At 73.2% G+C, this 110,726-nt stretch carries 122 protein-coding genes, 1 tRNA gene and 1 riboswitch (1 of these 124 cut by a window edge); of the genes, 40 read left to right on the top strand and 83 right to left on the bottom strand.

Annotated elements, in window-relative coordinates; genetic code table 11:
* Together EYB28_RS06405 and EYB28_RS06400 are read right to left on the bottom strand one after the other, a co-directional pair.
* A protein-coding gene (locus tag EYB28_RS06405) for a hypothetical protein (RefSeq protein WP_166845816.1) crosses the window boundary here: on the bottom strand, positions 1-401 show its 5' portion. It extends 295 nt beyond the left edge of the window; 401 of the gene's 696 nt are visible here — the first part of the coding sequence; it begins with the start codon at positions 399-401; its stop codon lies beyond the left edge, outside the window.
* A 34-nt stretch (positions 402-435) separates the two neighbouring features.
* The gene (locus EYB28_RS06400) at positions 436-858 is read right to left on the bottom strand and encodes a DUF3817 domain-containing protein (RefSeq protein ID WP_166845814.1); all 423 of its coding nucleotides are present in this window, start codon (positions 856-858) and stop codon (positions 436-438) included.
* 65 nt (positions 859-923) lie between these two features.
* Between EYB28_RS06400 and EYB28_RS06395 the strand changes: the two genes are divergently transcribed.
* Both EYB28_RS06395 and EYB28_RS06390 read left to right on the top strand, forming a co-directional pair.
* Positions 924-2,711: an ABC transporter ATP-binding protein gene (locus tag EYB28_RS06395; protein ID WP_370459443.1), complete on the top strand. Its 1,788-nt coding sequence runs from the start codon at positions 924-926 to the stop codon at positions 2,709-2,711.
* A complete protein-coding gene (locus EYB28_RS06390; protein ID WP_166845810.1) occupies positions 2,708-4,456 on the top strand; it encodes an ABC transporter ATP-binding protein in 1,749 nt (582 codons plus the stop codon). The genes EYB28_RS06395 and EYB28_RS06390 overlap by 4 nt, the downstream gene beginning before the upstream one ends.
* A gap of 42 nt (positions 4,457-4,498) precedes the next feature.
* On the opposite strand, the gene EYB28_RS06385 is transcribed toward EYB28_RS06390, so the two are convergent.
* Positions 4,499-5,110, bottom strand: coding sequence for a GyrI-like domain-containing protein (locus EYB28_RS06385; protein ID WP_166845808.1), 612 nt, complete (start codon positions 5,108-5,110; stop codon positions 4,499-4,501).
* 70 nt (positions 5,111-5,180) lie between these two features.
* On the opposite strand from EYB28_RS06385, the gene EYB28_RS06380 reads away from it, so the two are divergent.
* Positions 5,181-6,401 (top strand): ThiF family adenylyltransferase, encoded by a 1,221-nt coding sequence (locus tag EYB28_RS06380; protein WP_240930414.1) that lies wholly within the window; start codon positions 5,181-5,183, stop codon positions 6,399-6,401.
* 77 nt (positions 6,402-6,478) lie between these two features.
* On the opposite strand, the gene EYB28_RS06375 is transcribed toward EYB28_RS06380, so the two are convergent.
* From EYB28_RS06375 to thiO, 4 genes are all read right to left on the bottom strand, one after another.
* The gene (locus EYB28_RS06375; RefSeq protein ID WP_166845804.1) at positions 6,479-7,306 is read right to left on the bottom strand and encodes a type IV toxin-antitoxin system AbiEi family antitoxin domain-containing protein; all 828 of its coding nucleotides are present in this window, start codon (positions 7,304-7,306) and stop codon (positions 6,479-6,481) included.
* A gap of 169 nt (positions 7,307-7,475) precedes the next feature.
* The gene (locus tag EYB28_RS06370; protein ID WP_166845802.1) at positions 7,476-8,309 is read right to left on the bottom strand and encodes a thiazole synthase; all 834 of its coding nucleotides are present in this window, start codon (positions 8,307-8,309) and stop codon (positions 7,476-7,478) included.
* Position 8,310: 1 nt separating this feature from the next.
* Positions 8,311-8,550, bottom strand: a complete 240-nt coding sequence (thiS, locus tag EYB28_RS06365; RefSeq protein ID WP_166845800.1) for a sulfur carrier protein ThiS — start codon at positions 8,548-8,550, stop codon at positions 8,311-8,313.
* Positions 8,547-9,761, bottom strand: a complete 1,215-nt coding sequence (gene thiO, locus EYB28_RS06360; RefSeq protein WP_166845798.1) for a glycine oxidase ThiO — start codon at positions 9,759-9,761, stop codon at positions 8,547-8,549. Before thiO ends, thiS begins: the two co-directional genes overlap by 4 nt.
* Positions 9,753-9,854: riboswitch (TPP riboswitch) on the bottom strand. Its footprint overlaps the gene before it by 9 nt.
* Positions 9,855-9,876: 22 nt before the next feature.
* Between thiO and thiE the strand changes: the two genes are divergently transcribed.
* Positions 9,877-10,563, top strand: a complete 687-nt coding sequence (thiE, locus tag EYB28_RS06355; protein ID WP_370459503.1) for a thiamine phosphate synthase — start codon at positions 9,877-9,879, stop codon at positions 10,561-10,563.
* 35 nt (positions 10,564-10,598) lie between these two features.
* On the opposite strand, the gene EYB28_RS06350 is transcribed toward thiE, so the two are convergent.
* The gene (locus tag EYB28_RS06350; protein ID WP_240930413.1) at positions 10,599-11,510 is read right to left on the bottom strand and encodes an SURF1 family protein; all 912 of its coding nucleotides are present in this window, start codon (positions 11,508-11,510) and stop codon (positions 10,599-10,601) included.
* 211 nt (positions 11,511-11,721) lie between these two features.
* Between EYB28_RS06350 and EYB28_RS06345 the strand changes: the two genes are divergently transcribed.
* The 3 genes from EYB28_RS06345 to EYB28_RS06335 all read left to right on the top strand — a co-directional run bounded on the left by EYB28_RS06345 (position 11,722) and on the right by EYB28_RS06335 (position 17,732).
* Positions 11,722-14,220, top strand: coding sequence for a phosphoketolase (locus EYB28_RS06345; RefSeq protein WP_166845795.1), 2,499 nt, complete (start codon positions 11,722-11,724; stop codon positions 14,218-14,220).
* 114 nt (positions 14,221-14,334) lie between these two features.
* Entirely contained in the window at positions 14,335-16,455 is a 2,121-nt protein-coding gene (gene pta / locus EYB28_RS06340) for a phosphate acetyltransferase (protein ID WP_370459442.1), read from the top strand.
* Positions 16,452-17,732, top strand: coding sequence for an acetate/propionate family kinase (locus EYB28_RS06335; protein ID WP_166845791.1), 1,281 nt, complete (start codon positions 16,452-16,454; stop codon positions 17,730-17,732). The genes pta and EYB28_RS06335 overlap by 4 nt, the downstream gene beginning before the upstream one ends.
* 101 nt (positions 17,733-17,833) lie before the next feature.
* Here the strand turns inward: EYB28_RS06335 and EYB28_RS06330 are convergent, their stop codons facing one another.
* Entirely contained in the window at positions 17,834-19,216 is a 1,383-nt protein-coding gene (locus EYB28_RS06330; RefSeq protein ID WP_166845789.1) for a GntP family permease, read from the bottom strand.
* A 49-nt stretch (positions 19,217-19,265) separates the two neighbouring features.
* Positions 19,266-19,844, bottom strand: a complete 579-nt coding sequence (locus tag EYB28_RS06325) for a gluconokinase (RefSeq protein WP_205710854.1) — start codon at positions 19,842-19,844, stop codon at positions 19,266-19,268.
* Between the two features lie 131 nt (positions 19,845-19,975).
* Here EYB28_RS06325 and EYB28_RS06320 point away from each other — a divergent pair, with 131 nt between their 5' ends.
* Positions 19,976-20,668 (top strand): FadR/GntR family transcriptional regulator, encoded by a 693-nt coding sequence (locus EYB28_RS06320; protein WP_166845787.1) that lies wholly within the window; start codon positions 19,976-19,978, stop codon positions 20,666-20,668.
* Positions 20,665-21,609 carry a DUF4031 domain-containing protein gene (locus tag EYB28_RS06315; protein WP_166845785.1) on the top strand — a complete coding sequence of 315 codons (945 nt, stop codon included), beginning with the start codon at positions 20,665-20,667 and terminating at the stop codon, positions 21,607-21,609. Before EYB28_RS06320 ends, EYB28_RS06315 begins: the two co-directional genes overlap by 4 nt.
* A gap of 21 nt (positions 21,610-21,630) precedes the next feature.
* Here the strand turns inward: EYB28_RS06315 and EYB28_RS06310 are convergent, their stop codons facing one another.
* Genes EYB28_RS06310 through EYB28_RS06295 form a run of 4 tightly spaced genes read right to left on the bottom strand, consistent with a single transcriptional unit; the run spans position 21,631 to position 25,157 of the window.
* Positions 21,631-21,867, bottom strand: a complete 237-nt coding sequence (locus EYB28_RS06310; RefSeq protein WP_166845783.1) for a hypothetical protein — start codon at positions 21,865-21,867, stop codon at positions 21,631-21,633.
* Positions 21,868-21,905: 38 nt separating this feature from the next.
* Positions 21,906-23,528, bottom strand: coding sequence for a succinic semialdehyde dehydrogenase (locus tag EYB28_RS06305; RefSeq protein ID WP_166845781.1), 1,623 nt, complete (start codon positions 23,526-23,528; stop codon positions 21,906-21,908).
* Between the two features lie 58 nt (positions 23,529-23,586).
* The gene (locus EYB28_RS06300; RefSeq protein WP_166845779.1) at positions 23,587-24,036 is read right to left on the bottom strand and encodes a GNAT family acetyltransferase; all 450 of its coding nucleotides are present in this window, start codon (positions 24,034-24,036) and stop codon (positions 23,587-23,589) included.
* The gene (locus EYB28_RS06295; protein ID WP_166845777.1) at positions 24,033-25,157 is read right to left on the bottom strand and encodes a GuaB3 family IMP dehydrogenase-related protein; all 1,125 of its coding nucleotides are present in this window, start codon (positions 25,155-25,157) and stop codon (positions 24,033-24,035) included. Before EYB28_RS06295 ends, EYB28_RS06300 begins: the two co-directional genes overlap by 4 nt.
* Before the next feature lie 115 nt (positions 25,158-25,272).
* Here EYB28_RS06295 and EYB28_RS06290 point away from each other — a divergent pair, with 115 nt between their 5' ends.
* Positions 25,273-26,028 carry an exonuclease domain-containing protein gene (locus tag EYB28_RS06290; protein ID WP_166845775.1) on the top strand — a complete coding sequence of 252 codons (756 nt, stop codon included), beginning with the start codon at positions 25,273-25,275 and terminating at the stop codon, positions 26,026-26,028.
* Positions 26,029-26,052: 24 nt separating this feature from the next.
* Here the strand turns inward: EYB28_RS06290 and guaB are convergent, their stop codons facing one another.
* On the bottom strand, positions 26,053-27,570 hold the full coding sequence (guaB, locus tag EYB28_RS06285; protein WP_166845774.1) for an IMP dehydrogenase: 1,518 nt from the start codon (positions 27,568-27,570) through the stop codon (positions 26,053-26,055).
* A gap of 105 nt (positions 27,571-27,675) precedes the next feature.
* The gene (locus tag EYB28_RS06280) at positions 27,676-28,842 is read right to left on the bottom strand and encodes a MerR family transcriptional regulator (protein WP_166845772.1); all 1,167 of its coding nucleotides are present in this window, start codon (positions 28,840-28,842) and stop codon (positions 27,676-27,678) included.
* Positions 28,843-29,043: 201 nt separating this feature from the next.
* Here EYB28_RS06280 and EYB28_RS06275 point away from each other — a divergent pair, with 201 nt between their 5' ends.
* Positions 29,044-29,334, top strand: a complete 291-nt coding sequence (locus tag EYB28_RS06275; RefSeq protein WP_166845770.1) for a WhiB family transcriptional regulator — start codon at positions 29,044-29,046, stop codon at positions 29,332-29,334.
* A 106-nt stretch (positions 29,335-29,440) separates the two neighbouring features.
* Here the strand turns inward: EYB28_RS06275 and groES are convergent, their stop codons facing one another.
* Positions 29,441-29,737 carry a co-chaperone GroES gene (gene groES / locus EYB28_RS06270; RefSeq protein WP_166845768.1) on the bottom strand — a complete coding sequence of 99 codons (297 nt, stop codon included), beginning with the start codon at positions 29,735-29,737 and terminating at the stop codon, positions 29,441-29,443.
* A 251-nt stretch (positions 29,738-29,988) separates the two neighbouring features.
* Between groES and EYB28_RS06265 the strand changes: the two genes are divergently transcribed.
* Positions 29,989-31,224 carry a class I SAM-dependent methyltransferase gene (locus EYB28_RS06265; protein ID WP_166845766.1) on the top strand — a complete coding sequence of 412 codons (1,236 nt, stop codon included), beginning with the start codon at positions 29,989-29,991 and terminating at the stop codon, positions 31,222-31,224.
* Between the two features lie 70 nt (positions 31,225-31,294).
* Complete coding sequence (locus EYB28_RS06260; RefSeq protein ID WP_166845764.1) at positions 31,295-32,443, top strand: glutamate--cysteine ligase; 1,149 nt, start codon at positions 31,295-31,297, stop codon at positions 32,441-32,443.
* Here EYB28_RS06260 and EYB28_RS06255 read toward each other — a convergent pair whose 3' ends face one another.
* Positions 32,444-33,106 carry a class I SAM-dependent methyltransferase gene (locus EYB28_RS06255; protein WP_205710853.1) on the bottom strand — a complete coding sequence of 221 codons (663 nt, stop codon included), beginning with the start codon at positions 33,104-33,106 and terminating at the stop codon, positions 32,444-32,446.
* 51 nt (positions 33,107-33,157) lie between these two features.
* The gene (gene tsaD, locus EYB28_RS06250; RefSeq protein WP_166845762.1) at positions 33,158-34,216 is read right to left on the bottom strand and encodes a tRNA (adenosine(37)-N6)-threonylcarbamoyltransferase complex transferase subunit TsaD; all 1,059 of its coding nucleotides are present in this window, start codon (positions 34,214-34,216) and stop codon (positions 33,158-33,160) included.
* Positions 34,217-34,396: 180 nt separating this feature from the next.
* Here tsaD and urtA point away from each other — a divergent pair, with 180 nt between their 5' ends.
* Genes urtA through EYB28_RS06190 form a run of 12 tightly spaced genes read left to right on the top strand, consistent with a single transcriptional unit; the run spans position 34,397 to position 45,020 of the window.
* Entirely contained in the window at positions 34,397-35,692 is a 1,296-nt protein-coding gene (urtA, locus tag EYB28_RS06245) for an urea ABC transporter substrate-binding protein (protein WP_166845760.1), read from the top strand.
* Positions 35,693-35,707: 15 nt separating this feature from the next.
* Positions 35,708-36,592 (top strand): urea ABC transporter permease subunit UrtB, encoded by an 885-nt coding sequence (gene urtB, locus EYB28_RS06240; RefSeq protein ID WP_166845758.1) that lies wholly within the window; start codon positions 35,708-35,710, stop codon positions 36,590-36,592.
* Positions 36,589-37,746 carry an urea ABC transporter permease subunit UrtC gene (urtC, locus tag EYB28_RS06235; protein ID WP_166845756.1) on the top strand — a complete coding sequence of 386 codons (1,158 nt, stop codon included), beginning with the start codon at positions 36,589-36,591 and terminating at the stop codon, positions 37,744-37,746. The genes urtB and urtC overlap by 4 nt, the downstream gene beginning before the upstream one ends.
* Positions 37,743-38,588: an urea ABC transporter ATP-binding protein UrtD gene (gene urtD, locus EYB28_RS06230; protein ID WP_166845753.1), complete on the top strand. Its 846-nt coding sequence runs from the start codon at positions 37,743-37,745 to the stop codon at positions 38,586-38,588. The genes urtC and urtD overlap by 4 nt, the downstream gene beginning before the upstream one ends.
* Positions 38,588-39,283 carry an ATP-binding cassette domain-containing protein gene (locus EYB28_RS06225; RefSeq protein WP_166845751.1) on the top strand — a complete coding sequence of 232 codons (696 nt, stop codon included), beginning with the start codon at positions 38,588-38,590 and terminating at the stop codon, positions 39,281-39,283. The genes urtD and EYB28_RS06225 overlap by 1 nt, the downstream gene beginning before the upstream one ends.
* A 31-nt stretch (positions 39,284-39,314) precedes the next feature.
* Positions 39,315-39,617, top strand: a complete 303-nt coding sequence (locus EYB28_RS06220; RefSeq protein WP_166845748.1) for an urease subunit gamma — start codon at positions 39,315-39,317, stop codon at positions 39,615-39,617.
* Between the two features lie 8 nt (positions 39,618-39,625).
* Entirely contained in the window at positions 39,626-39,988 is a 363-nt protein-coding gene (gene ureB / locus EYB28_RS06215) for an urease subunit beta (RefSeq protein ID WP_166845746.1), read from the top strand.
* Positions 39,988-41,691: an urease subunit alpha gene (locus EYB28_RS06210; protein ID WP_166845744.1), complete on the top strand. Its 1,704-nt coding sequence runs from the start codon at positions 39,988-39,990 to the stop codon at positions 41,689-41,691. Before ureB ends, EYB28_RS06210 begins: the two co-directional genes overlap by 1 nt.
* Positions 41,692-41,698: 7 nt before the next feature.
* On the top strand, positions 41,699-42,427 hold the full coding sequence (locus EYB28_RS06205) for an urease accessory protein UreF (protein WP_240930412.1): 729 nt from the start codon (positions 41,699-41,701) through the stop codon (positions 42,425-42,427).
* A complete protein-coding gene (gene ureG, locus EYB28_RS06200; RefSeq protein WP_166845742.1) occupies positions 42,420-43,220 on the top strand; it encodes an urease accessory protein UreG in 801 nt (266 codons plus the stop codon). Before EYB28_RS06205 ends, ureG begins: the two co-directional genes overlap by 8 nt.
* Positions 43,213-44,025: an urease accessory protein UreD gene (locus tag EYB28_RS06195; protein WP_166845740.1), complete on the top strand. Its 813-nt coding sequence runs from the start codon at positions 43,213-43,215 to the stop codon at positions 44,023-44,025. The genes ureG and EYB28_RS06195 overlap by 8 nt, the downstream gene beginning before the upstream one ends.
* Positions 44,022-45,020: a HoxN/HupN/NixA family nickel/cobalt transporter gene (locus tag EYB28_RS06190; protein WP_166845738.1), complete on the top strand. Its 999-nt coding sequence runs from the start codon at positions 44,022-44,024 to the stop codon at positions 45,018-45,020. The genes EYB28_RS06195 and EYB28_RS06190 overlap by 4 nt, the downstream gene beginning before the upstream one ends.
* Here the strand turns inward: EYB28_RS06190 and EYB28_RS06185 are convergent.
* Positions 44,964-45,368: a MarR family transcriptional regulator gene (locus EYB28_RS06185; RefSeq protein WP_166845736.1), complete on the bottom strand. Its 405-nt coding sequence runs from the start codon at positions 45,366-45,368 to the stop codon at positions 44,964-44,966. The two genes, EYB28_RS06190 and EYB28_RS06185, sit on opposite strands and share 57 nt — an antisense overlap.
* Positions 45,369-45,457: 89 nt before the next feature.
* On the opposite strand from EYB28_RS06185, the gene EYB28_RS06180 reads away from it, so the two are divergent.
* On the top strand, positions 45,458-46,531 hold the full coding sequence (locus EYB28_RS06180; protein WP_166845734.1) for a substrate-binding domain-containing protein: 1,074 nt from the start codon (positions 45,458-45,460) through the stop codon (positions 46,529-46,531).
* Between the two features lie 18 nt (positions 46,532-46,549).
* On the opposite strand, the gene EYB28_RS06175 is transcribed toward EYB28_RS06180, so the two are convergent.
* Complete coding sequence (locus EYB28_RS06175; RefSeq protein WP_166845732.1) at positions 46,550-47,746, bottom strand: NAD(P)/FAD-dependent oxidoreductase; 1,197 nt, start codon at positions 47,744-47,746, stop codon at positions 46,550-46,552.
* Positions 47,747-48,032: 286 nt separating this feature from the next.
* Between EYB28_RS06175 and EYB28_RS06170 the strand changes: the two genes are divergently transcribed.
* Entirely contained in the window at positions 48,033-48,311 is a 279-nt protein-coding gene (locus tag EYB28_RS06170; RefSeq protein WP_166845730.1) for a 2TM domain-containing protein, read from the top strand.
* 89 nt (positions 48,312-48,400) lie between these two features.
* On the top strand, positions 48,401-49,021 hold the full coding sequence (locus EYB28_RS06165) for a malonic semialdehyde reductase (RefSeq protein WP_166845728.1): 621 nt from the start codon (positions 48,401-48,403) through the stop codon (positions 49,019-49,021).
* 41 nt (positions 49,022-49,062) lie between these two features.
* Here EYB28_RS06165 and EYB28_RS06160 read toward each other — a convergent pair whose 3' ends face one another.
* From EYB28_RS06160 to EYB28_RS06135, 6 genes are all read right to left on the bottom strand, one after another.
* Positions 49,063-49,944 (bottom strand): sulfurtransferase, encoded by an 882-nt coding sequence (locus EYB28_RS06160; RefSeq protein ID WP_166845726.1) that lies wholly within the window; start codon positions 49,942-49,944, stop codon positions 49,063-49,065.
* Positions 49,945-50,029: 85 nt separating this feature from the next.
* On the bottom strand, positions 50,030-50,617 hold the full coding sequence (gene rimI, locus EYB28_RS06155) for a ribosomal protein S18-alanine N-acetyltransferase (protein WP_166845724.1): 588 nt from the start codon (positions 50,615-50,617) through the stop codon (positions 50,030-50,032).
* Positions 50,614-51,345: a tRNA (adenosine(37)-N6)-threonylcarbamoyltransferase complex dimerization subunit type 1 TsaB gene (gene tsaB, locus EYB28_RS06150; protein WP_166845722.1), complete on the bottom strand. Its 732-nt coding sequence runs from the start codon at positions 51,343-51,345 to the stop codon at positions 50,614-50,616. The genes rimI and tsaB overlap by 4 nt, the downstream gene beginning before the upstream one ends.
* A 27-nt stretch (positions 51,346-51,372) precedes the next feature.
* A complete protein-coding gene (gene tsaE / locus EYB28_RS06145) occupies positions 51,373-51,933 on the bottom strand; it encodes a tRNA (adenosine(37)-N6)-threonylcarbamoyltransferase complex ATPase subunit type 1 TsaE (RefSeq protein WP_166845720.1) in 561 nt (186 codons plus the stop codon).
* Positions 51,930-53,240, bottom strand: coding sequence for an alanine racemase (gene alr / locus EYB28_RS06140; RefSeq protein WP_166845718.1), 1,311 nt, complete (start codon positions 53,238-53,240; stop codon positions 51,930-51,932). Before alr ends, tsaE begins: the two co-directional genes overlap by 4 nt.
* A 32-nt stretch (positions 53,241-53,272) precedes the next feature.
* Positions 53,273-54,289: a pseudouridine synthase gene (locus tag EYB28_RS06135; protein WP_166845716.1), complete on the bottom strand. Its 1,017-nt coding sequence runs from the start codon at positions 54,287-54,289 to the stop codon at positions 53,273-53,275.
* An 81-nt stretch (positions 54,290-54,370) separates the two neighbouring features.
* Between EYB28_RS06135 and EYB28_RS06130 the strand changes: the two genes are divergently transcribed.
* Positions 54,371-54,853, top strand: coding sequence for a glutathione peroxidase (locus EYB28_RS06130; protein ID WP_166845714.1), 483 nt, complete (start codon positions 54,371-54,373; stop codon positions 54,851-54,853).
* Between the two features lie 6 nt (positions 54,854-54,859).
* Here the strand turns inward: EYB28_RS06130 and EYB28_RS06125 are convergent, their stop codons facing one another.
* The 3 genes from EYB28_RS06125 to EYB28_RS06115 are packed head-to-tail and all read right to left on the bottom strand — an operon-like array spanning position 54,860 to position 57,658.
* On the bottom strand, positions 54,860-55,459 hold the full coding sequence (locus tag EYB28_RS06125; protein ID WP_166845712.1) for a GNAT family N-acetyltransferase: 600 nt from the start codon (positions 55,457-55,459) through the stop codon (positions 54,860-54,862).
* A gap of 37 nt (positions 55,460-55,496) precedes the next feature.
* Positions 55,497-56,063, bottom strand: a complete 567-nt coding sequence (locus EYB28_RS06120) for a GNAT family N-acetyltransferase (RefSeq protein ID WP_240930411.1) — start codon at positions 56,061-56,063, stop codon at positions 55,497-55,499.
* Between the two features lie 53 nt (positions 56,064-56,116).
* Positions 56,117-57,658 carry a bifunctional ADP-dependent NAD(P)H-hydrate dehydratase/NAD(P)H-hydrate epimerase gene (locus EYB28_RS06115; RefSeq protein WP_166845709.1) on the bottom strand — a complete coding sequence of 514 codons (1,542 nt, stop codon included), beginning with the start codon at positions 57,656-57,658 and terminating at the stop codon, positions 56,117-56,119.
* A gap of 71 nt (positions 57,659-57,729) precedes the next feature.
* Between EYB28_RS06115 and EYB28_RS06110 the strand changes: the two genes are divergently transcribed.
* On the top strand, positions 57,730-58,782 hold the full coding sequence (locus EYB28_RS06110; RefSeq protein WP_166845707.1) for a TIGR03560 family F420-dependent LLM class oxidoreductase: 1,053 nt from the start codon (positions 57,730-57,732) through the stop codon (positions 58,780-58,782).
* A 74-nt stretch (positions 58,783-58,856) separates the two neighbouring features.
* On the opposite strand, the gene EYB28_RS06105 is transcribed toward EYB28_RS06110, so the two are convergent.
* The 3 genes from EYB28_RS06105 to glmS all read right to left on the bottom strand — a co-directional run bounded on the left by EYB28_RS06105 (position 58,857) and on the right by glmS (position 61,508).
* A complete protein-coding gene (locus EYB28_RS06105) occupies positions 58,857-59,207 on the bottom strand; it encodes a holo-ACP synthase (protein WP_166845705.1) in 351 nt (116 codons plus the stop codon).
* Positions 59,204-59,542 (bottom strand): MazG nucleotide pyrophosphohydrolase domain-containing protein, encoded by a 339-nt coding sequence (locus EYB28_RS06100; RefSeq protein ID WP_166845703.1) that lies wholly within the window; start codon positions 59,540-59,542, stop codon positions 59,204-59,206. Before EYB28_RS06100 ends, EYB28_RS06105 begins: the two co-directional genes overlap by 4 nt.
* A 100-nt stretch (positions 59,543-59,642) precedes the next feature.
* On the bottom strand, positions 59,643-61,508 hold the full coding sequence (glmS, locus tag EYB28_RS06095; RefSeq protein WP_166845701.1) for a glutamine--fructose-6-phosphate transaminase (isomerizing): 1,866 nt from the start codon (positions 61,506-61,508) through the stop codon (positions 59,643-59,645).
* 200 nt (positions 61,509-61,708) lie between these two features.
* On the opposite strand from glmS, the gene coaA reads away from it, so the two are divergent.
* Complete coding sequence (gene coaA, locus EYB28_RS06090; protein WP_240930410.1) at positions 61,709-62,737, top strand: type I pantothenate kinase; 1,029 nt, start codon at positions 61,709-61,711, stop codon at positions 62,735-62,737.
* A 3-nt stretch (positions 62,738-62,740) separates the two neighbouring features.
* Here the strand turns inward: coaA and EYB28_RS06085 are convergent, their stop codons facing one another.
* From EYB28_RS06085 to rplM, 5 genes are all read right to left on the bottom strand, one after another.
* Positions 62,741-63,436 (bottom strand): DedA family protein, encoded by a 696-nt coding sequence (locus EYB28_RS06085; protein ID WP_166845697.1) that lies wholly within the window; start codon positions 63,434-63,436, stop codon positions 62,741-62,743.
* Between the two features lie 163 nt (positions 63,437-63,599).
* The gene (locus tag EYB28_RS06080; protein WP_166845695.1) at positions 63,600-64,262 is read right to left on the bottom strand and encodes a peptide deformylase; all 663 of its coding nucleotides are present in this window, start codon (positions 64,260-64,262) and stop codon (positions 63,600-63,602) included.
* On the bottom strand, positions 64,259-65,623 hold the full coding sequence (gene glmM, locus EYB28_RS06075; protein WP_166845693.1) for a phosphoglucosamine mutase: 1,365 nt from the start codon (positions 65,621-65,623) through the stop codon (positions 64,259-64,261). Before glmM ends, EYB28_RS06080 begins: the two co-directional genes overlap by 4 nt.
* A gap of 157 nt (positions 65,624-65,780) precedes the next feature.
* Positions 65,781-66,269: a 30S ribosomal protein S9 gene (gene rpsI / locus EYB28_RS06070; RefSeq protein ID WP_166845691.1), complete on the bottom strand. Its 489-nt coding sequence runs from the start codon at positions 66,267-66,269 to the stop codon at positions 65,781-65,783.
* 32 nt (positions 66,270-66,301) lie between these two features.
* Positions 66,302-66,751 carry a 50S ribosomal protein L13 gene (rplM, locus tag EYB28_RS06065; RefSeq protein ID WP_166845689.1) on the bottom strand — a complete coding sequence of 150 codons (450 nt, stop codon included), beginning with the start codon at positions 66,749-66,751 and terminating at the stop codon, positions 66,302-66,304.
* 268 nt (positions 66,752-67,019) lie between these two features.
* Between rplM and EYB28_RS06060 the strand changes: the two genes are divergently transcribed.
* The gene (locus EYB28_RS06060) at positions 67,020-67,433 is read left to right on the top strand and encodes a DUF5709 domain-containing protein (protein WP_166845687.1); all 414 of its coding nucleotides are present in this window, start codon (positions 67,020-67,022) and stop codon (positions 67,431-67,433) included.
* 168 nt (positions 67,434-67,601) lie between these two features.
* Here EYB28_RS06060 and truA read toward each other — a convergent pair whose 3' ends face one another.
* Positions 67,602-68,477 carry a tRNA pseudouridine(38-40) synthase TruA gene (gene truA / locus EYB28_RS06055; RefSeq protein ID WP_240930687.1) on the bottom strand — a complete coding sequence of 292 codons (876 nt, stop codon included), beginning with the start codon at positions 68,475-68,477 and terminating at the stop codon, positions 67,602-67,604.
* Positions 68,478-68,595: 118 nt separating this feature from the next.
* Here truA and EYB28_RS06050 point away from each other — a divergent pair, with 118 nt between their 5' ends.
* A complete protein-coding gene (locus EYB28_RS06050) occupies positions 68,596-69,396 on the top strand; it encodes an ROK family protein (RefSeq protein ID WP_370459441.1) in 801 nt (266 codons plus the stop codon).
* A gap of 62 nt (positions 69,397-69,458) precedes the next feature.
* Here EYB28_RS06050 and EYB28_RS06045 read toward each other — a convergent pair whose 3' ends face one another.
* From EYB28_RS06045 to rplJ, 39 genes are all read right to left on the bottom strand, one after another.
* Positions 69,459-70,289, bottom strand: coding sequence for an alpha/beta fold hydrolase (locus EYB28_RS06045; protein WP_166845681.1), 831 nt, complete (start codon positions 70,287-70,289; stop codon positions 69,459-69,461).
* 120 nt (positions 70,290-70,409) lie between these two features.
* The gene (gene rplQ, locus EYB28_RS06040; RefSeq protein WP_166845679.1) at positions 70,410-70,931 is read right to left on the bottom strand and encodes a 50S ribosomal protein L17; all 522 of its coding nucleotides are present in this window, start codon (positions 70,929-70,931) and stop codon (positions 70,410-70,412) included.
* Between the two features lie 76 nt (positions 70,932-71,007).
* Positions 71,008-72,024 carry a DNA-directed RNA polymerase subunit alpha gene (locus tag EYB28_RS06035; RefSeq protein ID WP_166845677.1) on the bottom strand — a complete coding sequence of 339 codons (1,017 nt, stop codon included), beginning with the start codon at positions 72,022-72,024 and terminating at the stop codon, positions 71,008-71,010.
* A 198-nt stretch (positions 72,025-72,222) separates the two neighbouring features.
* Positions 72,223-72,627, bottom strand: coding sequence for a 30S ribosomal protein S11 (gene rpsK, locus EYB28_RS06030; protein ID WP_166845676.1), 405 nt, complete (start codon positions 72,625-72,627; stop codon positions 72,223-72,225).
* 116 nt (positions 72,628-72,743) lie between these two features.
* Positions 72,744-73,118: a 30S ribosomal protein S13 gene (gene rpsM / locus EYB28_RS06025; RefSeq protein WP_166845674.1), complete on the bottom strand. Its 375-nt coding sequence runs from the start codon at positions 73,116-73,118 to the stop codon at positions 72,744-72,746.
* Between the two features lie 171 nt (positions 73,119-73,289).
* Positions 73,290-73,403, bottom strand: a complete 114-nt coding sequence (rpmJ, locus tag EYB28_RS06020; protein WP_166845672.1) for a 50S ribosomal protein L36 — start codon at positions 73,401-73,403, stop codon at positions 73,290-73,292.
* A 75-nt stretch (positions 73,404-73,478) separates the two neighbouring features.
* Positions 73,479-73,700, bottom strand: a complete 222-nt coding sequence (gene infA / locus EYB28_RS06015) for a translation initiation factor IF-1 (RefSeq protein WP_012877432.1) — start codon at positions 73,698-73,700, stop codon at positions 73,479-73,481.
* A gap of 280 nt (positions 73,701-73,980) precedes the next feature.
* Positions 73,981-74,847, bottom strand: a complete 867-nt coding sequence (map, locus tag EYB28_RS06010) for a type I methionyl aminopeptidase (protein ID WP_166845671.1) — start codon at positions 74,845-74,847, stop codon at positions 73,981-73,983.
* Between the two features lie 15 nt (positions 74,848-74,862).
* Positions 74,863-75,420, bottom strand: a complete 558-nt coding sequence (locus EYB28_RS06005; protein ID WP_166851815.1) for an adenylate kinase — start codon at positions 75,418-75,420, stop codon at positions 74,863-74,865.
* A 116-nt stretch (positions 75,421-75,536) separates the two neighbouring features.
* The gene (secY, locus tag EYB28_RS06000; protein ID WP_166845669.1) at positions 75,537-76,835 is read right to left on the bottom strand and encodes a preprotein translocase subunit SecY; all 1,299 of its coding nucleotides are present in this window, start codon (positions 76,833-76,835) and stop codon (positions 75,537-75,539) included.
* A 298-nt stretch (positions 76,836-77,133) separates the two neighbouring features.
* Positions 77,134-77,598: a 50S ribosomal protein L15 gene (gene rplO, locus EYB28_RS05995; RefSeq protein WP_166845668.1), complete on the bottom strand. Its 465-nt coding sequence runs from the start codon at positions 77,596-77,598 to the stop codon at positions 77,134-77,136.
* 2 nt (positions 77,599-77,600) lie between these two features.
* Entirely contained in the window at positions 77,601-77,783 is a 183-nt protein-coding gene (gene rpmD / locus EYB28_RS05990; protein ID WP_166851812.1) for a 50S ribosomal protein L30, read from the bottom strand.
* Positions 77,783-78,457 (bottom strand): 30S ribosomal protein S5, encoded by a 675-nt coding sequence (gene rpsE, locus EYB28_RS05985; protein WP_166845667.1) that lies wholly within the window; start codon positions 78,455-78,457, stop codon positions 77,783-77,785. Before rpsE ends, rpmD begins: the two co-directional genes overlap by 1 nt.
* Before the next feature lie 43 nt (positions 78,458-78,500).
* Positions 78,501-78,872 (bottom strand): 50S ribosomal protein L18, encoded by a 372-nt coding sequence (rplR, locus tag EYB28_RS05980; RefSeq protein ID WP_166845665.1) that lies wholly within the window; start codon positions 78,870-78,872, stop codon positions 78,501-78,503.
* Positions 78,872-79,408, bottom strand: coding sequence for a 50S ribosomal protein L6 (gene rplF, locus EYB28_RS05975; protein WP_166845664.1), 537 nt, complete (start codon positions 79,406-79,408; stop codon positions 78,872-78,874). Before rplF ends, rplR begins: the two co-directional genes overlap by 1 nt.
* Positions 79,409-79,428: 20 nt before the next feature.
* Entirely contained in the window at positions 79,429-79,827 is a 399-nt protein-coding gene (gene rpsH, locus EYB28_RS05970) for a 30S ribosomal protein S8 (RefSeq protein ID WP_166845662.1), read from the bottom strand.
* A 76-nt stretch (positions 79,828-79,903) separates the two neighbouring features.
* Positions 79,904-80,089: a type Z 30S ribosomal protein S14 gene (locus EYB28_RS05965; protein WP_013837851.1), complete on the bottom strand. Its 186-nt coding sequence runs from the start codon at positions 80,087-80,089 to the stop codon at positions 79,904-79,906.
* Position 80,090: 1 nt separating this feature from the next.
* Positions 80,091-80,663: a 50S ribosomal protein L5 gene (gene rplE / locus EYB28_RS05960; RefSeq protein WP_166845661.1), complete on the bottom strand. Its 573-nt coding sequence runs from the start codon at positions 80,661-80,663 to the stop codon at positions 80,091-80,093.
* A complete protein-coding gene (rplX, locus tag EYB28_RS05955; protein ID WP_166845660.1) occupies positions 80,663-81,004 on the bottom strand; it encodes a 50S ribosomal protein L24 in 342 nt (113 codons plus the stop codon). The genes rplE and rplX overlap by 1 nt, the downstream gene beginning before the upstream one ends.
* Positions 81,005-81,006: 2 nt before the next feature.
* Positions 81,007-81,375: a 50S ribosomal protein L14 gene (gene rplN, locus EYB28_RS05950; RefSeq protein ID WP_166845658.1), complete on the bottom strand. Its 369-nt coding sequence runs from the start codon at positions 81,373-81,375 to the stop codon at positions 81,007-81,009.
* Between the two features lie 145 nt (positions 81,376-81,520).
* Entirely contained in the window at positions 81,521-81,811 is a 291-nt protein-coding gene (rpsQ, locus tag EYB28_RS05945; RefSeq protein WP_166845657.1) for a 30S ribosomal protein S17, read from the bottom strand.
* Between the two features lie 7 nt (positions 81,812-81,818).
* On the bottom strand, positions 81,819-82,058 hold the full coding sequence (rpmC, locus tag EYB28_RS05940; RefSeq protein WP_166845655.1) for a 50S ribosomal protein L29: 240 nt from the start codon (positions 82,056-82,058) through the stop codon (positions 81,819-81,821).
* Positions 82,058-82,477 (bottom strand): 50S ribosomal protein L16, encoded by a 420-nt coding sequence (gene rplP / locus EYB28_RS05935; protein WP_166845654.1) that lies wholly within the window; start codon positions 82,475-82,477, stop codon positions 82,058-82,060. The genes rpmC and rplP overlap by 1 nt, the downstream gene beginning before the upstream one ends.
* A 3-nt stretch (positions 82,478-82,480) precedes the next feature.
* Complete coding sequence (gene rpsC, locus EYB28_RS05930; protein ID WP_166845652.1) at positions 82,481-83,314, bottom strand: 30S ribosomal protein S3; 834 nt, start codon at positions 83,312-83,314, stop codon at positions 82,481-82,483.
* Complete coding sequence (rplV, locus tag EYB28_RS05925) at positions 83,314-83,682, bottom strand: 50S ribosomal protein L22 (protein WP_166845651.1); 369 nt, start codon at positions 83,680-83,682, stop codon at positions 83,314-83,316. The genes rpsC and rplV overlap by 1 nt, the downstream gene beginning before the upstream one ends.
* Positions 83,683-83,738: 56 nt before the next feature.
* Positions 83,739-84,020, bottom strand: coding sequence for a 30S ribosomal protein S19 (gene rpsS / locus EYB28_RS05920; RefSeq protein WP_012867940.1), 282 nt, complete (start codon positions 84,018-84,020; stop codon positions 83,739-83,741).
* 12 nt (positions 84,021-84,032) lie between these two features.
* Positions 84,033-84,869 (bottom strand): 50S ribosomal protein L2, encoded by an 837-nt coding sequence (gene rplB / locus EYB28_RS05915; protein ID WP_166845649.1) that lies wholly within the window; start codon positions 84,867-84,869, stop codon positions 84,033-84,035.
* Positions 84,870-84,898: 29 nt separating this feature from the next.
* Positions 84,899-85,198, bottom strand: a complete 300-nt coding sequence (rplW, locus tag EYB28_RS05910; RefSeq protein ID WP_166845648.1) for a 50S ribosomal protein L23 — start codon at positions 85,196-85,198, stop codon at positions 84,899-84,901.
* A complete protein-coding gene (gene rplD, locus EYB28_RS05905) occupies positions 85,195-85,896 on the bottom strand; it encodes a 50S ribosomal protein L4 (protein WP_166845647.1) in 702 nt (233 codons plus the stop codon). The genes rplW and rplD overlap by 4 nt, the downstream gene beginning before the upstream one ends.
* 4 nt (positions 85,897-85,900) lie before the next feature.
* On the bottom strand, positions 85,901-86,554 hold the full coding sequence (rplC, locus tag EYB28_RS05900; protein ID WP_166845645.1) for a 50S ribosomal protein L3: 654 nt from the start codon (positions 86,552-86,554) through the stop codon (positions 85,901-85,903).
* A gap of 14 nt (positions 86,555-86,568) precedes the next feature.
* Positions 86,569-86,877, bottom strand: a complete 309-nt coding sequence (rpsJ, locus tag EYB28_RS05895) for a 30S ribosomal protein S10 (protein WP_013837837.1) — start codon at positions 86,875-86,877, stop codon at positions 86,569-86,571.
* Positions 86,878-87,399: 522 nt separating this feature from the next.
* A complete protein-coding gene (gene tuf / locus EYB28_RS05890; protein ID WP_166845643.1) occupies positions 87,400-88,596 on the bottom strand; it encodes an elongation factor Tu in 1,197 nt (398 codons plus the stop codon).
* A 125-nt stretch (positions 88,597-88,721) separates the two neighbouring features.
* On the bottom strand, positions 88,722-90,827 hold the full coding sequence (gene fusA, locus EYB28_RS05885; protein ID WP_166845641.1) for an elongation factor G: 2,106 nt from the start codon (positions 90,825-90,827) through the stop codon (positions 88,722-88,724).
* A gap of 112 nt (positions 90,828-90,939) precedes the next feature.
* Positions 90,940-91,410 (bottom strand): 30S ribosomal protein S7, encoded by a 471-nt coding sequence (rpsG, locus tag EYB28_RS05880; protein WP_166845639.1) that lies wholly within the window; start codon positions 91,408-91,410, stop codon positions 90,940-90,942.
* On the bottom strand, positions 91,410-91,784 hold the full coding sequence (rpsL, locus tag EYB28_RS05875; protein ID WP_166845637.1) for a 30S ribosomal protein S12: 375 nt from the start codon (positions 91,782-91,784) through the stop codon (positions 91,410-91,412). The genes rpsG and rpsL overlap by 1 nt, the downstream gene beginning before the upstream one ends.
* A gap of 360 nt (positions 91,785-92,144) precedes the next feature.
* Complete coding sequence (locus EYB28_RS05870; RefSeq protein ID WP_166845635.1) at positions 92,145-96,026, bottom strand: DNA-directed RNA polymerase subunit beta'; 3,882 nt, start codon at positions 96,024-96,026, stop codon at positions 92,145-92,147.
* Between the two features lie 55 nt (positions 96,027-96,081).
* A complete protein-coding gene (gene rpoB / locus EYB28_RS05865; protein WP_166845633.1) occupies positions 96,082-99,594 on the bottom strand; it encodes a DNA-directed RNA polymerase subunit beta in 3,513 nt (1,170 codons plus the stop codon).
* A gap of 500 nt (positions 99,595-100,094) precedes the next feature.
* Entirely contained in the window at positions 100,095-100,493 is a 399-nt protein-coding gene (gene rplL / locus EYB28_RS05860) for a 50S ribosomal protein L7/L12 (RefSeq protein ID WP_166845631.1), read from the bottom strand.
* 87 nt (positions 100,494-100,580) lie between these two features.
* Entirely contained in the window at positions 100,581-101,114 is a 534-nt protein-coding gene (rplJ, locus tag EYB28_RS05855) for a 50S ribosomal protein L10 (protein ID WP_166845629.1), read from the bottom strand.
* 374 nt (positions 101,115-101,488) lie between these two features.
* On the opposite strand from rplJ, the gene EYB28_RS05850 reads away from it, so the two are divergent.
* Both EYB28_RS05850 and EYB28_RS05845 read left to right on the top strand, forming a co-directional pair.
* Complete coding sequence (locus EYB28_RS05850; RefSeq protein ID WP_166845627.1) at positions 101,489-101,896, top strand: DUF4383 domain-containing protein; 408 nt, start codon at positions 101,489-101,491, stop codon at positions 101,894-101,896.
* Positions 101,893-102,489 carry a hypothetical protein gene (locus EYB28_RS05845; protein ID WP_166845625.1) on the top strand — a complete coding sequence of 199 codons (597 nt, stop codon included), beginning with the start codon at positions 101,893-101,895 and terminating at the stop codon, positions 102,487-102,489. The genes EYB28_RS05850 and EYB28_RS05845 overlap by 4 nt, the downstream gene beginning before the upstream one ends.
* 87 nt (positions 102,490-102,576) lie before the next feature.
* On the opposite strand, the gene rplA is transcribed toward EYB28_RS05845, so the two are convergent.
* The 5 genes from rplA to EYB28_RS05820 form a co-directional block, all read right to left on the bottom strand.
* Positions 102,577-103,287 (bottom strand): 50S ribosomal protein L1, encoded by a 711-nt coding sequence (rplA, locus tag EYB28_RS05840; protein WP_166845623.1) that lies wholly within the window; start codon positions 103,285-103,287, stop codon positions 102,577-102,579.
* Between the two features lie 118 nt (positions 103,288-103,405).
* A complete protein-coding gene (gene rplK, locus EYB28_RS05835) occupies positions 103,406-103,840 on the bottom strand; it encodes a 50S ribosomal protein L11 (protein ID WP_166845621.1) in 435 nt (144 codons plus the stop codon).
* 95 nt (positions 103,841-103,935) lie between these two features.
* On the bottom strand, positions 103,936-104,784 hold the full coding sequence (gene nusG / locus EYB28_RS05830) for a transcription termination/antitermination protein NusG (protein ID WP_166845619.1): 849 nt from the start codon (positions 104,782-104,784) through the stop codon (positions 103,936-103,938).
* Positions 104,785-104,858: 74 nt separating this feature from the next.
* A complete protein-coding gene (gene secE / locus EYB28_RS05825; protein WP_166845617.1) occupies positions 104,859-105,110 on the bottom strand; it encodes a preprotein translocase subunit SecE in 252 nt (83 codons plus the stop codon).
* A 132-nt stretch (positions 105,111-105,242) separates the two neighbouring features.
* Positions 105,243-105,318, bottom strand: a tRNA-Trp gene (locus EYB28_RS05820).
* A gap of 232 nt (positions 105,319-105,550) precedes the next feature.
* Between EYB28_RS05820 and EYB28_RS05815 the strand changes: the two genes are divergently transcribed.
* The 5 genes from EYB28_RS05815 to EYB28_RS20295 all read left to right on the top strand — a co-directional run bounded on the left by EYB28_RS05815 (position 105,551) and on the right by EYB28_RS20295 (position 110,654).
* Complete coding sequence (locus tag EYB28_RS05815; RefSeq protein ID WP_166851809.1) at positions 105,551-106,675, top strand: adenosine deaminase; 1,125 nt, start codon at positions 105,551-105,553, stop codon at positions 106,673-106,675.
* A 202-nt stretch (positions 106,676-106,877) separates the two neighbouring features.
* Complete coding sequence (locus EYB28_RS05810; protein ID WP_166845615.1) at positions 106,878-108,140, top strand: sensor histidine kinase; 1,263 nt, start codon at positions 106,878-106,880, stop codon at positions 108,138-108,140.
* On the top strand, positions 108,137-108,805 hold the full coding sequence (locus EYB28_RS05805) for a response regulator transcription factor (RefSeq protein WP_166845613.1): 669 nt from the start codon (positions 108,137-108,139) through the stop codon (positions 108,803-108,805). The genes EYB28_RS05810 and EYB28_RS05805 overlap by 4 nt, the downstream gene beginning before the upstream one ends.
* A gap of 132 nt (positions 108,806-108,937) precedes the next feature.
* On the top strand, positions 108,938-109,222 hold the full coding sequence (locus EYB28_RS05800; RefSeq protein ID WP_166845611.1) for an SHOCT domain-containing protein: 285 nt from the start codon (positions 108,938-108,940) through the stop codon (positions 109,220-109,222).
* 310 nt (positions 109,223-109,532) lie between these two features.
* Positions 109,533-110,654: a L,D-transpeptidase family protein gene (locus tag EYB28_RS20295; protein ID WP_166845609.1), complete on the top strand. Its 1,122-nt coding sequence runs from the start codon at positions 109,533-109,535 to the stop codon at positions 110,652-110,654.
* The last annotated feature ends 72 nt before the right edge of the window (positions 110,655-110,726 follow it).

The raw sequence follows: 110,726 nt of genomic DNA, 5'->3' as shown, positions 1-110,726 counted from the left end.
ACGGTCGTGACGGGCTCAAGGCCCATGTCGTAGTAGCTCGCGCCGGCGTCCGCGGGCGCCTCGTCGTCGTCCCAGCGCAGCGCCCACCGGACCGTCATCGTGCCGTCGGCGACCTCGACGGAGCGCAGCGTCGTGGTGACCTCGCCGCCCCACGCGTCCCCGGAGCCGTGCGGTGTCGCGGTGGACCTGGTGGCCATCTCGCCGTCACCCGCGTCGGCCGTGCCGACCGCCGGGTCCGCGTCCGCGGCCGGCGCGCTCCCGGTGCTCTGGGTGCTCTGGGTGGCGTCACCGCCCTGCCCGTCGTCCTGCTCCCCGCCGGTGCAGCCGGCGGCGAGCACGCCGGTCACCGCGATCGCGGCAGGCAGTCGGACAGCGGTGGCAAGACGGGCGCGTGCGAACACGGTGCTCCTCGGTGGTGGGGGCGGACGACAGGGTTCAGCGCACGTCGTAGCGCTCGGCGAGCGCGGTCAGCTTGGCGTCGGCGTCGGCGTGGACGCGCTTCTCGAGGATGAAGGACATCACCGGCACGACACCGGCGAACACCATCGTGGCGAGGCGGCCGAAGCCCCAGCGCATCTTGGCCCACAGGTCCAGCACGGTGACGAGGTAGACCACGTAGATCCACCCGTGCGCGAAGGGCACCCAGCCCATGTAGTCCACCACCACGTCGACGGGGACCACGTACTTGAAGAACATCTCCACGCACAGGATCAGCAGCATCACACCGGTGAGGATCGCCATGAACCGGTAGCGCGACAGCGCGCCGCGCGCCTTGCGGATCGCGGTCGCGGCCTGCTCGGGGCTGGCCTGGGCGCCCGCGGCGTCGGTGGTGGCGGGGTGCTGGTCCGGGGTGCTCACCCGGCCATCGTAGGCGAGGAAAATGCGGTGCCGACCGTCGGTGGCCGTGCCTAGTGTGGTTGATCGTGCGCCCCCTCCCCGTGCCCGACGTGGGCACTCCTCCGCTCTCCTCGTCCGCGCGTCTGCTGTGGTGGCAGGCGGGGCGGCAGCGGGGCGTGCTCGGCGCCTCGGTCGCCGTCGGCATGATCGCGATGCTCGCCGAGGCCGCCGCGCCGCTGCTGCTCGGCCGGGCCATCGACGAGGGGCTGGCGCAGGGCTTCGGCACCGACCTGCTCGTGTGGTGCGGCCTCATGGCGCTCGCCGCGGCGGTGATCGTCGGCAGCGGCGTGTTCGCGCACACGTGGGACGTCGAGAACTGGATGCGCGCGTCCTTCGCGTTCTCCCAGCTCGTCGGGTACAAGGCGACCCGCGCGGGCCAGGCGGTCACGCGGAAGCTGCCCACCGGCGAGGTCGTGACCGCCGTCGCGAACGACGCGCTGCGGGTGGGCGACATGTACTCGGTCGCGGGCCGGTTCGCCGGCGCGGTGCTCGCCTACGTGGCCGGCGCCGCCGTGGTGCTCACGGAGCACCTGCCCCTCGGGCTCGTCATCGTCGTGGGCATCCCGGTGGTCGCGGGCGTGCTCGGGCTGCTCGTCAAGCCGCTCACCTCCCGGCAGAACGCGCACCGCGAGGCCACGGGCCGCCTCACCGCCCTCGGCGCCGACACGGTCTCGGGGCTGCGGATCCTGCGCGGCATCGGCGGCGAGGACGTCTTCTCGGGCCGGTACGCCCGCCAGTCGCAGGAGGTGCGCCGCCAGGGCGTGCGGGTCGCCGGGCTGCAGTCCGTGCTCGACGGGCTGCAGGTGCTCCTGCCCGGCCTGCTCGCCGCCGCCGTGCTGTGGCTCGGGGCGCGGGCGGTCGTGCACGGCGAGATCACCGGCGGCCAGCTCGTCACGTTCTACGGCTACGCCGCCTTCCTGTCCTGGCCCGTGATGATCGCCACCCAGATGACGCACACGACCATCCGTGCCGTCGTCTCGGCGCGCAAGATCCTCGACGTCCTGCGCGTGGACGAGGCGACGCCGCAGCCCGCGCGCCCGGTCGACGCACCGCCGGCCGGCGCCGAGCTGGTCGACGAGGCCAGCGGCCTCGTGCTGCGCCCCGGGCGCGTCGTCGGGCTGGTGAGCGCCGACCCGGACGCCGCGGCGCGGGTCGCGGTGCGCCTCGGGCGGCTCGACGACGCGGTGGAGGCGGACACGCCCGTGCGGCTCGGGGGCGTGCTGCTCGCCGACCTGGACAAGGAGGCGCTGCGCCACCGGGTCGTCGTCGCGGAGGCGACACCGCACCTGTTCTCCGGGGTGCTCGGCGAGGAGCTGGACTCCCGCGGGCGCGCCACCGAGGCCGAGCTGATGGCGGCGGTGCTCACCGCGGACGCGCGCGACGTGCTGGACAGCGTGCCCGGCGGCCTCGCCGGCGAGCTGCCCGAGAAGGGCCGGTCGCTCTCGGGCGGGCAGCGCCAGCGGGTCGCGCTGGCCCGCGCGCTGCTCACCGAGCCGGAGATCCTCGTCCTCGTGGAGCCCACCAGCGCGGTGGACGCCCACACGGAGGCGCGCATCGCGGAGCGCGTGGCCGAGGCCCGGCGCGGGCGCACCACGCTCGTGGTGACCGCCAGCCCGCTGGTCCTCGACCACCTCGACGAGGTGCTGCTGCTCGACGACGGCCGGGTCACGACCGCGGGCACGCACGCCGAGCTGCTCGCGCGCACCGGCGACGACGGGGCCCGCTACCGCGCCGTCGTCGGGCGCAGCATGGCCGAGGACGGCCCGCCCGCGACGGACGTCAGCACCGACGACATGGAAGGAGCGGTCCGATGAGCACCACGGCGAACCAGCTGCCGATCGCGGACCGCGCCGAGGTGAACCGCACCGTCGGCCGGCTGTTCCGCCACCACCGCGGGCAGCTCGCGGCGGTCGCCGTCCTGCACACGGTGGCGGCCGTCGCCGGGCTCGTCGGTCCGTTCCTCCTGGGCCGGGTCATCGACGAGGTCACGGGCGGCACCACGCTGGACCGCGTCGACCGGCTCGCCCTCGTCGTCCTCGGCGCCGTCGTCGCGCAGGCGGTCGTGACGCGCTACGCGCAACGCCTGTCGATGGTCTTCGGCGAGCGCGTGTTCGCCGAGCTGCGCGAGGAGTTCATGCGCACGGCGACGCGCCTCCCGCTGTCCACGGTGGAGAAGGCCGGCACCGGCGACCTCGTCGCCCGCACCACCAACGACGTCAACAAGCTGCAGCACGCGGTGCGCTTCGGCGTGCCGCGCGTGCTGGTGTGCGTCGTGACGATCGGACTGACGACGGTCGCGTCGTTCCTCGCCGACCCGCTCGTCGCCCTCGGGCTGCTGCTCGGGGTGCCGCTCATCGTCGTCGCCACGCGGTGGTACCTCAAGCGCGCGACGCCGGGCTACCTGCGTGAGTCCGCGGCGTACGCGACCCTCAACGGGACGATCACGGAGGCCGTCGAGGGGGCCCGCACCACCGACGCGCTGCACCTGGGCGCGCGGGTCCGCCGGCGGATCGACGCGGACCTGCGCGAGGCGTTCGCCGCCGAGCGCTACACCCTCGGCCTGCGGCTGCGACTCATCCCGTCGCTGGACAGCGCCGTGTCGATCGCGCCCATCGCCGTCGTGCTGTGGGGCGCGTGGCTGGTGTCGCAGGACGTCACGACCGTCGGCACCGTGGCGACGATCGCGATGTACGCGCACCAGATGGGCGGCCCCGTGTTCGACCTCGTCTTCTGGCTGGACGAGCTGCAGGTCGCGGCGGTGGCGCTGGCGCGGGTGGTCGGCGTCGGCCTGGTGGGCCCGGACCGGGTGGCGGGCACCGCCGTCCCGGCCTCGGAGGAGGTGCGCGCCCACCAGGTGCGGTACGCCTACCGCGAGGGCCACGACGTGCTGCACGGCATCGACCTGGACCTGGCCCCCGGCGAGCGGCTGGCCGTCGTCGGCCCGTCGGGAGCGGGCAAGTCGACGCTGGGCCGGATGCTCGCGGGCATCCACCCGCCCACGGGCGGGTCGGTGATGGTCGGCGGGGTGCCGCTGGTGGAGCTGCCGCTGGAGGACCTGCGCCGGCACGTCGCGCTGGTGACGCAGGAGCACCACGTGTTCGTCGGCTCGCTCGCCGAGAACCTGCGGCTGGCGGACACCGTGGCCGACGACGACCGGTTGTGGGAGGCCCTCGGCGCGGTCGACGCCCGGGACTGGGCGGCGGCGCTGCCGGACGGACTCGCGACGGAGGTCGGGTCCGGCGGCCACGCGCTCAGCCCGGCGCAGGCCCAGCAGGTGGCCCTCGCCCGGCTGGTGCTGCTCGACCCGCACACCCTGGTGCTGGACGAGGCCACGTCGCTGCTCGACCCCCGGGCCGCCCGCCACCTGGAGCGCTCGCTCAACGCGGTGCTCACCGGGCGGACGGTCGTCGCGATCGCGCACCGCCTGCACACGGCGCACGACGCCGACCGCGTCGCCGTCGTCGACGGCGGGCGGATCAGCGAGATCGGTCCGCACGACGAGCTGGTCGCCGCCGGCGGTGAGTACGCCCGGCTGTGGCGGAGCTGGCAGCACGAGTAGCCCCGGCCGACCGTGGTGGGCGCCCCAGGCGCCCACCACGTCTCAGGGTGCGGCGACGGGCTGGCGGACGATCGTGCGCCAACGCTCGGGGGCCGACCGCCGGGGGTCGGTGAGGTAGATCTCATGATGCGTGCCCGCGAGCGCGAGGCCCTGCTCGGCGATGAACGCGTGCAGGCCCGCGACGGTCGCGGGCTCCGTGGAGAACGGGCCGACATGCAGCACCTGCGCGGCCCGGCCGTCGCCGAACCGCTCCAGGCGCACGCGGTCGCCGGCCGGCAGGTCGTTGGCCCGCGTGACCCGGTCGAGCAGCGCGGGGGCGTCGAGGTCGTCGACGGCGTCGGGCAGGCTGATCATCATGGTCCAGCGCCACTCGTCCTTGGCGTGGACGCTGAAGGTGCTCAGGTCGTCGGACCACCACAGGCCCTCGAGCGGCATGACGGTGTACGCGTCGCCGGTGGCCTCCTTGACCGCGGCGCGCAGCGCGTAGGCCAGCGGGTAGAGCGTCGTCACGGCGTCGGTGTAGGCGGGCGCGGTGTTCGGGTCCCCGGCGCCGTCGATCATGAGGTGCGGCCGCGGTGGCACGGTGACGAGCGACGGCGCGGTGTGCGCGGTGTAGTGGTCGCGGTACGTGCGCTTGAGGTCCACGGTGGCCATGCCCCAGCGTCACACCCGGCACCGACAGCCGGTCGTCCGCCCGACCCCGGCGCCGACCTATCCTCGGGGGGTGAGCACCGACGACACCCCCGCCCTGCCGCCGCTCGTCGCCCCGGGGCCGGAGCTGAGCCCCGAGGACCTCGCCCGCTACGCCCGCCACCTGTCCCTGCCGGGCGTGGGCGTCGAGGGCCAGCGCCGCCTCGCGGCCGCACGGGTGCTGGTGATCGGGGCCGGCGGGCTCGGCAGCCCCGCCCTGCTGTACCTGGCGGCGGCCGGCGTCGGGACGCTCGGCGTCGTCGACGACGACGTCGTGGACGCCTCGAACCTGCAGCGACAGGTGGTGCACGGCGTCGACGACGTGGGCGCGCCGAAGACCGCGTCGGCCGCGCGGTCCCTGGCGCGGGTGAACCCGGGCACGCGCGTGGTCGAGCACCGCGAGCGTCTCACGTCCGCGAACGCGGTGGGCCTGCTGCGCGGCTACGACCTGGTGCTGGACGGGTCGGACAACTTCGCGACGCGCTACCTCGTCTCCGACGCGGCGGAGCTCGCCGGGGTCCCGGTCGTGTGGGGCGGCATCTACCGGTTCACGGGGCAGGTCGCGACGTTCTGGGCCGCGCCGACCGCCGGCGTCGAGGGCGTGACGTACCGCGACGTCTTCCCGTCGCCGCCCCCGCCCGCGCTGGCCCCGGACTGCGCGACCGGCGGGGTGCTGGGCGCGCTGTGCGGCACCGTCGGGTCGGTGATGGCGACGGAGGCGATCAAGCTGGTCACCGGCGTCGGCCGCACCCTGCTGGGCCGGGTCGCGGTGTACGACGCCGCGGAGCTCACGTGGCGACGGCTCACGGTGTCCGCGGACCCCTCGCGCGAGCCGGTGACCTCCCTGCCGGACGACGCGGCGTACGCGACGTTCTGCGGGCTCCCCGCGGCGTCCGGCACGGCGGCGGAGGACGACGGGCTCGTCGCCCCGGCGGAGCTCGCGGCCCTGCGCTCCGGCGACGGCTCCGAGCCGTACGTGCTGGACGTGCGTGAGCCGTGGGAGGTCGAGATCGCGTCCCTGCCCGGCGCGGACGTCGTCCCTCTGGGCGACCTGCTCGGTCCCGACGGCGACGCCGTCGTCGCCCGGGTGAGCGAGCGGACCGCGGGCCGGCCGGTGCACGTGCTGTGCAAGATGGGCGGCCGGGCCGCCCGCGCGGCGGACTTCCTGCGCGCGTCGGGGGTGCCCGCCCGGGTGGTCGACGGCGGCATCCTCGCCTGGTCCCGCGACGTCGACCCCTCGGTCCCGATGTACTGAGCCCGGACTACTGAGTTCGAGCGTCCCGATCGGGACCTCATCCGGCTGGAATGGGGACCCAAGCGGGACGCTCGATGTCAAGGCCGGTGCCGGTCGTCGTAGAGCGCGTCCGGGGTCGCGTGGACGTCCCGCCCGTCGACCTCGACGAGCAGCACGGATCCGTCGGGCAGCACCCAGGCGAGGTCCACCCGGGACCGCCAGCCACGCCCCACCACCCACAGCTGGACGGCGTCCGGCGGGAATCCTCGGTCCTGGCACGTCGCGCGCGCCCACGACTCGGCGGGCGACTCCGCCCGGGCGTCGGCGTCGTCCCACCATCCCCAGCAACGCCGGGCTCCCCGGCGTCGCGCGGTCAAGGACCTGGCGCATTCGGGGTCGGTGAGCAGTCCCTGGTGGCGAGCGGAGTCGAGCACGGCGACGGCGTCGAGCCGGCCGAGCGTGGGGACGGCCTGGGCGAGGGCTTCGGCCAGGGGTGCGCACCGGACGCCGTCGATCACGACGGGCGTCGCGACCAGGAGCCGGCGCACCCGCACCGGCCCGGTCCTCTCCCGCGAGGTCGCGTCCGGGAGGGTCACCTCGGGCCGGTAGCTGGGCGGCACCCCCTTGACCCCATGCAGCACCAGCGCACCGAGCCCGACCAGGATGGAGCCCGGCAGGGAGAGCGGCCCGAGGAACGCGGTGGGTCGACGGCGCAGGTCGTACCTCGCCGAGTCGGACTCCGGCTTCACCGTCGTCGTGTCGAAGACACCCCTGGCGAGCCGACGCCACTCCCCGCGGTCGACCCGTCGCGCCACCTGCCGACTCGTCAGCCCGGACGCGTGGCACTGCCGGAGGTTCACCAGGCCCGCCTGGCGCCGGGCCACCTGCAGCAACGACGACGGCACGGGCTGGGATGGTCGGGCCATCCCCGTACCTCACCAGAGGCGCGCGACCTCCGGCCGACGCCATCCACAGCCCCCGAAGAGCGTGTCGGTTCGGGTTGGTCCGCGCGGTCGTATCCCTCCCGAAGTGGAGCGCCGCCAGGGCGCGTGAACGCGACCGCGCGGACCAACCCGAACCGACACGCCCCAGCGTTCAGAGGGCGAGGTCGAGGTTCCCGGACCGCTCCCCCACCGCCATGCGGCCGTCCGGCGACGACGACGCGAGCGCCTGCTCGCGCCGAGGGATGCGGCCGGCGCGGGCGGCGTCGTGGCCCGCGTCGACGGCCAGCCGCATGGCCCGAGCCATCCGGACCGGGTCCTCGGCGCGGGTGACGGCGGTGGCGAGCAGCACGCCGTCGCAGCCGAGCTCCATCGCCCGGGCGGCGTCGGAGGCCGTGCCGATGCCGGCGTCGAGGATCACGGGCACCTCCGCGGCGGCCGCGATGGCCTCGATGTTGCGGGGGTTGCAGATGCCGAGCCCGGAGCCGATGGGGGCGCCGAGCGGCATGACGGCGGCGCACCCGACGTCCTCCAGGCGCCGGGCGACGATCGGGTCGTCCCCGCAGTACGGCAGCACGACGAATCCGTCGCGCACCAGCTCATCGGCGGCCTCGACGAGTCCGAGGGGCTCGGGCAGCAGGGTGACGTCGTCGGCGATCACCTCGAGCTTGACCCAGTCGGTGCCGCACGCCTCGCGCGCGAGCCGTGCGGTGAGCACGGCCTCGGAGGCGGAGAAGCAGCCGGCCGTGTTCGGCAGGGCGCGGATGCCGAGACGCTCCAGCAGCCCCCACACGGACGACTCACCGGCCGGGTCGCCGGGGCGCGGGCGGGCGACCCGCCGCATCGCGACGGTGGTCAGCTCGGTCCCGCACGCCACGAGGGCGTCCTCCAGGGCCATGAGGCTCGGCGCGCCGCCGGTCCCCATGACCAGGCGCGAGCCCAGCGCGGTCCCGGCGATCGTCAGCGCGTCGCTCGTGGTGCCGGTCATGTCAGCCTCCCTGCACGGCGGTGAGGACCTCGGCGCGGTCGCCGGGCCGCAGGTGGGTGGTGGTCCAGGCGCCGCGGGGCACGACGGCGTCGTCGAGGGCGACGGCGACGCCCTGCGGGGTGCCGTCGACGACGCAGCCGGGCACGAGGGTGCGCACCAGCTCGTCGATGGTGACGGGCTCGGGCAGCGGGTAGGGGTCGCCGTTGACCAGGGCGGACCCCGGGGGCGTGTCGGTCGTCATCGGTGGGCTCCTCGGTTGGGGGCGGTGGTGAGGTTGCCGGTGGTAAAGCGCCCGGCGTCGGCGGCGGCGAGCGCGGGCACGTCGGGGTCGCGCCCCAGGAGGCCGGCGACCACGGCATCGGCGGTGAGCGGCGCGAGCAGCACGCCGTTGCGGTAGTGGCCGGTCGCGAGGTGCAGGCCGGGGACACCGGTCGGCCCGATGAGGGGGAGGTTGTCCGGGGTGCCGGGGCGGGCGCGCGGGGTCGCCTCGACCAGCGCGGCCTCGTCCAGGCCGGGCAGCAGGGCGCGCGCGTCGCGCAGCAGGGCGAAGACGCCGCCCGCGGTGGCGCGCCGGTCGTCGGGGCCCTCCTCGCTGGTCGCGCCGACGACCACCTCGCGGTGCTCCGGCGTCGTGCCCGGGCCCGTCCCCGTACCGGCGTCGCGCGGCACCACGTACACGGGCCGGCCCTGCACGAGCCCGCGCACCACCTGCCGCGGCGCGGCGCCGGGCCCGGCGTCCAGGCGCAGCGTCTGCCCGCGCACCGGCCGCACGGGCACGCTCACGGGCAGGCCGTCGAGCAGGTCGCCGGCCTGCCAGCCCGTCGCGACGACGACGGCGGGCGCGCGGTGGGTGGTGCCCGCCGCGTCCTCCACGCCGACGACGGCACCGGTGGCGTCGGTGCGCAGCCGCCGGGCACGCTGCCGCACGACCGTGGCACGGGGCGCGGCGCCGAGGGCGGCCAGGAGCGCGTCGTGGGCGGCGCGCGGGTCGGCGACGTGGTCCGACGGCGCGTGGACGGCGCCGCGCACCCGGGGGCCGAGCAGCGGCTCGAGGCGGCGCGCATCGGCGTGGGTCAGCTCGGTCGAGTCGAGCCCCCAGGTGCGGTGCAGGGCGACGGTGCGGCGCAGCTCGCCGAGGTCGTCGCCGTCGTACGCGGTCACGAGGGTGCCGACCGCGCGCAGGCCGACGTCGAGACCGGTCGCGTCGGCGAGGTCGCGCGCGAAGGCGGGCCACCGGGCCGCGCCGGCCACGCCCAGGCGGGCGGCGGGCTCCTCGCCGAACCACGACTCGGCGACGGGCGCGAGCATGCCCGCCGCCGCGCGGGTCGCGCCGTCGCCGGGCGCGGGGTCGAGCAGGACGACGCGCAGCTGCTCGCGGGCGGCGCGCCACGCGACGGCGGCGCCGACGATGCCGGCGCCGACCACGACGAGGTCGGGCTGGGGGTCGCTCATGACGATGCTCCCTTCGCTGGCATGATCCAGATCAGGTTCGACGGTCGGCTCCGACGCCCTCTCAGCCCCGGCGGGGCTCCCGTGCGCGGCCACTGTAACCCGAGCCGTGGTTACCCTGGCCCGCGTGACCACACGCTCCCCCGACGACGGCGCCGTCGTCCGTGCCCGCCTCGCCGACGCCCGCCTGTACCTGTGCACCGACGCCCGCGAGGAGGCCGGCGACCTCACCGACTTCCTGCACGCGGCGCTCGCCGGCGGTGTCGACGTCGTGCAGCTGCGCGACAAGACCCTCGACGTCGCGCGCGAGCTGGAGCTGCAGGCCACGGTCGCGCGGGTGGCGGCCGAGCACGGCGCCCTGTGGGCGGTGAACGACCGGGCCGACGTCGCCTCGCTGGCGGGCGCCCCGGTGGTGCACATGGGGCAGGACGACCTGCCGACGACGGCGGTGCGCACGCTGCTCGGTGACGGCCCCGCGCTGGGCCGGTCCACCCACTCGCGCGAGCAGGCGGCCGCGGCCGAGGCCGACCCGGGCGTCGACTACTTCTGCGTGGGCCCGCTGTGGGCCACGCCGACCAAGCCGGGGCGCGCCGCGGTGGGCCTCGACCTGCTGCGGGAGGTCGCCGGCACCCGGCCCACGACGCCCTGGTTCGCGATCGGCGGCATCGACGCGGAACGGCTGGACGCCGTGCTCGACGCCGGGGCGGAGCGGGTCGTCGTCGTGCGTGCGATCACGCGGGCGCCGGACCCCGAGCGGGCGGCCCGGGAGCTGCGCGAGCGCGTCGCCGAGCGCGCGGGGGCGTGACCCCGCGGGCGTGACCGGCAGGGACGCGCGATCTCCTAGCCGGGCAGGCCGGCGATGCCCCGGCCCACGGGGTCGTCGTCGGGCTCGTCGCCGCGGCGGTGCGGCCGCTCGCGGCGCCCGCCGACCATCTCGTCGCGCACCAGCCGCAGCCACAGCGCGACGGCGAAGACCCCGAACACCCACCACTGCAGCGCGTAGAAGACGTTCTGCAGGTTGACGCCGGTCCCGCCCTCGATGACGGGGCGGGGCAGCGCGGCGGGGCCGCCGTCCGCGGCCGCCGGCTGGGCCGGGTCGGCGGACGTGAGCACGAGGTACCCGGAGTAGATCGGCCCGCCCCAGTCGTTGACGAGCGCGCCGGTGGCGATCGAGCGGGTCAGCGGCGGGCCGCCGGGGTTGTCGGGCAGCGGCTCGGCGCCCTCCTGCGTCGACTCGGAGGCCTGCAACCAGCCGGTGACCCGCACCTCGCCGTCGGGCACGTCCAGGGCGTCGGGGCCGGGCGTCGGCGAGTCGACCCAGCCGCGCACGACGGGCACGACGGGCGGCCCGGACAGGTCCGCCCACGACGCCCCGCCCGTGCCGTCGTCGGTCACTCGCAGCGGGGTCAGCACCAGGTACCCGGTGCGACCGTCCAGGGACCGGCCCACCACCAGCTCCTGTCCGTCGGGCTCGTAGGTGCCGCTCACCCAGGCCTCGCGGCCCACGAGCTGGCCGGGGAACGTCGTCTGCGGCGGCAGCAGCTCGCCGAGCCCCTCCGGCGCGGCCGCCGCGGCCTCCGCCGCCTCCTGCTCGGCGGCGAGCTCGGCCCGCTGGTACGCCCGGTCGAGCTGCCACACCCCGAGCCGTGCGCACACGGCCGCGGCGAGCAGGAGCGCCAGGAGGATGCCGATCATGCGCGGCTGGCGGGCGACCGCCCAGAACGACCGTCGACGCGGGGGCGGAGTGGGCACAGGACCACCGTAGACGGCCCCGGCGCGCCGGCCGGAATCACGCGGCGTCCGGCCGGCCGCGGGACCTGACACGGCGTCGGGTCCACGTCACCGCCACGACCTCCCCCGTCGGGCCTGGTCGGGCTGCGATGCGCGGAGGTCTGGGGTGGAATGAGACCGGGCGGACCACCCTCACCCACCGGGCATCGACCCCGAGACCAGGGAGCGTGTGATGAGCACCACCACGACCACACCGACCAGCAGCCCCGCCGCGTGGCGCACCGCCGAGACCGGCGGCGTCTCCGACGAGACGCTCGAGCGGATCGACCGGTGGTGGCGGGCCGCGAACTACCTGTCCGTCGGGCAGATCTACCTGCTGGACAACCCCCTGCTGCGCCAGCCGCTGACCCGCGACGACGTCAAGCCGCGGCTGCTCGGGCACTGGGGCACCACACCCGGCCTGAACTTCCTGTACGCGCACCTCAACCGCGCGATCCGCGAGCGCCACCAGTCGACGGTCTACGTGGCCGGGCCGGGGCACGGCGGGCCCGGCCTGGTCGCGAACGCCTACCTGGAGGGCACGTACTCGCAGACCTACTCGGACGTCACCCAGGACACGGAGGGCATGCGCCGGCTGTTCCGGCAGTTCTCCTTCCCCGGCGGCATCCCGAGCCACGTGGCCCCGGAGACGCCCGGGTCGATCCACGAGGGCGGCGAGCTCGGCTACGCGCTCTCCCACGCCTACGGGGCGGCGTTCGACAACCCGGACCTGCTGGTCGCGGCGGTGGTCGGCGACGGCGAGGCCGAGACGGGACCGCTGGCCACGAGCTGGCACTCGAACAAGTTCGTGAACGCGCGCACGGACGGCGTCGTGCTGCCGATCCTGCACCTCAACGGCTACAAGATCGCCAACCCGACGGTCCTGGCGCGGATCAGCGACGACGAGCTGCGCGACCTCATGGTCGGCTACGGCCACACGCCGTACTTCTTCACCGGCGGGTTCGACGGCGAGGACCACGCCGCGGCGCACCGGCGCTTCGCCGCGCTGCTGGACGAGGTGCTGGACCACATCGCGCGGATCAAGGCGGACGCGGCGGCGGGCGAGGACGAGCGGCCGGCGTGGCCGATGATCGTCTTCCGCACCCCCAAGGGGTGGACCTGCCCGCCGGTGATCGACGGGCACACGACGGAGGACTCGTGGCGCGCGCACCAGGTGCCGCTGTCGAGCGCCCGTGACACCCCGGAGCACCTGCAGGTGCTGAAGGACTGGATGGAGTCGTACCGGGCGGAGGAGCTGTTCGACTCAGGCGGCCGGCTGGTGGACGACGTCGCGGCGCTGGCCCCGGAGGGCGAGCTGCGGATGAGCGCGAACCCGCACGCGAACGGCGGGCAGCTGCTGCGCGACCTGCGCCTGCCCGACTTCCGGGACTTCGCCGTGGACGTCTCCGCGCCCGGGGGCACCGTCGCGGAGGCCACGCGCGTGCTGGGGCGCTGGCTCACCGAGGTGGTGCGGCTCAACCCGGACAACTTCCGCATCTTCGGGCCGGACGAGACGGCGTCGAACCGGCTGCAGGCGGTCTACGACGTCACCGACAAGCAGTGGAACGCGGACTTCTTCGGCCCGGACGTCGACGAGCACCTGGCGCGGGCGGGGCGCGTCATGGAGATGCTGAGCGAGCACCAGTGCCAGGGCTGGCTGGAGGGCTACCTGCTCACGGGGCGGCACGGCCTGTTCACCAGCTACGAGGCCTTCATCCACATCGTCGACTCGATGTTCAACCAGCACGCCAAGTGGCTGAAGGTCACCAACCACATCCCGTGGCGCCGTCCGATCGCGTCGCTGAACTACCTGCTGTCGAGCCACGTGTGGCGCCAGGACCACAACGGGTTCTCCCACCAGGACCCGGGCTTCATCGACCACGTGGTCAACAAGAAGGCGGAGATCGTGCGGGTGTACCTGCCGCCGGACGCGAACACCCTGCTCAGCACGTACGACCACTGTCTGCGGGGCCGCCAGTACGTGAACGTCGTGGTGGCGGGCAAGCAGCCCGCGCCGCAGTTCCTGTCGATGGACGCCGCGATCGCGCACTGCACGCGCGGCCTAGGCATCTGGGACTGGGCGGGCACCGAGGTGGAGGGCACCGACCCGGACGTCGTGCTCGGCTGCGCCGGCGACGTGCCGACGCTGGAGGTGCTGGCCGCGGCCGACATCCTGCGCCACGAGCTGCCCGACCTCACGGTGCGGGTGGTCAACGTCGTGGACCTCATGCGCCTGCAGGACGAGAAGGAGCACCCGCACGGCCTGTCCGACTCGGACTTCGACACCCTGTTCACCGCCGACCGCCCGGTGATCTTCAACTACCACGGCTACCCGTGGCTCATCCACCGGCTCACGTACCGCCGCACGAACCACGCCAACATCCACGTGCGCGGCTACAAGGAGGAGGGCACCACCACGACGCCGTTCGACATGGCGATGCTCAACGACATCGACCGCTACCACCTGGTGATCGACGTCATCGACCGGGTGCCGTCGCTGCGGTCGCGGTACGCGGGGCTGCGGCAGCGGATGGTGGACGCCCGCCTCGCGGCGCGCCAGTACACGCGCGAGCACGGCGAGGACATCCCCGAGGTGCGCGACTGGGTGTGGCCGGACGCCGGCGACACCGCGCTGCGCACCGGCGGCCCGCAGTACGACGCGGCGGCCGCGACGGGCGGCGACAACGAGTAGTGCGGCCGGGCGGCGTCGCGTGACGAACGCGACGCCGCCTCCCCGGTGCACCGCCGGGTGCGATGCGATGGAATGGGGAGCACCACCTCACCGACGCGACCGAACAGGCAGGCCGTGAGCACACGCAGCATCTACATCGCCTCGCCCGAGGGCGAGACCGGCAAGTCGACCGTGACCCTGGGGGTGCTCGACCTCCTGGTGCGACAGGTGCGGCGGGTCGGCGTGTTCCGCGCGGTGTCCCGGGTGCCCGACCCCCCGTCGTCGGACGCCGGCGTCGACGCCCCGCGCGACCACGTGCTGGAGATGCTGCTGGCGCACGACGGCGTCGACCTGGCGTACGAGGACGCGGTCGGCGTCACCTACGACGACGTGCACGCCGACCCGGAGTCGGCGCTGTCGCGGATCGTGGACCGGTACCACGCGGTCGCCGAGCGCTGCGACGCGGTCGTCGTGGTGGGCACCGACTACACCGACGTCACCGGGGCGACGGAGCTCGCGTTCAACGCGCGCGTGGCGGCGAACCTCGGCGCCCCCGTGCTCCTCGTGACGTCGGGCCGCGACCGCAGCCTCGACGAGGTCCGCGCCCTCAACCGCCTCGCCGTCGGCGAGCTGCGCGCCAACCACGCCCAGCCGGTCGGGGTGGTGGTGAACCGCAGCGGCCCGGGTGTGCTCGCCGGGGCGGCGCGGATGTCGGAGGACGGGCTGCCGGTCTGGACGATCCCGGAGGAGCCGTTCCTGCACGCACCCACGGTGGCCCGGCTCACCGAGGCCGTCGAGGGTTCCCTCATGCTGGGCGACCCCGACCTCATGGCTCGCGAGGTGCTGGACGTCATCGTGGGCGCGATGTCGTTCGAGCACGTGCTCGACCACCTGGCCGACGGCGCCGTCGTGATCACGCCCGGCGACCGCGCCGACGTCCTCCTCGGGCTGCTGTCCGCGCACGCGGCGGCGACGTTCCCGTCGCTGGCCGGCATCGTGCTGACCGGCGGGTACGTGCCGCGCGGCGTCATCGCGCAGCTCCTGTCGGCGCTCGGCCCGCGGGTGCCGGTGGTGGCCACACGTCTCGACACGTTCACCGCCGCGCGGCGCGCCGCCGAGACGCACGGCTACGTCACGGTGGGCGCGACCCGCAAGATCGACGTCGCCCGCGCCCTGTTCGAGCAGCACGTCGACGGCGAGGCGCTGCTCGCGCGCCTCGACGTTCCCCGCACGCCCGTGGTGACGCCGCTGATGTTCGAGTACGGGCTCATCGAGCGGGCCCGCGCCGACCGCAAGCGCGTGGTGCTGCCCGAGGGCGACGACGACCGGATCCTGCGGGCGGCGTCCACCGTCCTGGCCCGCGGCATCGCCGACCTGGTGATCCTCGGCGACGAGGCCACGATCCGCGCCCGGGCGGCCGAGCTCGGTCTCGACATCGACGCCGCGACCGTCCTGTCTCCCACCGACCCGGAGCACGTCGAGAACTTCGCCGCCGAGTACGCCCGGCTGCGGGCGCACAAGGGGATGACGCTCGAGCGGGCGCGGGAGATCGTCACGGACGTGTCGTACTTCGGCACGATGATGGTGCACCTGGGCCTGGCGGACGGCATGGTCTCCGGCGCCGCGCACACCACGGCGCACACCATCCGGCCGTCGTTCGAGATCGTCCGGACGGCACCCGGCGTCTCCGTCGTGTCGTCGGTGTTCCTCATGTGCCTGCCCGACCGGGTGCTGGTGTACGGCGACTGCGCCGTCGTCCCGGACCCGACGGCGGAGCAGCTCGCCGACATCGCGATCTCGTCGGCGGCCACCGCCGCGCAGTTCGGGGTGGACCCGCGGGTGGCGATGCTGTCGTACTCCACGGGCGCGTCCGGCTCCGGCGCGGACGTCGACAAGGTGCGCACCGCCACCGAGCTGGTGCGCGAGCGCCGCGCCGACCTGTCCGTCGAGGGCCCGATCCAGTACGACGCCGCCGTCGACGCGTCCGTCGCGGCGTCCAAGCTGCCCGAGTCGTCCGTCGCGGGCCGGGCCACCGTGTTCATCTTCCCCGACCTCAACACCGGCAACAACACCTACAAGGCGGTGCAGAGGTCGGCCGGGGCCGTCGCGATCGGGCCGGTGCTGCAGGGGCTGAACAAGCCGGTGAACGACCTGTCCCGCGGCGCGCTCGTCGCCGACATCGTCAGCACCGTCACCATCACCGCCATCCAGGCCCAGGCGCCGAGCCCCGGCGCGGCACAGGAGGAGACCGCATGAGCATCGTCCCCGAGTCCGAGCGCCCGAACCCGTACAGCGCGTACGGGGCGCACGGGTCGGTGCTGGTGCTGAACTCGGGGTCGTCGTCGTTGAAGTACCAGCTGGTCAACCCGGTGGGCGGCGAGGCGATCGCGGCCGGCACCATCGAGCGCATCGGCGAGGCCGGCGACGCGAAGGGCATCGTCACGCACACCTACGGCGGCAACCGGACCCGCCGCGAGGCCGACGTGCCCGACCACGGCGAGGCGCTGCGGATCGCACTCGGCCTGTTCGACGAGATCGGCCCGCGGCTCTCAGACGCCGGCATCTACGCCGTCGGCCACCGCGTCGTGCACGGCGGCGCCGAGTTCTCCGGGCCCGTGGTGGTGGACGACGACGTCGTCGACCGCATCGAGTCCCTCGTGCCGCTCGCCCCGCTGCACAACCCCGCCAACGTGCAGGGCATCCGGGTGGCGCGCGAGCTCCTGGGCGACGTCCCGCACGTCGCCGTCTTCGACACCGCGTTCTTCCAGGCGCTGCCCGCCGAGGCCTACACCTACGCCATCGACCGCGAGGTCGCCGCCGCCCACGACGTGCGGCGGTACGGGTTCCACGGCACCAGCCACCAGTACGTCGCGGGGAAGGTGGCCCGCGTGCTGGGCCGGCGCGTGCAGGACCTCCACACGATCGTGCTGCACCTGGGCAACGGCGCGTCCGCGTCCGCCGTCAAGGGCGGCGTCCCGATCGACACCTCGATGGGCCTCACCCCGCTCGAGGGGCTCGTCATGGGCACCCGGTCCGGGGACGTCGACCCGGCCGTCGTCTTCCACCTCGCCCGCAACGCCGGCATGGACATCGACGAGCTCGACACGCTGCTCAACAAGCGGTCCGGCGTGCTCGGGCTCTCCGGCGTCAACGACTTCCGCGAGCTGCGTCGGCTCATCGACGACGGCGACGAGGACGCCGCGCTCGCGTTCGACGTCTACGTGCACCGGCTCAAGAAGTACGTCGGCGCGTACGCGGCCCTGCTCGGCCGGGTCGACGTCGTCGCGTTCACCGCGGGCGTCGGCGAGAACGACGCCGCCGTGCGGGCCGCCGTCTGCGAGGGCCTCGAGGGCCTGGGCATCGCCGTCGACCCCGAGCGCAACGCCGCCCGGGGCGGCGAGCGGATCGTCTCCCCCGACTGGACGTCGACGCTCGTCATGGTCGTCCCGACGATGGAGGAGCTCGCCATCGCCCGCCAGTGCGTCGAGGCCGTCGAGCACCTGAGCCCCGCCTCGGCGGTCACGTCCGGCTGAACGCACCACCCCTGGGGTGTTGTGGGTACGCAGTTGGCGTGGTTCCGGGTCCGGAACCACGCCAACTGCGTACCCACAACACCCGGGACGGGCTCAGGTCATCAGGCGATGGCGAACACGGCACCCGCGATCGCGAAGCCCATCACGCCGATGAGGGTCTCCATGACGGTCCAGGTGCGCAGCGTCGTCTTGACGTCCATGTCGAAGAACCGGCCGACCAGCCAGAAGCCGGAGTCGTTGACGTGGCTGAGCACCACGGAGCCGGCGGCGACGGCGACGACCACGGACGCCGTCTCGACGCCGTTGAACCCACCCGCGGCCACGGCGGGGGCGATGAGCCCGGCCGCGGTCGTCAGCGCGACCGTCGCGGAGCCCTGCGCCACGCGCAGCACGGCGGCGATGACGAACCCGGCCACGACGACCGGCAGCCCCAGGTCGCCGAGGACGTCGGCCAGCGCGTCGCCGATGCCGGACGCCCGCAGCACGCCGCCGAACATGCCGCCGGCACCGGTGATGAGGATGACCGAGGCGACAGGCCCGAGCGCGGAGTCGAGCATCTTCTCCAGCGCGGTGCCCTCGACGCCGCGGCGGCGGCCGAGCACCCACGCGGCGACGAGCACGGTGATCAGCAGGGCGACCGGCGTCGAGCCGACCATCCCGGCCCACGAGACCAGCGCGCTGTCGGCGTCGACCCAGCCGGCCGACGCGGCCGTCTGCAGCCCGGTGTTGGCGAAGATGAGGACGAGCGGGAGCAGCAGGACGCCCACGACCGTGCCGAACCGCGGCGGGTTCGCGGTCTGCGCGGCATCGGCGTGGCCCAGGATCTCCGGCACGGGAAGCACGAACCGGCGGCCCGCGAGCCGGCCGAACAGGTAGGCGGTCACGTACCAGGTGGGGATCGCCGCGACGAGCCCGATCAGCAGCACGGTGCCGACGTCCGCCCCGAGGAACTCCGACGCGGCGACGGGGCCGGGGTGCGGCGGCACGTAGATGTGCATCACGGAGAACGCTCCGGCCACCGGGAGCCCGTAGAGCAGCAGGGAGCCACCGAGGCGCCGCGCGACGGCGAACACGATCGGCAGCATCACCACGAGGCCCGCGTCGAAGAAGATCGGGAAGCCGAACAGCAGCGACGCGACGCCGAGCGCGAGCGGCGCGCGCCGCTCGCCGAACCGCGCGATCAGGACGTCCGTGAGGACCTGGGCGCCGCCGCTCGTCTCGACGAGGCGCCCCAGCATCACGCCGATGCCGACGAGCAGCGCCACGGAGGCGAGCGTGGAGCCGAAGCCGTCCAGGAGAACGTCGACGATGCCGCCGCTCGGCAGGCCGGTGGCGACCGCGGTCAGCAGGCTGACCAGGATCAGGGACAGGAACGCGTGCAGGCGGACCTTGATGATGAGGAAGAGCAGGAGGGCGACCGCGGCGGCGGCGATCGCCAGCAGCGGGCCCGCGGTCAGGGTCTGGGTCCAGTCCTCGGGGGGCATAGGGGTGTCCTCGTCGACGGTGGTACGGGTGGGTGGGGTCGGTGCGGCGTCAGGAGGCCGAGGGGGCGTGGAGCCAGGCGGCGACGGCGGCGACGACGTCGCGCACCGGCGTCGTCACGTCGACGACGAGGCCGTCCTCGTCCGCCTCGAGCGGTTCGAGGGTCGCGAGCTGGGAGTCGAGCAGCGACAGCGGCATGAAGTGCCCGCTGCGGCCGGCCATGCGCTCGGCGAGCAGGTCGCGGCTACCGGCCAGGTGCACGAACCGCACCCGCCCGCGCGCCCGGCGCAGCTCGTCGCGGTAGGAGCGCTTGAGCGCCGAGCAGGTCACGACCGCGGAGCGGCCCGCGTCGGACTCGCTCTCCAGCCACTCACGGATCGCGCGCAGCCACGGCCAGCGGTCCTCGTCGGTGAGCGGGGTCCCGGCGCTCATCTTCTCGATGTTGGCCCGCGGGTGGAACTCGTCCGCCTCCGCGACGTCGAGGCCCAGGCGCTCGGCGAGGAGCGCGGCGACGGTGGTCTTGCCCGAGCCGGCGACCCCCATCACGACGACGTGGTCGGTGACGGGCAGGCGCGACGTGGTCTCCCCTCGCACGTGGACGGGTGGTGCGTTGCTGACGACGGTGTCCATCTCGACTTCCTGTCTATCGAACTCCGGCGACTGCCGCGTCGCCGGTCGTCCGAGGATGCACCATTGATAGCACCATTGCAAGATGGGGTGTGACCATTACGGGTCGGCGGGCCGACCGTTAGGCTCGGCCCATGCCCGCGACCTCCCTGCACACCGCCGTGCTCGACGCGCTCGGGCGCGCCATCGCCGGCGGCGAGATCGAGCCGGGGACCCCGCTGACCCTGGAGGGCATCGGCGCGGACCACGGGGTCTCGCGCACCGTCGCGCGCGAGGTCATGCGCCTGCTCGAGGGCCTCGGCATGGTCCGCTCCCGGCGGCGGGTCGGCCTGGTCGTCCTGGGGATCGAGCACTGGAACGTGCTCGACCGGCGCGTCATCCGCTGGCGGCTGGCCGGACCGGGCCGCGACGCCCAGCTGCGCAGCCTCACCGAGCTACGGCATGCCGTCGAGCCGCTCGCGGCCGCCGGTGCCGCCCGCCACGCGAGCCCGCAGGTGTGCGGCGAGCTGCTGGACCTCGCGCGGCGCATGCGCACCACCGGAGAGGCCGGCGACCTCGAGACCTTCCTCGAGCTCGACGTCCGGATGCACGAGCTCCTCCTGCGGTCGAGCGGCAACGAGATGTTCGGCCCGCTCGCGGACGTCGTCGCCGAGGTGCTCACGGGCCGCACCCACCTGGGGCTCATGCCCGCCTCCCCGGTACCGGAGGCGCTCGACCAGCACGAGGCGGTGGCCCGCGCCGTCGCCGCGCACGACCCGGAGGCGGCGGAGGCGGCGATGGCGCAGATCGTCGGCGAGGTGCGCCGCACCATCGCGGGGCTCTCGTGACGATCCTCGTCGACCCGCCCCGGTGGCCCGCGCACGGCCGCCTGTGGTCGCACCTCGTCTCGGACACCTCGCTGCACGAGCTGCGCGTCTTCGCCCGGGCCCACGACATCCGCGACCGGGCCTTCGACCACGACCACTACGACGTCCCCGACGCCCGGTACGACGACCTCGTCGCAGCAGGTGCCGTCCCCGTGGACGGCGGCGAGCTGGCACGGCGCCTCGGCGGGAGCGTGCTGCGAGTCCCGGGGTGGGAGCGCCGCCGCGCGTCGCAGGCTGCGCTGCACCAGCGCTGGGCGTCGCTCTGGCGCCCCGCCACCGCCACGCGGGGCGCGCTCGACGCCGCCGGGCAGGACCTCGTCGACCGGTGGCGCGAACCGCACCGGACGTACCACTCGCGGCTGCACCTGGCCCACGCCCTCGATGCGCTCGACGACCTCACCGGCAGCGGCGCGCCCGGGTCCCCGTGGCACGCCGCCGTCGCCCTGTGGTTCCACGACGCGGTGCACGACGGCGAGGCCGGCCGCGACGAGGAGCGTTCCGCCGCCCTCGTGGACGACCTGCTCGGACCGCTCGCCGGCCGCGCGCGCACGGCCGGCGGTGGGCCGCTCGCGGACGGTGACGTCGCCGAGGTCGCGCGGCTCGTGCGGCTCACCGCCGGGCACGACCCCGCCCCCCACGACGCCACCGGGGCGCTGGTCAGCGACGCCGACCTGGCCGTCCTGGGCGCCGGCCCGCGCACCTACGCCCGGTACGTCGCCCAGGTCCGCGCCGAGTACGGCCACGTGCCGGACCCGGACTTCCGCGCCGGGCGCGCCGCCGTCCTCACCGGTCTGCTGGACGCGCCCGCGCTCTTCCGCACCGCGCCCGGTCGCGACCGCTGGGCGGACGCGGCCGCGCACAACCTGCGGGCCGAGCTGGCGGGCCTGGCGGCCACCGACTGAACGCCCCGCGCGGCTCGCCCTCTACCCGCCCGCGACCGGCGGCCGGTCGAGGAAGAAGAGCGCCCAGAGCCCGAACACCACGACGGCGCCCATGAGCAGGACCACGCCCCGCCGGCGACGCCCGAGGATCGCCACCACCACGGCGATCGTGATCGCCACGGCCGGGAACGGGATCACGGCGAGGACCGCGAACACCGCCAGGACGACCTTCGGGAGGCTCCACCGACCTGCCGGCCCGCCGGGCCTCCCCTCAGGCATGGCGTCTCCCTCGCGTCGTCGGGCTCACGTCGTCGGGCTCACGGCAGGCGGAGGCGGCGCATGACCTGCAGCGCGGCGGTGAGCACCCGGCTCGGGGTGTCCCCGCCGAGGGCGTAGAGGGAGTCGAGCGAGGCGCCGAAGCGGGCGGCGCGCTGCACGGCGACCGTCTGCGCCTCGGTCATCGCCTCGACCGACTCGCGGCCGTGCCGACGCCCCAGCCCGGAGGCCTTGAAGCCGCCCATGGGTGCGCCGGGCGAGCCCCAGGCGGAGGTGTAGCCGTCGTTGACGTTGACGGTCCCCGCCTCGATCCGCGCGGCGAGGCGCCGGGCGTGCGCGACGTCCGCGGACCACACGCTCGCGTTCAGGCCGAGGTCGGAGGCGTTCATGACGCGCACCGCCTCGTCGTCGGAGGCGACCCGTGTCACCGACACGACCGGGCCGAACGTCTCCTCGGTGGCGCAGCGCGCGTCGTCCGGCACGCCGTCGAGCACCGTCGGCGCGTAGAAGTACGGCCCGACGTCGGAGCGGTGGACGCCGCCGACCAGGGCGCGGGCGCCCTTCGCGAGGGCGTCGTCGACGTGCTCGGAGACCCGTTCCAGCTGGGCCGCGGAGACCAGCGAGCCGACGTCCGCGGTGTAGTCCAGGCCCGTGCCGAGACGCAGGTCACGGACCGCCTCGACGAACCGCGCGAGGAACTCGTCGGCGACGTCCTCGTGCACCACCAGGCGCTCGATCGACATGCACAGCTGCCCGGAGTTGGCGAAGCACGCGCGCACGGCCCCCGGCACCGCCGAGGCGAGGTCCGCGTCGGCCGCGACGTACAGGGGGTTCTTGCCGCCGAGCTCCAGCGTGGCCCCGACGAGCCGCTCGCCCGCCCGGGCCGCGACCTTGCGCCCGACCTCCGTCGACCCGGTGAACGCCACGTGGTCCACGTGGTCGACCAGCGCGGCGCCGACGTCGGCACCGCCCGTGACCACGGTGAACAGGTCGGCGGGCAGGCCGGCCTCCTCGACCGCCTCCGCGACCCACAGCGCCGACAGGGTGGTCTGCGGGTCGGGCTTCACGACGACGGCGTTGCCGGCGAGCAGGGCGGGCACGGCCTCCGAGAGCACCAGCGTCAGCGGGTAGTTCCACGGCACGATCACGCCGACGACGCCGACGGGGCGGCGGTGCACCCGCACGCCGGTGAGCACCGGCAGCAGGCCCGGCTCGCGCCGGTCGGCCAGGTAGTCGGGGCCGCGCACCGCGAAGTGCCGGCACACCTGCGCGACGTCGGCGACCTCCTCGAACGCGCTGCGCCGGGCCTTGCCCGACTCCAGCTGGACCATGTCGAGGATCTCCGACTGGCGCCGCAGGACGATCTCCCCGAGCCGGTCGAGCACGTCGGTGCGCTCGCGCAGCGGTCGGTCGGCCCAGGCTGGCTGGGCGGACCGCGCCCGCTCGGTCGCGGCCCGGACGTCGTCGGCGGACGACAGGGGGAACGACGCGAGCGGGGCCCCGGTGAACGGGAGCGTGGACCGGTGCGTGCCCGCGGACTGCGAGGTGGCGATCCGCTCGACCAACGGGGCGACGACGCCGGGCTCCAGGACGTAGGTGGCGGACGGCAGCTCGGGGTCGATCAGATCACCCAGAGCTCCGTCGCTCTCGTGCGCGGTGGACATGGCCGCCACCCTACGCGCCCCCACGGACGCGTCCGGACGGTCACCTGCGGGTTCGCTCTCAGCGCGACCCGTCGACCCAGCGGCTCAGCACGGCGACGTCCTCCACGGCGTACCCCAGGCGCCCGTAGAAGGCCGTGACCTGCTCGTTCGTCGAGCGCACCATGAGCATGACCTTGGCGGCGCCGGCCTCGCGCAGCCACTCCTCCGCCGCCGTCACCAGCGCCCTGCCCAGGCCGGTGCCCTGCCGCGACGGGTCCACGGCCACGTAGTACAGCCACCCCCGGTGACCCTCGTACCCGGCCAGCACGGAGCCGACGACGTCATCCCCGTCGTGCGCGACCAGCACGGTCGACACCGGGGTCGCCCGCGCGGCGGCGATGTCGGCGTGCGGGTCGTTCCACGGCCGGGTCAGCCCGCACGCGTGCCACAGCGCGACGACCCGCTCGACGTCGTCGTCCGCGATCTCCCGGACCCGGGCGGCGGCCTCGACCGACGGCCCGCCGGTCATCGCGGCTGGTAGGGAGAGACGACGACCTCCACCCGCTGGAACTCCTTGAGGTCGGAGTAGCCGGTGGTCGCCATCGCCCGGCGCAGCGCGCCGACCAGGTTGAGCGTGCCGTCCGCGACGTCGCTGGGCCCGAAGAGGATCCGCTCCAGCGGGCCGGCGCTGCCGACCGCCATCCGCTCGCCGCGCGGGAGCTCGGCGTGGTGGGCCTCGGCCCCCCAGTGCCATCCCCGCCCGGGCGCCTCGGACGCGCGGGCCAGGGCGGCCCCGAGCATCACGGCGTCGGCGCCGCAGGCCACGGCCTTGACGATGTCGCCCGAGTGGCCGACGCCGCCGTCGGCGATGACGTGCACGTACCGGCCGCCGGACTCGTCGAGGTAGTCGCGCCGCGCGGCGGCGACGTCCGAGACCGCCGTCGCCATCGGCGCGTGGATGCCGAGCCCGACCCGGGTGGTGTGCGCGGCACCGCCGCCGAAGCCCACCAGCACGCCGGCCGCGCCCGTGCGCATGAGGTGCAGCGCGGCCGTGTAGGTGGCCGCCCCGCCGACGACGACCGGGACGTCGAGCTCGTAGATGAACCGCTTGAGGTTGAGCGGCTCGGCGTTGCCGGAGACGTGCTCCGCGGAGACCGTGGTGCCGCGGATGACGAAGAGGTCCACCCCGGCGTCCACGACGGTCTGGTAGTGCTCCTGCGTGCGCTGCGGCGAGAGGGCCCCGGCGACGGTGACCCCGGCGGCGCGGACCTCCTTGAGCCGCTGGGTGATGAGCTCGGGCTTGATCGGCTCGGCGTAGATCTCCTGCATGCGGGCGGTGGCCTGCTCGGCGGGCAGCTCGCGGATCTCGGCGAGCAGCGCCTCGGGCGACTCGTAGCGCGTCCACAGCCCCTCGAGGTCGAGCACGCCGAGACCGCCCAGGCGGCCCAGCGCGACCGCGACGTCGGGGCTCATCACCGAGTCCATCGGCGCCGCCATGATCGGCAGGTCGAAGTGGTAGGCGTCGATCTGCCACTCGGTCGAGACGTCCTTCGGGTCGCGGGTGCGTCGCGAGGGCACCACCGCGATGTCGTCGAAGGAGTACGCGCGACGTCCGCGCTTGCCACGGCCGATCTCGATCTCGTTGCTCACGCCGACCAGCGTACCGGCGTGCGCCCGAGGGGCGCGCACCCGTGTCGGTGGCGGGTGGCACAGTCCCTGCCAGCGACGACACGGCACGAGCGAGGACGGCGAGGGGAGGCCGGCGATGGGCGGCGAGCGCACCGACGGCGCCGGCTGGGCCCACGGCCCGCTCGTGGGCCTCGACACCGAGACGACGGGCCTGGACGTGGCTCACGACCGCATCGTCACGGCGGCCGTGGTGCTGCGGGCGCCGGGCCGGGCCGCCGAGGTCCGGACGTGGCTGATCGACCCCGGCGTCGAGATCCCCGCGGAGGCCACGGCGATCCACGGCGTGTCGACGGCGCGGGCCCGCTCGGGCGGCTGCGCGCCGGCCACGGCGCTGGACGAGATCGCCGGGCTGCTCGCCGCGCACCAGCGCGCGGGCGTCCCCCTGGTGGCCTACAACGCGACGTTCGACCTGTCCCTGCTGGACGCGGAGCTCGCCCGCCACGGGCTGCCCACCCTGCCCGAACGGCTGGGGCGCCCGGTCTTCCCCGTGCTCGACCCGCTCGTCCTGGACCGCTGGCTCGACGGCGACCGCGAGGGCAAGCGTCGCCTCTGCGACCTCTGCGCGCTGTACGGCGTCGCGGGCACGGGGCCGCTGCACACCGCCGACGTCGACGTGCTGGCCACCCTGGACGTGCTCGACGCCCAGCTCGTGCGCCACCCCCGCCTGCGCGGCGCCGCGCTCGACGCGCTGCACGCCGCGCAGGCGGGGGCGCACCGCGCCTGGGCGGAGCGCGTCAACGCGGAGCGGGCCGCGGACCCCGACGGGCCGGGACCGGCGGGCACCGCGTGGCCCGCCGAGCCGCCGGCGGCCGCCCGGGCCCGGACGGCGTAGGGACGCGGCCCGCGCGCCCGCCCGTCAGAACCCGGAGTAGTTCGGGGCCTCGGCGGTGACCTGCACGTCGTGCGGGTGCGACTCCTTGAGGGAGGCCGAGGTGATGCGGACGAACCGGCCCTTGGACTGCAGCTCGGGGATGGTCGCCGCCCCGACGTAGAACATCGTCTGGTGCAGGCCACCGACGAGCTGGTGGGCCACGGCGCTCAGGGTGCCCTTGTACGCGACCTGGCCCTCGACGCCCTCGGGGACGATCTTGTCGTCGCTGGTGACCTCGGCCTGGAAGTACCGGTCCTTGGAGAAGGACTTCTTGCCGCGCGAGGACATGGCGCCCATCGAGCCCATCCCCCGGTACGCCTTGTACTGCTTGCCGCCCACGAGGATCGTCTCGCCGGGGGCCTCCTCGGTGCCCGCGAGCATCGAGCCCAGCATGACCGTCTCGGCCCCGGCGACGATCGCCTTGCCGATCTCCCCGGAGTGCCGCATCCCCCCGTCGGCGATGACCGGGACGCCCGCGGCGCGTGCCGCGAGCGAGGCCTCGTAGACGGCGGTGATCTGCGGGACGCCCACGCCCGTGACGATGCGCGTCGTGCAGATCGAGCCCGGCCCGACGCCGACCTTGATGCCGTCGGCACCCGCCTCGACGAACGTCTGGGCGCCCTCCCGCGTGGCGACGTTGCCCCCGATCACCTGCACGTGGCGGGTGGCCGGGTCGGTCTTGAGGCGCTTGACCATCTCGACGAGCATGCGCACGTTGCCGTGCGCGGTGTCGGCCACCAGCACGTCGACGCCGGCGTCCACGAGCGTCGTCGCGCGCTCCCACGCGTCGCCGAAGTAGCCGATCGCGGCGCCGACCAGCAGGCGGCCCTGGTCGTCCTTGGACGCGTTCGGGAACTGCTCCGACTTGACGAAGTCCTTGACGGTGATGAGCCCGGACAGGCGCCCGTCGCCGTCGACGAGCGGCAGCCGCTCGAGCTTGTGCTTGCGCAGCAGCAGCGTGGCGTCCTCGCGCGAGATGCCCGCCGGCCCGGTGATGAGGGGGGCGGGGGTCATGACCTCGGAGACCTTGGTCGTCGCCCACTCGGCCACGGGCGTGAAGCGCAGGTCGCGGTTCGTCACGATCCCGACGAGCCGGCCGCCCGGGTCCACGACCGGGAAGCCGGAGATGCGGTACTCCCCCGCGCGCTGGTCGAGCTCCTCGAGCGTCGCGTCCGGCCCGATGGTGACGGGGTTGGAGATGATGCCCGTCTGGGTGCGCTTGACGAGGTCGACCTGGTACGCCTGGTCGGTGATCGACAGGTTGCGGTGCAGCACGCCGATGCCGCCCTGGCGCGCCATGGCGATCGCCATCCGCGACTCGGTGACGGTGTCCATCGCCGCGGACACCAGCGGGGTGCGCAGCGAGATCTCGCGGGTCAGTCGCGACGTGGTGTCGATGTCCGACGGCGCCAGGTCCGAGTACCCCGGCAGCAGCAGGACGTCGTCGTAGGTGAGGCCGAGGAATCCGAACGGGTCGTGCGCGGGCGAGGTCGAGTCCGTCATGACTGGATTCTACGTTCCCGGCGGCGCGGGTATTCCCGCGTCCGGGCCCCGGACCGGGGCCGGGTGGCGGACCTCACGGGGTCGCGGCCGGCTCGTCCGGCATGCCTACCCGACGACGGCGAGCACCTCGTGCAGCATCGCGGTGAACGAGCGCACCCGCTGCACCGTGGCGGACAGCGGCAGCTCCCCCGCCGCCTCGTCCCGGCGCAGGCCGACGATGATCGGCAGCTCGGGGAACCCCTCGTGCACGGCGTGCACGACGTCGAGGTCCGGGCGGCGCTGCGTCGTCGCGAGGACCAGGGCCGACGGCCGGACCATCGTCACCAGCTCGATCGACCGGTGCGCGCTCGCCGGGCCCGTCACGATGCGCACGGTCGCGCCCTTGGCGGTCAGCGCGGCCGCGAGCGCGTGCGCCGACAGCGGCACGACCTCGTCGGGCGCCGCGAAGATCAGCACGATGTTGCGCATCCGGCTCGGGTGGTTCGCGGGGGGCGCGCCCGCGGCGACCCGCGCCTGCTCGAAGGACCCGGTGAAGTCGCGCAGCGCGTGCAGGACCGCCGTCGCGAGGACGACCTCGGGCACGGCGCCCGGCCCCGCCAGGACGGTGCGCTGGGCGACGCGCTCCCACGCCGGCTCCACGACCTGGGTCCACCAGGCGGCCGGGTCGCCGTGCGCCGGGATGCGCAGCAGCTCGTCGCAGCGCGCCTGGTCGTAGGCGAGGGTCGCGTCGACGACGGAGGAGACCCGTGCGGAAGCGTTTCCGCCCCCGGCCGGGACGCCGGGCGCGGCCCCTGGCGCCCCGGACGGCGCACGGACGGCGTTGGAGCCGCCGCCGGGCAGCGCCCGCAGGTGGGCACGTGCGGGCCGGTCGTCGGGGTCGCCCTGCCCTTCCGCGGGCGCGGCACCGGGCTCGGCGCGACTCTCCGGGTCGGTGTCGTCGGCGGACCGGTCGCCCCCCTCACCGGGGGCCGCGTCCCGCTCGGCCGCCTCCAGCTCGTCGACCCCGGCCTTGAGCGCCGCCTGCGCCGCGTCGACGGGCGCGACGCCCTCGAGGGTGAGCCGGCGCATGACGAGCAGGCGCGCCACGTCCTCGGGTGTGTAGCGACGATGGGATCCCGCGGTCCGAGCCGACGGCGCCAGGCCGTAGCGACGGTCCCAGGTGCGCAGCGTCGCCGGTGCGACACCCAGGCGTCGGGCGACGGCGGCGACGGCGAGGCCCGGGCTCGACGTGCGAGACCCGTCCCCGTGGGGGACGGGTCGGGATGAGGTCATGCGCTCGATTGTGCCGAGAGGTCACCCGGGTCGCCACTGCGCCACGGCGCGTGCCGCGATCCGGGGCCGAATGCCGGCCAGAAGTGGTTCACATCGTGGCCGAAGTGGTTCGTTCGATCCGAAAAAGTTGAACAACGAACAAGTCGTTTCCCCTGGCCAGGGGGGTTGAACAACTTCTGCACAACTTGTAGGTTGTTCGCCATGACGGAGATCTCGAGGTTGCCCGGGCCGGTGATGGAGCTGTGGGAGTGGCAGTACCAGGGGTCCTGCCGCGACGCCGACGACACGTTGTTCTTCCACCCCGAGGGTGAGCGGGGCTCCACCCGCCGACGACGGGCGGAGGCCGCCAAGGCCATCTGCCGCAGCTGCCCGGTCATGATGCAGTGCCGGGAGCAGTCCCTCCGGGTGCGCGAGCCCTACGGAGTGTGGGGCGGCCTGAGCGAGGACGAGCGGTCCGCCATCCTCGCGGGCTCCGCCCGCAAGACCGGCTGAGACCCAGCCGACGCACGACCGGCACACCCCCAGGCACAGTCCGGTCGCACGCACGAGGGCCCCGCACCGAGACCGGTGCGGGGCCCTCGTGCGGGGTCGGTCGGGCTCAGCCGACGACCACCGCGAGGATGTCGCGCGCGGAGAGCACCAGGTACTCCTCGCCCGCGTACTTGACCTCGGTGCCGCCGTACTTGCTGTAGATGACCTTGTCACCGACCTTGACGTCGACGGGGACACGGTTGCCCTTGTCGTCGAAACGCCCGTCGCCCACGGCCAGGACCTCGCCCTCCTGGGGCTTCTCCTTGGCGGTGTCCGGGATGACCAGGCCGGAAGCGGTCGTGGTCTCGGCCTCGATGGCCTTGACGACGATCCGGTCCTCGAGCGGCTTGATGGGGACCGACACGTCGGACCTCCTTGATTCGCTGTGCATGGATGGACTGCGGTCGCGCCCGGCGGCTGGCCGTCGTCGCGGGTGCCGGAACAGCCTGCGGTCGCTGACCACAAATCTAGGCAGGCGTTAGCACTCTGACAAGTCGAGTGCCAAAGGTTCGCCGAGGGCGTCACCCGGACGTCGCCCCGCGGGCCACCGCCCGGGAGCTCCGGGAGGCCGTCCCGCGGACGTCGGGACCCACCGTCGTCTGGGACCATGAGGCCATGGACGCCCCCGCCCTGACCAAGCTGCTCAGCCCCGAGGGGTGGGCCCTGCTCAACTCCCTGCCGCCGTACGACGAGAAGCAGGCGATGGCGCTGGCGACACGGCTGCGCGCCGACGGCGTCGACCCGGAGCTCGCGGCGGCGGCGCTCACGCAGTCGCGGCTGCGGGCGAAGGCCCGCGCCAAGCTCGGCGACTTCGCGGACGGGATGCTGTTCACCCCCGCGGGTCTGGAGCAGGCCACGCGGCTCACCGTCGCCGCGCTGCACGCCCGCCGCTACCTCGCCGCCGGCGCCACGAAGGTCGCGGACCTCACCTGCGGGGTCGGGGCGGACTCCCTGGCGTTCGCGGGCGTCGGGCTGCACGTGCTCGCCACGGACGTCGACGAGGCGACCGCCGCGATCGCCACGGTGAACCTGCGGCACTTCCCCGAGGCGGAGGTGCGGCACGCCGACGGGCTCGGGCTCGACCTCGCGGCCGAGGGCGTCGACGGCGTCTACGCCGACCCGGCCCGGCGCACCCGCGGCGGCAAGCGGATCTTCGACCCCGCCGCGTACGCTCCCCCGCTCGACGCCGTGTGGGCGCTGCGCGAGCAGGTGCCGGCGCTCGGCATCAAGATCGGCCCCGGCGTCCCGCACCACGGGCTGCCGCGCGACGCCGAGACGCAGTGGGTCTCCGTGGACGGCGACGTCGTCGAGGCCGGGCTCTGGTTCGGGCCGCTCGCCCCCGACGGCCCGGGCCGGTCCGCCCTCGTCCTGGCGACCGGGCGGGGCGACGACGGGAGCGGGACCCTGTCGCGGACCCTGCGCACCGCCGAGGGCGACGAGCCCGTGCCCGACGTCGGCGCCGTCGGCGGCTACCTGTACGAGCCGGACGGCGCGGTCGTCCGCGCGGGCCTCGTCGCCCACGCCGCGCAGGAGCTCGGCGGGCGCCTCGTGGACCGGACGATCGCGTACGTCACCACGGACCGCCCGGCGGAACCGCCCGCACCGGGCACGGCGCCCCTCGCCACGGGGTACCGCGTGCTCGACGTCATGGGCTTCAACCTCAAGCGTCTCAAGGCCTACCTGCGCGAGCGGGGCGTCGGGCGCCTCACCGTCAAGAAGCGCGGCACGGCCGTCACGCCCGAGCAGCTGCGCGCCCAGCTGTCGCTCAAGGGCGACGCCGAGGCCACCCTGGTCCTCACGCGCGTGGCGGGCGCGCAGCACGTCCTCGTGGTCGAGCCGCTGTCCGGCTGAGGCACCGCCGCCGTGGCCATCCGTCTCGCTCGTCGAGACCGGTGGTCGGGCGCGTGGAACGATGGTCCGCATGGCGCTGGAGTTCGCCCCCTCGGCCCGGTCGAGCGTGGGGCTGGAGTGGGAGCTCGCGCTCGTCGACGCCGACTCCGGCACGCTGCGCCAGGTCGCCCCCGCCGTCATCGAGCGGCTCTCGGACGACGTCCGCCACCGGTACGTGAAGCCGGAGTTCCTGCGCAACACCATCGAGGTGATCAGCGACGTGCGGCGGACCGTCCCGGAGGCGGTCGGCGACCTGCAGCGCGGCATCGCCGCCATCCGCGAGGTCACCGACCCCATGCGGGTGGAGCTCATGGGGGCGGGCACGCACCCGTTCGGCCACTGGTCGCGCCAGAAGGTGACCGACAAGGAGCGCTACACGACCGTCGTCGACCGCACCCAGCTCTGGGGCCGGCAGATGATCATCTACGGGATCCACATGCACGTCGGGGTCGAGGACCGCGACAAGGTCCTCCCGATCGTCAACGCGCTGCTCGTGTACGTGCCGTACCTGCAGGCCCTGTCGGCGTCCTCGCCGTTCTTCGGCTCGGACGACACCGGGTACGCCTCGATGCGCGCGCTGCTGTTCCAGCAGCTGCCCACCGCGGGGCTGCCGTACCAGTTCCGGGCCTGGTCCGAGCTGGAGCGCTACGTCGACGACATGCTGCGCACCGGCGTCATCGACGACTTCACCGAGGTGCGCTGGGACGTGCGCCCGGCACCCCACTTCGGCACGGTGGAGGTGCGCATCTGCGACGGCGCCTCCAACGTCACCGAGCTCGCGGCGCTGTCCGCGCTCGTGCACTGCCTGGTCGAGCACCTGTCCACGATGCTCGACGACGGCCGCCCGCTGCCGACGATGCCGCCCTGGTACGTGCAGGAGAACAAGTGGCGGGCCGCCCGCTACGGCCTGGACGCGATCATCATCCTCGACGCGGACGGCAACGAGGAGCTGGTCACCGACGCGCTCCCCCGGCTGCTGCGCGAGCTCGCCCCCGTGGCCGAGCGCCTCGGGTGCGCCGCCGAGCTGGGGGACGTGGCGGACATCGTGGCCACCGGCGCCTCCTACCAGCGCCAGCGCGCCGTGGCCGCCGCGCACGGCAGCGGCCCGGACGGGCTCGAGGCCGTCGTCTCCTCCCTGGTCGCCGAGCTGCGGGCAGGCCACCCGCTGCCCCCGACCTAGCTACTCGCGCTCGAAGTCCCACACGATGAGGACGGGCGCGCCGGCGTACGCCGCACGGCCCGCGTCCTCGACCCAGGGCATCATCTCCCAGATGTTCGGCGGCATCGACGGGTCCTGGAACTCCGTCGGTGCGGTGGGGTCGAACCCGCCGGCACCGGAGGACGCGGCCGCGGCGAACTCGCGGCCGCCGTCGACGTCGTCGGCGCCGCCCCCGGCGTACTCGCGGCAGAACCGCGGAGCCAGGCCCACGGGCAGCGCCGCCCGCAGGTACTCGCTCGTCGCGTGCCTCCAGTTGGGGATGTACCCGAACTCGCCGTCGGCCCCCTCCACGAGCGGGTACAGCGGTGAACCGACGTAGTAGCCGCGCGTGTCCGAGACGACGAGCCTGCCCCCCGGCCTGAGCACCCGCGCGAGCTCGGCGAACACCGGCCCGAGGTCCCGCACGTGGCACAGGGCGAGGGTGACGAGCACCAGGTCGGCAGAGGCGTCGGGGACCGGCAGGTCGTGCAGGTCCGCCGTCGCGAACCGGGCACCCGGGACCTTGGCGCGCGCGATGTCGAGCATGTCGGGCGAGGCGTCGAACGCGCGCATCAGGGCCACGCCCTCGAGCCCGACGAGGTAGGCGAGCGGGTGCTGGTAGATGGCGGGGCGGTCGGGGTCCACGCACGGGACGCTACCGACGTCCCGCCGCCGCGCCGAGGCCTTTTCCGGCCGTCAGACGGTGATGGTCGCCATCGGCATCGACGAGTCGACGGGGATGTCGAGGTCCGAGGGCGCGACCCCGGCGCGGACGACGGCGGAGCCGAGCGCGGCGATCATCGCCCCGTTGTCGGTGCAGTAGCGGATGGGCGGGATGCGCAGGTCGATGCCGGCCTCGGCGCACCGCTTCGCGGCCATCTCGCGCAGCTGGCTGTTGGCGGAGAACCCGCCGCCGATGACGAGGGTGTCGACGTCGTGCCGCCGGCACGCCGCGATCGTCTTGGCGGTGAGCACGTCGGCCACGGCCTCCGCGAACGACGCCGCGACGTCGGCGGCCGGGACCTCGCGCCCGGCGTCGACGCATGCCTCGATCCAGCGCGCCACCGCCGTCTTCAGCCCGGAGAACGAGAAGTCGGCGGCGTGCTTCTCCTGGAACTTGGCCGCGGTGAGCCCGCGGGGGAAGCGGATCGCCTCGGGGTCGCCCTCGCGGGCCAGCCTGTCCACGTGCGGGCCGCCCGGGTACGGCAGCCCGAGCAGCCGCCCGACCTTGTCGAAGGCCTCGCCGGCCGCGTCGTCGAGGGTGGACCCGAGCTCGGTGACCGACGTCGCGACGTCGTCGACGAGCATCAGCGAGCTGTGGCCACCGGAGACGACGAGCGCCATGGTGCGCCCGGAGAACGGGCCGTCCACGAGCTGGTTCACCGCGGCGTGCCCGATGACGTGGTTGACGCCGTACAGCGGCTTGCCGAGGCCGATCGACAGCGCCTTCGCGGCCGAGGCGCCGATCGTCAGCGGGCCGACCAGCCCGGGGCCCGCGGTGACGGCGATCGCGTCCACCTGCGACAGGTCGACGTCGGCCTCGCCGAGCGCCTTGGTGATCGTGGGCACCATCGCCTCGAGGTGGGCGCGGCTCGCCACCTCCGGGATGATGCCGCCGTAGCGCGCGTGCGCGTCCATGGAGCTCGCCACCGCGTCGACGAGCAGCGTGTCCCCGCGGACCAGGGCCACCCCGGTCTCGTCGCAGGACGTCTCGATCCCCAGCACCAGCGGGTCGCCTCCGGTCACCTCAGCCATGGCCCCATGATCGCACCGTCGTCCCGGCGGTCGGCGCACCGTCCGCCACCGACCCGCGGGGCGACGCCCCGACCAGCGGAAACACGATGGTTACGCCGACCTGACCGTCCCGACACGTGCATGCATTTGGGTTCATATGAACCTATCGAACCGGCCTGCGGGCCCGACGAACGGAGCACCATGCGTCGATCGACCCCCTCCCTGCTCCCCACCCGTACCCGGGGCCCGCGCCTGGCCGCCGCCGCGCTCGCGGCGCTCGCCGTCGTCGCCGCGGGCGGCTGCGGCGCCCGTGTGGACTCCGCCGGCTCGGCCGGCGCGGCGTCGTCGTCCGCCGAGAACGCCGACTGCGTCGACACCTCCGGCGACACCGTGAAGATCGGCTTCCTCAACTCGCTGTCCGGCACGATGGCGATCTCCGAGCAGACCGTGCACGACTCGCTGCAGCTCGCCGCGAAGGAGATCAACGCGGACGGCGGCGTCCTTGGCAAGCAGCTCGAGATCGTCACCGAGGACGGGCAGTCCGAGCCCACGGTGTTCGCCGAGAAGGCGACCAAGCTCATCACCGACGACTGCGTGGCCGCGGTGTTCGGGGGCTGGACGTCCGCCTCGCGCAAGGCCATGCTGCCGGTCTTCGAGTCCCAGGACGCCCTGCTCTTCTACCCCGTGCAGTACGAAGGCCTGGAGTCGTCGCCGAACATCTTCTACACCGGCGCGACCACCAACCAGCAGATCGTCCCCGCGCTGGACTACCTCGCCGAGCAGGGCACGACGTCCCTGTTCCTCGTCGGGTCCGACTACGTCTTCCCCCGCACCGCCAACAAGATCATCAACGCCTACGCCCGCGCGCACGGCATCGAGATCGTCGGCGAGGAGTACGCCCCGCTGGGCCACACCGACTTCTCGACCATCGTCAACAAGGTCAAGGCGTCGGGCGCCGACGCCGTCTTCAACACCCTCAACGGCGACTCGAACGTGGCGTTCTTCAAGGAGTACTCCAACGCCGGCCTCGGCGCCGACGAGATGCCCGTGCTGTCGGTCTCGATCGCCGAGGAGGAGGTGGGCGGCATCGGCGTGCAGAACGTCGAGGGTCAGCTCACCGCCTGGAACTACTACCAGACCGTCGACACCCCCGAGAACGCCGCGTTCGTCGAGGCGTTCCAGGCCGAGTACGGCGACGACCGCGTCACCTCCGACCCGATGGAGGCCGCCTACGTCTCCCTGCACCTGTGGCAGCAGATGGTGGAGAAGGCCGACTCGTTCGCCGTGGACGACGTGGTCGCGGCCGCCGACGGCGTGAGCTACGACGCCCCGGAGGGCACCGTCGTCGTGGACGGCGACAACCACCACATCTCCAAGACGTCGCTCGTCGGCGAGATCGGCGACGACGGCCTGATCCACCCCGTCTGGACCTCCGAGGAGCCCATCGAGCCCGACCCGTACCTCGAGGGCTACGACTGGGCCGAGGATCTGGGCTGACGGGCGGGACGACACGTGGACACCCTCCTCCCCCAGCTCTTCGCGGGCCTGAGTCTCGGCTCCGTGCTGCTGCTGGCCGCGCTCGGGCTCGCGCTGACCTTCGGCCAGATGGGCGTCATCAACATGGCGCACGGCGAGTTCATGATGGCGGGCGCCTACACGGCGTTCGTCGTGCAGGGGCTGCTCGGCGACCCCGGCGCGAGCCTGCTCGTGGCGCTCCCGCTCGGCTTCGTGGTCGGCGGAGTCCTCGGCCTGGTGCTCGAGGCGACGCTCGTCCACCGCATGTACCACCGCCCGCTGGACACCCTGCTGGTCACGTGGGGCGTCGCCCTGCTGCTCCAGCAGGTGGCCCGCGACGTCTTCGGCGCCCCCAACATCGACGTGGCCGCCCCCGGGTGGCTCTCCGGCGCGGTCACCGTCGCCGGCGTCGCCCTGCCGAAGACCCGCCTGTTCATCCTCGCGCTCGCGGTCGTCTGCGTCGCCGCGCTGGCGTTCGCCCTGCGCGCCACGCCGCTCGGGCGCCGGATCCGCGCCGTCGTGCAGAACCGCGACCTCGCGGAGGCGTCCGGCATCAGCTCACGCGGCACCGACCGCATGACGTTCTTCATCGGGTCCGGCCTGGCCGGCGTCGCGGGCGTCGCCCTCACCCTGCTCGGGTCGATCGGCCCGACGCTCGGCACCCACTACATCGTCGACGCCTTCCTGGTCGTGGTCGCCGGCGGCATCGGGCAGATCAAGGGCACGGTCGTCGCGGCCACCGCCCTGGGACTCATGCAGGCGTTCTTCGAGTACTCCACGACCGCCTCGGTCGCGAAGGTGCTCGTGTTCGTCGTCGTCATCGCCTTCCTCCAGGTCCGCCCGCAGGGCCTGGTCACCGTCCGGACGAGGAGCCTGGCATGACGCAGAGACTCACCGCACTGCTCGCCCCGGGCCGGACACGGGCCCTGGCGGGGTTCGCGCTCGCGGCCGTCGTGCTGTTCGCCGTCGCCCCCGTGCTCCTGAGCCCCTTCCGGCTGGGCCTGCTGGCCAAGTTCCTGTGCCTGGCCATGGTCGCCGTCGGCATCGGGCTCGCCTGGGGCCGCGGCGGCCTCCTGACGCTGGGGCAGGGCGTCTACTTCGGCCTCGGCGCGTACGTCATGGCCATGCACCTCAAGCTCGCCGACGCCGGCCCGGGCGGGGTGCCGGACTTCATGAGCCTCTACGGCACCGGCGAGGTGCCCTGGTGGTGGGAGCCGATGCGCTCGCCCGTCGCCACGGTCGCGCTCGTCATCCTGGTCCCCGCGCTGCTCGCCGGGGTCCTCGGCTGGGCCGTGTTCACCCGCCGGGTGCGCGGCGCCTACTTCGCGATCCTCTCCCAGGCGCTGGCGGCGGCGTTCGCGATCCTGCTCGTCGGCCAGCAGCAGACGACCGGCGGGACCAACGGCCTCAACGGCTTCCGCTCCTTCTTCGGCTACGACCTCGCCGACCCCGTCAACCAGCGCATGCTCTACCTGGTGGCGGCCGGGGTGCTCCTCGCCATGGTGCTCGTCGCCCGGCAGCTCATGGTCTCCCGGTTCGGGGAACTGCTCGTCGCCGTGCGCGACGCCGAGGACCGGGTGCGCTTCCTCGGCTACGACCCGGCGGTCGCCAAGACGACGGTCTACGTGGTCGCCGCCGTGATGGCGGCCGTCGGCGGCGCGCTGTTCGTGCCGGTCGTCGGGATCGTCTCACCCGCCGACGTCGGCGTGGTGCCCTCGATCGGGTTCCTGGTGGGCGTTGCCATCGGCGGGCGGGCCACGCTGCTCGGCCCGGTGCTCGGCGCGATCGCCGTGAGCTGGGCCCAGACCAGCATCTCGGAGCAGTTCCCCTCCGGGTGGATCTACTTCCAGGGGGCCCTGTTCGTCGGGGTCGTCGCGTTCCTGCCGGGCGGTCTCGCGTCGCTCCTCGGCCGGCGGCGACGGCGGGGACGCGGCGACGCCGCGCCGGCTCCCGAAGAGCCCGAGACCACCGCACCGCCGTCGCCCGTCCCGGCGGGCGCGCACACCGGCCGCACCGCCCAGGGGAGACAGCCATGACCGACCAGACCACCGCCGTCGAGCACGACCCGGGCGCGACGGACGCCCTGCTCGGCCCCGACAGCGCCCGGTTCCGGCACGACTACCTCGAGGCGCGCGGCCTGCGGGTCGCGTTCGGGGGCTTCGTCGCCGTGCGCGACGTCGACCTCACCGTCGCCCAGGGCGACCTGCGATTCCTCATCGGCCCCAACGGCGCCGGCAAGACCACGCTCATCGACGCCGTCACCGGGCTGGTCCCCGCGACGGGGTCGGCGCGCCTCGGCCGCACCGAGCTGCTGGGGCGCGGCACCCACCGCATCGCCCGGCACGGCGTCGGGCGGACGTTCCAGACGGCGAGCGTCTTCGAGGAGCTGACCGTCCTGCAGAACCTCGACATCGCGGCCGGCGCCCGCCGCGGGCCGCTGACGATGCTCCGGCGGCGTGGGGCGGTGCCGGAGGCCGTCGAGCAGGCGCTCGAGGTGGTCGGCCTCGCCGGCCTGCGCGACACCCCGGCGGGGGTGCTCGCGCACGGGCAGAAGCAGTGGCTCGAGATCGGGATGCTGCTCGTCCAGGACGCGCACCTGCTGTTCCTCGACGAGCCCGTCGCCGGGATGACCCAGGCGGAGCGCGAGGCGACCGGCGACCTGCTGCGCCGCATCGGCTCGCAGCGGGTCGTCGTCGTGGTCGAGCACGACATGGAGTTCCTGCGCGCCTTCGCCGACTCGGTGACGGTGATGCACCAGGGGCGGGTGCTCGCCGAGGGCACCGTCGCCGAGGTGCAGCGGGACCCCGCCGTCGTCGAGGTCTACCTCGGCGCCCCCGCGCAGCCCGGCACCGCCGCGACCACGAAGGAGGACGCCTGATGCTCGAGCTCGACGCGGTGAGCACCGGCTACGGCCGCACCACGGTGGTGCACGACGTCGACCTCGCCGTCCCCGACGGCGGGCTGACCGCCGTGCTGGGGCACAACGGCGCCGGCAAGACCACGCTGCTGCGGGCCGTCCTGGGGCTGCTGCCGGTGCGCTCGGGCGCCGTCCGGCTGGCCGGCGAGGACGTCACGCGGCGCCCGCCACACCAGCGGGTCCGGCGCGGCGTCGCCTACGTCCCGCAGGGCCAGCAGTCCTTCGGACAGCTCACGACCCGCGAGAACCTCCAGGTCGTGGCGGACTCCTTCGGGGCCGCCGGCCGCCGCCGCACGAGGGAGGCGCTGGACCTGTTCCCGGCCCTCGAGCCCCTGCTCGGGCGTCCGGCCGGGCTGCTGTCCGGCGGGCAGCGTCAGCAGCTCGCCATCGCGCGCGCCCTGGTGACCGGCCCCCGCCTGCTCGTGCTGGACGAGCCGACGGAGGGCATCCAGCCGAACGTCGTCCACGAGATCTACGCCGCGATCACGACGCTCACCGGCGGGGGCGACCTGTCGGTCCTGCTCGTCGAGCAGCACATCGGGTACGCCGTCGAGCACGCGGGCGAGTACGCCGTCATGACGTCGGGCCGCATCACGCACCGCGGCGCCGGCGGCGGGCGCGCCGTGGCGGAGGCCCGGGAGGCGATGGCCCTGTGAACCCCGCCGACCGCGAGCGCCGGGAGGCCCCGTGCACCTGACCCCCGCGGACACCGAGAAGCTGCTGCTGTCCGTCGCCGGCATGGTCGCCCGCGACCGCCTGGCCCGCGGTGTGCGGCTCAACCACCCCGAGACCGTGGCACTGCTGTCGTGCTGGGTGATCGAACGCGCCCGCGAGGGTGCCGACGTCCCCACCCTGATGCGTGACGGCTGCGCCGTGCTGACCCGCGACCAGGTCATGGACGGCGTGCCCGAGATGCTCACCGACGTCCAGGTCGAGGCCACCTTCCCCGACGGCCGCAAGCTCGTCACCCTCCACCGCCCCGTCCCGTAGGAGCCCCCGTGTCCACCTCCAGCGCCACCGGTCCCGGCGCGATCCGCGTCGCGCCCGGCCGGATCGAGCTCAACGCCGACCGCACCGACGCCGAGCGCCGCCGGCTCGTCGTCACCAACGCCGGCGACCGCCCCGTCCAGATCGGGTCGCACCTGCACCTCCCCGACGCCAACGCGGCGCTCGAGCTCGACCGCGACGCCGCCCACGGCTTCCGGCTCGACATCCCCGCGGGCACGTCGCAGCGGTTCGAGCCCGGCGTCAGCCGCGAGGTCGACGCCGTGGCGCTGCGCGGGGCGCGGCGGGTGCCCGGGGTGCAGCGGGGCAAGGCCGGCGGCGGGCGGCTCGACGACGCCGACGGGCAGGTGCGCTGATGGTGTGGGTGGACCGCGAGCGGTACGCGGCCCTGTACGGGCCGACCGTCGGCGACCAGGTCCGCCTCGGCGACACCGACCTGTGGGTCGAGGTCACCGAGGACCGCACGGCGGGCGGCGAGGAGGCGGTCTTCGGCGGCGGCAAGACGGTCCGGGAGTCCATGGCCCAGTCGACGCGCACGCGCGCCGACGGCGCCCCGGACACCGTGATCACCAACGCCGTGGTCCTGGACTGGTGGGGCGTCGTGCGCGCCGACGTCGGGATCCGCGACGGCCGGATCGTCGCGCTCGGGCGGGCCGGCAACCCCGACATCAGCGACGGGGTGCACCCCGACCTCGTCATCGGCCCCTCCACGGACGTGATCAGCGGGGAGGGCCGCATCCTCACGGCGGGGGGCTTCGACCCGCACGTCCACCTGCTGTCGCCGTCCGCCCTGCACGAGGCGCTGGCCACCGGCATCACGACGGTCGCGGGCGGCGGCACCGGTCCCTCGGAGGGGTCCAAGGCCACCACGGTGACGCCCGGCGCCTGGCACCTGCACCGGACGCTGCGCGCGCTGGACCCGATCCCGCTGAACGTGCTGCTGCTCGGCAAGGGCAACACCGTGAGCGCCGGGGCGCTGGCCGAGCAGGCGCTCGCCGGCGCAGCGGGCTACAAGGTGCACGAGGACTGGGGGTCGACGCCGGCCGCGATCGACGCCGCGCTGACGGCCGCCGACGAGTGGGGCCTGCAGGTGGCGCTGCACTCGGACTCCCTCAACGAGGCCGGCTTCGTGCAGTCCACGATCGACGCCATCGACGGGCGCGGCATCCACGCGTACCACGTCGAGGGCGCGGGCGGCGGGCACGCCCCGGACATCCTGGAGATCGCGAGCCTGCCGCACGTCGTGCCCGGGTCGACGAACCCGACGCTGCCGCACACCGTCAACACCGTGGCCGAGCACCTCGACATGCTCATGGTCTGCCACCACCTCAACCCGGCCGTGCCGGAGGACCTGGCGTTCGCGGAGTCGCGGATCCGCGCCACGACCATCGCCGCGGAGGATCTGCTGCACGACATGGGCGCCATCTCGGTCACGTCGTCGGACGCCCAGGCCATGGGGCGCATCGGCGAGGTCATCACGCGCACCTGGCAGGTCGCCCACGTCATGAAGCACCGCCGGGGACCGCTGGGCGGGGGCGAGCCGGCCGACAACGAGCGCGCCCGCCGCTACGTGGCCAAGTACACGATCAACCCGGCGATCGCCCACGGCGTCGACGGCGAGATCGGGTCCGTCGAGCCGGGCAAGCTGGCCGACCTGGTGCTGTGGGATCCCCGGTTCTTCGGCGTCCGGCCCGCGGTCGTGATCAAGGGGGGCGTCATCGCCTGGGCCGCCCTCGGCGACCCGAACGCCTCCATCCCCACCCCGCAGCCCGTGCTGCAGCGCCCGGCGTTCGGCGACGCGATCGCCGGCGACACGTCGCTGGCGTTCGTCGCCCCCGCCGCGGTCGAGGACGGCCTCGCCGCGCGCCTCGGGCTGCGCCGCCGGCTGTCCGCCGTCACCTCGACGCGCGGGGTGGGCAAGGCCGAGATGCGCAACAACGACGCGCTGCCGCGCATCGAGATCAGCGCGGAGACGTTCGAGATCCGGGTCGACGGCGAGCCGGTCGAGCCCGCGCCGGCCGTGCGCCTGCCCCTCGCCCAGCTCTACTCGATGTTCTAGGGCTCCCGTGACCACCCCCCAGCGCGCCCCGGCGGCGCCCGCCCCGGCCACCGTCGCGATGCTGCTCGCGGACGCACGGCTGCCCGGCGGCGGCCACGCCCACTCCGCCGGTCTCGAGCCGGCCCTGCTCGGCGGGCTCCCGGCCGCGCAGGTGCCCGCCTGGATGGTGGGCCGCGCGACGACCGTCAGCCTCGTGGAGGCGGGGACGGCGGTCGTCGCCGCCCGGCTGCTCGGCGCCCCCGCCGGCCCGCCGCCCGGGGCGGTCGACGCCGTCGTGCGGGCGTGGTCGGCGCGGACACCGTCCGGTGCGCTGCGCGACGCCGCCCGGCTCCTCGGGCGCGGCTACCTGCGGGTCGCGCGCACCCTGTGGCCGCACCACCCCGCCGTGGCCGCGCTGTCCGGCGCCGGCGGCCGAGGCGTGCGCGACGCCCCGCCCCGCGCCGTCGTGCTCGGTGCGGTGGCCGCCGCGACCGGCCTGCCGCCCGCCGACGTCGTCCGCCTCACCGTGTACGACGACGCCCAGACGGCGGCGTCGGCCCTGCTCAAGCTCGAACCGTCGGACCCGTTGACCGCCGCGCGGTGGGTCCTCGACGCGTGCGCCGCCGCGGAACCCCACGTGGACCGCGTCGCCGCGTGCCGCACCCCGGAGGACGTCCCGGCCTCCGGGGCACCGCAGACCGAGGGCTGGGCGGAGGCCCACGCCCTGGAGAACGAGAAGAGGTTGTTCCGTGCCTGAGACCCAGACCCCCGCCACCACCCGCCCCCTGCGGCTCGGCGTCGCCGGGCCCGTCGGCGTCGGCAAGTCGTCGCTCATCGCCACCGTGTGCCGCGCTCTGGCCGACGAGCTCGAGATCGGCGTCATCACCAACGACATCTACACCGACGAGGACGCGCGGTTCCTGCGGTCGGCCGGCGTGCTCGACCCCGAGCGCATCCGTGCGGTCGAGACGGGGGCCTGCCCGCACACCGCCATCCGCGACGACGTCACCGCGAACCTCCTCGCGGCGGAGGATCTCGCCGCGGACTTCGCCCCGCTGGACCTGGTCGTCATCGAGTCGGGGGGCGACAACCTCACCGCGACGTTCTCCCCCGCGCTCGTCGACGCGCAGATCTTCGTGCTCGACGTCGCGGGAGGCGGGGACGTGGCCCGCAAGGGCGGCCCCGGGATCGGCCGCGCCGACCTGCTCGTCGTCAACAAGACCGACCTCGCGCCGCACGTCGGGGTGGACGTGGAGCGCATGGTGGCTGACGCGTCGACCGCCCGCGACGGCCGCGCCGTCGTCGCCCTGTCCCGCACCGACCCCGCGTCGGTGGCGGCCCTGCGCGGCTGGCTGCTCGGCGTCCTGGCGGAGTACCGCGCCGGGACCCACGTCGCCCACGACCCCGGCCCGATGGCGCCGCACTTCCACGCCGACGAGGACGGCGGGATCCTGCACAGCCACGCCGACGGGGACACGGCGCACGAGCACCACGGGCAGCACGCGCACGACGAGCAGCACGAGCCCGCGCGTGCGCCCGGGCGTGGCTGAACCGGGGGCGGCGACCGTCGCCGCCCCCGGCCGCACGGCAGCGCCCACGACCACCACGGTCGAGGTGACGCGGCCGGGAACGCCGGGCGGCCCCGTCCGGGTTACGTCGGCCGACGGCCTGCTCGCCGTGCGCACCGTGTCCCGCGGGCCGGACCGCGCCGAGGTGGCGCTGGTCGCGACCGGCGCCGTCCTCCTCGGCGGCGACCACGTCGTGGTCCGCGTCCGCGTCGGCGCCGGCTGCGCCCTGCGGATCACCGATGTCGGCGGCACGGTCGCCTACGACGCCGACGGTGTGCCGAGCCGCTGGGACGTCGAGATCGAGCTCGACGACGACGCCCGGCTCGAGTGGTACGGGATGCCGTTCGTCGTGTGCGACGGCGCCGACGTGGCGCGGTCCACGACCGCGCGCCTCGGGCCGCGGGCGGGACTCGTCCTGCGCGAGACGGTGGTCCTGGGGCGCCACGGCGAGCGCGGCGGCCGCGTCGTGGTGCGCAGCGCGGTGTCCGACGACACGGGGCCGCTCCTCGTCGAGGACGTCGACGTCTGCGGTGCCGCCCCGGTGCCCGGCGTGCTCGGCGGCCACCGCGTGCTCGACACCCTGAGCGTCCTCGACGGCACCGATGAGCGCGCCGGCTCCGACCGGTCCTGGTCGTCGGGGGCGCTCGCCGGCGCGCTCCCGGCGGGGGCCACGACGATGCACCTCGAGTGCGGGGGCACCGTCACCCGCTGGCTCGGGGACGCCGCCCACCTCAGCCCGATCGAGCGCCGGCTCGGCGCCGGACCACCCTTCCTGGAGGAGAGATGACCGCGATCACGACCGCGCCCCTGTCACGCCGCCGCCCCACCGTGCCGATCGTGGCCGGCCTGCACGTCGCCGGGGCGGGCGGTCTCGCGCTCGTCGCGGCCTCGGCAGGGCAGGGGGCGGCCGTGCTGCTCACCGTCGGGCTGACGGCCTACGGGCTCGGGCTGCGGCACGCGTTCGACCCGGACCACATCGCGACGATCGACAACACGACGCGCAGGCTCGTGCGCACCGGCCGGGACGCGCACGGCGTCGGGCTCTGGTTCTCCCTGGGGCACTCGACCGTCGTCCTCGCCGCCGCGCTGCTCCTGGCCCTGGGGGTCCGAGCCCTCGCGCCCCTGCTCGACGACGACGCGTCATGGCTGCACCGGGTCACCGGTGTCTGGGGGCCGCTGGTCGCGTCCACGTTCCTGCTGCTCGTCGGGACGGTCAACCTGATGCTGCTGCGCCGCACGCTGCGGGCCGGCCGGGCGGCGGACGGCGTGGCGGGTGGCCCGGCCGGCGGTCCGGTCTCGTGGGTGCTGCGGCGGTTCGAGTGGGCCACCGACCGACCACGGCGGATGTACGGCGTCGGGCTGCTGTTCGGCCTCGGGTTCGACACGGCCACCTCGATCGGCCTGCTGGCCACCACGGCCGTCGTCTCCCTGAACGAGGGCACGTGGTACGCGGCGGTCCCGCTCGCCCTGCTGTTCGCGGCCGGCATGTCCCTGCTGGACTCGTCGCAGGGAGCCGTGGCGCGGCGCGTCTACTCCTGGGCCGGTGACGCGCGCCCCCGACGCCGCTACGACGTGCTCGTCACCGGCGTCTCGGCGTTCGCCGCCCTGACGATCGCCACCGTCACGCTGGTGCAGGTGGGCGCGGAGCACGTCCCGGCCCTGGCGTCGGTGCCGGGCGCGACGGCGGACATCGGCTCCTTCGGCGTCGTCCTCACGGTGGTGCTGCTAGCGGTCTGGGGTGTCGGCCTGCTCACCGTGCGCCAGCCGCGCCGTCAGGCCTGACAGCACGTCGTTCCCGCGCGAGGACAGGTGGACCCGGATCACCCGCCGGTCCAGGGCGTCGACCTCGCGGTAGACCAGCGCGCGCGTCACCAGGGCGTCGACGCGGCGCCCGAGGGTGGCCTTGTCGATGACGGTGGCGTCGCGCAGCTCGGACATCGTCAGGCCGTCCGCCCCCGCGAGCGCGTCGAGCACGAGCCACTCGTCGAGCACGAACCCGTCCTGCCGCAGCGCCCGGGTGGCGCGGCGTGCGGCACGGCGCGCCCCCACCACGGACTCGCGCAGGACGGCGGCGGCCAGCGTCGACTCGACGGCGTCCGTGCCACGTGTCGCGTCCTGTGGTGTCCGCATGCTGATCCCGCCCTCCCGTCGCTCGTAGACTACCCGCCAGCACAGGCCGGGGCCCGCGATCGGTTGGCCCCCTGCGTGGACGGGACGAGATGTCGGACTTCGTCGTCGGCGTCCTGCTGCACTTCCGGGGGCCGGGCGGGATCTACGGCCCCTCGTGCCAGGCCGTCACCGAGCTCGCCGTCGCCGAGATCAACGCGACCGGCGGCATCCTGGGGCGCCCCGTGCGCGCCGAGCTGTTCGACGCCGGCGAGCCCCTGGCCGACCTCGGCCAGCGGCTCCGGCGGGCGCTGGACGACCGCCGGATCGACGCGCTCACCGGCTGGCACACCTCCGCGGTGCGCAACGCCGTCGTGCCGCTGGTCCAGCGCCGCGTCCCGTACGTCTACCCCGCCGCGTACGAGGGGACCGAGCACCGCTCGGGGCTGTACGTGACCGGCGAGGTCCCCTCGGCACAGCTCTTCCCCGCGATCGACCGCCTCCGCGCCGACACGGGCGCCCGCCGGTGGTTCGTCGTCGGCGACGACTACGCGTGGCCGCGGGGCACCGTCGAGGCGCTGGCGCCGCAGCTCGCCGCGCTCGGGGCCTCGTTCGTCGGCGCCCGGTTCCTGCCCGAGCGCGGCGCGAGCCCCGCCGACCTCTCCGAGACGCTCGACGCCGTCGAGACGTCGGGCGCGGACGGCGTCCTGCTGCTGATGGTCGGCCAGAACGGCGTGCGCTTCAACCGGCACTTCGCCCGCCGCGGGCTGCACGAGCGGGTCGCGCGCCTGAGCACCCTCATGGAGGAGAACATGCTCATGGGCTCCGGCGCCGGCGCGACGGCGAACCTGTACTCGGCGGGCGGGTGGTTCCGCAGCCTAGCCACCGGCGACGCCCTCGATTTGGTGGGGCGGTACGCCGCGCACCACGGCGCGCACGCGCCGGCCGTCGGCGCCGCCGCGGAGGCCTGCTACGAGGGCGTCGTCGCGCTGCGCCGGATCGTCGAGCAGGCGGGCAGCGCCGACGTGGCCGCGACCGACCGCGTGGTGGACGGGCTGGTCTACGAGGGTCCGCGGGGCGTCATGCAGTTCCGCGGCAACCATGCCGAGCACCGGCTGTACCTGGCGCGCGCGGACGGGTACGACTTCGACCTGCTCGCGCAGCTCGACCGGCGCCCCCACCGTTGACCCGGCACGCCAGGACGGTCAGGGCAGGCGGACCAGGCCGCGCCGCATCTTGGCCAGGGAGTACTTCTCGAAGGCGACCTTGGCCAGGTGGTTCTGGGGCCCGGGGACCATCATCGCGACGCGGCGTGGTGGGAGCATCCGGTCCGCGAGCATGGCGACGCCGTTGTTCCCCGCGTCCATCACGCAGAGAGCCGGGATCCGCGCGAACTCCTTGCGCGTGCCCGGCTCCGCCCCGCGCACCTGGTCGACGATGTTCTTCGCGGCCACGTGCGCCTGCTGCTCCGTCGGGAAGCCGGTCTTCGGCACGCCGGTCGGGACGGGGGTCACCCAGGGGACCGGGACGGCGGACGCGATCCCCACCGCGTACACGTCGTCCCAGTGCAGGGACTGGTACGTCGGGCGGACGGGGACGTAGCCTCCGGCGTCCACCAGTCCCGGCGTCTTGGCGAGGAAGTCCTGGCCGTGGAACGGCGGGACGACCATCGCGAACCGGTACGGCACCTCGCGTCCGTCGGCGAGGACGACGGCGTCCGGGCGGATCTCGCGCATCGCCTGGTTGGTCTCGATCGTGATGCCCTCCTTGCGAGCGAACATCCCCATCAGCGCCTTCGCCCCGGGCATGCCGTCGATGCCGAAGTGTCCCGCGTACGGCTCCGAGGTGACGTAGGTGAGCCGGACCTTGCCGTGCAGGCCCGCCCGGCGCAGCTGGTAGGAGGTGTTGAACAGGAACTCGTAGGCGGCGCCGAAGCAGCTCGCCCGCTGGGTCGCGCCGACGACGACGTCGCCCGGCTCGTCGAGGAAGCGTCGCCACGCGTCCCCGGTCCGTTCGGCGTCGGCGAGGGTCGTGATCGTCGCGGTGTCGTGCATGCCGGGGACGACGTCGAGGTCGTTGCGGTAGCCGGTGGCGATGACGAGGTAGTCGTACTCGAGCTCGCCCGCGGTCGTCTCGACCCGGTGCGCCTCGGGGTCGACGTAGGTCGCCGCCGCGTGCACGAAGCGCACGCCGTGCCGGGCGAAGGTCGGGGCGAGACGGAACGAGACATCGGTGCGGCCGCGCCGTCCGAACGGCAGCCAGATGAGGGACGGGTTGAACACGAACCGGTCTGAGGCGGCCACCACGGTGACCTCGGCCTCGGCCCGCAGGCGCGAACGCACGGACAGGGCGGCGGTGAGTCCAGCGAAGCTGCCGCCGAGGACGAGGATGCGTGCGGGCATGGGGACGACTCCTTCGACGGGGCCGTCGGGGCCACCCGGGACGGGGCGGCCCCCGCACGGCCATGCGTCCACGGTCCGCCGGGCACGGCCGCCCGCGCGACAGGCGTTGGTCATCCGGCGGTAGGACGTTCGGCACCTCCCGCGCGTGCGGCGCCGGGCCGGGGCCAGGGCCGTCGGCCCCCGTACCCGGGTCCGACGGCCCTGGTGGGTCCGCGGCCAGTGGGGCGACGGTAGGGCACAGGAGGGCTGCCGCCCCCGGTGGGGGGCACGGACGAAGGAGCGGATCATGGAAGAGCCGTCGGAGCCGGGGTCGGCCGACCTGCGAGCCCTGGCGATCAAGCGGCTGGAGGCCCGCCGCGGACTGTGGACGCACGTGGTGGCCTACGTGCTGGTCAACGGTGCCCTCGTGGTCATCTGGTGGATGACCGGTGCCCCTTTCTTCTGGCCGGTCTTCCCGATGCTCGGCTGGGGCATCGGCCTGGCCTTCCACGCGTGGGACGTCTTCGCCCCGACGCCCTCGGAAGCGCGGATCCGCGCCGAGATCGAGGCGCTGCGCCGACGGTGACGCGGTCCTCCCGCCGCTCTCGTCGCGGTGTGCGCGAGATCACGCCACCGCACGGAATCATCCGAATGCATCAATATGTTCGGGCAAGCATGACCGAGACCACGCTCGCCCCCGCACCCCTGGCCGTCGACGACACGGTCGCCGACCGACTCTTCCGCACCGCCCGCACGTCGTTCCAGTGGACCGACGAGGAGGTCACGGACGCCCAGCTCGCCGCCGCCTGGGACCTCGCCAAGTTCGGGCCGACCGCGATGAACACGCTGCCGCTGCGCGTGCTGGTCGTGCGGTCCGACGAGGGCAGGTCCCGCTTGGTTCCGCACATGGCCGACGGGAACAAGCCGAAGGTCGAGGCCGCGCCGGTCTCCCTCGTGCTCGCCGCCGACCCCGCCTTCCACCAGCACATGGACGACCTGTTCCCCGTCGCCCCCGGGATCAAGGACCAGCTCGAGCCGGACGCCGCCGCGCGCGAGCACATGGCCCGCTCCAACGCCCTCATCCAGGCCGGCTACCTGATCGTCGGCCTCCGCGCCGCGGGGCTGTCCGCCGGCCCGATGAACGGCATGGACTTCGCCGCCGTCGACGCCGAGTTCTTCGAAGACTCCGGCTGGAAGTCCTTCATGGTCGTGAACGTCGGCATCGCCGAGGGCGCCGGGACGCCGCACCCGCGCCTGCCCCGCCTCGACTTCGACCAGATCGCCGCGCTGGCCTGATCCCCTCCCCGGGGAGTCCGCCCCTGCCCGGGGCGGACGCCTCAGGGGCGCGCCCCCGTCGCCACCGGCAGCGCCGGGTCCGACGACCACTGCGACCACGAGCCGGGGTACAGGGCGGCGGTGACCCCGATCGTCGCGAGCGCGGCGACCTCGTGGGACGCCGTCACCCCCGACCCGCAGTACACCCCCGGCATCTCCCCGTCCGAGGACAGGCCCAGGTCGGCGAACCGCTCGCGCAGCGCGTCGTCCGGCAGGAAGCACCCGTCCGGCCCCAGGTTGTCCGTCGTCGGCGCGGACACCGCGCCCGGCAGGTGGCCCGCCCGCGGGTCGACAGGCTCCACCTCGCCGCGGTAGCGCTCCGCGGCACGCGCGTCCAGCAGCATGCCCTCGTCCGCGACCTCCGCGGCGCCGTCGGCGTCCAGGACCGGCAGGTGGCCCGGGTGCAGCACGACGTCGCCCCGCTCCCGGCGCACCTCCCCCGGCTCCACGGGCAGTCCCGCCCGCACCCAGGCGGGCAGCCCGCCGTCGAGGATGCGCACGTCCGCGACGCCGAAGTAGCGCAGCAGCCACCACGCGCGGGCGGCCGACGTCCCGCCGACGGTGTCGTACACGACGACGCGCGACGATGCGCGCACGCCCCACCGCCGTGCCGAGTCCTGCAGCTCCGCCGTCGACGGGAGCGGGTGCCGGCCCTCGGACGGCGACGGCGACGCCGCCAGCTCCGACTCCAGGTCGACGTACACCGCGCCGGGCAGGTGCCCCGCCAGGTAGCGCTCGTGACCGTCGGTCATCCCCAGCGCCCAACGCACGTCGAGCAGCAGCGGGGCGCCCTCGGCCGGGTCCGTGCCCTCACCGACCCGCAGGTCGGCCGCCAGCTCGCGCACGCCGACCAGGACCCGTGCACGCGCCGGTGTCGCGCTCACGCCGTGCCCCTCTTGCACGACCGCTGCGGTGCCTCGCTCCGGCAGCCCTCGTCCCTCGCGCTACCTCCGCGGGGGCTCCTCGCGCTCATGCCGCGTCCCCGACGCCCGGCCCGTCGTCGCCCGTGCCCGAGGACCGCGCGGCGCTCAGGTCGAGCCGCATCGTGAAGGCGTCCTTGTCCTCCGGCTGGTAGTAGCGCCGGCGCAGCCCGATGCGCTCGAAGCCGGCGCGCTCGTACAGCGAGAGCGCCGCCTCGTTGTCGACCCGCACCTCGAGCAGGACGGCGCTCGCCCGGAGCTCCCGCGCCCGTGAGACGAGCGCGGTCAGCAGCGCGCGGCCCACCCCGTGGCGCTGGTAGGACGGGTCGACGCCGACCGTCATCACCTGGGCGACGTCGCCGTCGAACCACAGACCCGCGTACCCCACCACCGGCTTGGGCCCCGGCCCGTAGACGACCGAGGCGTCCGGGCCCGTCGGCTCGGCCACCACGTACCACCGCCCGAGGGCCGCGAGCTCGTCCGCGAGCATCCCGTACGTCCAGGCGCCGGCGCCGAACAGCACCCGCTCGAGCTCGAGCACCCGGTCGAAGTCGGAGCTCGCCAGCGGACGGAGGCGGCACACGGGCGTGTACCCGTCCTCATCCCTCACCTTGCCCTCGCGCTGGTCCTTGGTCATGCCGGGCTCCCGGTGGCGGGCACGACCCGCTGCGCCGCGGCCGGCAGCTGCACGTCGGGCCGGCGCAGGTACAGCGGCTCGGTGGGCAGGTCCGCGCCGGCGGCGCGGCGGGCGAGGGCGAGCCGGGCGAGGACGGTCGCGGCGGGCACGAGCGGGCCGTCGTCGTCCGGCGGCAGCACGTCCGCGTACTGCGCAGCGCCCTCCCCGACGATCACGAGCCGCCCGTCGGCGGGCGCGGCGAGCCCGGCGGCCACGTCGGTCGCCCTGGCGACGGCGGGCCCGTCGAGCGTGTCGACGACGGGCACACCGTGCGGTCCCTCGTGCGCGACGACGGCGTACCGGGCCCAGTAGACCTCCTTGCGCCGCGCGTCGGTCGCCACCAGCACCTCGTCGCCCGGGGCCAGGCCGAGGTCGGCGACGGCCTGCGCGGCGAGCGCGTCCACGCTCGGTACGCCGAGGGCGTCGATCCCGAGGCTCAGCGCGAGCGTGCGTGCCGTGACCAGCCCGACGCGCAGGCCGGTGAACGGCGCCGGGCCGGTGCCCGCGGCGACGGCCGTCAGCGACGTGCGGTCGAGGCCGGCGTCGTCGAGCACCTGGCTGATGAGGGGGGCGAGGGACTCCGCGTGCCGGCGTCGCTCGTCGCTGGCGCGGGCGGCGAGCCGGCCGCCGTCGTCGTCGAGCAGCGCGACGGAGACCGCGGCGGAGGTGTCGAGTGCGAGAACTGCCACGCCCCCAGCCTACTGAGAGGCCGGGCGCTACCGCGACGCGCGGGCCGCGGAGGCCAGGGCCTCCAGGTCGACGCCCGCCCAGCGCGGGCCGACGCCGCGCAGCGTGGCGTGGCGCGTCCCGGCCTCCGGGTCGTCGTCCGACCCGGGGGCGTCCGCGGCACCGCGGGGCCGCTCCAGGTCGATCTCCAACCGGTCCTCCGTGAGCGCCTCCGCGAGGCCGCGGCCCCACTCGACGACGGTCACGGACTCGTCCAGGGAGGAGTCCAGGTCGAGGGCGTCGAGCTCGTCCAGCCCGCCCAGCCGGTACGCGTCCACGTGGACGAGGCCCGGCCGGCGCGTGCCGGGCGCGTCGTCGGGGCGCGGCAGCGGCGGGTGCTCGCGCGCCACGATGAACGTCGGCGAGGCCACCTGGCCGCGCACACCGAGCGCGGCTCCCAGCCCCTGCGTGAGGGTGGTCTTGCCCGCGCCGAGGTCGCCCGTGAGGATCACGAGGTCGCCCGCGCGCAGCACGTCCGCGAGCGCCGCGCCGAGGGCGCGTGCCGCCGCCGCGTCGGGCAGGTCCACGCGGGCCTGCGGTCCGTCCGTCACTGTGCCGTCCTTCCCGCCCCGTGGCTCGCGGCCCGCGCGACCCCGGGCGTCGCGGGCTCGGCGCCGTCCGCGCCGCCCACGTGCACCCGGGGGACGCGTGCCCCGATCCCGGTGACGATCTCGTAGCTGATGGTTCCCGCGGCCTGCGCCCAGTCCTCGGCGTTCGGGACCGTGGCGCCCCGGGCGACGCCGTCGGACCCGCCGAACAGCGTCACGACGTCGCCCGGCCGCTCGTCCGCCCCCGGGCCCAGGTCGAGGACGAGCTGGTCCATGCACACGCGCCCGGCGACGCGCAGCACGCGCGCGGACTCCCCCTGTCCGACGCCGACCGGGCCGCCGACGCCCTCGCTGCCGCCGGAGGCGTGCCGCTGGACGCCGTCGGCGTACCCGAGGGGGACGACGCCGAGGCGCGTGGCCCGCGGCGTCACGTAGGTGTGCCCGTAGGAGACGCCCTGTCCGGCCGGGACGTCCTTGACGGTGGAGAGCCTGGCCTGCAGGGTCATCGCGCCCCGCAGGCCGAGGTCGCTCGGCGTGCCGAGGCGCGGGTCGGGGCTGTGCCCGTACACGGAGATGCCGGGCCGTACCAGGTCGTAGTGCAGCCGCGGGTCGGTCACGACGCCGGCCGAGTTGGCGAGGTGCCGGACCTCCGGCCGCAGCCCGGCCGCGGCGAGCGTGCGCGCGGCGTCGTCGAACGCCTCGGCCTGCCGCAGGATCGAGGGGTGGCCCGGGTCGTCGGCGCACGCCAGATGGGAGAAGAGCCCGACGACGCGGATCTCCCCGGACGCCTCCAGCGCCGCCGCACGCCGGACGACGTCGGGCAGGTCCGCGGGCATGATGCCGTTGCGGCCCATCCCGGTGTCGACCTTGAGGTGCACCCGCGCGGGCACGCCCGCGGCGCGGGCGCCGGCCGCGACCTCGTCCAGCGCCCAGGGAGCCGCGACCCCGACGTCGACGTGCTCGGCCACGAGCCGGTCGAACGGGGCGCCGGGGGCGGTCAGCCAGGTGAGCACGGGCACGCCCGTCACGCCGCCGGCGCGCAGGGCGAGCGCCTCCGCCGGCACGGCGGTCCCGAGCCAGGCGGCGCCGCCCGCGAGCGCCGCCCGCGCCACCGGGAGCAGCCCGTGGCCGTAGGCGTCGGCCTTGACGACGGCCATCACCTGGGCGTCGGCGGCGTGCCGGCCGAGAGCACGGACGTTGTCGCGGATCGCCGTGAGGTCGACGACGGCGCGCGACGACGCGCCGTCGGGGAACGGGACGTCGGCGAACGGGACCTGCCGCGGCTGCACGGACCGAGTGCTCACGGTCATGGATTCTCTCACCACGGCGGCGGGGGCCCGGGTCATCGCGGCCGGAACGTTCCCGGCTGCTCCGGCCACGCGGCCAGGCTCCGTCGGGAGACGAAACGGCGGGGCTCGCCGGTGACGGGGTCGGCCAGCTCGACGGAGCGGGCCAAGAGCTGCAGCGGGCGGTCGGGGTCGTCGGGCGCGTCGGCGCGCAGCACCGGCCAGAACGGGTCGTGCAGGATCGGCACGCCCAGGGACGCGAGGTGCAGGCGCAGCTGGTGCGTCTTGCCGGTGCGCGGCTCCAGCCGGTACAGGCCGAGGCCGCGATCGTCGTCGCGGGCGACCAGGGTGACGCACGACTCGGCGTTCGGCTCCCCCGCCTCCTCGACGGCCCGCACCACGCCGCGGTGCTTGACGATGCGCGAGCGCACCGTCGTCGTCCCCGCCACGTCCAGGGCCGTGCCGGGCGTGGGCAGCGGTGCCACGGCCTCGTACACCTTGCGGACGCGCCGTTCCTGGAACGCCCGCTGGTAGGGCCCGCGCGCCGCGGGGCGGACGGTGAGCACGAGCACGCCCGCCGTGGCGCGGTCCAGCCGGTGCGCGGGCACGAGGTCGGGCAGGTCGAGGGTGGCGCGCAGGTGCACCAGGACGGTGCGGGTCACCCACCGGCCGCGCGGCGTCGTCGCGACGTGGTGCGGCTTGTCGACCACGAGCAGGTCGTCGTCGCGGTGCAGCACCTCCAGCTCGGCGAGCGCGGGGACCTCCGGCTCGTCGGCGGGCGGGTCGCGGTACAGGTAGAGGAACCCGCGCGGGGCGTACGGGGTGCGGTCGTCGACGACGGTGCCGTCGCCGGTGACGACCTCCCCCGCGGCGAGCTTGGCGCGCAGCCGGGCCGCGTCGTCGGGGAAGCGGGCGAGGAGGTACGCGACCGCGGTGGGGTACGCCGCCACGCTGGCCGCGTCGTGCGGCAGGACCAGGCGGGTGGGGTTGAGGCCGTCGCGCACCGGCAGCGGCGGCCGGTGCGGCCGGGGGCCGGTCGTCCGCGGGCGCGGGGACGAGGGCGGGCGGGGCACACCTCATTGTGCACGGGCCCCGGGCGCGGGCAGGTGCCGCCGCAGGTCGGCACGGGTCGACGCGGACGGCATGATGGGGGCATGAGCCTCTACGACATCGGCTTCGACCGCATGGACGGCACGACGACCACCCTCGCCCCGCACCGTGACGAGGTGGTGCTCGTGGTCAACGTCGCCTCCCGCTGCGGGCTGACGCCGCAGTACGAGACGCTGGAGCTGCTGCAGAGGAAGTACGCGGACCGCGGCTTCACGGTGCTGGGGTTCCCCAGCAACCAGTTCTTCCAGGAGCTCTCGTCGGACGAGAAGGTCGCCGAGTTCTGCTCGACGACGTACGGGGTCACGTTCCCGGTGCTGTCGAAGGTCAAGGTGAACGGCCGGCACGCGCACCCGCTGTTCACCGAGCTGAAGAAGACGCCCGACGCGGGCGGGCACGACGGGCGGGTCCGGTGGAACTTCGAGAAGTTCCTCGTGCTGCCGGGCGGCGAGGTGCGCCGCTTCTCCCCGCAGACGGTGCCGGACGACGACGCGATCGTGTCGGTCATCGAGGGCCACCTGCCCCGCTGAGGGCGGTCACGGCACCAGGTGCAGCCAGCGCTCGACGACGACGTAGCCGAGGGCCTCGTTCGCGCGGCGCGAGCCCGCGTTCACGGCCGCCCCGCCGGTGCCGAACCGGGCGTGCCCGTCCGCCGCGAGCGACAGCACCGCCGCGCCCTTGACGGCGGTCGCCAGGCCCCGGCGCCGAGCCGACGCGCGGGTCACAGTGAAGTCCGTCTCGACCCGGTCGCCCGCGTCCGTGAGCACCGTGACGGCGTCCAGGCGACCCGCCGCCCACGCGCCGAACGCCCAGCGGGTCCCGCCCGCCAGCGCGGCGGCGAGGGCACCGGGCTCCGGCGGGTCGTGGGCCGTCGCGGCCGTGCGCGGGTAGTCGGCGGCCGCGGAGAGGTCGAGGTCGACGACGTCGGTCGCGCCGTCCGAGCCGACCGGACCGACCGACCAGCCCGCCGCGGTGGCGGCGCCGACCGCGGCCCGGCACCGCGCAAGCACGTCTTTGTCGACCGTGAGCCGGGCGCCCCACGACTCGGACACGAGCGTCGCCCCCGCCTCGAGCAGGTGGGCGGCCTCGGGATCGTCGGAGCGCAGGACACGCGGCACGGCGCGAGAAGTCGTCACGCCGGCACCCTACGGCGGTCGGTGCGGCAGTTCCGGATCAGGACGGCAGCTCGGACTGCCGACCTGATCCGGAGCTGCCGCGTCGATCCGCACGCTGGGCGAGGTCGGCGGCGAGCACCAGGCCGAGGCCGCCGACGAACGGGACCTGGTGGAACGTCGGGCCGCGGGCGATCTCACGGAACCCCCAGCGCTCGTGCAGCGCGAGCGAGACGGTGTTCCGGGCATTGACGAGGTAGTGGACGCGGGCCGCCCGCCCGGCGACCCAGCCGATGCGCGCCCCGGTGAGGGCGTGGCCGACGCCACGGCGCCGGGCGCGCGGGTCCACGGTGACCCCGGCGAGGTAGTGCCCGGCCGGCGCCTCGCCGTCGGGCAGGTCGAAGTGGTGGGTCTTCGCCCAGCCGACGACGGTGCCCGCCACCTCGGCGACGACCACGAGCCGCCGCGGGTCGGCGATCGCGGTCCGCACGCCGTCCGGGCACGCGGCCCGGTCGGCGGCGTCCTCCACCCGCTCGATCGCCGCGAGGTCACTCGCCCGCGCCTCGCGGACCTCGACCTCGACCGGAGCTGCCGGCGTCGGTCGGTGGGGCTGATACTCGGCGAACACGCGCGCATTCTTCGCCCCGGTGACGCCGGGAGCAAGCATCTCCTACGGCGAGTTCAGGCCGGTCGCAGGAGCTCGGCGACGGTCCCGGGAAGGGCCTCGGCCACGTCCAGCGCCGCCACCGGGCCGCCGGGGTCGGCCCGGTGCGCGGCCCGGCCGTGCACGAGCGCCGCCGCGGCGGCGACCTCGACGGCGACCTCGGGCCGCCGCACGATCTCCGCCGAGCGGGCGGCGAGCATCGCCCCGAGCACGCCCGCCAGGACGTCGCCCGCGCCCGCCGTGGCGAGCCAGCCCGGCGCGTCCGCCTGCGCGTACGCGACGCCCGGGCCGGCGACCACCGTGACGCCGCCCTTGAGCAGCACCGTCGCGCCGGTGAGCTCGTGGGCGCGACGGGCCCAGCGCAGCGGCGCCGACTCGACGTCCTCGCGCCGCACGTCCTCGCCCCGTGCGCGCAGCAGCCCGGTGAGCTCCCCCGCGTGCGGGGTGAGCACGAACCACGGCGGGCTGGTCTCCTCCAGCAACGGCAGGCCGCCCGCGTCGACGACGGCGGGCACGGGGCCGCCGGAGAGCCCCGCGAGCCGTCCCGCGGCGGCGGCGAGCCCGGCGCGGCCCCGCTCGTGCTGCCCGTCGTCGTCCGCCCCCTGGTCCCCCGGGACCCCCGGGCCCACCACCCACGACTGCACGCGTCCCGGCGCGGTCACGACCTCCGGCCGCGCCGCCACCACGGCCTGCCCGACCGGCGTCGACCCCCGGTAGCGCACCATCCCGGCGCCGGCCCGGACAGCGCCCGACGCCGTGAGCACGGCCGCGCCCGGGTACGTGGCGGTCCCCGCCACCACCCCCACGACGCCACGGGTGTACTTGTGGTCGGCAGGGCCGGGCACGGGCCACGAGCGGGCGACGTCGTCGGGCGCGAGGCGGCGCACGGCGGGGGGCGCGCCCAGCGCGAGACCGATGGGGACGACGTCGACCTCGCCGGCCAGGTGGGCCGCCGGCGGCAGCAGCAACCCGGGCTTGGCCGCCCCGAACGTCACGGTCCGACCGACCGGCAGCACCGGCCCGGGCACCGCGCCGTCGTCGACGCCGATCCCCGACGGCACGTCGACGGCCACGACCCACGGCCGCCCGCCCCCGGCGGCGGCCCGGCCGAGGGCCGCGACCACCTCGGCGGCCAGCCCGCGCAACGGCCCGCGGGCGCCGATGCCCACCAGACCGTCGAGGACGACGTCGGCCCCGGCGGCGTCGGCGACCACCGCGTGCAGGCGCTCCGGCGCGGCGAACAGCTCGACGGCGCGGGCCCCGGCCCGGCGCAGCGCGGCCAGGCCCCCCGGGTGCGCGCGCTCCGAGACCAGCACCGCCGTGACCGCCACGCCGCGACGGGCGAGCACCGCCCCCGCGTGCAGGGCGTCGCCGCCGTTGTTGCCGGAGCCGACGAGCAGCGCCACCCGGGCACCGCGGACGCGCCCCCGCCGGGCCCGCACGTCGGCGAGCACCCGGGTCGCGAGCGCGAACGACGCGCGCTCCATGAGCGGCACGCCCTCCGCCAGCAGCGGCTCCTCGGCGGCACGGACGTCGGCGGCGGTCCAGGCGGAGATCATGGGACGCATGATGCCGCGCCGGGGCGCGCGTCGCAGGGGCGCGGGCGGACCGGGAGGAATAGGGTCACCTCATGCGATTCGGACTCTTCATCCCGCAGGGCTGGCGCCACTCGCTCACCGACGTCCCACCGGAGCAGCACTGGGAGACGATGCTGTCCCTGCTGCACTACGCCGACAACGCCGCGGCAGGCGAACCCGTGCCCGGCGGCGCGTTCGCGTGGGAGAGCGTCTGGGTGTACGACCACTTCCACACCGTTCCCGTGCCGAGCACGGAGGCGACGCACGAGGCGTGGACGCTGATGGCGGCGTTCGCGGCCGCGTCCCAGCGCGTGCGCCTCGGCCAGATGTGCACGTGCATGGCGTACCGCGAGCCCACCTACCTGGCGAAGGTCGCCTCCACCGTGGACGCGATCTCGGGCGGCCGCCTCGAGATGGGCATCGGCGCGGGCTGGTACGAGCACGAGTGGCGCGCCTACGGCTACGGGTTCCCGACGGCGGGCGAACGGCTGCGCGCGCTCGACGAGGGCGTGCAGATCATGGCGAACATGTGGCGCACCGGCTCGTCGGGCACCTTCGAGGGCAAGCGCTACCAGGTCGACGGCGCGCTGTGCTACCCGCAGCCGCTGCAGCAGCTGCCGGTGGGCGACGGCGGCGCGACGGCGCCGAGCATCCCGCTGTGGATCGCGGGCGGCGGCGAGAAGAAGACACTGCGGATCGTCGCGCAGCACGCCCAGTACGCGAACATCGCCGGCGACGCCGAGACGTTCGACCACAAGTCGCGGATCCTCGAGCAGCACTGCCGCGACGTCGGCCGCGACTTCGGCGAGATCACCCGCTCGGCGAACTACAACGTCGTCATCGGCGAGAACCAGGCCGAGATCGACGACCGGCTGGCGTGGATCGAGTCGCACTTCCGCCGATACGCCCCCGGTGAGCCCGCGGAGCGGGAGATCGCGAACTGGCGCGGCGGCCCGCTCGTCGGGACTCCCGAGCAGGTCGTCGAGACCCTGCAGGACCTGCGGGGTCGCGGCATGACGTACGCGATCACGTACTTCCCGAACGCCGTGGGTGACCGCGACCAGATCGAGCTGTTCCAGCGGCGGGTCATTCCCGCGCTCCAGTAGCACCCCGCCGAGGGGAGGTCGCGGTCGGGGGCACCTGCTCAGCCTCGGCTCCACACCGTCCGCCGCAGGCCGGCTCAGCCCTCCGCGACCACCATCGCGGAGGAGATGCCGGCGTCGTGCGAGATGGACAGGTGCCAGGCTCTGACGCCGAGCTCCTCGGCCCGGGCCTGCACCGTGCCCCGCAGCTCGACCTTCGGCGGCCCGCCGACGGTACGGTGCACGGTCGCGTCGTGCCAGTGCAGGTTCCCGGGCGCGCCGAGCGCCTTGGCGATCGCCTCCTTCGCGGCGAACCGTGCCGCGAGGGACGACGCCGGAAGGTCGCGCTCCGCCGGCGTGAACAGCTTCTCGCGCAGCCGGGGCGTGCGCTCGAGCGTCGCCATGAACCGGTCGACGTCGACCACGTCGATCCCGACACCGACGATCACGCGCGCACCCCCTCGGTGTCCTGCGGCTCCACCAGGTGCCGGAACCGGAACCACTTGCGCTCCACCTCGGCCTCCAGGTCGACGTCGAAGCGTCGCGCCACGAGCAGGAGCTGGGCCAGCACGTCCGCCAGCTCGGCGCGGAACGCCTGCTGCTCGTCCGTCGCCGCGGGCCGCTCGCGCGAGCGGCCGGACGCGGCGAGGTACGCCTGGGTCAGCTCGCCGACCTCCTCGTGCAGCTTGAGCACGAGCCAGTCGTCGGTGCGCTCGACGCCGAACCGCCGCTCGTACACGCGCGAGATGATCTCGACCTCGTCGGCCAGGTCCCTCAGTTCCATGTCCGCAACCTACGCCGTTGCCCGCCGCCGAACATGTGGTTGCTCCCGGATTCGGCCGCGGAATACCTGAGCAACCACATGTTCGGCAGCGAGGGCGGTGTCACTCGACGGTGACGGACTTCGCGAGGTTGCGCGGTTGGTCGACGTCGAGGCCCTTGGCGCCCGCGAGCGCCATCGCGAAGATCTGCAACGGGACGACGGCGAGCAGCGGCTGCATGAGCGACGGGGCCCGCGGCACCCAGAAGATCTCGTCGGCGTACGCGCGGACCTCGTCGTCGCCGTCCTCCGCGATGACGAGGGTGCGGGCCCCGCGGGCGCGGATCTCCTGGATGTTGGACACGACCTTGGAGTGCAGCTGGTCGCGGCCGTGCGGTGACGGCACCACGACGAACACCGGCTGGCCGGAGTCGATGAGAGCGATCGGCCCGTGCTTGAGCTCCCCGGCGGCGAAGCCCTCGGCGTGGATGTACGCGAGCTCCTTGAGCTTGAGCGCACCCTCCATCGCCACCGGGTAGCCGACGTGCCGGCCCAGGAAGAGGACCTTGTCCGACTCGGCCATCGAGCGGGCGGTGGCGCGCACGTACTCGCCCCGCTCGATGACGGTACGCACCTTGCGGGGCATGTCCCGCAGCTCGTCGAGCAGGACCCCGACCTCGTCGGGGAACTTGTTGCCGCGCAGCTGCGCCAGGTAGAGACCCAGCAGGTAGGCGGCGGTGATCTGCGACAGGAACGCCTTGGTGGAGGCGACGGCGATCTCCGGGCCGGCGTGCGTGTAGAGCACGGCGTCGGACTCGCGCGGGATCGACGACCCGTGCGTGTTGACGATCGAGAGCACCTTGGCACCCTGCTCGCGCGCGTGCCGCACGGCCATCAGCGTGTCCATGGTCTCGCCGGACTGCGAGATCGCGACGACGAGGGTGCGCTCGTCCACGATCGGGTCCCGGTAGCGGAACTCGTGCGCGAGCTCCACCTCCACCGGGACGCGGCACCAGTGCTCGATCGCGTACTTGGCCACGTGCCCGGCGTACGCGGCGGTGCCGCACGCGACGACGATGATCTTGTCGACGGCGCGCAGCACCGACTCCTCGATGCGCACCTCGTCGAGGACCAGGCGGCCCTGGGCGTCCGAGCGCCCGAGCAGGGTGTCCGCGACCGCCTGCGGCTGGTCGTGGATCTCCTTGTCCATGAAGGAGCCGAAGCCGCCCTTCTCGGCGGCTGCGGCGTCCCAGGTGACGGTGAACCGCTTGCCCTCCGCGGGGGTCCCGTCGAAGTCCGTGACGTCCACCGACGTCGCGGTGATGGTCACGACCTGGTCCTGAGCCAGCTCGAGCGCCTCGGACGTGTGCGCCACGAACGCGGCGACGTCGGAGCCGAGGAAGTTCTCTCCCTCGCCGATCCCGACCACGAGCGGGGAGTCGTGCCGGGCGCCGACGACGGTGCCCGGGGCGTCGGCGTGCACGGCCAGCAGGGTGAACGTGCCGGTGAGCCGGCGGGCGGTGGCCGCCATCGCGGCGGTGAGGTCGCCCGCGGCCCGGTACTCGCGGGCCAGCAGCTGCGCGGTGACCTCGGTGTCCGTCTCCGAGAGGAACGTGGCGCCGTCGGCGGCGAGCTCCGCGCGCAGCGTGGCGAAGTTCTCGACGATGCCGTTGTGGATGACGGCGAGCCGCCCGTCGTCCGCCAGGTGCGGGTGGGCGTTGGCGTCGCTCGGTCCGCCGTGGGTGGCCCAGCGGGTGTGGCCGATCGAGGCGGTGGCGTCCGGCAGCGGGTGGGCGGCGATCTCCTCGACGAGGTTGGCCAGCTTGCCCGACTTCTTCGCCGAGGCGACGCCGCCCTGCCCGGGCGTGACGAGCGCGACGCCCGCCGAGTCGTAGCCGCGGTACTCGAGCCGCCGGAGCCCGTCGAGCGCGACGTCGAGCGGCCTGCCCGAGGCCTCCGAGGGCCCCGCGTATCCCACGATTCCACACATGGTGAGCGAGTCTAACCGGGCCGGGCGAGCCGCCGGATCGGCATGATCCCGCGGTATTTTGCTACCTCTCCTGCAGTTCTCGCGGTGCGCCTCCGGCGCCACGCCGATGCCGTATCGATGCGCATTCGATGCGGATTCGATGCCTGACGCCGCCCGGGAGGTGCGCGGCGCCGCCCACGTCATCGGGCAGAATCGGGCGGGTGGTATCCCAGCACACCGACCCGGCGTCCGGCCCGCGCACGACCGCCGCGCACCCGCTCCCGCAGCCGCTCGGCGACCACCTGACGCGCCTGGCGCCCGCGTCCCCCTACGTCGACCTCGACCGGGCGGCGTGGAGCCGGCTGTCCGAGTCGACGCCGCTGCCGCTCACCGACGCGGACGTCGAGCGGCTGCGCGGCCTGGGCGACCCCATCGACCTGGCAGAGGTCGACGCGGTCTACCGGCCGCTGTCCCGGCTGCTCAACCTGTACGTGTCGGCGACCTCCGGCCTGCACCGCGCGACGTCGACGTTCCTGCACGAGGACCCGCCACGGACCCCCTACGTCATCGGCGTCGCCGGGTCGGTCGCCGTCGGCAAGTCCACGACCGCGCGCGTCCTGCGCGAGATGCTGGCGCGCTGGCCCGACACCCCGCACGTCGAGCTCGTCACCACCGACGGGTTCCTGCACCCCAACGCCGAGCTGCAGCGCCGCGGGATCATGGACCGCAAGGGATTCCCGGAGTCGTACGACCGGCGCGCCCTCATCCGGTTCCTGTCCCGCGTGAAGGCCGGCCAGGCCGAGGTGCGCGCGCCCGTGTACTCGCACGTGACCTACGACATCGTGCCCGGCCAGGAGGTCGTGGTGCGCAAGCCCGACGTGCTCATCGTCGAGGGCCTCAACGTGCTGCAGCCCGCCCGGCCGTCCGCCGTCGACGAGGGCGCCGTCGCCGTGAGCGACTTCTTCGACTTCTCCATCTACGTCGACGCCCGCACCCGCAACATCCGCCAGTGGTACGTCGACCGGTTCCTGCAGCTGCGCCGCACCGCGTTCAGCCGCCCCGAGTCGCACTTCCGGCGCTACGCCGACCTGTCGGACGCCGAGGCGAGCGCCAAGGCGCTGTCGATCTGGGAGTCGATCAACGGTCCGAACCTCGAGCAGAACGTGCTGCCGACCCGGGGCCGCGCCACGCTGGTGCTCACCAAGGGCGCGGACCACTCGGTCCAGCGCGTCCGGCTGCGCAAGCTCTGACCCTCAGGCCGCGCGGCGCTGCGCCTCGGCGTCGCCGTCGTACGGCTCCTGGACGGGAGGTTCCTCGCCGGGAGCGATCTTGGGCGGCCCCGCGATCCGCTGCACGACCTGGTCCACGACGACACCGAGCAGCACCCCGGCGACGACGCCCACGCCCATCGCCAACAGGGTGTTGTGCCCGAGCCACGAGGCGGCGGCCAGGCCGATGAGCATCGAGTAGATCCCCCACGTCACGGCCGCGATCCCGGAGTAGACCATGAAACGGCGACGCGGGTAGCGGACGGCGCCGGCCGTCATGTTGACCGCGACCCGCCCGATGGGCACGTACCGCGCGGCGAGGATGAACGACGCACCCCGGTGGTCGAGCGCCTGCCGCGCCGAGGCGACCGCCTTGCGACCGCGCGGGGAGCGCAGGATCCGCACCCGCTCCGTCCCGATGGTCCGGCCGATCTGGTAGGCGATCTGGTCGCCGGTCCAGGCCCCGGCGACCGCGAGGGCGAGGATCCCAGGAAGCCACGGCCCGCCCCCCGAGTGCGCGAGCACCGTGAGCGTGATGACGACGGACTCGCTCGGGATCGGCGGGAAGAAGCCGTCGATGGTGGCGAACAGGTACATCGCGGGGTAGATCAGCGCGGACCCGCCCAGGTCGAGGATCCAGCCCTCCAGCTGGCCCAGCATCGTCGACAGCGTCTCGAGCACGGTTCCCCAGTTCCGTCGGCCGGTGAGTGTCCGTCCGGCAGTCCTGTGGCACCGGACGGTGCCACACGGCCAGCCTAGGCGGAGTCACCGGCCCGAAAGCATGGGGTTCTCCCCCGATCTCACCCTGATCCCGGAAGTTTCACCCGAGGTTCACGACCGGCGTTCAGGTGAGCGGGAACCCGAGGGCCGCGGCGGCGGGGGCCGGGTCGGGGCTCGCGGCCCAGTACCGCACGAGGTTCTCGTTCGAGGTGAGCGAGCGGGTCGGGGCGTGGTCGAGGTAGAGCTCGCCCGCGAGGTGGTCGGTCTCGTGCTGCACGATCCGCGCGGGCCACCCGGTGAGCTCCTCGTCGAGCGGCGCACCGGACTCGTCGGTGCCCGTCAGCCGGATCCTGCGGTGCCGGGCCACCACCGCCGACCATCCCGCCACGGACAGGCAGCCCTCGAAGAAGGCGACGGTCCCGGGACCGTCGTCCGCCGGCAGGGGCTCGTACCGGGGGTTGACGAGCACGCGGAACGGCAGCGTGGTGCGCTCGCGGGGGTCGCCGTCGTCGCCACCGGCGTCCTCCACGACGGCCACCGCCAGCGGCACGCCCACCTGCGGCGCCGCGAGTCCCACGCCGGGCGCGGCGTGCATGGTGCGCCGCATCGCGGCGAGAAACCGGGGCAGCAGGTCGCCGAGCTGACCCTCGTAGCGGGCGGCGGGGGTGCGCAGCACGGGCGCGCCCGCCTGGACGATCGGCAGCACGCCGTCGGTCTCCGCGTCCGCCCGGTCGAGCTGGTCCGCGACGGCCGCCCGGAGGACGTCGTCCGTGGGACGGCCGGTCACAGGGCCAGGCGGTCGCGGACGACGGCGGCGAGCTGGTCCGCGACACCGTCCGCCTGGGTCTGGGTCGGTGCCTCCACCATGACCCGCACGACCGGCTCGGTGCCCGACGGGCGCAGGAGCACCCGCCCGGTGTCGCCCAGCCGGCCCTCGGCGGCGGCGACCGCCGCCAGGACCCCGTCGTCGGTACCCGCGCGCGCCTTGTCGACGCCCTTGACGTTGAGGAGCGTCTGCGGCAGCCGCGGGACGTCCCCGGCGAGGTCGGCGAGCCGCCGCCCCGTCGCCTTGACCCGCGCCGCCAGGTGGAGCGCCGTGAGGACGCCGTCGCCGGTGGTGGCATGGTCGGCCAGGATGATGTGCCCGGACTGCTCGCCGCCGAGACCGTACCCGTGGGCCCGCATCGCCTCCAGCACGTACCGGTCCCCCACCGCCGTCTGGACGGTGGCGATGCCGGCCTCGCGCATCGCGAGCAGCAGGCCGAGGTTGCTCATCACGGTGACGACGAGGGTGTCCGCCGGCAAGCGCCCCTCGTCCTTGAGCCCGCGGGCCAGGATCCCGAGGATCTGGTCGCCGTCCACGAGGACGCCACCGTGGTCGACGGCCAGGCAGCGGTCGGCGTCGCCGTCGAACGCGACGCCGAAGTCGGCCTCCGCCGCCACGACGACCGCCTGCAGCTGCTCCGGGTGGGTGGAGCCCGCCTTCTCGTTGATGTTGCGGCCGTCCGGGCTGGCGTTGATCACGACGACGTCCGCGCCGGCCTCGCGCAGCGCGTCCGGGCCCACCTGGCTGGCGGCACCGTTGGCCGCGTCGACCGCGATCCGCAGGCCCTCGAGCGGGCGGGTGTCCACCGTGCCGCCGACGCTCGCCACCAGGTGCTCGACGTACTGCTGCGCGGCGACCCCGGTGTCGGAGCGCATCCGGCCGACGTCGGCGCCGACGGGCCGCTCCCAGTCCTGCCCGAGCTGCCCCTCGATCTCGTCCTCGAGGCCGTCGGGCAGCTTGTAGCCGCCGCGCGCGAAGAACTTGATCCCGTTGTCCGGCATCGGGTTGTGCGACGCGGAGACCATTACCCCGAGGTCCATGTCCATCGCCCCGACGAGGTGCGCGAGCGCGGGGGTGGGGAGCACCCCGAGGTTGACGACGTCGACGCCGGAGCTGGCGAGGCCCGCGCCGACCGCCGCGGACAGGAACTCGCCGGAGGCCCGCGGGTCACGGCCCACGACCGCCCGCGGGCGGTGCCCGACGAACGCTCCCTGGCTGCCGAGCACGCGGGCCGCCGCGCTGCCCAGGCCGAGGGCGAGGTCCGCGGTCACGTCCCGGTTGGCCAGGCCGCGGACCCCGTCCGTGCCGAACATTCGCACCATGTGTCTTCTGTCCCTCTTCTCCGCGCCTACTGGATGCCTGCCGACGTCGCGGGGTCGATCGTATCCACCGACGGCGACGGCCCCGCCGGAGTGCTCCGACGGGGCCGTCCCACGCTGCGCGGACCTGGGCGGCACGCGTGCCGCCCAGGTCGTCCGATCAGCGCTTCGAGTACTGCGGCGCCTTGCGGGCCTTCTTGAGACCGGCCTTCTTCGACTCGACCGCACGCGGGTCACGCGTGAGGAAGCCGGCCTTCTTCAGGGCGGGGCGGTTCGCCTCGGCGTCGATCGCGTTGAGCGCGCGGGCGATGCCCAGGCGCACCGCGCCGGCCTGGCCCGAGGGGCCGCCGCCGGTGATGCGGACGATGACGTCGAAGCGGCCCTCGACCTCGACCAGCTTCAGCGGGTCGTTGACCAGCTGCTGGTGCACCTTGTTCGGGAAGTAGTCCTCGAGGGTGCGGCCGTTGATCTTCCACGTGCCGGTGCCGGGGACGAGGCGCACGCGCGCCACGGCCTCCTTGCGGCGGCCGACGGCGTGGCCCGGGGCGGTGATGGACTGGCCGCCGTTCGCGACGGGGGCGGCGCTCTCGGAGGTGTAGGAGCTGGGCGTGTTCTCGTCCAGCGTGGTGTCTGCGGTGGTCTCGGCCACTGTGAATCCTTCGCTTTGCATCCGGCAGCGGCTCAGGCCTGCTGCGAAACCTGGGTGAGCTCGTACGGCTGGGGCTGCTGCGCCGCGTGCGGGTGCTCCGCGCCGCGGTACACCTTCAGCTTCTTCAGCATCTCGGCCGCGAGCTTGTTCTTGGGGAGCATGCCGCGCACGGCCTTCTCCACGGCGCGCTCGGGGTTCTTCTCGAGGAGCTCGCCATAGGCCACGGAGCGCAGACCGCCCGGGTAGCCGGAGTGGCGGTAGGCCAGCTTGGTCTCCCGCTTGTTGCCGCTCAGGGCGACCTTGTCCGCGTTGATCACGATGACGAAGTCACCACCGTCGACGTGCGGGGCGAAGGTCGGCTTGTGCTTCCCGCGCAGGAGCGTGGCGACCTGGCTCGCCAGGCGGCCCAGGACGACGTCGGTCGCGTCGACGACGTACCAGTCGCGCTGGACGTCGCCGGGCTTGGGGGTGTACGTACGCACTGTTGCGTCACCTTTTCGTGTTCGGTGTCGTCGGGCGAGAAGCGGCGCCCGATGAGTCAGGTGTTGTGCGCGGGTGCTCCATGGATGACGTCCTGGCCAGGGCGTCGTCGAGGCGGTGGGAACGCTGACGACGCGGACGCCGGAGGCATAGCACAACGGCACAACAGTCTAGCGACCGCATCCGCCGGGGGCAAAGCGGTGTCCGTCACCCCACCGCTCCCTCCGCCCCCCGGGTGCAGGTGCGCCCCGGCCGGTGCACGGTGGACCCATGACGGACGAGACACCGGGCACCCGACCGGACCCCCTGACAGGTGTCGAGGGCGACGAGAACCAGCTGCCCAAGGAGGACACCCTCCTCGACCCGGAGCTCGACGACGTCCTCGACGAGGGCTACTCGCCGCTGGAGCGCGAGCGGTCGAACCACTGGGGCGAGACCGCCTGGGAGGAGTCCACCGGCGAGCCCCTCGACCGCCGGCTCGGCGCCGAGCAGCCCGACGTCTGGGAGACCGACCCGCTGACCCGCCCCGACACCACCCGCGCTGGCCGGCTGGTCGAGGACGACGACGCCGACCCCGGCGACGACGGCGGCCGCGAGAACGACCTCTACAGCGAGGACGCCGGCGTCGACGGCGCCGGCGCGAGCGCCGAGGAGGCCGCCGTCCACTGGGTCGAGGAGCCCTGAAGCCTGCCCGCGACGTCGGCGCGTGAGGGTGGGTTCGGGGTGTCCTTGTCGCGAGGCTGGACGGGCCTGGCGGGAGCCGAGCGAGGAACGAGCGAGGCGGATGGTGCGCCTCGCGACAAGGACACCCCGACCACGACCGGCCACAACCGACCGCCGAGACGACCGAGGTCAGCCACGTTCCGTCTCGGCGGGGTCACGCTTCGCCCGGACGCGCTCGGCTCGGGCGGCGAGCTCGTCGTCGGCCGGGTAGTCCACGCGCTCGAGGACGAGCCCGCGGGAGGCGACGACGCTCGCGGCCGCGCCGCGGGACCGGCCCGCGAGCACCTCGGCCGGGGCGTCTTCGGACCGACGCCCCTCCCCCACGGCCAGGGACATCCCGACCAGGGCGCGGACCATCGAGTGGCAGAACGCGTCGGCCTCGACGGTGGCGACGGCGAGCCCCGCGTCGGGGCCGGTCTCCGGCCGGTCCCAGGACAGCCGGGTGAGCTCGCGGATCGTGGTGGCGCCCTCCCGGGGCTTGCAGAAGGCGGCGAAGTCGTGCAGGCCGACGAGCGGCTGCATCGCTCGGTGCATGGCGGCCACGTCGAGCGGGCGGCGGTGCCAGAGCACCCAGTCGCGCCGCAGGGGGTCGCGCAGGGCGGGCGAGTCCGAGACCCGGTAGGCGTAGCGCCGGCCGAGGGCGGAGAACCGGGCGTCGAAGCCGTCCGGCGCCTCGTCGGCGCGGTGCACGACGACGTCGGGCGGCAGCACCCCGGCGAGCCGGTCGGCGAGCGCAACGCCGGGCTCCCGGTCCGAGCGGCCGGGCATCGCCGCCCAGCGTTCGCGCGGGACGTCGACGTGCGCCACCTGGCCCCGGGCGTGCACGCCCGCGTCGGTGCGCCCGGCGACCGTCAGCCGGGGGCGCGGCAGCCCGAGCGGGCCGGTGCGCACGACCGTGGCGAGCGCGTCCTCCAGCACGCCTTGGACGGTGCGCAGGCGCGGCTGGGTGGCCCACCCGGCGAAGTGCGTGCCGTCGTAGGCCAGGTCCAGCCGGACACGGACCACGTCGCTCGGCCGGTCCTGCCCCGGCGGTCCCACGGGTTCCGGTTCCGGGGGCGGCGGGGCGGCGTCCGGCGGGCGCGTCGAGGTGCTCACGGCCCCATTGTGGCCGGATGATGGGCGGGTGCCCGACTCCGACTCCTCGCCGACCTCGCCGACCGCCGCCGTGCCCGGCACCCTGACGCTCGCCGTCGACTGCGGGGGTGGCGGCATCAAGGCGGCCGTGCTGGACGTGGCCGGCACCGCGCACGCGGCGCCGGTGCGCGTGCCGACACCGTACCCGCTGCCCCCGTCCCTGCTGGTGGGCACGGTCGCGGACATCGCCGCGTCGCTGCCCGCCGCCGACCGGGTGACGCTCGGGATGCCGGGGATGCTGCGGCACGGCGTCGTGGTGCACACCCCGCACTACGTGACCCGCGACGGACCGCGCTCGCGCGTGCTGCCGGAGCTGGTCGAGGCGTGGGCGAGCTTCGACGTGCGCGGCGCGCTCGCAGAGCGGCTGGGCGTGCCCGCCCTGGTGCTCAACGACGCGGAGGTGCACGGCGCGGGGGTGGTCGCGGGGTCGGGCGTCGAGCTGGTGCTCACGCTGGGCACCGGCCTCGGCTCGGCGCTGTTCGACGGAGGGCGCCTGGCCCCGCACCTGGAGTGGTCGCGGGCGCCGGTGCGTCGCGGCACCACCTACGACCAGTACGTCGGGGAGCCGGAGCGGCGGCGGCTGGGCGACGGGCTGTGGTCGCGGCGCGTCGTGGCGATGGTCGACGGGCTGCGCCCGGTGTTCTGGTGGGACCGCCTGTATCTCGGGGGCGGCAACTCGCGGCGGATCACGGCGTCGGCACTGTCCCGGCTGGGTGACGACGTCGTCGTGGTGCCGAACTCCGCGGCCCTCGTCGGTGGCGCCCGCGCCTGGGACCTGCCCCTCGAGTGAGCCAAGGACCTCTTCTGTGCCGAGCATGTGGTTGATCCGGGATTCGGCGGCCGAATCCCGGATCAACCACATGTTCGGCACAGCACGGCGGGGTCGGACGCGGCCTCGAGGAGCACCCGGCTGAACGTGACCGGCGCGTCGAGGCTGACGAGGTGCCGCGCCCGGGGCACGGTGACCACGTGGGTCGGCGCCCCGCCGGCGCGTGCCGCGGCGGCGAACGCCCGCTCCCCCGTGCGGAAGTGGTCGTAGCGGCCGTTCACGAGCCAGACGGGGCTGTCCGCGGCCGCGAGGTCGCGAGGCGCGTCCACCGCCGCCAGCTCGGCGAGGACGTCCGCCATGGCGGTGAGCGCGTAGCCGCCCGCGGCGAGGTCGCGGGCGCCGGGCGGCGTGAGCAGCGCGCGCACGACCGCCTCGTTGAGCCGGGCACCGTGGTCCGGCCAGCCCTGGATCCAGCGTGCCAGCATCCCCCACGCGGGCCGCAGCGGCGACGTCGTCGCCGTACAGCACCCCGCCGCGACCAGACCCGCGCTCTGCCCCGGGAAACGGGCGCGGTGCGCGACGGCGACGTACCCGCCGAGCGACAGCCCGGCGACGAGAGCCCGCCCGTCGCCCGGCGGTGCCTCGTCCGCGAGATCGCGCACCGCGTCACGCACGGTCGTCAGGGCCGCGTCGAGCGTGAACGGCTCGTCCCGGCGCGCGCCGTGGCCCGGCAGGTCCACGGCCCGCACGGGCACGCCGGCGGCACGCAGGGCGTCCACCTGCCGTCGCCACATCGTCCGCGACGTCCGCGACCCGTGCAGCAGCACGACCGGTGCCGCCCGCCGGAGCGCGCGGCCCGGGGCGTCCGTGCGCGAGGACGCCGTGGCCTCCGTGGGCGCGGGACCGGTGTCCATGGGGCCAGGCTACGAGCAGGCGACGACCTCGGCTCCCGCACGCGCCCGGGGACGCGAGACGGGCCCCGCGCCACCCGGAGGGTGGTGCGGGGCCCGTGGTCGCCTGCGGGACGGGGAGGGTCAGTCCTCCTTCGTCTCCTCGGCCTTCTCCTCGGTGGCGGGAGCGTCCTCGGCGGGGGCCTCGGTGGCCTCCTCGGCCTTCGGCTCCTCCACGGCCGGCTCCGCCTTCGCCGACTTCTCGGTGGCCTTCGTGGCCTCCTTGACGACGGCCTGCTTCGGGCTGACCGGCTCGGTCACGAGCTCGATGACCGCCATCGGGGCGTTGTCGCCCTTGCGGTTGCCGATCTTGGTGATGCGCGTGTAGCCGCCGTTGCGCTCCGCCATCGTCGGGGCGATCTCGGTGAACAGCGTGTGCACCACGGACTTGTCGCGGATGACGGTGAGCACCCGGCGGCGGGCGTGCAGGTCGCCGCGCTTCGCGAAGGTGATGAGACGCTCGGCCAGCGGGCGGAGCCGCTTCGCCTTGGTCTCGGTCGTCGTGATGCGGCCGTGCTCGAAGAGCGCCGTCGACAGGTTGGCGAGGATCAGGCGCTCGTGCGCCGGGCCGCCGCCGAGCCGCGGACCCTTGGTGGGGGTAGGCATTTCTGAATCTCCTTGAGGGTGGTTCCGCACCGCGCGGCCCGGTCAGGTCGAGCGGGCCGCCGCGGGCGCGGAGACGTCAGTACGACTGCTCGTCCGGGTAGGCCGACTCGTCCTCGGAGCCGCTGAAGTACGCGGCGCTGGACGGGTCGAAGTCGAGCGGCGAGTCCTTGAGCGCCAGACCGAGCTCGGCCAGCTTCTCCTTGACCTCGTTGATCGACTTGGCGCCGAAGTTGCGGATGTCGAGCAGGTCGGCCTCGCTGCGGGCCACGAGCTCACCCACCTGGTGGATGCCCTCGCGCTTGAGGCAGTTGTACGACCGGATGGTGAGGTTGAGCTCCTCGATCGGCAGCGCCAGGTCCGCGGCCAGGGCCGTGTCCGTCGGCGACGGGCCGATCTCGATGCCCTCGGCCTCGACGTTCAGCTCGCGGGCGAGACCGAACAGCTCGACGAGCGTTTTGCCGGCGGAGGCGAGCGCGTCGCGCGGCGCGATGGCCGGCTTCGTCTCGACGTCGACGATCAGCTTGTCGAAGTCCGTGCGCTGCTCCACACGGGTGGCCTCGACCTTGTAGGTGACCTTGAGGACCGGCGAGTAGATCGAGTCGACCGGGATCCGGCCGATCTCCGCGTCGTCGAACTTGTTCTGCGCCGCGGAGACGTAACCACGGCCCCGCTCGACGGTCAGCTCGATCTCGAGCTTGCCCTTGTCGTTGAGCGTGGCGATGTGCAGGTCGGGGTTGTGCACCTCGACACCCGCCGGCGGCACGATGTCCGCGGCGGTGACCGCCCCGGCGCCCGTCTTGCGCAGGTACATCACGACCGGCTCGTCGTTCTCCGAGGAGACGACGATGTTCTTGATGTTGAGGATGATCTCGGTGACGTCCTCCTTGACACCCGGCACCGTGGAGAACTCGTGGAGCACTCCGTCGATGCGGATGGAGGTGACGGCCGCGCCCGGGATGGACGACAGCAGCGTCCGGCGCAGCGAGTTGCCGAGCGTGTAGCCGAAGCCAGGCTCGAGCGGCTCGACGGAGAAGCGCGAACGGTACTCCGAGATGACCTCTTCGGTCAGGGTGGGGCGCTGTGCGATCAGCACGGTGATGGTCCTTTCAGTGTGCGTCCGCCATATGACGCATCACGGATCCGCGATCACTACTCGCGACGCCGGACGGGACTCGGTCCACCCGTCCGGCCGAGGCCGGCGCCGGCCTGTCGCCACCCACCGCCCGGTGGCTGCCGACGAGGGCAGCGACCGGACGTGCGGACGGCGGCGGGCCGGCGACCGAGCCGGGTGTCAGACGCGGCGACGCTTCGGGGGGCGGCAGCCGTTGTGCGCCTGGGGCGTCACGTCCTGGATCGAGCCGACCTCGAGGCCGGTCGCCTGGAGGGACCGGATCGCGGTCTCACGACCGGAGCCCGGGCCCTTGACGAAGACGTCGACCTTCTTGACGCCGTGCTCCTGGGCGCGGCGGGCCGCCGACTCGGCGGCGAGCTGGGCGGCGTACGGGGTCGACTTGCGCGAGCCCTTGAAGCCGACGTGGCCGGCGGAGGCCCACGAGATCACGGCGCCCGACGGGTCCGTGATCGAGACGATCGTGTTGTTGAAGGTGCTCTTGATGTGCGCCTGGCCGAGCGGGACGTTCTTCTTGTCCTTGCGGCGCGGCTTGCGCGTGGCGGCGGCGCGGGTCTTGGGAGGCATGTGTGCGTGTACTCCTGGTCTGAGGTCGTCGGACCGGGGCGGGTGTCAGGCGACTCGGCCGGCGTGATCGGCATGATCGACGCGGCCGGCCTGGCCCGCTCCTCGGACTGCTGGCGTCAGCGGGCCTTCTTCTTGCCCGCGACGGTGCGCTTCGGACCCTTGCGGGTGCGCGCGTTGGTCTTGGTGCGCTGACCGCGCACCGGCAGTCCGCGACGGTGGCGCAGACCCTGGTAGGTGCCGATCTCGACCTTGCGGCGGATGTCGGCCGCGACCTCACGACGGAGGTCGCCCTCGAGCTGGAAGTTCCCCTCGAGGTAGTCGCGCAGCGTGACGAGCTCGGCGTCGCCGACGTCCTTCACGCGCAGGTTCGGGTCGATGCCCGTGGCGGCCAGCGTCTGCTGGGCGCGGGTACGGCCGACTCCGTAGATGTAGGTGAGCGCAACCTCGAGCCGCTTCTCGCGGGGGAGGTCGACGCCGATCAGACGTGCCATGTGCCTTCCGGCTCCTGTGGTGCATCCAGAGGTCTGCCGCACCGCCCTCCCGCGATGTCCGCGGGCCCCGGCCCCTGGACCGAGGGTTCCCCCGCCGCTCTGGGGCGTCGGGTTCGTGGTGGTGCGCTGGGTGGGCGACGGCGGACCGTCACCCGGGTGTCGATGCGGCGATCAGCCCTGGCGCTGCTTGTGGCGCAGGTTCGAGCAGATCACCATGACGCGACCGTGCCGGCGAATCACCTTGCAGCTGTCGCAGATCTTCTTGACGCTCGGCTTGACCTTCATCAGTGTTCCTCCGCCGCCGCTCCGACGTCGGCTGCTGCCGACGCCTCGACGGCGATCGATCGGGTGGTGGGTGGGTTACTTGTAGCGGTAGACGATCCGGCCACGGGACAGGTCGTACGGGCTGAGCTCGACCACGACCCGGTCCTCGGGGAGGATCCGGATGTAGTGCTGACGCATCTTCCCCGAGATGTGCGCGAGGACCTTGTGCCCGTTGGCCAGCTCCACGCGGAACATCGCGTTCGGCAGAGCCTCGATCACGCTGCCCTCGATCTCGATGACGCCGTCCTTCTTTGCCATGTCCTCCGCTAACTCTCGTCTGGTCCCCGGGCACCCGCCAGCATCGTGGCGGAGGCTCGGTTGTCGTGCGTGCCGCCTGCTCACCCTCGGCCAGGCCCTCCGGCGCTCACACCGGATGACGTGCTGGGCCGCAACGAGGAAACTGCCGAACGGACTACACCCGACAGAACATCCTACGCCATCGCACCAGCTGGTGCGAGCCTCCTCGCTGTGCGCCGCGCCACCGCCGGCCCCCCACCCGGCGCAACGCCTGCCGACGAGGTCGACGCCCTCCGGGACCTCACCCGTCGAGCTCGACCGGGACGACGCCGAACGGCTCCAGCCCGGCGCGTCCGCCGTCCTCGGCCGTCAGGACGCAGATCCCCTGCTCCGTGATCGCGACGGAGTGCTCCCAGTGCGCCGCCCGCGACCCGTCGGCCGTGACGACCGTCCAGTCGTCGTCCAGCACCCGGGTCTCCGCGCCGCCCGCCGTCACCATCGGCTCGACCGCCAGGCACATCCCCGGACGCAGCCGGGGCCCGCGCTGGCCGGTGCGGAAGTTCACGACGTCCGGCGGCTGGTGCATCGCCGAGCCGATCCCGTGGCCGGTGTACTCCGCCACGATGCCGAGCTCGGCGCCGTCCGCTCCCCCGGCCAGCTCGACCGCCGCCTCGACGGCGGCGCCGACGTCGCCCACGTGCCGGCCGGACGCGAGGGCGGCGATCCCCGCCCACATGGCCGTCCGGGTCGCGCGCACGAGGCCGGCGTCCGGCCCGTCGACGTGGACGTCGGGGTCGAGCGCACCGTCGGCGCCCAGGACGAAGCTGAGCGCCGAGTCCCCGTGGAAGCCGTCCACGACGGCGCCGCAGTCCACGGAGACCAGGTCCCCGGCGTCGAGCGCCCGCGCCCCGGGGATGCCGTGGACGACCTCGTCGTTCACGGACACGCAGATCGTCGCCGGGAACCCGTGGTAGCCGAGGAACGACGGCGTCGCTCCGGCCTCCGCGATCACGCCGGCGGCGACGGAGTCGAGGTCGGCCGTCGTCATCCCGGGCACCGCCGCGGCGCGCACGGCGTGCAGGGCACGCGCCACGACCAGGCCCGCACGCCGCATGACGCGGACCTGGTCGGGCGTCTTGAGCTCGACGCGCTCACGGGAGAAGAACACCGGTGACGAGACCGTTCAGCCGAGCTCGTCGGCCAGCGCCGCGACGATGCGCTCGGTGACCTCGTCGATCTCGCCGATGCCGTCGACGCGGGCCAGCAGCCCGCGCTCGGCGTAGGCGGCCGTGAGGGGCGCCGTCTGCTCGTCGTAGATGTCGAGGCGCCGCGCGATGGCGTCCGGGGTATCGTCGTCGCGGCCCTCGAGCTCGGCACGCTTCGCGATCCGCGCGAGCAGCTCGTCCCGGTCCGCGGTCAGCTCGACCACGCCGTCCAGGGACCAGCCCAGGTCGCCGAGGATCTGGTCGAGCGCCTCCACCTGGTGGGCGTTGCGCGGGTAGCCGTCGAGGAGGAAGCCGCTCCGCACGTCGTCCTCGCCGAGGCGCTTGCGCACCATCTCGTCGGTGACCTCGTCGGGGACGAGCTCGCCCTTGGCGCTGTACTCCTGCGCGAGCCGGCCCAGCTCCGTCCCGCCCTTGATGTTCGCCCGGAAGATGTCTCCGGTGGAGATCGCCGGGATGCCGAAGGTCTCGGCCAGACGGGCCGCCTGCGTCCCCTTGCCCGCACCCTGCGGCCCCATGATCACCAGACGCGTCACGCGTGCCTCCTCGTTCGGGGCGCCGTGGAGCTCACGGCGGGTGGTGGGGGCGGCGCCCTGGGCGGCGCTCGAGGCGGCGTTGCCGCCGTTCGTCTCGGTCAACGGAGGAACCCTTCGTAATGACGCTGCTGGAGCTGGGAGTCGACCTGCTTCACGAACTCGAGGCCGACGCCGACGATGATGAGGATCGACGTCCCACCGAACGGGATGTTGGTGGACACCCCGAGGACGACCAGCACGATGGTGGGGATGAGCGCGATGATCGCGAGGTAGAGCGACCCCGCGGACGTGATGCGCGTGATGACGTAGTCCAGGTACTCCGCCGTCGGGCGGCCCGCCCGGATGCCGGGGATGAACCCGCCGTACTTCTTCATGTTGTCCGCGACCTCGTCCGGGTTGAACGTGATCGACGTGTAGAAGAACGCGAAGAAGATGACCATCAGCACGTACAGCACGATGTACAGCGGGTCGGACTGCTGGACCAGGTTGTTCGAGATCCACACGACCCAGTCGGCCGTCTGGTCCCCGAACTGGGCGATGAGGCCGGGGATCGCCAGGATCGACGCGGCGAAGATCACCGGGATGACGCCCGCCATGTTGATCTTGATCGGGATGTAGGTGCTCGTGCCGCCGTACATGCGCCTGCCCACCATCCGCTTGGCGTACTGCACGGGGATCCGGCGCTGGGACTGCTCGACGTAGACGACCAGGCCGATCACCACGACGATCACGACGAGCATGACGATGAAGTTCAGCGGACCGTTGGCGCCGCCCGCGATCGACCAGAGGGCCGACGGGAAGCTCGCCGCGATCGACGTGAAGATCAGCAGCGACATGCCGTTGCCGATGCCGCGCTCGGTGATGAGCTCGCCGAGCCACATGACGAGCCCGGTACCGGCGGTCATCGTGATGACCATGAACGCCGCGGTCATGAAGCTGTCGTCCGCGACGACGTCCACCTGGCAGCCCGGGAACAGCACCCCGGTGCGCGCCGTCGTCACGATCGTCGTCGACTGGAGGATCGCCAGCGCGATCGTCAGGTAGCGGGTGTACTGCGTGAGCTTCGACTGCCCGGACTGGCCCTCCTTGTGCAGGGCCTCGAAGCGCGGGATGACGACGCGCAGCAGCTGCACGATGATGCTCGCGGTGATGTACGGCATGATGCCGAGCGCGAAGATCGAGAGCTGCAAGAGCGCCCCGCCGCTGAAGACGTTCACCAGCCCCAGCAGCGACGTGCTGCCCTCGAGCACGGCCACGCACTCCTGGACGTTGCCGTAGTCGATGCCCGGGGTCGGTACCAGCGACCCCACGCGGAACAGCGCCATGATGGCGATCGTGAACAGCAGCTTGCGCCGCAGGTCCGGTGTCCGGAAAGCCCGGCCGAATGCGCTGAGCACCTATCCTCCTGACCCGCCGCGGCGGGGTGTCGTGTCGCCGGTCGCCCGGCGAGGTGTGGCACGACCTGCTGGCAGCGTGGCCCGTGGGCCCCGTCGCCGTCGCGCCGACTCGGTCGTCGGTCCCACCGGTGTCCCGGCGTCCACCACGCCTCCCGTGCTGCACGGGCGGCGCGGCGCGGACCGTGACGGATTCTACGTGCCCGCGAGGAGTGATCCCGACCACAGCCCGCGGGTGAACGTCGTGCGGGGAGCACGCAGGGCCGGCGGCGCTGCTGCGCCACCGGCCCTGCTGCGGGTGTCAGTCCTGCGAGACCGACCCGCCGGCCGCCAGGATCTTCTCCTTGGCGGAGCCGGACAGCGCGTCGACCGCGACGTCCAGCTTGACGGTGATCTCACCCGTGCCGAGCACCTTCACCGGCTGCCCCGCACGGACCGCGCCCTTGGCGACGAGGTCCTCGACGGTGACGGAGCCACCCTCGGGGTACAGCGCGGCGAGCTTGTCCAGGTTGACGACCTGGTACTCGACGCGGAACGGGTTCTTGAAGCCGCGCAGCTTCGGAAGGCGCATGTGCAGAGGCATCTGCCCGCCCTCGAAGCCGACGGGAACCTGGTAACGAGCCTTCGTACCCTTGGTACCGCGGCCCGCCGTCTTACCCTTCGACGCCTCACCACGACCCACGCGGGTCTTGGAGGTCTTGGCGCCGGGGGCCGGACGCAGGTGGTGGACCTTCAGCGGCTGCGCCGCGTTCTCGTCCTTCGCCATGCTCAGTCGACCTCCTCGACGGTGACGAGGTGCGCCACCGTGGTGACCATGCCGCGGATCTCCGGACGGTCCTCCTTCACGGCGGTGTCGCCGATCCGCTTGAGGCCGAGCGTCCGCAGCGTGTCACGCTGGTTCTGCTTGCCGCCGATGGCGGACTTGACCTGGGTGACCTTGAGACGGGCCATCACGCACCCACCTTCTCGTCGGCCTTGGCGGCCTTGTCGGCCAGGCCGGCGGCCTGGGCGCGCAGGAGGGCGGCCGGGGCCACGTCCTCGAGCGGGAGGCCACGGCGCGCGGCCACGGCGGCCGGCTCCTCGAGGCCCTTGAGGGCCGCGACGGTGGCGTGCACGATGTTGATCGCGTTCGACGAGCCGAGCGACTTGCTCAGCACGTCGTGGATCCCGGCGCACTCCAGCACGGCGCGCACCGGACCACCGGCGATCACACCGGTACCCGGCGAGGCCGGACGCAGGAAGACGACGCCGGCGGCCTCCTCACCCGTGACCGGGTGCGGGATGGTGCCCTGGATGCGCGGGACGCGGAAGAAGTTCTTCTTCGCCTCCTCGACACCCTTGGCGATCGCCGAGGGCACCTCCTTGGCCTTGCCGTAGCCGACACCGACGGTGCCGTCGCCGTCGCCCACCACGACCAGCGCGGTGAAGCTGAAGCGGCGGCCGCCCTTGACGACCTTGGCGACGCGGTTGATCGTCACCACGCGCTCGACGAAGGCGTTCTTGTCGTCACCCCCGCGGCCACCGCCGCGACGGTCGTCACGACGCCCGCCGCCGCGGCGGCCGTCGTTCTTGTTGGAATCGTTGTTGGCGCCCTGAGAGGCGCCGGTGCGCTGCCCTGCAGCCATCAGAGGTTCCTCATCTTCCGTGCGAAATCGCGGACGTCGGCCATCACAGCTCCAGCCCCGCTTCCCGGGCACCGTCGGCGACCGCAGCCACTCGACCGTGGTACTTGTTGCCACCGCGGTCGAAGACCACGGACTCGATGCCGGCGGCCTTGGCACGCGCGGCGACGAGCTCGCCGACCTTGTGCGCCTTGGCCGTCTTGTCGGCGTCGAGGGCACGCAGGTCCGCCTCGAGCGTGGAGGCGGAGGCCACGGTCTTGCCGACCGTGTCGTCCACGACCTGCGCCACCATGTGGCGCGAGGAACGGGTCACGACGAGACGCGGACGCGTCGCGGTGCCCTTGATCTTCTTGCGCAGGCGAAGGTGACGGCGCTGACGAGCGACGGACTTGCCCTTGCCCAGAACCTTGAGTGCCATCACTTACCAGCCTTTCCGACCTTGCGGCGGACGACCTCGCCGGCGTAGCGCACACCCTTGCCCTTGTAGGGCTCGGGCTTGCGGATCTTGCGGATGTTCGCTGCGACCTCGCCGACCTGCTGCTTGTCGATGCCGGCCACGGAGAACTTCGTGGGGCTCTCCACCGCGAAGGTGACGCCCTCGGGCGCCGAGACGGTGACCGGGTGCGAGAAGCCGAGGGCGAACTCGAGGTCCTGGCCCTTGGCGACGACGCGGTAACCGGTACCGACGATCTCGAGCTTCTTCTCGTAACCCTGCGTGACACCGGTGACGATGTTCGACAGCAGCGTGCGGGTCAGGCCGTGCAGCGCACGGGACTCACGCTCGTCGTCGGGGCGGGAGACCACGAGGGACCCGTCCTCCTGCACGACCGTGATGGGGGCGGGCACCGAGTGCTCGAGGGTCCCCTTCGGGCCCTTGACGGTCACGAGCGCACCGCTGATGGTGACGTCCACGCCGGCCGGGACCGGAACGGGGAGCTTGCCGATTCGAGACATTGGCGTATCTCCTTTCCGGATTACCAGACGTAGGCGAGGACTTCCCCGCCCACACCCTTGGCCTGGGCCTGACGGTCGGTCAGCAGGCCGGAGGACGTGGACAGGATCGCCACGCCCAGGCCGCCGAGGACCTTGGGCAGGTTGGTGGACTTCGCGTAGACCCGCAGGCCCGGCTTCGACACGCGGCGGACGCCGGTGAGGGCGCGCTCGCGGGCGGGGCCGTACTTGAGGTCCAGCGTCAGGGTCTTGCCCACCTTCGCGTCCTCGACGCTCCAGCCGGCGATGTAGCCCTCGGCCTGGAGGATCTCGGCGATGTGCGACTTCAGCTTCGAGTGCGGCATGGAGACCACATCGTGGTGGGCCGAGTTCGCGTTGCGCAGACGCGTCAGCATGTCTGCGATCGGGTCGGTCATGGTCATTGGGCTCTAGCCCTTCCTCACCGGGGTATCCGCGTCGGCACGTGGCGTGCCGACGCGGACCTGCGGCGTAGTGGTTTTACCAGCTGCTCTTGGTGACGCCGGGGAGCTCGCCACGGTGGGCCATCTCCCGCAGGCAGATCCGGCACAGGCCGAACTTGCGGTAGACCGAGTGCGGACGCCCGCAGCGCTGGCACCGGGTGTAGGCGCGGACGGCGAACTTCGGCTTGGCGTTCGCCTTGTTGATCAGGGCCTTCTTCGCCATGTCAGTTCTCCTTGAAGGGGAAGCCGAGACGGCGCAGCAGGGAGCGGCCCTCGTCATCGGTCGTCGCCGTGGTCACGACCGTGATGTCCATCCCGCGGACGCGGTCGATCTTGTCCTGGTCGATCTCGTGGAACATCGACTGCTCCGTGAGACCGAACGTGTAGTTCCCGTGCCCGTCGAACTGCTTGGGGCTCAGCCCGCGGAAGTCGCGAATGCGCGGCAGCGCGACCGACAGCAGACGGTCGAGGAACTCCCACATGCGGTCGCCGCGGAGCGTGACGTGCGCCCCGATCGGCATGCCCTCGCGCAGCTTGAACTGCGCGATCGACTTCTTCGCCCGGGTGACCTGCGGCTTCTGACCGGTGATGACGGTCAGGTCGCGGATCGCGCCCTCGATGAGCTTGGAGTCCTTGGCGGCGTCACCGACACCCATGTTGACGACGATCTTCGTCAGACCGGCGACCTGGTGGATGTTCTGGTGGCCGAACTCCTCGCGCAGCGCACCGAGGATCTCCTCGCGGTACTTCTGCTTGAGGCGCGGGGTGGCCGGCGCCTCGACAGTGGTCTCGGTCATCAGATGTCCTTCCCGGAGCGCTTGGCGTAGCGCACGCGCACCGTGCGGGTCCGGCCGTCACGCTCGACCTGCTCCGTGCGGAAGCCGACGCGGGTGGGCTTCTTCGTCTCCGGGTCGACGAGCATCACGTTCGAGACGTGGATCGGCGCCTCGACGGTCTCGATGCCACCCGTGCGGGTGCCACGCGCCGTCTGGCCCGCCTTGACGTGCTTGGTGACGCGCTGGACGCCCTCGACCACGATGCGGTCGGTCTCGGTCAGCACCTCGAGCACGCGGCCCGTCTTGCCCTTGTCGCGACCCGAGATCACCTGGACCTGGTCGCCCTTCTTGATCTTCGCCATGGTCAGAGCACCTCCGGAGCGAGCGAGATGATCTTCATGAACCGCTTGTCGCGCAGCTCACGCCCGACCGGGCCGAAGATGCGGGTACCGCGGGGCTCCCCGTCGTTCTTGAGGATCACTGCGGCGTTCTCGTCGAACTTGATGTAGGAACCGTCGGGACGGCGGCGCTCCTTGGCGGTCCGGACGACGACCGCCTTGACGACGTCGCCCTTCTTCACGTTGCCGCCCGGGATCGCGTCCTTGACGGTGGCGACGATGGTGTCGCCGATACCGGCGTAGCGACGGCCGGACCCACCGAGCACACGGATGGCCAGGATCTCCTTGGCACCCGTGTTGTCGGCGACCCGGAGTCGCGACTCCTGCTGGATCATCGATTGATCTCCTGTCGTCGAGCTGGTTCTCGTCCCGGCACGTGCCGGGCGAGCCTTGCCGAACGGATAGTTGCTGTGGTGGCCGTGGCGGGCCGCATACGTGTGTCACGGCCCGCCACGGCCGAAGGTCATGAGACCTGAAGGGTCACTTGGCCTTCTCGAGGATCTCCACCAGGCGCCACCGCTTGGTCGCGGACAGCGGGCGGGTCTCCATGATCTCGACCAGGTCGCCGATGCCGGCGTCGTTCTGCTCGTCGTGCACCTTGACCTTGGTCGTGGTGCGCATGACCTTGCCGTAGAGCGGGTGCTTCTTGCGGTCCTCGACCTCGACCACGGCGGTCTTGTTCATCTTGTCGCTGACGACGTAGCCGCGGCGCACCTTGCGGGTAGCGCGCTCGGCCCCGACGACGGCCTCGGTGTTCGTGTTGTCGCTCATCGCTGCCTCACTCACTCACGCTCGGGGCCGTACGGATGCCGAGCTCGCGCTCCCGCAGGATCGTGTAGATCCGCGAGATGTCGCGCTTCACGGCCTTGATCCGACCGTGCGACTCCAGCTGGCCGGTGGCCGACTGGAAGCGGAGGTTGAACAGCTCCTCCTTGGCCTTCTTCAGCTCGGCGACGAGCTTCTCGTCGTCGAAGCCGTCCAGGTCGGCGGGAGCCAGTCCCTTGGTTCCGACTGCCATCAGTTCGCACCACCCTCGCGCACCACGAAACGGCACTTCATCGGGAGCTTGTGGATCGCACGGCGCATGGCCTCACGAGCCAGCGCCTCGTCGACGCCGGCCAGCTCGAAGACGACACGGCCGGGCTTGACGTTGGCGACCCACCACTCGGGCGAGCCCTTGCCGGAGCCCATGCGGGTCTCGGCGGGCTTCTTGGTCAGGGGGCGGTCCGGGTAGATGTTGATCCAGACCTTGCCGCCACGCTTGATGTGGCGGGTCATCGCGATACGAGCAGCCTCGATCTGGCGGTTCGTGACGTAGGCGGGCTCGAGGGCCTGGATGCCGTAGTCGCCGAACGCGATCGTCGTCCCACCCTTGGCCACGCCTCCGCGCTTCGGGTGGTGCTGCTTGCGGTGCTTGAGCCTGCGCGGGATCAGCATGACTCAGGCCTCCGTTCCGGACTCGGGGGCCGCGGCCTGCTCACCGGACGCCGGCGCCGCGGTCGACGCGGGGGCGCTCTCGGCGGCGGGCTTGGCCGAACGCTCGGGGCGACGACCGCCACCGCGACGCTCCCCGCGCTCGCCCCGGCCACGGCCCTGGCGGGGCCCGGCGGCGGCCTGCTGCGCGGCGAACTCCTTCTCGGTGAGGTCGCCCTTGTAGATCCACACCTTCACGCCGATGCGGCCGAAGGTGGTGCGGGCCTCGAAGAAGCCGTAGTCGATGTTCGCGCGCAGCGTGTGCAGCGGCACACGACCCTCGCGGTAGAACTCCGACCGGCTCATCTCGGCACCGCCCAGACGCCCCGCGACCTGCACGCGGATGCCCTTCGCGCCGGCGCGCTGCGCGGACTGGATGCCCTTGCGCATGGCGCGACGGAAGGAGACGCGGCTCGCGAGCTGCTCGGCGATGCCCTGCGCGACCAGCTGCGCGTCGATCTCGGCGTTCTTGACCTCGAGGATGTTGAGCTGGACCTGCTTGCCGGTGAGCTTCTCGAGCTCGCCCCGGATGCGGTCCGCCTCGGCGCCGCGGCGGCCGATGACGATGCCCGGACGCGCCGTGTGGATGTCCACGCGGACGCGGTCGCGGGTGCGCTCGATCTCGACCTTGGCGATGCCGGCGCGCTCGAGGCCGGTGCCCATGAGCTTGCGGATCTGCACGTCCTCACGGACGTAGTCGCGGTACCGCTGACCGGGCTTGGTGCTGTCGGCGAACCAGCGCGACCGGTGGTCGGTGGTGATGCCGAGGCGGTACCCGTGCGGGTGAATCTTCTGCCCCACTATCGGGCCCCTTCCTTCTGCTCACGCGGTGCGACGACCACGGTGATGTGGCTGGTGCGCTTGAGGATCCGGCTCGCACGCCCCTGGGCCCGCGGACGGAACCGCTTGAGCGTCGGCCCCTCGTCCACGTACGCGGCGGCCACGACGAGCTCCTGCTCGTCGAAGCGCTCGCTCGCGCGGTCGGCCTTCACCCGGGCGTTCGCGACGGCGCTCTCCACGACCTTGCGGATCGGCTCGCTCGCACCCTGCGGCGCGAACTTCAGCACCGCGACGGCCTCGGCGGCCTGCTTGCCACGGATGAGGTCCACGACGCGCCGGGCCTTCTGGGGCGTGACACGGACGAACCGCGCCTGCGCCTTGGCTTCCATTGCTGTCCTGCTTCCTTTTCTCAGACCGTCCAGGTCGTCGCTGCTGACCCGGGGGGTCAGCGGCGACGGCCCTTCTTGTCGTCCTTCACGTGGCCGCGGAAGGTTCGCGTGGGGGCGAACTCGCCGAGCTTGTGGCCGACCATCGACTCGGTCACGAACACCGGGGTGTGCTTCCGGCCGTCGTGCACGGCGAAGGTGTGGCCGAGGAAGTCGGGCGTGATGACCGACCGGCGGGACCAGGTCTTGATGACGTTCTTGGTCCCCTTCTCGTTCTGGACGTCCACCTTCTTCTGCAGGTGGCCGTCGACGAAGGGGCCCTTCTTCAGGCTACGAGGCATGTCAGGCTCCTATCAGCGCTTCTTGCCGGTGCGGCGACGGCGGACGATCAGCTTGTCGCTCGGCTTGTTCGGGCGACGGGTCCGGCCCTCGGGCTGGCCCCACGGGCTGACCGGGTGGCGACCACCGGAGGTCTTGCCCTCACCACCACCGTGCGGGTGGTCGACCGGGTTCATGACGACACCGCGGACGGTCGGGCGGACGCCCTTCCACCGCTTGCGGCCGGCCTTGCCCCAGCTGATGTTCGACTGCTCGGCGTTCCCGACCTCGCCGACCGTGGCGCGGCAGCGCAGGTCGACGTTGCGGATCTCGCCCGACGGCATGCGCAGCTGGGCGTACGGGCCGTCCTTCGCGACGAGCTGGACCGAAGCGCCCGCGGAGCGGGCGATCTTCGCGCCGCCACCGGGGCGGAGCTCGACGGCGTGGATGACGGTACCCGTCGGGATGTTGCGCAGCGGCAGGTTGTTGCCGGGCTTGATGTCGGAGCCGGCACCGGCCTCGACGACGTCGCCCTGCGACAGCTTGTTCGGCGCGATGATGTAACGCTTCGTGCCGTCCGCGTAGTGCAGCAGCGCGATACGAGCGGTGCGGTTCGGGTCGTACTCGATGTGCGCGACCTTGGCCGGCACGCCGTCCTTGTCGTGACGACGGAAGTCGATGACCCGGTAGGCGCGCTTGTGGCCCCCACCCTTGTGACGGGTGGTGATCCGGCCCGAGCTGTTGCGGCCGCCCGTCTTGGACAGCGGACGGACCAGCGACTTCTCCGGCTCCGAGCGCGTGATCTCGACGAAGTCGGCGACGCTCGAGCCGCGGCGGCCGGGCGTCGTCGGCTTGTGCTTACGGATTCCCATGGGTTAGTCCTCGATCTGCTCTCTGCGCCTCAGGCCGTGCCGCCGAAGATGTCGATCGACCCCTCGCGGAGGGTGACGATCGCGCGCTTCGTGTCCTTGCGCTTGCCCAGGCCGTAGCGCGTGCGACGCGCCTTGCCCTTGCGGTTGATCGTGTTCACCGAGTCGACCTTGACGCCGAAGACCTGCTCGACCGCGATCTTGATCTCGGTCTTGTTGGCCCCCGGGTCCACGATGAAGGTGTACTTGCCCTCGTCGAGGAGGTTGTAGGACTTCTCGGAGACGACCGGCGCGATCAGGATGTCGCGCGGGTCCTTCGTCACGGCGGTCACTTGGTGGCCTCCTCGGTGGTCTCGGCCGCCTCGGACTCCGTCGCGACCGCCTTCACCGGCTTGCCCGTCGCCGGGCCCGCGAGGAACGCGTCGAGCGCGGCGGAGGTGAAGACGACGTCGTCGGAGACGAGCACGTCGTAGGTGTTGAGCTGGTCCGCGGTGATGAGGTGGACCCGCTCGACGTTGCGCAGCGACTTGATGGTCAGCTCGTCCGAGCGCTCCGTGACCACGAGGACGTGCGTGCGCTCGGTGAGCGCCGCGATCGTCGCCACGGCGGTCTTGGTCGACGGCACGCCGTCGACGCCGAAGCCCGACACGACGTGCACGCGGCCGGCACGGGCACGGTCCGAGAGGGCGCCACGCAGGGCGGCGGCCTTCATCTTCTTCGGCGTGCGCTGGTCGTACTTGCGCGGCTGCGGGCCGTGGACGGTGCCACCGCCGGCGAACTGCGGGGCGCGGGTCGAACCCTGGCGGGCGCGGCCGGTGCCCTTCTGCTTGTACGGCTTGCGGCCACCGCCGCGGACGTCGCCGCGGGTCTTGGTGGCGTGGGTTCCCTGGCGGGCCGCGGCGCGCTGCGCGACGACCACCTGGTGGATCAGCGGGACGTTCGTGGTGACGTCGAAGACGTCGCCGGGCAGCTCGGCCGTGCCGGCCTTCTTGCCCGCGGCGTCGAGCACGTCGACAGTCTGGTTGGCCATGGGGTCACGCACCCTTCGCGGCGGTACGCACGAGGACGACGCCACCCTTGGGGCCAGGAACCGCGCCCGTGACCAGGAGCAGGCCCTTCTCGGCGTCGACCGCGTGAACGGTCAGGTTCTGGACGGTCTTGCGGACGTGGCCCATGCGCCCCGCCATCCGCAGGCCCTTGAACACGCGCGACGGCGTCGAGGCGCCGCCGATCGAGCCGGCCTTGCGGTGGTTGCGGTGCGCACCGTGCGAGGCGCCCACGCCGGCGAAGCCGTGGCGCTTCATGACACCCGCGGTGCCCTTGCCCTTGGTGGTGCCGACGACGTCGACCGCCGCGCCGGCCTCGAAGGCCTCGGCGGAGATCTCCTGGCCGAGCGTGAACTCGGACGCGTCGGAGGTACGGACCTCGGCGACGTGGCGGCGCGGCGTGACGCCGGCGGCCTCGAAGTGGCCCTTGAGCGGCTTGGTGACCTTGCGCGGGTCGATCTGCCCGGCGGCGAGCTGCACGGCGGCGTAGCCGTCGGCCTCGGCGGAGCGGACCTGGGTCACGACGTTGGTCGGGACGGCGACGACGGTGACGGGAACCAGTCGGCCGTCGGCGTCCCAGAGCTGCGTCATGCCGAGCTTGGTGCCGAGCACCGCGGTCACGTTCTTCTGCTGGTTGGTCATGATCTCTTCCAGCCTCAGAGCTTGATCTCGATGTTCACGTCGGCCGGCAGGTCGATGCGCATCAGCGAGTCGACGGCCTTCGGCGTGGGGTCGATGATGTCGATCAGCCGCTTGTGCGTACGCATCTCGAAGTGCTCGCGGCTGTCCTTGTACTTGTGAGGCGACCGGATGACGGTGAAGACGTTCTTCTCCGTCGGCAGCGGCACCGGGCCCACGACCGTCGCACCAGCGCGAGTCACCGTGTCGACGATCTTGCGCGCCGAGCTGTCGATGACCTCGTGGTCGTAGGACTTGAGCCGGATGCGGATCTTCTGTCCCGCCATGGCGTCGTCTGACTCTCTCTCTCGAACCGCTACTGTCCGACCCCCGCGCTCGGGCGTGTCGCCTATGACGACACATCCTGGGCGCACACCGATAACCGGCGGGGCCGTTGATGTGGTCCGCTGCGCGGACCACGACGTCTGTCCAGCCTGTCGAGACATGTGTCCCGCGGGGCGCTCGTGCGCGTCGACAGCCGGCAACCCCGCGACCCCACCCACCGGGTGGGGAACCGCTCCAGGAGGCACGGACCGGATCCCTCGGCACTCCGAGGCCGGCGCGTGCACCGTGGTGCTACACACTGTTCGACACGAGAAAGAACGCGCCCGTGACAGGCAACCTGAACATTCTGGCATACAGCACCGCACGAGTCCAAGCCGATGGCCGATCGTGCGGTGTGACGCCGGACGCATCTCAGGCCCGGGCCCTCGCAGGGCCCGGGCCTGAGGTGCTCAGCCCGCTCCCCCGGCCACAGCCGGGGTCACGCGCCGGGAAGGAGCTCCGCTCCAGATCCGGTGATCAGGCGATCACTTGAGGATCTTGGTCACGCGGCCGGAACCGACCGTGCGGCCACCCTCACGGATGGCGAAGCCGAGGCCCTCCTCCATGGCGATGGGCTGGATGAGCTCGACCGTCATCTCGGTGTTGTCGCCGGGCATGACCATCTCGGTGCCCTCGGGCAGCTGGATGACGCCGGTGACGTCCGTGGTGCGGAAGTAGAACTGCGGGCGGTAGTTCGAGTAGAACGGGTTGTGACGGCCGCCCTCGTCCTTGCCCAGGATGTAGACCTGCGCCTCGAAGTCCGTGTGCGGGGTGATCGAACCCGGCTTCACGACGACCTGGCCACGCTCGACCTCGTCACGCTTCAGGCCACGCAGCAGCAGACCGGTGTTGTCGCCCGCCTGCGCCTGGTCCATCTGCTTGTGGAAGGTCTCGATACCGGTGACCGTGGTCTTCTGCGCCGCGCGGATGCCGACGATCTCGACGTCCGAGTTCACGTCGAGCGTGCCGCGCTCCACCTTGCCGGTCACGACGGTGCCGCGGCCGGTGATCGTGAAGACGTCCTCGACCGGCATGAGGAACGGCTTGTCGAGCTCGCGCTGCGGCTCGGGGACGTTCTCGTCCACGGCCTCCATGAGCTCCAGGATCTTCTTGGTCCACTCGGGGTCACCCTCGAGGGCCTTGAGACCGGAGACGCGCACGACCGGGGCGTTGTCGCCGTCGAACTCCTGCGACGACAGCAGCTCGCGGACCTCCATCTCGACGAGCTCGAGGATCTCCTCGTCCTCGACCATGTCGGCCTTGTTCAGCGCGACCAGCAGGTACGGCACGCCGACCTGGCGGGCGAGCAGCACGTGCTCGCGCGTCTGGGCCATCGGGCCGTCCGTCGCGGCGACCACCAGGATGGAGCCGTCCATCTGGGCGGCACCGGTGATCATGTTCTTGATGTAGTCGGCGTGACCGGGAGCGTCGACGTGCGCGTAGTGGCGCTTCGGCGTCTCGTACTCGATGTGCGCGATGTTGATCGTGATACCGCGCTGCTTCTCCTCCGGCGCGGCGTCGATCTCCGAGAAGTCACGCTTCGTGTTCGCCGGCAGGTCCGGGTACGTGTCAGCGAGCACCTTCGAGATCGCCGCGGTCAGCGTCGTCTTGCCGTGGTCGACGTGACCGATCGTGCCGATGTTGACGTGCGGCTTGGTCCGCTCGAACTTGGCCTTAGCCACTGGGGTCCTCCTGGGACTTGGGTAGATGTTCCGAACGTAGCGAGTGCCGGCCGGTCAAGCCTGCCCTCGGGGCGTTGCGGCTTCCTACAGGTTGATGGTTGTGCTGGTCGTCGACCTGTGGGGGCTCACTCGCCCCGGGTCTTCTTGATGATCTCGTCAGCGACCGCCTTGGGAACCTCGGCGTAGCTGTCGAACTGCATCGAGTACACCGCACGGCCCTGCGTCTTCGAACGCAGGTCGCCGATGTACCCGAACATCTCGCTCAACGGTACCTGGGCGCGAACGACCTTGACGCCGGTCGCGTCCTCCATGGACTGAATCAGTCCACGACGCGAGTTGATGTCGCCGATGACGTCGCCCATGTACTCCTCGGGCGTGCGCACCTCGACGGCCATGACGGGCTCGAGCAGGACCGGGTCGGCCCGGCGCGCGCCCTCCTTGAAGACCATCGAGCCGGCGATCTTGAACGCCATCTCCGAGGAGTCGACGTCGTGGTAGGCACCGTCGAGCAGCGTGGCCTTGACGCCCACGACGGGGAAGCCCGCCAGGACGCCCTGCTCCATCGCCGACTGGATACCGGCGTCGACCGACGGGATGTACTCACGCGGGATGCGACCGCCGGTGACCTCGTTGGTGAACTCGTAGAGCTCGCCACCCTCGGACGTGTCGAGCGGCTCGAAGGTCACCTGGACCTTCGCGAACTGCCCGGAACCACCGGTCTGCTTCTTGTGCGTGTAGTCGATCTTGTCGGTCTTGCGACGGATCGTCTCGCGGTACGCCACCTGCGGCTTGCCCACGTTGGCCTCGACCTTGAACTCGCGGCGCATGCGGTCCACGAGGATGTCGAGGTGGAGCTCGCCCATCCCGCCCACGACGGTCTGGCCGGTCTCCTCGTCCAGCGAGATGCGGTAGGTCGGGTCCTCGTCCAGGAGCTTCTGGATCGCGGTCGACATCTTCTCCTGGTCGGCCTTCGTCTTCGGCTCGATCGCCACGTCGATGACCGGCTCGGGGAAGGACATCGCCTCGAGGATGACCTGGCTGCCCGCGTCGCTCAGGGTGTCACCGGTGGTGACGTCCTTGAGGCCGATGAACGCGTAGATGTGCCCGGCCTGCGCCTCCTCGACAGGGTTCTCCTTGTTGGAGTGCATCTGGAACATCTTCCCGATGCGCTCCTTCTTGCCCTTGGTCGTGTTCATGACCTGGGCACCCTGGGAGACCTTGCCCGAGTACACGCGGACGTAGGTGAGCTTGCCGAAGAACGGGTGCGTCGCGACCTTGAACGCCAGGCCGGAGAACGGCTCGGTGGAGTCCGCGTGCCGCTCGACGATCGTCTCGGCGTCCTTGACGTCGTGGCCCTGGATGGACGGGACGTCGAGCGGGGAGGGCAGGTAGTCGACGACGGCGTCGAGCATGGGCTGCACGCCCTTGTTCTTGTACGCCGAGCCGCACAGGACCGGGAACGCCTCGGAGTTGACCGTGAGCTTGCGGATGCCGGCCTTGATCTCGGCCTCCGTCAGCTCCTCGCCGCCGAGGTACTTCTCGAGCAGCTCCTCGTCGGTCTCCGCGACCGCCTCGATGAGCTCGCCGCGGTACTGCTCGGCCTTCTCCTGCAGGTCGGCCGGGATCTCCTCGGTCTCGTAGGTCTCCCCGAGCTTCGTCTCGCCGTGCCAGACCAGCGCCTTCATGCTGACCAGGTCGACGACGCCGGTGAAGTCGTTCTCGGCGCCGATCGGCAGCTGGATGACCAGCGGCTTGGCCTTGAGGCGGTCGATGATCGTCTGCACGGTGAAGTAGAAGTCCGCGCCGAGCTTGTCCATCTTGTTGACGAAGCAGATGCGCGGGACGTCGTACTTGTCGGCCTGGCGCCAGACGGTCTCCGACTGGGGCTCCACGCCCTCCTTGCCGTCGAAGACGGCGACGGCGCCGTCGAGCACGCGCAGCGAGCGCTCCACCTCGACGGTGAAGTCGACGTGCCCCGGGGTGTCGATGATGTTGATCTGGTTGTCGTTCCAGAAGCACGTCGTCGCGGCCGACGTGATCGTGATGCCGCGCTCCTGCTCCTGGGCCATCCAGTCCATCGTCGACGCACCGTCGTGCGTCTCACCGATCTTGTAGTTCACACCCGTGTAGTAAAGGATGCGCTCGGTGGTGGTCGTCTTGCCGGCATCGATGTGAGCCATGATGCCGATGTTGCGGACCTTCTTCAGGTCGGTCAGCACGTCGAGTGCCACGGTGTGTTACCCCTTGGTCGGTGGAAGGTCGAAGCCGGGCCGGAGGGCCGCCTGCCGGCCTGTTCCGGATCCGCGGACGGCCCCGGGGTGCTCCCGGGGCCGTCCCAGCGCATCACCAGCGGTAGTGCGCGAAGGCCTTGTTGGACTCGGCCATCTTGTGCATGTCCTCACGGCGCTTCACCGCGGCACCGAGGCCGTTCGAGGCGTCGAGGATCTCGTTCATGAGGCGCTCGGTCATCGTCTTCTCGCGGCGGGCGCGGGAGAAGTCCGTGAGCCAGCGCAGCGCGAGCGTCGTCTGACGCGGGGTGCGCACCTCGACGGGGACCTGGTAGGTCGCGCCACCGACACGGCGGGAACGGACCTCGAGGGCCGGGCGGACGTTCTCGAGCGCACGCTTGAGAACGACGACCGGGTCCTGGTCGGTCTTCGCGCGGACGCCCTCGAGGGCGCCGTACACGATCGCCTCGGCGGTGGACTTCTTGCCGTCCAGCAGGACCTTGTTGATCAGCTGCGTGACGACGGGCGACCCGTAGACCGGGTCGACGATGAGCGGCCGCTTGGGGGCCGGACCCTTGCGAGGCATCAGGCCTTCTCCTTCTTCGCGCCGTACTTGCTGCGACCCTGCTTGCGGTTCTTGACGCCCTGCGTGTCGAGCGCGCCGCGCACGATCTTGTAGCGGACACCGGGGAGGTCCTTCACGCGGCCGCCGCGCACGAGCACGATGGAGTGCTCCTGCAGGTTGTGGCCGACGCCGGGGATGTACGCGGTGACCTCGGTACCGGACGACAGCTTCACGCGCGCGACCTTGCGGAGGGCGGAGTTCGGCTTCTTCGGGGTGGTGGTGTACACACGGGTGCACACGCCTCGCCGCTGGGGGGAGTCCTTGAGGGCCGGGGTCTTCGACGCCGCGGTCTTCGTGCTCCGGCCCTTGCGGACGAGCTGCTGGATCGTAGGCACTACGTCTCCGTCGTCTCTCGAGCTCTCGAGGGCCGGCCGGCCCTCGACGGTGGTCTGTCTGGCTGTGGCGTGCCGATCGCATGCGGCACCCGCGGCCCTCACGGACCGCAACGCCACTTACCACCGGCTCGATGGCCCGGGCCGCCCCGCCGTCCTCGCGGACGGTCCGGACGGTCTTCCGGGATGCTCGTGCGCTCAGGCCGGCGGCATCACCGGCCCCACCGAGCGCTACGGCTCAGGTGAACAGCGGGATGCGCGCGCGACGGCACGGGCACGGATTACAAGATTACCCGCGGAATCATGCGGGGTCAAAGGAGCGGGCGCAGGTCACGGTGTGACCTGCGCCCGCCCCGTCGGAGATCAGCGGAAGTCGCCGAAGTCCAGGTCCTCCAGCGGGATCGCCTCGCCCGAGCCCATGCCGAGCGTCGGGAAGTCGATCTCGTCGTAGCCGAAGCTCGGGTAGAGCTCCGCCTTGGCCTGCTCGGTCGGCTCGACCTCGATGTTCCGGTAGCGGGACAGGCCCGTACCGGCCGGGATGAGCTTACCGATGATGACGTTCTCCTTGAGGCCCAGCAGCGGGTCCCGGCGACCGCTCATCGACGCCTCGGTGAGCACCCGGGTGGTCTCCTGGAAGGAGGCCGCCGAGAGCCACGAGTCGGTGGCGAGCGACGCCTTGGTGATGCCCATCAGCTCCGGACGGCCCGAGGCCGGCTGGCCACCCTCCGCCACGGCACGACGGTTCGCGTCCTCGAAGCGGATGCGCTCCGCCAGCTCACCCGGCAGCAGGTGGGAGTCGCCCGAGTCCAGCACGGTCACGCGACGCAGCATCTGCCGCACGATGACCTCGATGTGCTTGTCGTGGATGTCCACGCCCTGCGAGCGATAGGTCTCCTGGACCTGGTCCACCAGGTGCTTCTGGGTGGCACGCGGGCCGAGGATGCGCAGCACCTTCTTCGGGTCGACCGCACCCTGGACCATCTGCGTCCCGACGGAGACGTGGTCACCGTCGGCGATCAGCAGGCGCGCACGCTTGGTGACGGGGTAGCGGATCTCCTCGCCACCGTCGTCCGGCGTGAGCACCAGGTGACGCGTGCGCTCCGTGTCCTCGATCACGACCCGGCCCGTGTACTCCGCGATCGGCGCCTCACCCTTGGGGGTGCGGGCCTCGAAGAGCTCGGTGACACGAGGCAGACCCTGCGTGATGTCCTCCGCGGAGGCGACACCACCGGTGTGGAAGGTCCGCATCGTCAGCTGCGTGCCCGGCTCACCGATCGACTGCGCCGCGATGATGCCCACGGCCTCGCCGATGTCCACGAGCTTGCCCGTGGCCAGGGACCGGCCGTAGCACTTGGCGCAGGTGCCGACCCGCGACTCGCAGGTGAGCACCGACCGCACCTTGACGTTCTCGATGCCGGCGTCGATCACCTTGCGGATCACGATGTCGCCCGCGTCGCTGCCCGCCTCCGCGATGACGTTGCCGTCCGCGTCCACGACGTCGGTCGCGAACGTGCGCGAGTAGATGCTGGACTCCACGCGGGCGTCCGGCACGAGCGTGTCGCCGATGCGCTCCGCGACCGGCAGCGTGAGGCCGCGCTCCGTCCCGCAGTCCTCCTCGCGGATGATGACGTCCTGCGAGACGTCCACCAGACGACGCGTGAGGTACCCGGAGTCCGCCGTCCGCAGCGCCGTGTCCGCGAGACCCTTGCGGGCACCGTGGGAGGCGATGAAGTACTCGAGGACGGACAGGCCCTCGCGGTAGTTGGACTTGATCGGGCGCGGGATGATCTCGCCCTTCGGGTTCGCCACGAGGCCGCGCATACCGGCGATCTGACGCACCTGCATCCAGTTACCGCGGGCACCCGAGGACACCATGCGGTACAGGGTGTTCCGCGGATTGTTGTCCAGGTTCTCCCGCATGACCGACGCGATCTTGTCGGTGGCCTGCGTCCACAGCTCGATGAGCTCCTGACGCCGCTCGTCGTCCGTGATCAGACCCTTGTCGAACTGGTCCTGGACCTTGAGCGCGCGCTCCTCGTGCTCGTCGAGGATCGTGTCCTTGGCCTCCGGCATCGCGACGTCGGAGATCGCGATCGTCACGCCGGACCGGGTCGCCCACTGGTAGCCGGCGTCCTTGAGCGCGTCGAGCGCCGTCGCGACGTCGACCTTCGGGTACCGCTCCGCGAGGTCGTTGACGATCGTCGAGAGCTCCTTCTTGCCGACCACGTTGTTCTGGAACGGGTAGTCGACGGGGAGCGCCTCGTTGAAGATCGTGCGACCCAGCGTGGTCTCGAACAGCAGCGTCTGGCCGGGCTCCCAGCCCTCCGGCGCCTCGAAGCCCTTGGTCGGCGGCACGAGGTCGTCGACACGCAGCTTGATGGTCGCGTTGAGGTCCAGCTGACCACGGTCGAACGCCATGATCGCCTCGGCCTGCGTGCCGAAGACACGTCCCTCGCCCGCCGCGCCGGGGCGCTCGGACGTCAGGTGGTGCAGACCGATGATCATGTCCTGCGAGGGCATGGTCACCGGACGGCCGTCCGACGGCTTGAGGATGTTGTTGCTGGACAGCATGAGGATGCGGGCCTCGGCCTGCGCCTCCGCGCTCAGCGGCAGGTGCACCGCCATCTGGTCGCCGTCGAAGTCCGCGTTGAACGCGGCGCACACGAGCGGGTGCAGGTGGATGGCCTTGCCCTCGACCAGCTGCGGCTCGAACGCCTGGATGCCCAGGCGGTGCAGCGTCGGCGCACGGTTCAGCAGCACCGGGTGCTCCTGGATGACCTCCTCGAGCACGTCCCACACCTCGGGGCGCGTGCGCTCGACCATGCGCTTGGCGCTCTTGATGTTCTGCGCGTGGTTGAGCTCCACGAGCCGCTTCATGACGAAGGGCTTGAACAGCTCGAGCGCCATCTGCTTGGGCAGGCCGCACTGGTGCAGCTTCAGGGTCGGGCCGACCACGATGACCGAACGGCCCGAGTAGTCGACGCGCTTGCCGAGCAGGTTCTGGCGGAACCGGCCCTGCTTGCCCTTGAGCATGTCGGAGATCGACTTCAGCGGGCGGTTGCCCGGCCCGGTGACCGGACGCCCGCGGCGGCCGTTGTCGAACAGCGAGTCCACGGCCTCCTGGAGCATCCGCTTCTCGTTGTTGACGATGATCTCCGGCGCGCCCAGGTCCAGCAGGCGCTTGAGCCGGTTGTTGCGGTTGATCACCCGGCGGTACAGGTCGTTGAGGTCGCTCGTCGCGAAGCGGCCACCGTCGAGCTGCACCATCGGGCGCAGGTCCGGCGGGATGACCGGGACGGCGTCGAGCACCATCGACGTGGGCGAGTTCGTCGTCGTGAGGAACGCGTTGACCACCTTCAGGCGCTTGAGCGCACGCGTCTTGCGCTGCCCCTTGCCGGTGCGGATGGTCTCGCGCAGCGCCTCCGCCTCGGCGTCCAGGTCGAAGCTCTCGAGGCGCTTCTGGATCGCCGCGGCGCCCATCGAGCCCTCGAAGTACGTGCCGTAGCGGTCCACGAGCTGGCGGTACAGCATCTCGTCGCCCTCGAGGTCCGCGACCTTGAGGTTCTTGAACCGGTCCCAGACCTGCTCGAGGCGGTCGATGTCGGCGTCCGCGCGCTTGCGCAGCTGCGCCATCTCCCGCTCGGCGGAGTCGCGCACCTTGCGGCGCGCGTCCGCCTTGGCGCCCTCCGCCTCGAGCTCGGCCAGGTCGGACTCGAGCCGGGCCGCGCGGGCGTTGATGTCGTTGTCGCGGCGGTCCGCGATCTCCTTGAGCTCCAGGTCGATCTCGTTCTGGAGGTTCGGGAGGTCCTCCTGCCGCGCCTCGTCGTCGACCCACGTGATCATGTAGGCCGCGAAGTAGATGACCTTCTCCAGGTCCTTGGGCGCCAGGTCGAGCAGGTAGCCCAGCCGCGACGGCACACCCTTGAAGAACCAGATGTGCGTGACCGGGGCGGCGAGCTCGATGTGGCCCATGCGCTCACGGCGCACCTTCGAGCGCGTCACCTCGACGCCGCAGCGCTCGCAGATGATGCCCTTGAAGCGCACGCGCTTGTACTTGCCGCAGTAGCACTCCCAGTCCCGGGTGGGGCCGAAGATCTTCTCGCAGAAGAGCCCGTCCTTCTCCGGCTTCAGGGTGCGGTAGTTGATGGTCTCGGGCTTCTTGACCTCGCCGTGCGACCAGGCACGGATGTTGTCGGCCGTGGCCAGACCGATGCGCAGCTCGTCGAAGACGTTGACGTCGAGCAAGATGTCCTACTTCCTCAAAGCTCTTAGATGAATGTCCTGTGCAGCTTGCGCTGGGTCAGATCTCGTCGACCGTCGCCGCCGAGTTCGGGCGCCGGGACAGGTCGATCCCGAGCTCCTCCGCGGCCCGGTAGACCTCGTCGTCGGACTCCCGCATCTCGATGGCGGAGCCGTCGCTGGAGAGCACCTCGACGTTCAGGCAGAGCGACTGCATCTCCTTGAGGAGCACCTTGAACGACTCCGGGATGCCGGAGTCGGGGATGTTCTCGCCCTTGACGATCGCCTCGTAGACCTTCACGCGGCCCGGGACGTCGTCGGACTTGATGGTGAGCAGCTCCTGCAGGGTGTAGGCCGCGCCGTACGCCTCGAGCGCCCAGACCTCCATCTCGCCGAAGCGCTGGCCGCCGAACTGCGCCTTACCACCCAGCGGCTGCTGCGTGATCATCGAGTACGGGCCGGTCGAGCGCGCGTGGATCTTGTCGTCGACGAGGTGGTGGAGCTTGAGGATGTACATGTAGCCGACCGAGACCGGGTCCCCGAACGGCTCGCCGGAGCGGCCGTCGAAGAGGTGGGCCTTGCCGTCGTGACCGACCATGCGCTCGCCGTCGCGGTTCGGCAGCGTCGTGGAGATCAGGCCTCGCAGCGCGTTCTCCTGCAGACCGTCGAACACCGGCGTCGCCACCGGGGTGCCCGGCTCCGACGTGGCGGCGACGGCCGGGACGCTGTCCTTCCACGACAGGTCGTCGCCCTCGGCCAGCTCGATGTCCCAGCCGCGGCTGGCGACCCAGCCGAGGTGGGTCTCGAGCACCTGGCCGACGTTCATGCGGCCCGGGACGCCCAGGGGGTTGAGGATGACGTCCACCGGCGTCCCGTCCGGCAGGAAGGGCATGTCCTCCTGCGGCAGGATCTTCGAGATGACGCCCTTGTTGCCGTGACGGCCGGCGAGCTTGTCGCCGACGGTGATCTTGCGCCGCTGGGCGATGTAGACGCGCACCAGCTGGTTCACGCCGGCGGGCAGCTCGTCGCCGTCCTCCCGGTTGAACTCGCGCACGCCGATGACCGTGCCGGACTCGCCGTGCGGCACCTTGAGGGAGGTGTCGCGGACCTCACGGGCCTTCTCGCCGAAGATCGCGCGCAGCAGGCGCTCCTCCGGGGTCAGCTCGGTCTCGCCCTTCGGGGTGACCTTGCCGACCAGGACGTCGCCGGCGCCGACCTCGGCACCGATGCGGATCACGCCGCGCTCGTCCAGGTCCGCCAGCACGTCCTCGGAGACGTTCGGGATGTCCCGCGTGATCTCCTCCGGGCCGAGCTTCGTGTCGCGGGCGTCGACCTCGTGCTCCTCGATGTGGATCGAGGAGAGCACGTCGTCCTCCACGAGGCGCTGCGACAGGATGATCGCGTCCTCGTAGTTGTGGCCCTCCCACGACATGAACGCCACGAGCAGGTTGCGGCCGAGCGCGAGGTCGCCCTCGTCGGTCGCCGGGCCGTCGGCCAGCACCGAGCCGACCTCGACCCGCTGGCCCTCGTCCACGAGCACCCGCTGGTTGTAGCTGGTGCCCTGGTTGGAGCGGCGGAACTTCGCGGCCCGGTAGGAGCCCGTGGTGCCGTCGTCGTTCGCGACCAGCACGAGGTCCGCGGAGACCTCGGTGACCACGCCCGGCTTGGTCGCCACGATGACGTCGCCGGCGTCGACCGCCGCACGGCGCTCCATGCCGGTGCCGACGAGCGGCGCCTCGGAACGCACCAGCGGCACGGCCTGACGCTGCATGTTCGCGCCCATGAGCGCGCGGTTGGCGTCGTCGTGCTCGAGGAACGGGATGAGCGCCGTCGCGACCGACACCATCTGGCGCGGCGAGACGTCCATGAAGTCGACCTCGGCCGGCGGCAGGTCGTCGGTCTCGCCGCCCTTGGTGCGGACCAGCACGCGCTCGTTGAGGAACGAGCCGTCCTCGGCCAGGGCGGTGTTCGCCTGCGCGATGACGTACCGGTCCTCGTCGTCCGCCGTGAGGTACACGACGTCGTCCGTGACCTTGCCGTCGACGACCTTGCGGTACGGCGTCTCGATGAACCCGAACGGGTTGATCCGGCCGAAGGAGGCGAGCGAGCCGATCAGGCCGATGTTCGGGCCCTCAGGGGTCTCGATCGGGCACATGCGGCCGTAGTGCGACGGGTGGACGTCGCGGACCTCCATGGCGGCGCGGTCGCGGGACAGACCACCCGGGCCGAGAGCGTTCAGACGCCGCTTGTGCGTCAGGCCCGCGAGCGGGTTGTTCTGGTCCATGAACTGCGACAGCTGCGACGTGCCGAAGAACTCGCGGATCGACGCCACCACGGGGCGGATGTTGATCAGCGTCTGCGGCGTGATCGCCTCGACGTCCTGCGTCGTCATGCGCTCGCGCACGACGCGCTCCATCCGGGACAGACCCGTGCGGACCTGGTTCTGGATGAGCTCGCCCACCGCGCGGATGCGGCGGTTGCCGAAGTGGTCGATGTCGTCGGTCTCGACGCGCACCTCGATCTGCTCCCCGTCACGCGTGCCGGCGATCGAGGGCTTGTCGGCGTGCAGCGCCGCGAGGTACTTGATGGTCGCGACGACGTCGGTCAGCGACAGGGTGGAGTCGGTCAGCGCCGCCTCGATGCCGAGCTTCTTGTCGATCTTGTAGCGGCCGACCTTCGCCAGGTCGTAGCGCTTGGGGTTGAAGTAGAAGTTCTCGAGCAGCGTGCGCCCGGCCTCGACCGTCGGCGGCTCGCCCGGGCGGATCTTGCGGTACAGGTCGACGAGGGCCTCGTCCTGCGTGTGGACGTGGTCCTTCTCGAGCGTGTCGAGGACGGACGGGAAGTCGGCGAACTCCTCGCGGATCTCGCCCTCGGTGAGGCCCAGCGCCTTGAGGAGCACGGTGACGGGCTGCTTGCGCTTGCGGTCGACGCGGACGCTGACGGCGTCCCGCTTGTCGATCTCGAACTCCAGCCAGGCGCCGCGCGACGGGATGACCTTCGCGGAGAAGACGTCCTTGTCGCTCGTCTTGTCCGGCTGGCGCTCGAAGTACACGCCCGGGGAGCGGACGAGCTGGGAGACGACGACGCGCTCGGTGCCGTTGATGATGAACGTGCCGCGGTCGGTCATGAGCGGGAAGTCGCCCATGAACACCGTCTGGCTCTTGATCTCGCCGGTGGTGTAGTTGACGAACTCAGCCGTGACGAACAGCGGGGCCGCGAAGGTGAAGTCCTTCTCCTTGCACTCCTCGGCCGTGTACTTCGGCGGCTCGAAGCGGTGGTTGGAGAACGACAGGGACATCGACTGACCGAAGTCCTCGATGGGCGAGATCTCCTCGAAGATCTCCTCCAGGCCCGAGGTGGTCGAGACGTCGTTGCGGCCGGCGGCGGTCGCGGCGTCCACCCGGGCCTGCCAGGACGGGTTGCCCAGCAACCAGTCGAAGCTCTCGACCTGCAGCCCGAGGAGGTCCGGCACCTCGAGGGGCTCGTAGATCTGGGCGAAGGAGACGCGGCGGGAAGCGGTGCGGTTCGCGATGGCGTCGGCGGACGGAGCAGAAGGGGTGCGCGAGGCAGCCAAGAGGGGTCCTTCCCTGCAGTTCGATGGCACGCTGTTACGCTCAACGAGGCTGCAGGCGCCTGTCCGCGTCGAGGAGACCGGCCGGAGGGGTCGCTGATCGGCGGACCACAGGGGCGGGGCTTCGTCGGCGGAGGAGGCGTCGGGGCACAAGCGAGCGCAAAGCGCTAGCGTAGCCGGAACGTCGGAGAATGTCCACTCGCGCGGGCACACCAGCGGACGCCCTCGGTTCCGGGTGATGAGGACGTTGTCTCGGTGGCCGCCATATGCCGCCCAAGAAACGGTTGTCGTCCCACGATAACGCCTCCCCCGCCGCCCCGGCCAGGACGGCGCGGGCGAGATGCGTCACCGCACGAGGCCTCCCCCGGTCCCTCACATCGCCCGGCAGGCGCCCGGCACAGGGCCGACGCGCTCCGCCGGCCCGGACCGAGAGACGTCGAGGCCCGCACCCCCGGAGGGATGCGGGCCTCGACGTGCGTGAGGTGCGGCTCAGGCCGCGCGGCTCACTTGAGGGTGACGGTGGCGCCGGCGCCCTCGAGGGCCTCCTTGGCCTTCTCCGCGGCAGCCTTGTCGGCGCCCTCCAGGACCGGCTTCGGCGCGCCGTCGACGAGGTCCTTGGCCTCCTTCAGGCCGAGGGAGGTGAGGGCGCGCACCTCCTTGATGACCTGGATCTTCTTGTCGCCGGCGGCCTCGAGGATGACGTCGAACTCGTCCTTCTCCTCGGCGGCGGCACCCGCGTCGCCGGCACCGCCGGCGGCCGGGGCACCCGCGACCGCGACGGCGGCCGGAGCAGCGGCGGTGACCTCGAACTTGTCCTCGAAGGCCTTCACGAACTCGTTGAGCTCGATGAGGGTGAGCTCCTCGAAGGCGGCCAGGAGCTCGTCGGTGCTGAGCTTCGCCATGATGGCGTTCCTTTCGGTTGGTGCGTCCTGGGGCCGATCGGGTCGGCCCTGCAGAAGCAGAGAGGGGTTGTGCGTGCCGTACCGCCGTCAGGCGGCGACGGCCTCCGATTCCTGCTTCTTCTGACGCAGGGCATCGATGACGCGAGCGGCCTCGGCCGGCTTCGCGGTGAAGGCGTAGGCAGCCTGGTAGAGCTTGGCCTTCATCGCGCCGGCGGCCTTGGCCAGCAGGACCTCGCGGGACTCGAGGTCCGCGAGCTGGTTGATCTCTGCCGCGGTCAGGGCGTTCCCGTCGAGGACACCGCCCTTGATGACCAGAGCAGGGTGCGCCTTGGCGAAGTCACGCAGGCCCTTGGCGGCCTCGACCGGGTCCCCGGTCACGAACGCGATCGCGGAAGGACCCTTGAGGTCGGCGTCGAACGAGTCGATGCCGGCTTCCTTGGCCGCGATGGACGTCAGCGTGTTCTTCACCACGGCGTAGGTTGCGTTGCCGCGCAGCGACCGCCGCAGCTCCTGGAGCTGCGAGACGGAGAGCCCGCGGTACTCGGTCAGCACGGCCGCGTTCGACCCGCGGAGCTTGTCCGCGACCTGCGCGACGGCGGCTGCCTTGTCCGGCCTCGCCATGGCAATCCTTCCGGTGGTGGTGCCACCGGTACCCGCAAAAGGAAGAGCCCCGGCGCAGGCGCACGGGGCTCGGAGCTCACGGCGATGCCGTGGTCGTCGTTCGTGTCACCTACGCAGGCCTCCGCATGTTCGCGGGACTTCGGTCCTCGGCCTTCTGGACGAGTCCAGGCAGCATCGGACGACCGGCGGTCTTGGGTTACCCGACAAGAGTACACGACGCCTGGCGCGGCTCCGCACACGCCGGGCCGTCGTGTCACGCACCTCACAACGTCCCGGGACCTTCCGTCGTCTCGGGCCGATCCGTCCCGGCCGCTGCTCCGAACCCCGGGTGAGCGCGGGACCGGCCCGCGCCCCCGAGAGCCAAGGAGCCCCTCATGTCCTCGTCCGCCAACCGTCTGCTCGCCACCGTCTTCGGCGCCGTCTACCTGCTGGTCGGCCTCGCCGGGTTCGCCGTCACCTCGGGCGTCGGGTTCGCCGCGACCGAGGGGTCGACGCTGCTGCTGTTCGAGGTGAACCCCCTGCACAACGTCGTCCACCTCGGCGTCGGCGCCGCGCTGCTGCTCGCGTCCCGCTCGACGACCGCGGCCAAGGCGGTGAACACGACCGTCGGCGCGGTGTACCTGCTGGTCGGCGTGCTGGGCCTGTTCCTCATCGGGACCGGCGCCAACATCATCGCCCTCAACGGCGCCGACAACGTGCTGCACCTGGCCAGCGCCGTCGTGCTGCTGGGGGTCGGCCTGGCCGCCGACCGGCGCACCGCCGACGGCCTCGCGACCGCATGAGCGCCCCGGCGCCCGCGACCGCGGTGCCCCTGGCCCGGCCGCTCCTGGCGTTCACCGTGCTGGGTGCGGGCATCGTCGGGCTCGGCATGGCCCGCGGCGCGCTGCCGGCCGCGCAGGGCTGGCTCGCCCTCGTGACCGGGGCCGTCGAGCTCGTCGCCGCGGTCGTCGCCCTGCGCGGCGTCCCGCGGCGTGCGGCCACGGACGCGGCCACCCTCGCGGCCGCCGGCACGCTCGCGGGTGCCGGGGTGCTCGGCGTCGTGCTCGCGTTCGCGCCCGGAGGACGATTCGGCGCGGCCGCCGCTGCGGCCGCGGGCCTGCAGCTCGCCGCCGCCGCCGGCCTCGGGGCGCTCGGTCGGCACCGGGCGGCGCGCCACCGCTCCCCCGCCGCGCAGCCCCGCGGGAGGGCGAGCGTCGCAGGTGCGGTCCGGCGCCCCGGACCGGCGCTCGTGATCCTCTTCGCCGGCGCTGTCGCCGTGTCGACCGTCGCGACGGCGGGCCTCGCCGACACCGAGGCGGGGGCCCACGCCGTCCCGCACGGCGAGCACCACCTGCCGGACCTGCCCGGCCTGCCCGCGCACCACCACGGGCCCTGAGCCGGGGAACGACGGCGGCCCGGCACCCCTCGCGGGGGTGCCGGGCCGCCGTCGTGGCTCCGGTGAGTCAGCGGGGACCCGGAAGGGTCACGCCTCCTCGAGGAGCTTCGTCGTGCGCGACTGGTCGAGCGGGATGCCCGGGCCCATCGTCGTCGCCATCGTGGCCTTGGTGATGTACCGGCCCTTCGACGACGTCGGCTTGAGCCGCAGGACCTCGTCCAGCGCCGCCGCGTAGTTCTCCACCAGCGCGGTCTCGTCGAACGAGGCCTTGCCGATGATGAAGTGCAGGTTCGCGTGCTTGTCCACGCGGAACTCGATCTTGCCGCCCTTGATGTCGCCCACGGCCTTGGTGACGTCCATGGTCACCGTGCCGGTCTTCGGGTTCGGCATGAGGCCACGGGGGCCCAGCACCTTGCCCAGTCGACCGACCTTGCCCATGAGGTCCGGCGTCGCGACCGCGGCGTCGAAGTCGGTGTAGCCGCCGGCGACCTTCTCGATGAGCTCGTCGCCGCCGACCTCGTCGGCGCCGGCCGCACGGGCCTCCTCCGCCTTCGCGGCGTTCGCGAAGACGATCACGCGGGCGGTCTTGCCCGTGCCGTGCGGGAGGTTGACCGTGCCGCGGACCATCTGGTCGGCCTTGCGGGGGTCGACGCCCAGGCGGAACGCGACCTCGACGGTCGCGTCGTACTTGACGGTCGCGGTCTCCTTGGCGAGGCGGACCGCCTCGAGGGGGGCGTACAGGGCGTCGCGGTCGATCTTCGCCGCCGCGGCGCGGTACGCCTTGCTGCGCGTTGCCATCTGCTTCTCCTTCTGCAGTCGTGGTGAACGGGTCCGCGCGGACCCTGCCACGTGCCCGGTGCGGTTCACCGGGGCTTCGCGAGCCGCCCGGCCGTGGGGCCGGGCGGCTCTGCTCGGATCACTCCGAGACGGTGATGCCCATCGAACGAGCCGTGCCGGCGACGATCTTCATCGCGGCGTCGATGTCGTTCGCGTTGAGGTCGGCGAGCTTCGTCTGCGCGATCTCGCGGACCTGGTCCTGGGAGAGCTGCGCGACCTTGACCGTGTGCGGGGTGGAGGAACCCTTCGCCACGCCTGCGGCCTTCTTGATGAGCTCGGCGGCCGGCGGCGTCTTGGTGATGAACGTGAACGAGCGGTCCTCGTACACGGTGATCTCCACCGGGATGACGTTGCCGCGCTGCGACTCGGTCGCCGCGTTGTAGGCCTTGCAGAACTCCATGATGTTCACGCCGTGCTGACCGAGCGCGGGGCCGATCGGCGGGGCCGGCGTCGCCGCACCGGCGTTGATCTGGAGCTTGATGAGGCCGGCGACCTTCTTCGACTTGGGAGGCATGTTCCCTGCTTTCTGTTCGTGGGCCGACGCCGTGGGCGATGACCCGGTTGCAGTGCCGTCGTCGCGCGGCGGGGCCGTGCGCTACCGGGACGCCGTCAGAGCTTGGCGACCTGGTTGAACGACAGCTCGACCGGGGTCTCCCGGCCGAAGATGGAGACGAGGACCTGGAGCTTCTGGGCCTCGACGTTGATGTCCGAGATCGTGGCGGGCAGCGTGTCGAACGGACCGTCGGTGACGGTGACCGACTCGCCGATCTCGAAGTCGACCTCGACCGGCGCCGCCTGGGACGCCGCCGTGGCGGCGGCCGCGGACGGCTTGCCCGGCTCCTGCTTCTCCTCGAGGAACGTCGGAGCCAGCATCGAGAAGACCTCGTCGAGGGTCAGCGGCACGGGCTGGTGCGTGTGGCCCACAAAGCCGGTGACGCCCGGCGTGTGGCGCACGGCGCCCCACGACTCGTCCGTCAGGTCCATGCGCACGAGGACGTAGCCCGGGATCCGCACGCGCCGGACGGTCTTCTTCTGCGCGTTCTTGATCTCGGTCACCTCCTCCATGGGGACCTCGACCTGGAAGATGTAGTCCTCCATGTTCAGGCTCTGGGTGCGGTTCTCCAGGTTGGCCTTCACACGGTTCTCGTACCCCGCGTACGAGTGGATGACGTACCAGTCGCCGAGCTGGCCGCGCAGCGTGCGGCGGAACTCCTCGGCCGGGTCCTCGACGACGTCACCGTCGGCGTCGGCCGGCCGCGCGGGCTCGTCGTCCGCGGGCTCGTCCGTCGCCTCGCCGGGCTCGACGTCGTCCGTCGCGTCCTGCGCGGCGTCCGCGTCGGCGGAGGTCTCGGGCGCGGCGCCCGTCGCAGCGTCCGCGCCGAGGCCCGCCTCGTCGCCGTCGGCGCCGGGCTGCGTGGGGTCGACGTTCTCCGTCTGGTCCAGCGGATCCTGGGACACGAACGAACCTGCTTTCTGACTGCTGCTGCTGAGGAGGGGACGGGCGCCCGGGACGGACGACCTGCGGCCGGTGATCAGTCGCCGAAGACGGCGAGGACACCCAGACCGATGACGTAGTCGAGCGCCGTCACGAACAGCATGACCACCGTGACGAACACCAGGACGACGATCGTGTAGTTGATCAGCTCCGAGCGCGTCGGGGTGACCACCTTGCGGAGCTCACCGACGACCTGCCGGACGAAGAGCGCGATGCGGGCGAACACGTTACGGCGCCCGCCCCCGTGGGCTGCACCGTCGTGGACGGCCTCGGCCGGCGACTCGCTCACTTGCTGTACCCCGTTTCGCGTTCGAACCGCGACCGCGCCACCTGCCGGCGACGCGCCCACGGCACAGACTCCTGGCGTTCCGGGGTCACTCTGCTGCGGCCCCGCTGCGCGCGGCCCCGCGGGGGATCACGCTGGCAGGGTAGACAGGACTCGAACCTGCAACCTGCGGTTTTGGAGACCGCTGCGCTACCAATTGCGCCACTACCCTTCGTGCTCGACGACCGCGGACGCGCGCACCGCAAGGCGCGTTCGATCCTGGTGGCCGTCAACCACCGAGGAACAACTGTACGCGACGCCGGGGCGTGGGTCGAACCAGCCCCGCACGGCCCCCGTACAGGCCCCGTGCCCCCGTGCCCGGCGGCGGCCCGGAAGGCGCTTCGACCCGACCCGCCGTGCCCGGCCTCGTTCACGCACCGGGCGTGACCTGCGACACTGCGGGGGTGCGCGACCTGGCGAAGCTCCCCAAGGCCCACCTGCACCTGCACTTCACCGGCTCGATGCGGCTCGAGACGTTGCGGGACATGGCGACCGAGCAGGGCGTGCGCCTGCCCTCGGTGCTGCTCGACGGCGACCCGTTGCGGGTGCCCGCCAACGAGCGCGGCTGGTTCCGGTTCCAGCGCCTCTACGACGCCGCGCGCGCCTGCGTGCGGTCCGAGGCGGGCATGCGCCGGCTCGTGGACGAGGCCGCGGCCGACGACGCGGCAGAGGGCTCCCGGCGGCTCGAGATCCAGGTGGACCCGACGTCGTACGCCCCGTTCGTCGGCGGCATCACCCCGGCCGTCGAGATCGTGCTGGACGCCGCCAGGGCCGCGAGCGCCGCCCACGGCGTCGAGGTGGCGGTGATCGTCGCGGCGTCGCGCACCCGCCATCCCCTCGACGCGCGCACGCTCGCCCGGCTCGCCGCCCGGTACGCGGGCGACGGGCCCGGCGAGGTCGTGGGCTTCGGGCTGAGCAACGACGAGCGCCGCGGGGACACCGGGGCGTTCTCCGCCGCGTTCCGCATCGCGCGCCGGGCCGGGCTGGCGTCCGTGCCGCACGGCGGCGAGCTGCTCGGCCCCGCCCACGTGCGCGAGGTCGTGTCCGCCCTCGCCCCGGACCGTCTCGGGCACGGGGTGCGCGCCGGGGAGGACCCGGCGCTGCTCGACGAGCTGGTGGCCGCGGGCGTGGCGCTCGAGGTGTGCCCTGCCTCCAACGTGGGCCTGGGCGTCTACCACGACGCGGCGGCGGTGCCGCTGCCGGCGCTCGTGGACGCGGGCGCGCGGGTCGCGCTCGGCGCGGACGACCCGCTGCTGTTCGGCTCCCGGCTGCTGGAGCAGTACGAGGCGGCCCGCACGGTGCACGGCTTCGACGACGCGCGCGTCGCGGACCTGGCCCGCGGGTCGATCGCGGCGTCCCGCGCGTCCGCCGGGACGAAGGCGGCGCTGCTGGCGGAGGTGGACGCCTGGCTGGCCGCGCCCGACGATCCCCCCGGGCCGCCCGCCTCGGACCATCGGCCGGCCGGTGGCGCACCCGGTGCCCGCGCCGGCGAGCCGGTCCCGTCCGCGTCCCGTCCGCAGGGGGCGTGATCACGCTGCCACGGTCGACGGCACGGTCGACGGCACGGTCGACGGCACGGTCGACGGCACGGTCGACGGCACGGGCCGTCGGCGGACACGGACGGGCGGGGCCCGGACGGCTCGGGGCTCTCGCGGCATGGGCCCCGGGGACGACGGCGACCGGTACCGCGGTCGGACGCGCCCGGCCGCGCCGCGGCGTACGGTGCCAGGCATGGAGGCGCACCGCGGCCAGGCCGGCCCGCTCGACCGGTGGCGCCCGCGCCTGTTCCTCGCGCTGACGCTCGCGGTCGTGGTGGTGATCGGCACGCTCGGCGCCTCCCGGTGGCAGCACGGGGACCACGAGCTCGACCTGCTCGGGATCGCGCTCGCGCTGGTCGCCCCCGTGGTCGTGGCCGTGCTGCCGCGCCCGCCCGCGCCGGCCGTGCTCCTCGCCGTCGGGGCGGTCGGCGCGTACGTCGCGCTGGGCTACGCGTGGGGGCCCGCGCTGGCCGGGCCCGTCCTGGTGCTGGTCACGGTGCTGCTGTCGGGCCCGGCGCGCCGGTCGCGCGCCGTCGCCTGGTCCGGGGCCGCGATGTACTGGGGCGCCGTCGTCGTGGCGGCGACCCTCCGCGACGACGTCCCGCGCCCGGCGGCGCTGCTGGGCGGCGCGGCGTGGACCGCCGTCGCGCTGCTGGTGGCGACGGGGATCCGCGAGCGGGTCGCCCGGGCCGCCGCCTGGCGGGCCGCGCGCGAGGAACGCGAGCGCACGGCCGTGGCCACCGAGCGGCTGCGCATCGCGCGCGAGCTGCACGACGTCCTCGCCCACTCCCTGTCCGCGATCAACGTGCAGGCCGGGGTGGGGCTGCACCTGCTCGACCGGGACGTCGAGCAGGCGCGCTCGGCGCTGGCGTCCGTCAAGGCGACCAGCCGCGACGCCCTCGACGACGTGCGGGCCGTGCTCGGCACGGTGCGCGGGGAGGACGGCTCCGACGCCGGCGGCGAGCCCCGCTCCCCCACGTGGGACCTCACCGCGCTGCCCCGGCTGGCCGAGCCGCTGCGGGCCCGGCACGTCGACGTGCGGTTCGACGTCGAGCCGGGACTGACGGCGGACGGCGCGGTCCCGCCGCACGTGGCGGGCGTCGCCTACCGGGTGGTCCAGGAGGCCCTGACCAACGTGGGGCGGCACGCCCCCGACGCGCGCACGGTAGCGGTCGGGATGCGGCGCGACGGGGCGAGGCTGCAGGTCGAGGTGTCCGACGACGGCACGCCACCGACCGACGGCGCCCCGCCGCCGCCCGGGTACGGGCTGCGCGGGATGCGGGAGCGCGTCGAGGGCGCGGGCGGCACGCTGCGCGCCGGGCACGGCACGGGCGCCGCCGGCCGGGGGTACGTCGTCGACGCACGCATCCCCCTGGCCTCCGACGTGCTGTCAGGCCCTGCGGCGGGTACACCGGGCGGAGATCCTGACAGCTCGGCCGCGGAGGGGGGACGATGACGATCCGGGTGCTGCTGGCCGACGACCAGGCGCTGGTCCGCGGCGGGTTCCGGGCGCTGCTCGACGCCGAGGACGACATGGCGGTGGTGGCCGAGGCTGCCACCGGCGACGACGCGGTCCGCCTCGCGCTGGACCGGCTGCCCGACGTCGTCCTCATGGACGTGCGCATGCCCGGGACGGACGGCCTGGAGGCGACCCGGCGCATCGTCGCCGACCCGCGCGCCGGCGGCGTGCACGTCGTCGTGGTGACGACGTTCGAGCTGGACGAGTACGTCGCCGAGGCGATCCGCGGCGGCGCGACCGGCTTCCTCGTCAAGGACACCGAGCCCGCCGACCTGGTGCGCGCCGTGCGGGTCGCCGCCGCCGGGGACGCGCTGCTGTCGCCGGGCGTGACGCGGCGCCTGCTCGCCCGGGTGGCCGCCGCGACCCGCGACGTGCCGCCGCCGCGCGGCCTCGACGAGCTCACCGCCCGCGAGCACGAGGTGCTCGTCGAGGTGGCGGGCGGGCTGTCGAACGAGGAGATCGCCCGCACCCTGTACCTGTCGGAGTCGACGGTCAAGACGCACGTCTCGCGGGTCATGGCCAAGCTGGGCGCCCGGGACCGGGCCCAGCTCGTCGTCGCCGCCTACGAGGGCGGCGTCGTGCGCCCCGGCTGGTCCGCCTGAGGGCGCCGCGGGTCGCCGGCACCCGGGGACCACGCGGGTCGGTACGCGCGGGGGACGACGCCGGGCGGGCGGGGCGGGAGCGTGGGAGCGGACGGCCCGCACCGGGTGGGCCACCGTCAGGAGGAGACCCTCATGCTCACCGCATCCACCCTCGCGTCGGACGTCGCCACCGTCGCCGCGCACCCGTACGGCGCGGGCGGCGGGCCCGGCTGGTGGATCGTCTTCCCGATCCTCTGGTTCCTGCTCGTCGCCACGGTCGTGGTCCTGATCGCCCGCCGGGCGCGCCGGTACGGCCCGCCGTGGGCACGCGGCGGCGCGGGCGGCGCGGACGTCCTGGGCGAGCGCTTCGCCCGCGGGGAGATCGACGAGGCCGAGTACCGCCAGCGGCTCGCCGTGCTGCGGGAGGACCGTCGCTGACCTCCACCGACCAGCACCGCGCCGTCGGGCGTGCCGGTCGGGACCTCGTTCGTGCCGGACGGGGTCCCGACCGGCACGCTCGATGTCCGGCGCCTGCGTCGGCACCCCCAACGGTCCGGCGCCCCCGTGCGTCATGGCAGGTGACAGGGTCACGGGGTCTCGCGGTGGCCCCCGCGATGTCACGGCAGGTCACGGCGCTGTGAGGATTGTGGGGATGCCGGGTGGCGCGCTCGCGCCGCACCCGGTGGATCGGGCACGGTGGGGAGTCCGCTGTGCACGGCGCGCCGCGACCAGGCATGGAAGGAATGTCATGCGCACGGTTCCATCTCTCGGGCAGGGCCGCACGGCGGCACGCCTCGGCGCGCCCGTCGCGCTCGTGGTGACGCTCGGCCTGCTGGCCGCCGGGTGCGGCACGACGGACGGCGACGAGCCGGACCCCGGCGCCGCGCCGTCGGTGGTGACGGGCGAGCCGCGGGAGACGGGGCCCACGCCCTCGGACGACGCGTCCGCGACGCCGTCCGACGACGCACCCGCGACCCCGTCGGCCGCGCCGGACGACGGCACGGACGGCACGGACGGCACGGACGGCACGGACGGCACGGACGGCACGGACGGCGGCAGCGTCGCGGACGACGGCGCCGACGAGCCCGGTGGCACGAGCGACGCCGAGGACGGGGGCGACGACGCGGCGGGCGGCTCCGGCGATTCCGACGAGGCCGGGAAGCCGGAGAAGCCCGGGAAGTCGGCGAAGGAGAAGAAGGCCGAGGCGGCCGCCGCGCAGGAGCGGCGCGAGCGGGAGGAGCGTGAGCGCGAGGAGCAGGAGCGGCGCGACGCGATGCCCCGGTACGGGGACAGCGGCGAGCGGGTCGTCGCGCTGCAGTCCCGGCTGGCGGAGCTCGGGTACTTCCTGCAGGACGTGGACGGGCAGTTCGGCCCCGCGACCCAGCAGGCCGTGTGGGCCCTGCAGAAGGCGGCGGGCCTGTCCCGGGACGGCGTCGTCGGGCCCCGGACGAAGGCGGCCCTCGACGCGGGCACCCGGCCGAGCGCGCGGACGTCGTCCGGCCGGGCGGTCGAGATCGACCTGGACCGGCAGCTCCTCATGACCGTCGAGGACGGGCGGGTGACGCGGATCATCAACGCCTCGTCCGGCAACGGCGAGCAGTACCGGGCCCGGGGGCGCACCTACACGGCGTCGACGCCTCGCGGGTCCTACGCCGTCTACATGGAGCGCGACGGCATGCACGAGTCGACCCTGGAGCTGGGCTCCATGTGGCGCCCGAAGTACTTCTCCGGCGGCTTCGCCGTGCACGGCTCGGGCTCGATCCCGCCCTACCCGGCCTCGCACGGGTGCGTGCGCGTGTCGAACGCGGCGATGAACTGGCTGTGGGACTCGTGGGGGATGCCGAAGGGCACGCCGGTCGTCCTCTACTGATCGTCCCCGTCCGCTGTGGGTACGAAGATGGCGTGGGACCGGGCCCGGTCCCACGCCATCTTCGTACCCACA

The organism is Isoptericola sp. BMS4, assembly GCF_011634835.1.
In the GTDB taxonomy this organism is placed as follows: Bacteria; Actinomycetota; Actinomycetes; order Actinomycetales; family Cellulomonadaceae; genus Isoptericola.
The sequence above is the reverse complement of the archived record's forward strand: the minus strand, read 5'-3'. Positions and strand labels throughout refer to the sequence as shown.

Bases quoted from the DNA above. Each gene is read 5' to 3' on its own strand.
- EYB28_RS06390 (WP_166845810.1), top strand. From the start codon at position 2,708: ATGAGCACCACGGCGAACCAGCTGCCGATCGCGGACCGCGCCGAGGTG.
- EYB28_RS06385 (WP_166845808.1), bottom strand. From the start codon at position 5,110: ATGGCCACCGTGGACCTCAAGCGCACGTACCGCGACCACTACACCGCG.
- EYB28_RS06375 (WP_166845804.1), bottom strand. From the start codon at position 7,306: ATGGCCCGACCATCCCAGCCCGTGCCGTCGTCGTTGCTGCAGGTGGCC.
- EYB28_RS06370 (WP_166845802.1), bottom strand. From the start codon at position 8,309: ATGACCGGCACCACGAGCGACGCGCTGACGATCGCCGGGACCGCGCTG.
- thiS (WP_166845800.1), bottom strand. From the start codon at position 8,550: ATGACGACCGACACGCCCCCGGGGTCCGCCCTGGTCAACGGCGACCCC.
- thiO (WP_166845798.1), bottom strand. From the start codon at position 9,761: ATGAGCGACCCCCAGCCCGACCTCGTCGTGGTCGGCGCCGGCATCGTC.
- EYB28_RS06345 (WP_166845795.1), top strand. From the start codon at position 11,722: ATGAGCACCACCACGACCACACCGACCAGCAGCCCCGCCGCGTGGCGC.
- EYB28_RS06335 (WP_166845791.1), top strand. From the start codon at position 16,452: ATGAGCATCGTCCCCGAGTCCGAGCGCCCGAACCCGTACAGCGCGTAC.
- EYB28_RS06330 (WP_166845789.1), bottom strand. From the start codon at position 19,216: ATGCCCCCCGAGGACTGGACCCAGACCCTGACCGCGGGCCCGCTGCTG.
- EYB28_RS06325 (WP_205710854.1), bottom strand. From the start codon at position 19,844: ATGGACACCGTCGTCAGCAACGCACCACCCGTCCACGTGCGAGGGGAG.
- EYB28_RS06320 (WP_166845787.1), top strand. From the start codon at position 19,976: ATGCCCGCGACCTCCCTGCACACCGCCGTGCTCGACGCGCTCGGGCGC.
- EYB28_RS06310 (WP_166845783.1), bottom strand. From the start codon at position 21,867: ATGCCTGAGGGGAGGCCCGGCGGGCCGGCAGGTCGGTGGAGCCTCCCG.
- EYB28_RS06305 (WP_166845781.1), bottom strand. From the start codon at position 23,528: ATGTCCACCGCGCACGAGAGCGACGGAGCTCTGGGTGATCTGATCGAC.
- EYB28_RS06300 (WP_166845779.1), bottom strand. From the start codon at position 24,036: ATGACCGGCGGGCCGTCGGTCGAGGCCGCCGCCCGGGTCCGGGAGATC.
- EYB28_RS06290 (WP_166845775.1), top strand. From the start codon at position 25,273: ATGGGCGGCGAGCGCACCGACGGCGCCGGCTGGGCCCACGGCCCGCTC.
- guaB (WP_166845774.1), bottom strand. From the start codon at position 27,570: ATGACGGACTCGACCTCGCCCGCGCACGACCCGTTCGGATTCCTCGGC.
- EYB28_RS06280 (WP_166845772.1), bottom strand. From the start codon at position 28,842: ATGACCTCATCCCGACCCGTCCCCCACGGGGACGGGTCTCGCACGTCG.
- EYB28_RS06275 (WP_166845770.1), top strand. From the start codon at position 29,044: ATGACGGAGATCTCGAGGTTGCCCGGGCCGGTGATGGAGCTGTGGGAG.
- EYB28_RS06265 (WP_166845766.1), top strand. From the start codon at position 29,989: ATGGACGCCCCCGCCCTGACCAAGCTGCTCAGCCCCGAGGGGTGGGCC.
- EYB28_RS06260 (WP_166845764.1), top strand. From the start codon at position 31,295: ATGGCGCTGGAGTTCGCCCCCTCGGCCCGGTCGAGCGTGGGGCTGGAG.
- tsaD (WP_166845762.1), bottom strand. From the start codon at position 34,216: ATGGCTGAGGTGACCGGAGGCGACCCGCTGGTGCTGGGGATCGAGACG.
- urtA (WP_166845760.1), top strand. From the start codon at position 34,397: ATGCGTCGATCGACCCCCTCCCTGCTCCCCACCCGTACCCGGGGCCCG.
- urtC (WP_166845756.1), top strand. From the start codon at position 36,589: ATGACGCAGAGACTCACCGCACTGCTCGCCCCGGGCCGGACACGGGCC.
- urtD (WP_166845753.1), top strand. From the start codon at position 37,743: ATGACCGACCAGACCACCGCCGTCGAGCACGACCCGGGCGCGACGGAC.
- EYB28_RS06225 (WP_166845751.1), top strand. From the start codon at position 38,588: ATGCTCGAGCTCGACGCGGTGAGCACCGGCTACGGCCGCACCACGGTG.
- EYB28_RS06210 (WP_166845744.1), top strand. From the start codon at position 39,988: ATGGTGTGGGTGGACCGCGAGCGGTACGCGGCCCTGTACGGGCCGACC.
- EYB28_RS06190 (WP_166845738.1), top strand. From the start codon at position 44,022: ATGACCGCGATCACGACCGCGCCCCTGTCACGCCGCCGCCCCACCGTG.
- EYB28_RS06185 (WP_166845736.1), bottom strand. From the start codon at position 45,368: ATGCGGACACCACAGGACGCGACACGTGGCACGGACGCCGTCGAGTCG.
- EYB28_RS06180 (WP_166845734.1), top strand. From the start codon at position 45,458: ATGTCGGACTTCGTCGTCGGCGTCCTGCTGCACTTCCGGGGGCCGGGC.
- EYB28_RS06175 (WP_166845732.1), bottom strand. From the start codon at position 47,746: ATGCCCGCACGCATCCTCGTCCTCGGCGGCAGCTTCGCTGGACTCACC.
- EYB28_RS06170 (WP_166845730.1), top strand. From the start codon at position 48,033: ATGGAAGAGCCGTCGGAGCCGGGGTCGGCCGACCTGCGAGCCCTGGCG.
- EYB28_RS06165 (WP_166845728.1), top strand. From the start codon at position 48,401: ATGACCGAGACCACGCTCGCCCCCGCACCCCTGGCCGTCGACGACACG.
- rimI (WP_166845724.1), bottom strand. From the start codon at position 50,617: ATGACCAAGGACCAGCGCGAGGGCAAGGTGAGGGATGAGGACGGGTAC.
- alr (WP_166845718.1), bottom strand. From the start codon at position 53,240: ATGACCGTGAGCACTCGGTCCGTGCAGCCGCGGCAGGTCCCGTTCGCC.
- EYB28_RS06130 (WP_166845714.1), top strand. From the start codon at position 54,371: ATGAGCCTCTACGACATCGGCTTCGACCGCATGGACGGCACGACGACC.
- EYB28_RS06115 (WP_166845709.1), bottom strand. From the start codon at position 57,658: ATGATCTCCGCCTGGACCGCCGCCGACGTCCGTGCCGCCGAGGAGCCG.
- EYB28_RS06110 (WP_166845707.1), top strand. From the start codon at position 57,730: ATGCGATTCGGACTCTTCATCCCGCAGGGCTGGCGCCACTCGCTCACC.
- EYB28_RS06100 (WP_166845703.1), bottom strand. From the start codon at position 59,542: ATGGAACTGAGGGACCTGGCCGACGAGGTCGAGATCATCTCGCGCGTG.
- glmS (WP_166845701.1), bottom strand. From the start codon at position 61,508: ATGTGTGGAATCGTGGGATACGCGGGGCCCTCGGAGGCCTCGGGCAGG.
- glmM (WP_166845693.1), bottom strand. From the start codon at position 65,623: ATGGTGCGAATGTTCGGCACGGACGGGGTCCGCGGCCTGGCCAACCGG.
- EYB28_RS06060 (WP_166845687.1), top strand. From the start codon at position 67,020: ATGACGGACGAGACACCGGGCACCCGACCGGACCCCCTGACAGGTGTC.
- EYB28_RS06045 (WP_166845681.1), bottom strand. From the start codon at position 70,289: ATGGACACCGGTCCCGCGCCCACGGAGGCCACGGCGTCCTCGCGCACG.
- rplQ (WP_166845679.1), bottom strand. From the start codon at position 70,931: ATGCCTACCCCCACCAAGGGTCCGCGGCTCGGCGGCGGCCCGGCGCAC.
- rpsK (WP_166845676.1), bottom strand. From the start codon at position 72,627: ATGCCTCCCAAGACCCGCGCCGCCGCCACGCGCAAGCCGCGCCGCAAG.
- rpsM (WP_166845674.1), bottom strand. From the start codon at position 73,118: ATGGCACGTCTGATCGGCGTCGACCTCCCCCGCGAGAAGCGGCTCGAG.
- rpmJ (WP_166845672.1), bottom strand. From the start codon at position 73,403: ATGAAGGTCAAGCCGAGCGTCAAGAAGATCTGCGACAGCTGCAAGGTG.
- infA (WP_012877432.1), bottom strand. From the start codon at position 73,700: ATGGCAAAGAAGGACGGCGTCATCGAGATCGAGGGCAGCGTGATCGAG.
- EYB28_RS06005 (WP_166851815.1), bottom strand. From the start codon at position 75,420: ATGGGGCCGCAGGGTGCGGGCAAGGGGACGCAGGCGGCCCGTCTGGCC.
- rplO (WP_166845668.1), bottom strand. From the start codon at position 77,598: ATGGCGAAGGACGAGAACGCGGCGCAGCCGCTGAAGGTCCACCACCTG.
- rpmD (WP_166851812.1), bottom strand. From the start codon at position 77,783: ATGGCCCGTCTCAAGGTCACCCAGGTCAAGTCCGCCATCGGCGGCAAG.
- rpsE (WP_166845667.1), bottom strand. From the start codon at position 78,457: ATGGCTGCAGGGCAGCGCACCGGCGCCTCTCAGGGCGCCAACAACGAT.
- rplR (WP_166845665.1), bottom strand. From the start codon at position 78,872: ATGGCACTCAAGGTTCTGGGCAAGGGCAAGTCCGTCGCTCGTCAGCGC.
- rplF (WP_166845664.1), bottom strand. From the start codon at position 79,408: ATGTCTCGAATCGGCAAGCTCCCCGTTCCGGTCCCGGCCGGCGTGGAC.
- rpsH (WP_166845662.1), bottom strand. From the start codon at position 79,827: ATGACCATGACCGACCCGATCGCAGACATGCTGACGCGTCTGCGCAAC.
- EYB28_RS05965 (WP_013837851.1), bottom strand. From the start codon at position 80,089: ATGGCGAAGAAGGCCCTGATCAACAAGGCGAACGCCAAGCCGAAGTTC.
- rplE (WP_166845661.1), bottom strand. From the start codon at position 80,663: ATGACCGAGACCACTGTCGAGGCGCCGGCCACCCCGCGCCTCAAGCAG.
- rplX (WP_166845660.1), bottom strand. From the start codon at position 81,004: ATGGCGAAGATCAAGAAGGGCGACCAGGTCCAGGTGATCTCGGGTCGC.
- rplN (WP_166845658.1), bottom strand. From the start codon at position 81,375: ATGATCCAGCAGGAGTCGCGACTCCGGGTCGCCGACAACACGGGTGCC.
- rpsQ (WP_166845657.1), bottom strand. From the start codon at position 81,811: ATGAGCGACAACACGAACACCGAGGCCGTCGTCGGGGCCGAGCGCGCT.
- rpmC (WP_166845655.1), bottom strand. From the start codon at position 82,058: ATGGCAGTCGGAACCAAGGGACTGGCTCCCGCCGACCTGGACGGCTTC.
- rplP (WP_166845654.1), bottom strand. From the start codon at position 82,477: ATGCTGATCCCGCGCAGGCTCAAGCACCGCAAGCAGCACCACCCGAAG.
- rplV (WP_166845651.1), bottom strand. From the start codon at position 83,682: ATGGAAGCCAAGGCGCAGGCGCGGTTCGTCCGTGTCACGCCCCAGAAG.
- rpsS (WP_012867940.1), bottom strand. From the start codon at position 84,020: ATGCCTCGTAGCCTGAAGAAGGGCCCCTTCGTCGACGGCCACCTGCAG.
- rplB (WP_166845649.1), bottom strand. From the start codon at position 84,869: ATGGGAATCCGTAAGCACAAGCCGACGACGCCCGGCCGCCGCGGCTCG.
- rplD (WP_166845647.1), bottom strand. From the start codon at position 85,896: ATGGCCAACCAGACTGTCGACGTGCTCGACGCCGCGGGCAAGAAGGCC.
- rplC (WP_166845645.1), bottom strand. From the start codon at position 86,554: ATGACCAACCAGCAGAAGAACGTGACCGCGGTGCTCGGCACCAAGCTC.
- rpsJ (WP_013837837.1), bottom strand. From the start codon at position 86,877: ATGGCGGGACAGAAGATCCGCATCCGGCTCAAGTCCTACGACCACGAG.
- rpsG (WP_166845639.1), bottom strand. From the start codon at position 91,410: ATGCCTCGCAAGGGTCCGGCCCCCAAGCGGCCGCTCATCGTCGACCCG.
- rplL (WP_166845631.1), bottom strand. From the start codon at position 100,493: ATGGCGAAGCTCAGCACCGACGAGCTCCTGGCCGCCTTCGAGGAGCTC.
- rplJ (WP_166845629.1), bottom strand. From the start codon at position 101,114: ATGGCGAGGCCGGACAAGGCAGCCGCCGTCGCGCAGGTCGCGGACAAG.
- EYB28_RS05850 (WP_166845627.1), top strand. From the start codon at position 101,489: ATGTCCTCGTCCGCCAACCGTCTGCTCGCCACCGTCTTCGGCGCCGTC.
- EYB28_RS05845 (WP_166845625.1), top strand. From the start codon at position 101,893: ATGAGCGCCCCGGCGCCCGCGACCGCGGTGCCCCTGGCCCGGCCGCTC.
- rplA (WP_166845623.1), bottom strand. From the start codon at position 103,287: ATGGCAACGCGCAGCAAGGCGTACCGCGCCGCGGCGGCGAAGATCGAC.
- rplK (WP_166845621.1), bottom strand. From the start codon at position 103,840: ATGCCTCCCAAGTCGAAGAAGGTCGCCGGCCTCATCAAGCTCCAGATC.
- EYB28_RS05810 (WP_166845615.1), top strand. From the start codon at position 106,878: ATGGAGGCGCACCGCGGCCAGGCCGGCCCGCTCGACCGGTGGCGCCCG.
- EYB28_RS05805 (WP_166845613.1), top strand. From the start codon at position 108,137: ATGACGATCCGGGTGCTGCTGGCCGACGACCAGGCGCTGGTCCGCGGC.
- EYB28_RS05800 (WP_166845611.1), top strand. From the start codon at position 108,938: ATGCTCACCGCATCCACCCTCGCGTCGGACGTCGCCACCGTCGCCGCG.
- EYB28_RS20295 (WP_166845609.1), top strand. From the start codon at position 109,533: ATGCGCACGGTTCCATCTCTCGGGCAGGGCCGCACGGCGGCACGCCTC.